The organism is Lysinibacillus sp. NPDC093712, assembly GCF_050280025.1.
Taxonomy (GTDB): Bacteria; Bacillota; Bacilli; order Bacillales_A; family Planococcaceae; genus Lysinibacillus.
Genome location: NZ_JBNNUU010000008.1, coordinates 57,672 through 160,930, shown reverse-complemented (window position 1 = coordinate 160,930; position 103,259 = coordinate 57,672). Strand labels below are relative to the sequence as shown.

97 protein-coding genes and 1 riboswitch (1 of these 98 only partly in view) are annotated in these 103,259 nt (G+C 37.3%); of the genes, 26 read left to right on the top strand and 71 right to left on the bottom strand.

The features are described from left to right. Positions 1 to 387: 387 nt before the first annotated feature. The gene (locus ACQKNX_RS21730) at positions 388 to 1,272 is read right to left on the bottom strand and encodes a nucleotidyltransferase-like protein (RefSeq protein WP_427430636.1); all 885 of its coding nucleotides are present in this window, start codon (positions 1,270 to 1,272) and stop codon (positions 388 to 390) included. 149 nt (positions 1,273 to 1,421) lie between these two features. On the opposite strand from ACQKNX_RS21730, the gene ACQKNX_RS21725 reads away from it, so the two are divergent. Next, entirely contained in the window at positions 1,422 to 1,775 is a 354-nt protein-coding gene (locus tag ACQKNX_RS21725; protein ID WP_173479549.1) for a YgzB family protein, read from the top strand. 59 nt (positions 1,776 to 1,834) lie between these two features. On the opposite strand, the gene ACQKNX_RS21720 is transcribed toward ACQKNX_RS21725, so the two are convergent. From ACQKNX_RS21720 to bcp, 4 genes are all read right to left on the bottom strand, one after another. Further along, positions 1,835 to 2,200, bottom strand: a complete 366-nt coding sequence (locus tag ACQKNX_RS21720) for a hypothetical protein (protein ID WP_427430635.1) — start codon at positions 2,198 to 2,200, stop codon at positions 1,835 to 1,837. A gap of 219 nt (positions 2,201 to 2,419) precedes the next feature. Beyond that, positions 2,420 to 2,863 (bottom strand): peroxide-responsive transcriptional repressor PerR, encoded by a 444-nt coding sequence (gene perR, locus ACQKNX_RS21715; protein ID WP_173479551.1) that lies wholly within the window; start codon positions 2,861 to 2,863, stop codon positions 2,420 to 2,422. 116 nt (positions 2,864 to 2,979) lie between these two features. Then, on the bottom strand, positions 2,980 to 3,924 hold the full coding sequence (locus ACQKNX_RS21710) for a D-2-hydroxyacid dehydrogenase (protein ID WP_427430634.1): 945 nt from the start codon (positions 3,922 to 3,924) through the stop codon (positions 2,980 to 2,982). Further along, positions 3,921 to 4,397 (bottom strand): thioredoxin-dependent thiol peroxidase, encoded by a 477-nt coding sequence (bcp, locus tag ACQKNX_RS21705; RefSeq protein ID WP_427430633.1) that lies wholly within the window; start codon positions 4,395 to 4,397, stop codon positions 3,921 to 3,923. Before bcp ends, ACQKNX_RS21710 begins: the two co-directional genes overlap by 4 nt. Positions 4,398 to 4,528: 131 nt before the next feature. On the opposite strand from bcp, the gene ACQKNX_RS21700 reads away from it, so the two are divergent. Both ACQKNX_RS21700 and ACQKNX_RS21695 read left to right on the top strand, forming a co-directional pair. After that, positions 4,529 to 5,815, top strand: a complete 1,287-nt coding sequence (locus ACQKNX_RS21700; protein WP_427430632.1) for a glutamate-1-semialdehyde 2,1-aminomutase — start codon at positions 4,529 to 4,531, stop codon at positions 5,813 to 5,815. A 280-nt stretch (positions 5,816 to 6,095) separates the two neighbouring features. After that, positions 6,096 to 7,184, top strand: a complete 1,089-nt coding sequence (locus ACQKNX_RS21695) for an FUSC family protein (protein WP_340822379.1) — start codon at positions 6,096 to 6,098, stop codon at positions 7,182 to 7,184. Between the two features lie 653 nt (positions 7,185 to 7,837). Here the strand turns inward: ACQKNX_RS21695 and ACQKNX_RS21690 are convergent. From ACQKNX_RS21690 to mutY, 21 genes are all read right to left on the bottom strand, one after another. After that, the gene (locus ACQKNX_RS21690; RefSeq protein ID WP_427430631.1) at positions 7,838 to 8,818 is read right to left on the bottom strand and encodes an alpha/beta hydrolase; all 981 of its coding nucleotides are present in this window, start codon (positions 8,816 to 8,818) and stop codon (positions 7,838 to 7,840) included. A gap of 186 nt (positions 8,819 to 9,004) precedes the next feature. Continuing rightward, on the bottom strand, positions 9,005 to 10,372 hold the full coding sequence (locus tag ACQKNX_RS21685; protein WP_427430630.1) for a sensor histidine kinase: 1,368 nt from the start codon (positions 10,370 to 10,372) through the stop codon (positions 9,005 to 9,007). Next, the gene (locus tag ACQKNX_RS21680) at positions 10,369 to 11,043 is read right to left on the bottom strand and encodes a response regulator transcription factor (RefSeq protein ID WP_427430629.1); all 675 of its coding nucleotides are present in this window, start codon (positions 11,041 to 11,043) and stop codon (positions 10,369 to 10,371) included. The genes ACQKNX_RS21685 and ACQKNX_RS21680 overlap by 4 nt, the downstream gene beginning before the upstream one ends. A 256-nt stretch (positions 11,044 to 11,299) precedes the next feature. Then, entirely contained in the window at positions 11,300 to 12,340 is a 1,041-nt protein-coding gene (locus ACQKNX_RS21675) for a toxic anion resistance protein (RefSeq protein ID WP_427430628.1), read from the bottom strand. A 22-nt stretch (positions 12,341 to 12,362) separates the two neighbouring features. Beyond that, the gene (locus ACQKNX_RS21670; RefSeq protein WP_427430627.1) at positions 12,363 to 13,994 is read right to left on the bottom strand and encodes a YceG family protein; all 1,632 of its coding nucleotides are present in this window, start codon (positions 13,992 to 13,994) and stop codon (positions 12,363 to 12,365) included. Positions 13,995 to 14,014: 20 nt separating this feature from the next. Next, positions 14,015 to 14,833, bottom strand: coding sequence for an HAD family hydrolase (locus ACQKNX_RS21665; RefSeq protein ID WP_427430626.1), 819 nt, complete (start codon positions 14,831 to 14,833; stop codon positions 14,015 to 14,017). A 12-nt stretch (positions 14,834 to 14,845) separates the two neighbouring features. Further along, complete coding sequence (locus ACQKNX_RS21660; protein ID WP_427430625.1) at positions 14,846 to 15,946, bottom strand: cysteine protease StiP family protein; 1,101 nt, start codon at positions 15,944 to 15,946, stop codon at positions 14,846 to 14,848. Beyond that, positions 15,934 to 17,307: a phosphoribosyltransferase family protein gene (locus ACQKNX_RS21655; RefSeq protein ID WP_427430624.1), complete on the bottom strand. Its 1,374-nt coding sequence runs from the start codon at positions 17,305 to 17,307 to the stop codon at positions 15,934 to 15,936. The genes ACQKNX_RS21660 and ACQKNX_RS21655 overlap by 13 nt, the downstream gene beginning before the upstream one ends. After that, positions 17,264 to 18,478, bottom strand: coding sequence for an HpcH/HpaI aldolase/citrate lyase family protein (locus ACQKNX_RS21650; RefSeq protein ID WP_427430623.1), 1,215 nt, complete (start codon positions 18,476 to 18,478; stop codon positions 17,264 to 17,266). The genes ACQKNX_RS21655 and ACQKNX_RS21650 overlap by 44 nt, the downstream gene beginning before the upstream one ends. 150 nt (positions 18,479 to 18,628) lie before the next feature. Continuing rightward, on the bottom strand, positions 18,629 to 19,204 hold the full coding sequence (locus tag ACQKNX_RS21645; RefSeq protein WP_427430622.1) for a TerD family protein: 576 nt from the start codon (positions 19,202 to 19,204) through the stop codon (positions 18,629 to 18,631). A gap of 37 nt (positions 19,205 to 19,241) precedes the next feature. After that, a complete protein-coding gene (locus ACQKNX_RS21640; protein WP_401013752.1) occupies positions 19,242 to 19,823 on the bottom strand; it encodes a TerD family protein in 582 nt (193 codons plus the stop codon). Between the two features lie 24 nt (positions 19,824 to 19,847). Then, positions 19,848 to 20,462, bottom strand: coding sequence for a TerD family protein (locus ACQKNX_RS21635; protein ID WP_340822361.1), 615 nt, complete (start codon positions 20,460 to 20,462; stop codon positions 19,848 to 19,850). A gap of 293 nt (positions 20,463 to 20,755) precedes the next feature. Beyond that, on the bottom strand, positions 20,756 to 21,649 hold the full coding sequence (nikC, locus tag ACQKNX_RS21630) for a nickel transporter permease (RefSeq protein ID WP_427430621.1): 894 nt from the start codon (positions 21,647 to 21,649) through the stop codon (positions 20,756 to 20,758). Positions 21,650 to 21,664: 15 nt separating this feature from the next. Beyond that, a complete protein-coding gene (locus ACQKNX_RS21625) occupies positions 21,665 to 22,669 on the bottom strand; it encodes an ABC transporter permease (RefSeq protein ID WP_427430620.1) in 1,005 nt (334 codons plus the stop codon). Between the two features lie 248 nt (positions 22,670 to 22,917). Continuing rightward, positions 22,918 to 24,534, bottom strand: coding sequence for an ABC transporter substrate-binding protein (locus tag ACQKNX_RS21620; RefSeq protein ID WP_427430619.1), 1,617 nt, complete (start codon positions 24,532 to 24,534; stop codon positions 22,918 to 22,920). A gap of 22 nt (positions 24,535 to 24,556) precedes the next feature. Next, positions 24,557 to 25,546 (bottom strand): ABC transporter ATP-binding protein, encoded by a 990-nt coding sequence (locus ACQKNX_RS21615; protein ID WP_427430618.1) that lies wholly within the window; start codon positions 25,544 to 25,546, stop codon positions 24,557 to 24,559. Continuing rightward, positions 25,521 to 26,534 carry an ABC transporter ATP-binding protein gene (locus ACQKNX_RS21610; protein WP_401013735.1) on the bottom strand — a complete coding sequence of 338 codons (1,014 nt, stop codon included), beginning with the start codon at positions 26,532 to 26,534 and terminating at the stop codon, positions 25,521 to 25,523. The genes ACQKNX_RS21615 and ACQKNX_RS21610 overlap by 26 nt, the downstream gene beginning before the upstream one ends. A 507-nt stretch (positions 26,535 to 27,041) precedes the next feature. After that, positions 27,042 to 28,787, bottom strand: a complete 1,746-nt coding sequence (locus tag ACQKNX_RS21605) for an ABC transporter ATP-binding protein (RefSeq protein WP_427430617.1) — start codon at positions 28,785 to 28,787, stop codon at positions 27,042 to 27,044. Positions 28,788 to 29,014: 227 nt separating this feature from the next. Continuing rightward, positions 29,015 to 29,566 carry a nucleoside tri-diphosphate phosphatase gene (ntdP, locus tag ACQKNX_RS21600; RefSeq protein WP_340822352.1) on the bottom strand — a complete coding sequence of 184 codons (552 nt, stop codon included), beginning with the start codon at positions 29,564 to 29,566 and terminating at the stop codon, positions 29,015 to 29,017. A gap of 301 nt (positions 29,567 to 29,867) precedes the next feature. After that, on the bottom strand, positions 29,868 to 30,044 hold the full coding sequence (locus ACQKNX_RS21595) for a gamma-type small acid-soluble spore protein (RefSeq protein WP_340822351.1): 177 nt from the start codon (positions 30,042 to 30,044) through the stop codon (positions 29,868 to 29,870). A gap of 97 nt (positions 30,045 to 30,141) precedes the next feature. Then, a complete protein-coding gene (gene mutY, locus ACQKNX_RS21590; protein WP_427430616.1) occupies positions 30,142 to 31,173 on the bottom strand; it encodes an A/G-specific adenine glycosylase in 1,032 nt (343 codons plus the stop codon). A gap of 328 nt (positions 31,174 to 31,501) precedes the next feature. Here mutY and ACQKNX_RS21585 point away from each other — a divergent pair, with 328 nt between their 5' ends. Beyond that, positions 31,502 to 32,488: a metal-dependent hydrolase gene (locus ACQKNX_RS21585; RefSeq protein WP_427430614.1), complete on the top strand. Its 987-nt coding sequence runs from the start codon at positions 31,502 to 31,504 to the stop codon at positions 32,486 to 32,488. 94 nt (positions 32,489 to 32,582) lie between these two features. Here ACQKNX_RS21585 and ACQKNX_RS21580 read toward each other — a convergent pair whose 3' ends face one another. Genes ACQKNX_RS21580 through recX form a run of 3 tightly spaced genes read right to left on the bottom strand, consistent with a single transcriptional unit; the run spans position 32,583 to position 33,982 of the window. Next, positions 32,583 to 32,852, bottom strand: a complete 270-nt coding sequence (locus tag ACQKNX_RS21580; RefSeq protein ID WP_427430613.1) for a YfhJ family protein — start codon at positions 32,850 to 32,852, stop codon at positions 32,583 to 32,585. Next, a complete protein-coding gene (locus ACQKNX_RS21575; RefSeq protein WP_427430612.1) occupies positions 32,853 to 33,182 on the bottom strand; it encodes a YfhH family protein in 330 nt (109 codons plus the stop codon). Next, entirely contained in the window at positions 33,179 to 33,982 is an 804-nt protein-coding gene (gene recX, locus ACQKNX_RS21570) for a recombination regulator RecX (protein ID WP_427430641.1), read from the bottom strand. Before recX ends, ACQKNX_RS21575 begins: the two co-directional genes overlap by 4 nt. A 99-nt stretch (positions 33,983 to 34,081) precedes the next feature. Between recX and ACQKNX_RS21565 the strand changes: the two genes are divergently transcribed. The 3 genes from ACQKNX_RS21565 (at position 34,082) to rlmD (ending at position 37,333) form a co-directional block, all read left to right on the top strand. Beyond that, positions 34,082 to 34,981: a TIGR01777 family oxidoreductase gene (locus ACQKNX_RS21565; RefSeq protein WP_427430611.1), complete on the top strand. Its 900-nt coding sequence runs from the start codon at positions 34,082 to 34,084 to the stop codon at positions 34,979 to 34,981. Between the two features lie 84 nt (positions 34,982 to 35,065). After that, positions 35,066 to 35,884 (top strand): polysaccharide deacetylase family protein, encoded by an 819-nt coding sequence (locus ACQKNX_RS21560; RefSeq protein WP_427430610.1) that lies wholly within the window; start codon positions 35,066 to 35,068, stop codon positions 35,882 to 35,884. Between the two features lie 72 nt (positions 35,885 to 35,956). After that, complete coding sequence (gene rlmD, locus ACQKNX_RS21555; protein WP_427430609.1) at positions 35,957 to 37,333, top strand: 23S rRNA (uracil(1939)-C(5))-methyltransferase RlmD; 1,377 nt, start codon at positions 35,957 to 35,959, stop codon at positions 37,331 to 37,333. A 402-nt stretch (positions 37,334 to 37,735) separates the two neighbouring features. On the opposite strand, the gene ACQKNX_RS21550 is transcribed toward rlmD, so the two are convergent. Then, positions 37,736 to 38,917, bottom strand: a complete 1,182-nt coding sequence (locus tag ACQKNX_RS21550; protein ID WP_427430608.1) for an MFS transporter — start codon at positions 38,915 to 38,917, stop codon at positions 37,736 to 37,738. 357 nt (positions 38,918 to 39,274) lie between these two features. Here ACQKNX_RS21550 and ACQKNX_RS21545 point away from each other — a divergent pair, with 357 nt between their 5' ends. Further along, positions 39,275 to 39,460 (top strand): SE1561 family protein, encoded by a 186-nt coding sequence (locus tag ACQKNX_RS21545; protein WP_173479575.1) that lies wholly within the window; start codon positions 39,275 to 39,277, stop codon positions 39,458 to 39,460. A 45-nt stretch (positions 39,461 to 39,505) separates the two neighbouring features. Here the strand turns inward: ACQKNX_RS21545 and ACQKNX_RS21540 are convergent, their stop codons facing one another. Next, positions 39,506 to 40,306, bottom strand: a complete 801-nt coding sequence (locus tag ACQKNX_RS21540; RefSeq protein WP_427430607.1) for a YwqG family protein — start codon at positions 40,304 to 40,306, stop codon at positions 39,506 to 39,508. Between the two features lie 226 nt (positions 40,307 to 40,532). Here ACQKNX_RS21540 and ACQKNX_RS21535 point away from each other — a divergent pair, with 226 nt between their 5' ends. After that, positions 40,533 to 42,074, top strand: coding sequence for a fumarate hydratase (locus ACQKNX_RS21535; protein WP_427430606.1), 1,542 nt, complete (start codon positions 40,533 to 40,535; stop codon positions 42,072 to 42,074). Positions 42,075 to 42,418: 344 nt separating this feature from the next. Further along, complete coding sequence (locus ACQKNX_RS21530; protein ID WP_427430605.1) at positions 42,419 to 44,323, top strand: heavy metal translocating P-type ATPase; 1,905 nt, start codon at positions 42,419 to 42,421, stop codon at positions 44,321 to 44,323. Positions 44,324 to 44,879: 556 nt separating this feature from the next. Here ACQKNX_RS21530 and ACQKNX_RS21525 read toward each other — a convergent pair. Both ACQKNX_RS21525 and ACQKNX_RS21520 read right to left on the bottom strand, forming a co-directional pair. After that, on the bottom strand, positions 44,880 to 45,803 hold the full coding sequence (locus tag ACQKNX_RS21525) for a YihY/virulence factor BrkB family protein (RefSeq protein ID WP_427430604.1): 924 nt from the start codon (positions 45,801 to 45,803) through the stop codon (positions 44,880 to 44,882). A gap of 24 nt (positions 45,804 to 45,827) precedes the next feature. Then, positions 45,828 to 46,154 carry a YtxH domain-containing protein gene (locus tag ACQKNX_RS21520; RefSeq protein ID WP_427430603.1) on the bottom strand — a complete coding sequence of 109 codons (327 nt, stop codon included), beginning with the start codon at positions 46,152 to 46,154 and terminating at the stop codon, positions 45,828 to 45,830. A gap of 182 nt (positions 46,155 to 46,336) precedes the next feature. Between ACQKNX_RS21520 and ACQKNX_RS21515 the strand changes: the two genes are divergently transcribed. Further along, positions 46,337 to 46,558 (top strand): DUF1128 domain-containing protein, encoded by a 222-nt coding sequence (locus ACQKNX_RS21515; RefSeq protein ID WP_340822324.1) that lies wholly within the window; start codon positions 46,337 to 46,339, stop codon positions 46,556 to 46,558. Positions 46,559 to 46,624: 66 nt separating this feature from the next. Here ACQKNX_RS21515 and motB read toward each other — a convergent pair whose 3' ends face one another. Both motB and motA read right to left on the bottom strand, forming a co-directional pair. Further along, complete coding sequence (gene motB, locus ACQKNX_RS21510; RefSeq protein WP_427430602.1) at positions 46,625 to 47,401, bottom strand: flagellar motor protein MotB; 777 nt, start codon at positions 47,399 to 47,401, stop codon at positions 46,625 to 46,627. Next, positions 47,385 to 48,188 carry a flagellar motor stator protein MotA gene (motA, locus tag ACQKNX_RS21505; RefSeq protein ID WP_340822322.1) on the bottom strand — a complete coding sequence of 268 codons (804 nt, stop codon included), beginning with the start codon at positions 48,186 to 48,188 and terminating at the stop codon, positions 47,385 to 47,387. Before motA ends, motB begins: the two co-directional genes overlap by 17 nt. 198 nt (positions 48,189 to 48,386) lie before the next feature. Between motA and ACQKNX_RS21500 the strand changes: the two genes are divergently transcribed. From ACQKNX_RS21500 to ACQKNX_RS21490, 3 genes are all read left to right on the top strand, one after another. Then, positions 48,387 to 49,622: an aminopeptidase gene (locus tag ACQKNX_RS21500; RefSeq protein ID WP_427430601.1), complete on the top strand. Its 1,236-nt coding sequence runs from the start codon at positions 48,387 to 48,389 to the stop codon at positions 49,620 to 49,622. A gap of 142 nt (positions 49,623 to 49,764) precedes the next feature. Continuing rightward, a complete protein-coding gene (locus ACQKNX_RS21495; RefSeq protein ID WP_427430600.1) occupies positions 49,765 to 49,899 on the top strand; it encodes a hypothetical protein in 135 nt (44 codons plus the stop codon). Between the two features lie 581 nt (positions 49,900 to 50,480). Then, positions 50,481 to 51,041 carry a beta-class carbonic anhydrase gene (locus ACQKNX_RS21490; RefSeq protein WP_173479585.1) on the top strand — a complete coding sequence of 187 codons (561 nt, stop codon included), beginning with the start codon at positions 50,481 to 50,483 and terminating at the stop codon, positions 51,039 to 51,041. Between the two features lie 108 nt (positions 51,042 to 51,149). On the opposite strand, the gene ACQKNX_RS21485 is transcribed toward ACQKNX_RS21490, so the two are convergent. After that, complete coding sequence (locus tag ACQKNX_RS21485; protein WP_427430599.1) at positions 51,150 to 52,226, bottom strand: helix-turn-helix domain-containing protein; 1,077 nt, start codon at positions 52,224 to 52,226, stop codon at positions 51,150 to 51,152. Positions 52,227 to 52,367: 141 nt separating this feature from the next. Here ACQKNX_RS21485 and ACQKNX_RS21480 point away from each other — a divergent pair, with 141 nt between their 5' ends. Then, positions 52,368 to 53,117 (top strand): class I SAM-dependent methyltransferase, encoded by a 750-nt coding sequence (locus ACQKNX_RS21480; protein ID WP_427430598.1) that lies wholly within the window; start codon positions 52,368 to 52,370, stop codon positions 53,115 to 53,117. A 301-nt stretch (positions 53,118 to 53,418) separates the two neighbouring features. Here the strand turns inward: ACQKNX_RS21480 and ACQKNX_RS21475 are convergent, their stop codons facing one another. Continuing rightward, the gene (locus tag ACQKNX_RS21475; protein WP_427430597.1) at positions 53,419 to 54,006 is read right to left on the bottom strand and encodes a GNAT family N-acetyltransferase; all 588 of its coding nucleotides are present in this window, start codon (positions 54,004 to 54,006) and stop codon (positions 53,419 to 53,421) included. Between the two features lie 109 nt (positions 54,007 to 54,115). After that, entirely contained in the window at positions 54,116 to 54,943 is an 828-nt protein-coding gene (locus tag ACQKNX_RS21470) for a polyphosphate kinase 2 family protein (protein WP_427430596.1), read from the bottom strand. 207 nt (positions 54,944 to 55,150) lie between these two features. Between ACQKNX_RS21470 and ACQKNX_RS21465 the strand changes: the two genes are divergently transcribed. Further along, complete coding sequence (locus tag ACQKNX_RS21465; protein ID WP_427430595.1) at positions 55,151 to 55,864, top strand: hypothetical protein; 714 nt, start codon at positions 55,151 to 55,153, stop codon at positions 55,862 to 55,864. A 47-nt stretch (positions 55,865 to 55,911) separates the two neighbouring features. On the opposite strand, the gene map is transcribed toward ACQKNX_RS21465, so the two are convergent. Next, positions 55,912 to 56,667: a type I methionyl aminopeptidase gene (gene map, locus ACQKNX_RS21460; protein WP_427430594.1), complete on the bottom strand. Its 756-nt coding sequence runs from the start codon at positions 56,665 to 56,667 to the stop codon at positions 55,912 to 55,914. 254 nt (positions 56,668 to 56,921) lie between these two features. Next, a complete protein-coding gene (thiT, locus tag ACQKNX_RS21455) occupies positions 56,922 to 57,482 on the bottom strand; it encodes an energy-coupled thiamine transporter ThiT (RefSeq protein ID WP_427430593.1) in 561 nt (186 codons plus the stop codon). A gap of 121 nt (positions 57,483 to 57,603) precedes the next feature. Next, positions 57,604 to 57,711: riboswitch (TPP riboswitch) on the bottom strand. A 128-nt stretch (positions 57,712 to 57,839) separates the two neighbouring features. Between thiT and ACQKNX_RS21450 the strand changes: the two genes are divergently transcribed. Both ACQKNX_RS21450 and ACQKNX_RS21445 read left to right on the top strand, forming a co-directional pair. Continuing rightward, positions 57,840 to 58,172, top strand: a complete 333-nt coding sequence (locus ACQKNX_RS21450; RefSeq protein WP_340822305.1) for a DUF4870 domain-containing protein — start codon at positions 57,840 to 57,842, stop codon at positions 58,170 to 58,172. Between the two features lie 28 nt (positions 58,173 to 58,200). Beyond that, entirely contained in the window at positions 58,201 to 58,323 is a 123-nt protein-coding gene (locus ACQKNX_RS21445) for a hypothetical protein (protein WP_255639590.1), read from the top strand. Between the two features lie 187 nt (positions 58,324 to 58,510). On the opposite strand, the gene ACQKNX_RS21440 is transcribed toward ACQKNX_RS21445, so the two are convergent. The 9 genes from ACQKNX_RS21440 to ACQKNX_RS21400 all read right to left on the bottom strand — a co-directional run bounded on the left by ACQKNX_RS21440 (position 58,511) and on the right by ACQKNX_RS21400 (position 71,614). Beyond that, entirely contained in the window at positions 58,511 to 61,591 is a 3,081-nt protein-coding gene (locus tag ACQKNX_RS21440; RefSeq protein ID WP_427430592.1) for an AAA family ATPase, read from the bottom strand. Next, positions 61,588 to 62,745, bottom strand: a complete 1,158-nt coding sequence (locus ACQKNX_RS21435) for an exonuclease SbcCD subunit D (protein WP_427430591.1) — start codon at positions 62,743 to 62,745, stop codon at positions 61,588 to 61,590. Before ACQKNX_RS21435 ends, ACQKNX_RS21440 begins: the two co-directional genes overlap by 4 nt. Before the next feature lie 708 nt (positions 62,746 to 63,453). Then, positions 63,454 to 64,392 (bottom strand): SGNH/GDSL hydrolase family protein, encoded by a 939-nt coding sequence (locus tag ACQKNX_RS21430; protein WP_427430590.1) that lies wholly within the window; start codon positions 64,390 to 64,392, stop codon positions 63,454 to 63,456. 32 nt (positions 64,393 to 64,424) lie between these two features. After that, positions 64,425 to 65,654: an aminopeptidase gene (locus tag ACQKNX_RS21425; protein ID WP_427430589.1), complete on the bottom strand. Its 1,230-nt coding sequence runs from the start codon at positions 65,652 to 65,654 to the stop codon at positions 64,425 to 64,427. A 1-nt stretch (position 65,655) separates the two neighbouring features. Next, complete coding sequence (locus tag ACQKNX_RS21420) at positions 65,656 to 66,804, bottom strand: DEAD/DEAH box helicase (protein ID WP_427430588.1); 1,149 nt, start codon at positions 66,802 to 66,804, stop codon at positions 65,656 to 65,658. Between the two features lie 147 nt (positions 66,805 to 66,951). Beyond that, positions 66,952 to 67,653, bottom strand: coding sequence for an aspartate/glutamate racemase family protein (locus tag ACQKNX_RS21415; protein WP_427430587.1), 702 nt, complete (start codon positions 67,651 to 67,653; stop codon positions 66,952 to 66,954). Further along, positions 67,650 to 68,882 carry an ATP-grasp domain-containing protein gene (locus ACQKNX_RS21410; RefSeq protein ID WP_427430586.1) on the bottom strand — a complete coding sequence of 411 codons (1,233 nt, stop codon included), beginning with the start codon at positions 68,880 to 68,882 and terminating at the stop codon, positions 67,650 to 67,652. The genes ACQKNX_RS21415 and ACQKNX_RS21410 overlap by 4 nt, the downstream gene beginning before the upstream one ends. A gap of 104 nt (positions 68,883 to 68,986) precedes the next feature. Further along, positions 68,987 to 69,970 (bottom strand): C39 family peptidase, encoded by a 984-nt coding sequence (locus ACQKNX_RS21405; RefSeq protein ID WP_427430585.1) that lies wholly within the window; start codon positions 69,968 to 69,970, stop codon positions 68,987 to 68,989. Positions 69,971 to 70,117: 147 nt separating this feature from the next. Then, the gene (locus ACQKNX_RS21400; protein ID WP_427430640.1) at positions 70,118 to 71,614 is read right to left on the bottom strand and encodes a class I adenylate-forming enzyme family protein; all 1,497 of its coding nucleotides are present in this window, start codon (positions 71,612 to 71,614) and stop codon (positions 70,118 to 70,120) included. 383 nt (positions 71,615 to 71,997) lie between these two features. Between ACQKNX_RS21400 and ACQKNX_RS21395 the strand changes: the two genes are divergently transcribed. Next, positions 71,998 to 72,609: a metallophosphoesterase family protein gene (locus ACQKNX_RS21395; protein WP_427430639.1), complete on the top strand. Its 612-nt coding sequence runs from the start codon at positions 71,998 to 72,000 to the stop codon at positions 72,607 to 72,609. A gap of 592 nt (positions 72,610 to 73,201) precedes the next feature. Here ACQKNX_RS21395 and ACQKNX_RS21390 read toward each other — a convergent pair. From ACQKNX_RS21390 to ACQKNX_RS21370, 5 genes are all read right to left on the bottom strand, one after another. Further along, complete coding sequence (locus ACQKNX_RS21390; RefSeq protein WP_427430584.1) at positions 73,202 to 73,780, bottom strand: DUF305 domain-containing protein; 579 nt, start codon at positions 73,778 to 73,780, stop codon at positions 73,202 to 73,204. A 94-nt stretch (positions 73,781 to 73,874) separates the two neighbouring features. Next, positions 73,875 to 74,057 (bottom strand): cysteine-rich CWC family protein, encoded by a 183-nt coding sequence (locus ACQKNX_RS21385; RefSeq protein ID WP_427430583.1) that lies wholly within the window; start codon positions 74,055 to 74,057, stop codon positions 73,875 to 73,877. Positions 74,058 to 74,141: 84 nt separating this feature from the next. After that, a complete protein-coding gene (locus tag ACQKNX_RS21380; protein WP_340826420.1) occupies positions 74,142 to 74,336 on the bottom strand; it encodes a gamma-type small acid-soluble spore protein in 195 nt (64 codons plus the stop codon). A 25-nt stretch (positions 74,337 to 74,361) separates the two neighbouring features. After that, positions 74,362 to 74,571 carry a hypothetical protein gene (locus ACQKNX_RS21375; RefSeq protein ID WP_340822287.1) on the bottom strand — a complete coding sequence of 70 codons (210 nt, stop codon included), beginning with the start codon at positions 74,569 to 74,571 and terminating at the stop codon, positions 74,362 to 74,364. 307 nt (positions 74,572 to 74,878) lie between these two features. Beyond that, positions 74,879 to 76,351: a helix-turn-helix domain-containing protein gene (locus tag ACQKNX_RS21370; RefSeq protein ID WP_427430582.1), complete on the bottom strand. Its 1,473-nt coding sequence runs from the start codon at positions 76,349 to 76,351 to the stop codon at positions 74,879 to 74,881. Between the two features lie 460 nt (positions 76,352 to 76,811). Between ACQKNX_RS21370 and ACQKNX_RS21365 the strand changes: the two genes are divergently transcribed. Then, positions 76,812 to 77,123: a hypothetical protein gene (locus tag ACQKNX_RS21365; RefSeq protein WP_427430581.1), complete on the top strand. Its 312-nt coding sequence runs from the start codon at positions 76,812 to 76,814 to the stop codon at positions 77,121 to 77,123. A gap of 193 nt (positions 77,124 to 77,316) precedes the next feature. Here ACQKNX_RS21365 and ACQKNX_RS21360 read toward each other — a convergent pair whose 3' ends face one another. Both ACQKNX_RS21360 and ACQKNX_RS21355 read right to left on the bottom strand, forming a co-directional pair. Next, entirely contained in the window at positions 77,317 to 79,659 is a 2,343-nt protein-coding gene (locus ACQKNX_RS21360) for an InlB B-repeat-containing protein (protein ID WP_427430580.1), read from the bottom strand. A gap of 775 nt (positions 79,660 to 80,434) precedes the next feature. Continuing rightward, entirely contained in the window at positions 80,435 to 80,659 is a 225-nt protein-coding gene (locus tag ACQKNX_RS21355; RefSeq protein ID WP_427430579.1) for a hypothetical protein, read from the bottom strand. 134 nt (positions 80,660 to 80,793) lie between these two features. Here ACQKNX_RS21355 and ACQKNX_RS21350 point away from each other — a divergent pair, with 134 nt between their 5' ends. Continuing rightward, entirely contained in the window at positions 80,794 to 82,470 is a 1,677-nt protein-coding gene (locus ACQKNX_RS21350) for a ribonuclease J (RefSeq protein ID WP_427430578.1), read from the top strand. 75 nt (positions 82,471 to 82,545) lie between these two features. Here ACQKNX_RS21350 and ACQKNX_RS21345 read toward each other — a convergent pair whose 3' ends face one another. Next, positions 82,546 to 83,214 carry a hypothetical protein gene (locus ACQKNX_RS21345; protein ID WP_427430577.1) on the bottom strand — a complete coding sequence of 223 codons (669 nt, stop codon included), beginning with the start codon at positions 83,212 to 83,214 and terminating at the stop codon, positions 82,546 to 82,548. Positions 83,215 to 83,428: 214 nt separating this feature from the next. On the opposite strand from ACQKNX_RS21345, the gene ACQKNX_RS21340 reads away from it, so the two are divergent. Next, a complete protein-coding gene (locus ACQKNX_RS21340) occupies positions 83,429 to 83,818 on the top strand; it encodes a helix-turn-helix domain-containing protein (protein ID WP_340822280.1) in 390 nt (129 codons plus the stop codon). A gap of 698 nt (positions 83,819 to 84,516) precedes the next feature. Here ACQKNX_RS21340 and ACQKNX_RS21335 read toward each other — a convergent pair. Next, positions 84,517 to 85,401, bottom strand: a complete 885-nt coding sequence (locus ACQKNX_RS21335) for a radical SAM/SPASM domain-containing protein (RefSeq protein ID WP_427430576.1) — start codon at positions 85,399 to 85,401, stop codon at positions 84,517 to 84,519. A 209-nt stretch (positions 85,402 to 85,610) separates the two neighbouring features. Between ACQKNX_RS21335 and ACQKNX_RS21330 the strand changes: the two genes are divergently transcribed. Beyond that, on the top strand, positions 85,611 to 86,045 hold the full coding sequence (locus ACQKNX_RS21330) for a hypothetical protein (protein WP_427430575.1): 435 nt from the start codon (positions 85,611 to 85,613) through the stop codon (positions 86,043 to 86,045). Positions 86,046 to 86,114: 69 nt separating this feature from the next. Here ACQKNX_RS21330 and ACQKNX_RS21325 read toward each other — a convergent pair whose 3' ends face one another. From ACQKNX_RS21325 to ACQKNX_RS21315, 3 genes are all read right to left on the bottom strand, one after another. Next, complete coding sequence (locus ACQKNX_RS21325; RefSeq protein ID WP_427430574.1) at positions 86,115 to 87,515, bottom strand: SpoVR family protein; 1,401 nt, start codon at positions 87,513 to 87,515, stop codon at positions 86,115 to 86,117. 49 nt (positions 87,516 to 87,564) lie between these two features. Then, positions 87,565 to 88,731 carry a sporulation protein YhbH gene (gene yhbH / locus ACQKNX_RS21320; protein ID WP_340822275.1) on the bottom strand — a complete coding sequence of 389 codons (1,167 nt, stop codon included), beginning with the start codon at positions 88,729 to 88,731 and terminating at the stop codon, positions 87,565 to 87,567. A 166-nt stretch (positions 88,732 to 88,897) separates the two neighbouring features. Then, complete coding sequence (locus ACQKNX_RS21315; protein WP_427430638.1) at positions 88,898 to 90,793, bottom strand: PrkA family serine protein kinase; 1,896 nt, start codon at positions 90,791 to 90,793, stop codon at positions 88,898 to 88,900. 201 nt (positions 90,794 to 90,994) lie between these two features. Between ACQKNX_RS21315 and ACQKNX_RS21310 the strand changes: the two genes are divergently transcribed. Then, positions 90,995 to 91,990, top strand: coding sequence for a M23 family metallopeptidase (locus tag ACQKNX_RS21310; RefSeq protein WP_402765557.1), 996 nt, complete (start codon positions 90,995 to 90,997; stop codon positions 91,988 to 91,990). Between the two features lie 359 nt (positions 91,991 to 92,349). Beyond that, entirely contained in the window at positions 92,350 to 94,044 is a 1,695-nt protein-coding gene (locus ACQKNX_RS21305) for a methyl-accepting chemotaxis protein (RefSeq protein ID WP_427430573.1), read from the top strand. A gap of 43 nt (positions 94,045 to 94,087) precedes the next feature. Here the strand turns inward: ACQKNX_RS21305 and ACQKNX_RS21300 are convergent, their stop codons facing one another. The 3 genes from ACQKNX_RS21300 to ACQKNX_RS21290 form a co-directional block, all read right to left on the bottom strand. Next, positions 94,088 to 94,783: a hypothetical protein gene (locus ACQKNX_RS21300; protein WP_427430572.1), complete on the bottom strand. Its 696-nt coding sequence runs from the start codon at positions 94,781 to 94,783 to the stop codon at positions 94,088 to 94,090. 194 nt (positions 94,784 to 94,977) lie between these two features. Further along, the gene (locus ACQKNX_RS21295; protein WP_401021872.1) at positions 94,978 to 95,172 is read right to left on the bottom strand and encodes a hypothetical protein; all 195 of its coding nucleotides are present in this window, start codon (positions 95,170 to 95,172) and stop codon (positions 94,978 to 94,980) included. A gap of 153 nt (positions 95,173 to 95,325) precedes the next feature. Beyond that, positions 95,326 to 95,826 carry a DUF1456 family protein gene (locus ACQKNX_RS21290; protein ID WP_427430571.1) on the bottom strand — a complete coding sequence of 167 codons (501 nt, stop codon included), beginning with the start codon at positions 95,824 to 95,826 and terminating at the stop codon, positions 95,326 to 95,328. Positions 95,827 to 96,018: 192 nt separating this feature from the next. Between ACQKNX_RS21290 and ACQKNX_RS21285 the strand changes: the two genes are divergently transcribed. Next, positions 96,019 to 96,219: an alpha/beta-type small acid-soluble spore protein gene (locus ACQKNX_RS21285; protein WP_173479617.1), complete on the top strand. Its 201-nt coding sequence runs from the start codon at positions 96,019 to 96,021 to the stop codon at positions 96,217 to 96,219. 423 nt (positions 96,220 to 96,642) lie between these two features. Here ACQKNX_RS21285 and ACQKNX_RS21280 read toward each other — a convergent pair whose 3' ends face one another. The 7 genes from ACQKNX_RS21280 to ACQKNX_RS21250 form a co-directional block, all read right to left on the bottom strand. Next, positions 96,643 to 97,884 (bottom strand): MFS transporter, encoded by a 1,242-nt coding sequence (locus ACQKNX_RS21280; protein WP_427430570.1) that lies wholly within the window; start codon positions 97,882 to 97,884, stop codon positions 96,643 to 96,645. A 62-nt stretch (positions 97,885 to 97,946) separates the two neighbouring features. Continuing rightward, positions 97,947 to 98,768 carry a nickel import ATP-binding protein NikE gene (gene nikE, locus ACQKNX_RS21275; RefSeq protein WP_427430569.1) on the bottom strand — a complete coding sequence of 274 codons (822 nt, stop codon included), beginning with the start codon at positions 98,766 to 98,768 and terminating at the stop codon, positions 97,947 to 97,949. 32 nt (positions 98,769 to 98,800) lie between these two features. After that, positions 98,801 to 99,619 (bottom strand): nickel import ATP-binding protein NikD, encoded by an 819-nt coding sequence (nikD, locus tag ACQKNX_RS21270; protein WP_427430568.1) that lies wholly within the window; start codon positions 99,617 to 99,619, stop codon positions 98,801 to 98,803. Between the two features lie 15 nt (positions 99,620 to 99,634). Beyond that, the gene (nikC, locus tag ACQKNX_RS21265; RefSeq protein WP_427430567.1) at positions 99,635 to 100,468 is read right to left on the bottom strand and encodes a nickel ABC transporter permease subunit NikC; all 834 of its coding nucleotides are present in this window, start codon (positions 100,466 to 100,468) and stop codon (positions 99,635 to 99,637) included. Continuing rightward, positions 100,465 to 101,409 (bottom strand): nickel ABC transporter permease subunit NikB, encoded by a 945-nt coding sequence (gene nikB, locus ACQKNX_RS21260; protein ID WP_427430566.1) that lies wholly within the window; start codon positions 101,407 to 101,409, stop codon positions 100,465 to 100,467. The genes nikC (ACQKNX_RS21265) and nikB overlap by 4 nt, the downstream gene beginning before the upstream one ends. Before the next feature lie 17 nt (positions 101,410 to 101,426). Further along, positions 101,427 to 103,058: a nickel ABC transporter substrate-binding protein gene (gene nikA / locus ACQKNX_RS21255; protein ID WP_427430565.1), complete on the bottom strand. Its 1,632-nt coding sequence runs from the start codon at positions 103,056 to 103,058 to the stop codon at positions 101,427 to 101,429. A 130-nt stretch (positions 103,059 to 103,188) separates the two neighbouring features. Next, positions 103,189 to 103,259 carry the final stretch of a tRNA dihydrouridine synthase gene (locus ACQKNX_RS21250; RefSeq protein WP_427430637.1) on the bottom strand. The gene runs 904 nt beyond the window's last position, so only the last 71 of its 975 coding nucleotides appear in the window; its start codon lies beyond the right edge, outside the window; it ends in the stop codon at positions 103,189 to 103,191.

Genomic DNA, 103,259 nt, shown 5'->3' with positions numbered 1-103,259 from the left:
CCAGCGTTCGTCCTGAGCCAGGATCAAACTCTCCATAAAAGAAATTTGATTAGCTCAAATTGTTTTGCTGGCATCAATTTTGATGTCCAAAATTTCGTTTCGTTCACTAACGAAGTTAGTTAATAGAAACTATATTGATTACGTTTTGCTTGTTCAGTTTTCAAGGTTCATATTGTTTGTCGTTTTTCAGCGACTTCTTTATCTTAACATCTTATTCAACTTGCGTCAACAACTTTCGGAAAGTTTTTTTCGCTCGTTTTAAAGTGTTTTTGTTATGTCTTAGCGACAATTAATATAATACAATATCAATATATTAAACGTCAACACTTTTTTCAAAAAAATATCGAGGTATTTTTCTATACCTCGATTACTAGCATACTATATGGCTTATTCAAATTCTATAGACTCTTTATTCGCCTTATAATGCCGGTGGAATATCATTTCACTTTTTGCAACGACAGGTTCAATAAGTATGTAGCCTTTATCCACTAAATACTCTACAAATACTTCTAAGTCTACAGAATAGTTAACAAGCTCATGATGATCATGTAATTCTTGAATGGTCCATGTCTCTTTTGTTTGCATTACTTCTAATATATGTTGAGCCCCATCCTGTGTTCGTGAATGAATTAAAAACTCACTTGCTAAAAATAGAAGCTCTAATCGCTTTTCAATTGGCTCACTGCTCATAACAAGTTCTTCATATAACTTATAAATAGCAGGCTCTATCTTTTTCACTTGCGCCCATACCGTTACTTCTGGATAAAGCCCACTATCTATAATGGACAATCGCCCTAAATGATGCAATGAATCAACAACATGATTGTAGGCATCCAGGTAACTTCCCTTATCAAAATATTCTTTTCCTTCTAAATAACGTCGAATTAACTTTGAAAATTGAATACCCGTTTTAATTTTCCGACCGCTAAACGGGAACTCTTGTAGTTCAATTTTTAATTTATGAAGGAATTCATTGCGATCAAACAACACTCTGCCAAAGAAAATCCAATCAACTACTTTTTTGTTAGAGCCGATTAGTAACCATTTGCGTAACAATTTCTCTGTAACAGTATGTAAGGCTACCTTATTCCCCTCATATAAATAATGCTTTGAGAAAACAGGTTGCTCCGCTTCCTTCACAATTATTAGTAATATCGTATCGAATGTGTCAGTAACGTTACTTTGTTCTTCACGCTTCTCCATTAAAATGACACCTAATGTATTAGACTGACTCGCACGTTCTTGGTATATCGGGCGCAAAACTTGCTCCATGTTCAGTCCTCCTCTATTTGTTATATGACTTTATTTCGTTAAAATTTCGACATACTCTGAAAGTATTCCTTCTTTGCTTTTTAGTCAAAACTAAAATACTTTGTTCTTATATGTTATAGTAGATTTTAGATTGGGAGGCAAGATATTGTATGAAACCTTACAAAAGTAAAATTAATAAAATCCGTTCATTTGCATTAGCACTTATTTTTATCGGCTTTGTTGTTATGTATGGGGGAATATTCTTCAAAAACAATCCTATCCTTGTCTTAATCTTCATGACGCTTGGTTTACTGTGTATTATCGGTAGTACAGTTGTCTATGCTTGGATTGGCCTTCTCTCAACAAGAGCAGTTCAAGTAGAGTGCCCGAATTGCCATAAGCATACGAAGGTTTTAGGTCGTGTCGATATGTGCATGTACTGTAACGAACCATTAACACTAGATCCAACACTTGAAGGAAAAGAGTTCGATCAATCTTATAATAACAAAGCAAAAAATTCCTAGCCCTCATATATGAGCTAGGAATTTTCTTATTATTACGCCACTATTAGAAATAACGGAAATTATATACTCACAATATATTTAGAAATTTGTTTTTCCTTTTGACCAACTATTCCAGTTTTGAAAAATTTCTGCTGATTCTGCCTGTCATCGAATGATTGCATCATTTGCTCTACTAATTTTTGCGTAATCATATCGTTTACCTCACCAGAAGACTGTTCTTGTTCTTCTTGTTCTGAAATTTTCACTTCTCTTACAATTACCTTTTCGCCATTTTCCTTCGTTACTATATGGCGTATATAACCATTCTCTTTTTTTATTTCATATGTTGCTTTTCTTTTTTTGTTTGCTAAAAACAAATTATCCGATAAATGTTCTTCTTTTTTTAATGTACTAAAGTAATTACTACTTCCTAATTGTACATTCATTATATCCCTCCTATTAACTGTTCAATTGTCAGAGTTACTCATTTGCTCTGCTCCAACCTCCAATGCCTTATTCTTAACGCACATTACTTATATCGAGAATGATCAGTCTATTTAAAGAAAATCTCTTCCGTTCCATTATAAAAAGCAAGCGAGCTAATTGCCCACTTGCTTTTTTAAACGTTTTCATTCATACGCTTGCGTTTAAAACTCCAAGAAAACTTATTGTACTTTAGCTGCCACATCTTTACATGCTGGACACGTGCCGTAGATTTCTAGACGGTGTGTGTGTACGTCAAAGTCTGTTACTTGTGAAGCGAAGTGTTCGATTTCATCTAAACCTGGGTAATGGAAATCGACAATTTTACCGCAACATTCACAAATCATATGATAATGATCATTTGTAACAAAATCAAAACGGCTAGAGGCATCTCCATAAGTAAGCTCTTTCACTAATCCTACTTCACGGAATACACGTAAATTATTGTAGACAGTTGCCACACTCATATTCGGAAATTTTCCTTCAAGCGCTTTATAAATTTCATCCGCAGTCGGATGTGTCATCGATTGAATTAAATATTCTAAAATAGCATGACGCTGCGGAGTAATGCGTACACCAGTTGTTTTTAACGTGTCAAGTGCATCCTGTAAATGCGGTATAGACATCGTCATGCACCCCTTTTCATAAGTATTATTAATTTATAATTGTTACAATTAGTGTATCGAATTAAGCTAACATCTGTCAACTTCCGTCCTATACATCAGCTAAAATAAATTACTTTTTAATATCCTCTCGACAGATCCACTACATTTTCTAGAGCGGTCTCTCCATTTAACCATCTCATCAGACTAGGCTTAAAAATATCTAAGCTGCGTTCCACATAGCGAGAAGAATGACTTGAAACATGTGGTGACACTATGACATTCGGACAAGACCATAATGGACTATTTGCACTAAGTGGTTCTTCTTCAAACACATCTAAAACTGCGTAGCCAATTTCACCTGTTTCCATAGCATGAATAAGTACCTTTTCATCTACTAAATTTCCACGTCCAAAATTCATGAAAATGGCATCGTTTTTCATTGCGCTAAAATGCTCTGCCTTCAATAAATGCGTAGTTTCCGCTGTTTTTGGCAATACAGAAATGACGATATCCGCCTTTGGCAAAGCTTCTGTTAGCTTCGCGAAACTAACCATTTCATCCATATAAGGTGCTGCTTTACCTGAACGGTTACAACCGATTGTAGTTACACCAAATGCTTGTAATAAGCGACCTACTTCCGAGCCAATCGCACCGGGTCCTAATATAAGCGCTGTATTATCACGTAATTCAGTTTGTTTCCCTTTTTTTGACCATTCTCTTTTCTTTTGATGCTCGTATAACCACGGCAATGCACGCTTAATTGCTAAAATATGAGCAAGCATTGACTCAGCCATAGGTGATTTATGAATTCCACGCACATTTGATACTAAAATACCTCGATCAATAATTGCTTGAGCTGGCATTTTTTCTACACCTGCCGAAGCAACGAAAATCCATTTTAGTTTCGTTGCGTATTGCATATTGTCATCGTTTAAATCTTCGCCATATGTAACTAGTACATCTGCTTTTTGAAGTTCATCCGTACATAAACCATTTTTAAAAATAAAATCACATTGTGGAAATTCCTCCACTAACGGTTCACTTAAATCGGGTCTTGGCTCAAACGTAAAATAAATTCTCATTTATGCTCCTCCTGATTTGCTAAATATGTGTATACTTCTTCAATATGATTTTTTACGCGTACTTTGCGCCACGCCTTTAAAAGATTACCGTCTGTATCAATTAAGAAGGTAGAACGTTCAATCCCCATATATTCGCGTCCATACATTTTCTTTAACACCCAAACGCCATAAGCCTCCGCTACTGCATGATCCTCGTCCACTAATAGTGTAAAAGGTAGCCCATGCTTATCAATAAATTTTGTATGCTTTTGGACATTATCAGGGCTCACACCTAATATAACAGCGTTTAACTGACTGAAGTCTTCATGCTTATCACGGAAATCACATGCCTCTGTTGTACAACCTGGTGTCATATCTTTCGGATAAAAGTACAAAATTACATTTTTACCCCTGAAATCTGCTAATTGTACGTACTCCCCTTTGTCATTAACAAGTGAAAAATCGGGTACTTTCTGTCCTTCTACTAATGTCATAACAATCTCCTCCTTTTGCATTTCTTATTTTACTCTAAGTAACAAATCAAGTCATATCCCTTATTTTCTTTGGATTTCTTACACTGATAGGTCTACAATAGATTAAGTATAATTACTTAGGAGGCATATTTATGAATCACTCAAAATCCGAAGCAGTACACGCAGAAGCGCTTTTACATATCGTTGGCGGTGTGAATAGCCCTTCTCGTTCATATAAAGCAGTTGGCGGGGGCTCTCCCGTTGCAATGGCTCGAGGAAAAGGGGCTTATTTTTGGGATGTTGACGGCAACCGTTACATCGATTATTTAGCTGCATATGGCCCACTTGTTACAGGTCATGGCCATCCACATATCGCTAAGGCAATTTCAAATGCCGCTGAAAACGGGACTTTATTTGGAACTCCAACTGAATACGAGGTAACTTTTGCAAAAATGCTTAAAGAAGCCATTCCTTCAATGGATAAAGTACGCTTTAACAACTCTGGTACAGAAGCAGTAATGACCACTATCCGTGTTGCTCGTGCCTATACTGGCCGTACAAAAATTATGAAGTTTGCTGGCTGCTACCACGGTCACTTTGACTTAGTACTAGTAGCTGCAGGCTCTGGACCAGCTACATTAGGTACACCAGACTCAGCGGGTGTAACGACTGCTACGGCAGAAGAAGTAATTACGGTACCATTTAACAATCCAGAAGCATTTACTGAAGCGATGAATACATGGGGCGATCAAATTGCTGCTATTTTAATTGAGCCAATTGTAGGTAACTTCGGAATTGTTGAACCAAATCCTGGATTTTTACAATTAGTGCATGCTACAGCGAAAGAAAAAGGTGCACTGACAATTTATGATGAAGTGATTACCGCATTCCGCTTCCATTACGGTGGTGCACAAACACTACTTGGTTTAACGCCTGACCTTACTGCGCTAGGAAAAGTCATAGGTGGTGGTTTGCCAATCGGTGCTTACGGTGGTCGCAAAGAAATTATGGATACAGTTGCGCCACTTGGACCAGCATACCAAGCAGGTACAATGGCAGGAAACCCTGCATCAATGCAAGCGGGTATAGCTTGCTTAGAAGTATTAGCTACTCCAGGTATTTACGATGAAATGGATCGACTTGGTGCGATTTTAGAAGAAGGTATTTTAGCGGCTGCAAAAAAGTATGGCGTAACAATTACTTTAAATCGTCTAAAAGGTGCGCTTACAATTTACTTTACAGATGTGAAAGTAGAAAACTATGAGCAGGCAGAAAACACTGACGGAGAAATTTTCGGTCGTTTCTTTAAACTAATGCTTGGACAAGGCATTAACCTTGCTCCATCTAAATATGAAGCATGGTTTTTAACAACTGAGCATACAGAGGCAGATATTCGTGAAACAATCGAAGCTGTCGATTATGCATTTTCTCAACTATAATAGGGCGAAAAAAGGCGACTTTCAAATGAGAGTCGCCTTTTTTATATTACGATATACAAATCTATGTATTTTCTAAGAACTTCCTTCTATAATGTAAAGAAGCATTAATTACGACTCGGCGTAATTGTATCCAGATTTTTTTGAGCCTGCTTGAAAAGCTCCTCTTAAAATCTGAGACATCCGCTGGGGCCTTTAACTTGATTCACCCCCACTTATAGCAGTGGAGCACTTCTGCTGAAGCAAGTTAAAAATATTAGACAGAAAGGACATCGATTTTATTATGAAATTAGGTGCCCGTGTATTTAAAACTGGCGTAGCTATTGTCTTTGCTCTATTTGTTGCTGAGCTCCTGCAATTACCATCCCCAGTTTTTGCTGGGATTGCAGCAATCTTTGCGATTCAGCCGTCCATTTATCGCTCTTATCAAACGATAGTTGAACAAGTACAAGCAAATATTATAGGAGCCTCCATTGCCGTAATCTTCGGCTTACTTTTCGGTCACCACGTCGTGGCTGTTGGTATTGCAGTAATTATCGCAATAGGATTGATGTTAAAATTCAAGCTTGAAAAGTCACTGTCTCTTGCACTTGTTTCTGTTGTAGCCATTATGGAAATACAGGGTGATGACTTTCTTACGTTTGGTTTAATTCGCTTTCTTACAATTTTAGTTGGGGTTTTAGCAGCATTTGTTGTAAATCTTGTGTTTTTGCCGCCAAAATACGAAGTAAAGCTTTTCCGTAAAATTTACTTTTTACAGGATGATATTATTCGCTGGACGAGACTAGCTGTTCGTCAAGCTTCTGAGCATACTTCTACTAAAACGGCTTTAAACAAATTTAGAGAACGTATGCTTAGAGTCGACACACTCTATGAGTTTTTCAAGGAAGAACGAAATTACTTTAAAAATAAAAAATACGTTAAAGCACGAAAATTAGTTGTTTACCGTCAAATGATTACTACTTCAAAAAAGAGTCTAGAATTGTTACAACGACTGCATAATCATGAAAACGAATTAGCACATTTGCCAACACAGTTCCATTTAATGATTCAAGAGCGTCTAGACTTTCTGCTTACCTACCATGAGCAGCTGTTACTGAAATATACGGGGAAATTAAAGCCTGAGCATTCCGAATGGAGCAACCATATCGACTACATTCAACGCAATCAGTTAATGGAGATTTTTATCCATCAAGTAACCTTTGCACATGAAGAAGGCGATACAGAATTTTCAAGCTATCACCTTCTGTATATTTTATCGCGTATTTTAGATTACGAAGAAAATTTAGAGCACTTAGATACATTAATTGTGTCATATCAAAACTATCACGGTGAAGAAATCAACTTGGAAATTGAGGAAGAGTTTATTTAATAGACCAATTAACTAAGCTATTTTGGCAAGCCCTACCACTACTTTTCGTGTTTGGGGCTTGCTTTCTAAATGTAAATGTTGATTGCCGGTACGGATGGCTCGCTTTCCGCGGGCGTTACTAAAACCTCCTCCTCCGCTTCGCTTCGTGTGGGGTCTTAGGTTTCACGCGAGTCACGCGATAGTCGAGCAACCCATCACTTCAATCATTTAAACTTCTTTCATTAATTTGTAAAGAAGGATATTTGACGAGGACGAGCTGTTATTTAGCAAAGTATACTTTAGCTTGGCAACTTAATTCTAGGGGTACAGCCAACATTTTGAGATAAAACCCACGTTAATACATTTTTCGGAAATGAAAAGCCGTTTTCTCCTACGCTAAGGGAAAACGGCTTCTTTTTATCTTGTTTGTCTTATTCTAAAAGTCGATTCATTTTCGTACAGACAGTCATCCCCTCCCCTCATCCTGATTAAATGCTCTATTCAACTCATTTTTCTGCGTGGATTCGTTACAACCTTTTGAATGAGACTAAATACTGGGCTACTGTGTATGTCGATACCAATCCCTGTTTGGACATAAAAAAGACCATCGAAATGATGGTCTTGCAGACTGTAGACAAATTCATAAATTAACAGATGAACCTTTCTCTGAACACTTACTTTACTTCTTTCATAAATAGTCTAACGTTTTCAGCAATTTCTTTAAATTTGGTATGGTGTAAATAATGTGATCCATCCATGATTACTACTTTTCCATGTACCGAGTCTTTGATCTGCTCTTCATGCAGAGGTATCCATCCTGCTACATCTTCATTATTCCCTTGTACAAAGAGAAGAAGTGGAAGATATTTAGGGAAGGTTAAACCTTGAGCCCCTTTAAAATTAGACGAAATATGGTCCATCTCATTCAAGGTTGTGTCATTATACATGTTTTTATTCGAAATCATTTTCATTTGCTCTACAGTTTTTTCATCAAATGCCAGTCCAGCATAAGGGTCATCACTGATTTTCATAATCAATCTTAAGAGACCTGATTTTTTGAGATATGCAAACGTTTTTAATGGGAAATTCATATCCATACCCGGTTGTGTTGCAACACTGCTATCGATTCCGACAAATGCAGTCACCTCGTTTGGATATTTATTCACATAATCAATTCCATAAATGCCTGTAATGGAGTGGCCCATGAGCATGTATCTGTTAATATTAAGCTGCTGTAGAGCTTCATGAACTTCACTTACCATGTTCTCCGTGGTCCGCTCTTTTTCAGTTTCATCACTTAATCCATAACCGAAAGGCTCTATCGCAACAACTTTGTAAAATGGAGATAATTCATCGATAAGAAGCTTAAAATCAAGCCCTGGAGTAGCTGTTCCATAACCAGGTAGGAGCACGATTGTTTCCTTGCCCTCGCCTTGAATTAACACATTCATGTTTTTCCCGTCTACAGATACATGCTGCCCGTAAGGCATGATTCGTTTTTGCTCCGAATGACTACTCATAACATTTACGGTATAAACAATACCTAAAAAAAGTACAATGGCTAGAACGATTACTCCTATGATTTTAAGTAAGATGTTTCGCACTTTCTTTATTTTCATTCCACTCGGCGTTTTCTTTTCCTCTTGTTGTGTCACTGTCATCTACTCCTGTTCTGATCTGTTTGTTTGCCTTCCTTCATGTGCCTGTAATGAAACCTTAACAAATGAAGATGTACTCCTCATGACGACAATATGAACTGAATGTGAACTGTCAAAAAAAATGCTACGGCTCTATATGCAAATAAGCTTGCATATGAGTCGTAGCATAGAGAATGAATCTAACTAATTTGTTGGTGTAGTGATTGGCAAGGTGACAATGAAGGTCGTTCCTTGACCAAGTTCACTTTTCACTCGGATGTCACCTTGATGAAGCGACACGATCTGTTTAACGATAGCGAGTCCCATACCACTTCCGTCATACTTACGACTGTGGGAACGATCGGCCTTAAAAAAACGCTCGAATATACGCTTCTGGTCGTCAAGGTGAATACCGATACCCGTGTCGGATATTAGGATTTTCACGGATTTGATATCTTGTTTAATGCTTACGTTAATCACGCCAGCATCCTCGGAAAATTTAATGCTATTTCTAAGGATATTCGTCCATACCTGATTTAACAGGTCATGATCAGCCGTTATTTTAACTGTCTGTAAATCAAGCTCGAAATGTATATCGCGAGCAGACCATTGTGGCTGGAGCGCCACGATTATCCGTCGGATTTGTTCATCGAGGCTGAGCGTGACGAGCTGCAGTTGCTTTGACTGCGATTCAAGCAAACTCAGCTTTAGCAGGCTATCGCTCATTTTGGACATCCTTTTCGCTTCAGCGATGATAATATCAAGATAACGGCTTCGTTCGTATTCTGAAAGGTCAACTTGCTTAAGCACTAGAGCATAACCGGATATCGAAGTGAGCGGAGACTGAACCTCGTGCGACACGTTCGTTACGAATTCCCTGCGCATCTGCTCAAGTTGCTGCAGATCGTGCATCATTTCTTCGAAGCTGCGAGCTAAAGTACCTAGCTCACTCGTTTGCTTAATATTCAACTTGACGTTGAAATCTCCAGATGCTATCCGCTTGGTCGCTTTTGTCAGCTTTTTGATCGGTCTTACCAGGTATACAGAGGCAACTAGAATCAATAAGCTTCCTGCAATCAACGAACATGTTGCAAAGACCAATGCCCACTTTGTGACAAAAGAAGCCGAAGGAGGGGCGAGCGCTTCCAGAAATATCGCTTTCGTTCCCATTTCCGTTTTTAATGGCAACCCTAAGAGCACCGTGGCAATACCATTAGGAGTGTCCTTAACAACACCTCCATCTAATACTTTCTTTAGTTGCTCCATCGTCACAGGCGCAAGTTTGTGTCCGTGAAGTTTACCGTAAGACTTGAACTGACCCGTTGTTTCGTAAATTCGAATATAATAAGAATCGAGCTGCTTCATTTCACTTACGAACAAGTCCGCTTCATGTAACGGAAGGGTGTTGTAAATCTGGACGATGTCTTGACCAAAGTTACGTAAGTTGATTTGAGCATTTTCGTTCAATTTATCTTCGAATATCCAAGTTGACATAAAAAAAGAAATGACTGTGCCCCCGATGATAGAGACTAAAAATGTAAGGATAACACGTATATATAAGGATCTAATCATTCATAAACCTCAAGCCGATACCCAAGCCCGCGCACCGTTTCGATCCGAAAATCGGGTGTTGTCGCGAACCGTTCACGCAGCCGTTTAATATGTACGTCTACCGTTCGATCATCTCCGGCGTAATTGATACCCCAAATCTGATCGATCAACTGCACGCGCGTATAGACTTGTCCCGGTGTTCCAGCGAGCTTATACAGCAATTCGAACTCCTTTAGCGGCAACGTAAGCGCCTCCGTCCCTTTCATCACCTTATAGGTCTGTCGATCAAGGATGACGTTCCCGATATGGATCGTCTGCGTGGAGCCAATCTTGTATCGTTTAAGTAGTGCCCTAACACGAACCGTCAGCTCTAACGGATCGAATGGTTTGGTTAAATAATCGTCCGTCCCAAGTTCGAAACCTTTCACTTTCTCCCATGTTTCTCCTCTCGCAGTCAGCATCAGTAAAGGTAGATCAGGATTGGCTCTTCGCAGCTCCTTGCTTAACGTCCAACCATCCATAATCGGCATCATAATGTCAAGTACGACAAGATCGACATTCGTTGAGTTGTAGACGGCCAGTGCTTCCTTGCCGTCCGCTGCTTCAGCTGTTGCGAATCCGTCGTTGCGTAGAAATAAACAGACGAGTTCGCGAATGTTTGCATCGTCGTCAGCAACTAGTATAGTAGGCATCAGTTCCCTCTTTTCCCTGTTTTCCACCGCATTATTTCAAGTAATCATTATACTATAAATTAACACGTATCTTGATTAACCAAAGTAATACAGTTTCTTGATTTATCGACCTGTAAAATTCATGTATTTCTTTCAAACTAATTTGCCACTCAATTGACAAGGCTTCACAAAGAAACAAGCGTGTGAAACCTGCAAATGATGGCCAAATGACAAAACAAACGTTTGAAGCTGACACTTTAATATGGTGTCAGCTTTTTTAGGCTTCCCTATTTAATGCCATTAGTTGTTGTTCTATTTGTTGACGCTTAGTTGCTTGTTCAGCTCGTATTTGACGATAACTTGCAATACCAGTAACGATTGTTTCCCACATTTCTTCGAGCGTCATAGTCGTCTCACTTTGTTGCGCATATTCTACACTTTGCAAAACAGCATGATTGTTTTCTTCACCAAATTGCTTCATACGCTTTTCAAAAGCAGCAGCAGATTCCTGATGTAGCTGTTGCCGCTTTTCATTTACCGCATTCATAATACCTAATTTAAAAACGGGAATTGTCGTGATAAATGCTCCGTTTATTTGCTCCATTAACGCACTATTGCCATTGCGTAGCATATCCATTTGTGTTGCCCCTAAAATTGCAACCATACGCGATTTTTCAAGCTCATCAATTTTTTGTACAAGTGTTTCGGCAATTGCTTGTAAAGTTGTAAGCTCCATTTTAGCTATTTGATTACCTGCTTCACTTTGCTTTTCATACATTGGGATTAACGTTGTCTTTATCTCGTCTAGTTTCATTTCAGTAGCAACGATATATTTTTCAAGCTCCATATAATAAGTCAAATTTTCGTTATATAGACGAGCTAGCATACGATTATCATTTGCCAATGCTTCTTCCATTAGGACAAATTGATAATGTACTTTTTCAATATCTCTACCAAGAATATTATATTTAGCATACAAATCTTCCTTATTTTTCGGTGCTCGTTTAAACAATTTCCCAAAAAAGCCTTGTTGCTCAATGACTTCTTTTTTATCAAACTTAGACATTAGGGCTTCAAGCTGTTTTAATAATTCGTTGGATTCATTTACTTTTGAATGGGCTATCGTTTTCAAAATTTGGTCTGAGAAACGGGAAAGCTTAACTGCTGGTTCCTTACCAAGCTCCGTCAATTCAAGTTTATTTTTTATATTGATATGATTTGCAATATGCTGTACTTCTGAACTTTGACATAGCTGTTGTTTTGTTTGGTCTGCCGTTTCAGATGTCAATCGTTCAAGGACAATAGCTCTATTTGACATCGTGTTCCTCCTTTCCAAGCCGTCAGAAGAAACGGTTAAATAATTTTTTAATCATTTTATCAGGCTTTGCCTTTTGTTGCTTCGGCTCTTCAAATTGTAAGTCAAACACCATATGCTCTAAACGATGGCCATCAAACGTATCCTCTAGCAAATGTTTTTCTAAATCAAGCTTTCCTGTTGGATTGTAAAAAATAATATCCACACCAAAACGATTTAAAAATGCTAATAGAGCAATATCTTCTCGTGACAATGACGGCTGCTGTGGTGCTTGATAGAGCACCACCTTTGGAACTTCCTGAGCATAATCAAAACTTTGTAATAGGCGTAATATGTCCTTTGGAATCATCGTCATTTGTTTAAATATAAATAATTGTAAATCGTACTGTGACTCATTTGGCTGTAGTTTAAGCATAGGCTGTTCACAGGACGTTTTAATTGTATGAGCAATTGCCGATTGTAGCTCCAATGTCAATTCATCATATTGCCACCAATCACTTTGCATAATCCGCTCCGTAGATAGTTCACCATTCACTAAACAATGCTTATAATGAAAATGAAAATTAGCTCTACTCGTTTTAGCATATGGAAACGCCTGCACAAATACAGCTTGTGGGCTAGCAAGCAGTTGATGCATATTTCCCCAATATTCTTCACGGCTACTAGATACACCACTAATTTTCGCAAAAATTACAGGAATGATTACTTCATTGCTAAGCACCTCAAATTTCGGGCGAACCATCGCCTTTTCATTGGCATAAATAAAAATATCATCATATGTCATACGTAGTGTTAGTGAACGTGGCAAATGATCTTTAAATTGCCATGGTCGATAAACACCAGAATGCTGGTCATGCATTAAGTGTTCAAAATGTTGGCTAGAGCTATAGCCAACTGTCGCTTGGCGATCACGTAATTTATCAGGGAATGGCTGTAACGCTGTTTGACTAACATAGGAGTGTGTAACAGAAAATGCATCTGTTGGATCCACAGTAGCAAATTCATCAATCGCCGCAGAATGGAAGATTAACACATCGCAGCCAAGCTCCATTAATAATAGGAGAAAATAGCGCTGGCTAATTGTTGTTTCACCATACCAAACGACCTTCGGGAAATCATCCGTCGGTTTCATCGCTTTTGTCCACTGAATCCAATGGTTTTTTAGCCACTTCACCATATCAATTAAAAAGCGTCGAAAGTCATTCGCTAGTAATCCAAGTGATTGCTGATCTCTGAAGCGCTCCACTACTCGCATCGTCACTAGCTGTAAATGACGATTCATCGAAGGATCATCATGCTTAGGAATAAGTTGATGACCATACATCATGGCAATCAGTCGATTAATCGACAAGCCTTTAGGGGACTGCTGATGTTGCTCTAAAATCGTTTGCAATGCCTGAAAATCCTTTTGCTCAATATGTTTGTTTAATTCTTCGCTTAAAATATGGACATTTGGATTTTGTGACATTGTATATAAGGAATTAAAATAATCATCTTCTTCTATCGGGACACCTAATATACGTACAGCAATACGACTAAAACGTACGTGTTGTGCTGTCACCTCGTAAACTGTTCGCGCGTTAGCTGTATCTTGGAAGGCTTGTAGCCAATCATAAGAATCTCTTTCTAATACCGATTCAATTGTGACTGTTTGCATACAAGCATCACCTCCTTACATCATACTTCCACAATCGGTTGCTTGGCAGCCAATTGTAAAACATCTTCTAATAAATATTTTGTAAATGCTTCACCGCTATGAGCGGAATATACTGTGTTCTTTAGTATTTGAGGTTGTTTGTCTTTTAAGTCACCGTGGTATGGCGTATAGCCTCTATCAGCCAAAGCGAGCATTCCATAATCCATTATGGAATCACCCGCTGCCAAGTGCATATTATATGTACAATGCTCCTTCAAATACGAAATTGCGGCTTCTTTCGTGAGCGCTTTTGGCATAAAGTACAATTTTCGTCCTTGCAGCAGTACATGCCAACCATGTACTGCAAAGTCTTGAATTATTGCCTGCACTTCGTCCTGCTGCAAAATATTACAATCCACATAATGAACATAAAATAGCTCATCAACATAGAACGATTGTTGAAGCCAATCATCTGATTTTATGCTATTAAACTGGCGTACCAAATCTGCTTGAGGAATTGAGGAATCTTCAATTCTTTTGCGTAAAATTTTGGACCATTCCATATTAGGGCGTCCTTGTTCTATTATTGTACCCCCATTACTCGTAATTGCAAAAGTAGGACGCAGCTCTTTTATTACATGTATTCGTTCATATTGATGTATTGCACGTGTTGTAACTGGAACGAATAATGTTTGTTGGTGGACCTGTTGCAATAATGACATCGTTACTTCAGTCATCATACTAAGTACTTCCCCATCTTTTCGTTCGGCTGTAATTGGAGCTGTATTTGGTGGATACTTATCCATCATGCGCTGGGAGTAAATAAGCGTACGATCTAAATCAGATGTAAATAGTAGCATGTCTTCTCTCCTCTACACTTCTTTTATTAAGCCACAGCATGCATAGGACATTTGTGGATATTCTTCAATTTCCACATTTTTTTCCTTGGCTAATAGTAAAATGTGCGCTAATTCATGCACATATTTAGGGTTAATTAAAATTTTCCAAGGGACTCTGCGAAGTAATACCCGTGTTGTTTCCCCAACTCCTGGCTTCACAAAGTTACTATTTGTTATGCCATAATGTTGTTGAATGGCAACAACCGTTTCCAGCCCTTGCCATGTAATTGTAGATGGTATTCGTTCACGAAGCTGTTGCTCCACATCGTTCTCTACTTGTAAAAAATACGCGCTAATACTGTCAATATATACATTGGATACATCAGCCGCTTGTAGTTCTTTATAAAATTTTGCCCCGTGAAAATCATTTACATCCATGAACCGTGCATTCCATACTGTTCGGCTAACTAAGCCCGAAACAGTTGAATTTAAACATGCGGATGGTATTAAAAAATCAGTACGTGTACCATAGATCGCTGCACAATGTCCTGGATCAGCAAGTACTGCTAATGTCGCATCCAACTGATTATTGTTTTGCTCATTAAAGCTTTCACACGCTTGTTGTAATTCTCTCGTAATCGCGCCTTTCCCTGTCCAACCATCAATAAATTGAATTTGTGCAAGTGGGTGTTGAGTAAATATGTATTCGATAGCGTAGTCATCAATACCCCGACCTCGGAGAATCGAAATAGTATAGTGAGGAACGTTCACGTTATAATGCATTTTTATATAACGCTTAATTAAAATACCAATAGGCGTTCCTGCTCTCGCTAAACTAACAAGCACTAAATGTTCTAAATCACGGCGCTCTACAATTTGTTGAGCCACCAATCCAACAGCAAGCGCAATACGTTGTGCATAATCATCTAACGTTCGATAAAACAAGTTCATATATGCTTCAGAAGGAAGATTCTCTACTGGCAACATTTCTGAATAGTGGGTACCCGATTGAATAAGTCGTTCACGCTGATTATTATCTATTTCTAAGTTAACGTTACTAATATCTCGTAGTAAAAAGACAACATCTTCTGATGAATAGCTTCCCATTTTATCTGGTGGCTTCATATCATGCATTCTTCAGTCCCCCATTCGTGCATACAAATTACATAAATGTTTGCGTTACTAACAGCTTTCAATGCATGTACTGCCCGTGCCACTACCTCTTCATTGGCTATACGTTCTACGACTAAAAAAAGTTCCGAATAAGAATGGCTATGTAAGTTGTATAAGTAATTTTCAACACCATTATTTTCTGGACTTTCGAAAGCAATTTTTTCTGTTATTGTATAGGATGGGTTATTTTCACAATAAATTGGGCTACGTGTCGTTGATTGGAAATAAACATCCTCTCCTAAACAAGTCGCTATTTGCATTGGCACATACATAAACTCCCCTGTACCGATGACAAGTGCTGGTCCGTCTGTACGAAGCCCTCGTAACTGGTCCGCGATAGTTTGATACAGCTTCTTTTGTGCAGCATGTTGCTCAGTCGTTAACATTAATCGACCTGTTGCTAACATATAAGGTGCTCTATTTTTCACACCATTTTCAGCGATAGAATAGTAATGTTTCTGTTCAACTACCTCGTTCACCGATAGCAACTTCATGTCTGCTGTTGCTTGAGAGGTACTTGGCACCTGTTGATTTGTTAAAAGTGGTGTGCCATCACAAATAAATTGCCCACTCATAATCGATACAAAATCAATCGTTACCCCCCACTTAGCCTCTAGCTCCGCAAACATCGCTTGTTGCTGTGGCGAACGCCAATCTAAAATTGATAAAACCGAATAATGCTGAACAGTAGGGAACTTTTGGCGTAGTGTTTCAATAATGTTTACCACTGTATTTCCTGTTGTAATTTCATCGTCAATTAGCACAATTTGTTTTGCCTGTAGCAGTTTTTCAGGTTGCTCACAGTACACGCGATGACTCGTCGCGTGCGAATGTTCTTCTTCGAAAGTGACAAACGGTTCGAGTTCTGATAGTAGTTCTCGCGTCGTATGGACATACGTTGCATTGGACTTAAAAGCATTGAAAACAGCATGACCAAGAGCTGTTGCCGTTTCAGCAAAGCCGATAAATAATACTTCCTCCGCTAGTTCCAGTCTTTGCTCCTCTACTTGCTGTAAAATCCCTTGCATATTTTGCTGATTTTTTATCGCCTGTACAACTGGCTGTAATAACAAACATTCATGACCAAGCAGTTTCTCATGATACATCATTGCTAATAGCGCGCCTGTCAAAATCGGCACCTGTGGACGAACTGCTAGATGCTTACCAAGGACGGTACTCACAAATAAAAACTGTCTCTTTTTATTAATACGTGTCGCCATTTTGAATAAATCGGTCATCGCAAAATCATAAGGGTTTTGGGTAATTTCGATATCAATTTTATAATCTTGAATAATGTTCATCCTGTTGTTGAGCTTCGTCATCCGTACTTCCTCCTACACTTGCATTCAATAAAAGAGAGGCAAAATCTGCAGATTCATTGTATACACCATATATATGTGCTTGGCGTAAAACTTTCTGTGCCCATCTCAAATGCGGCTTCATTTCATTCATTTTATTGGCATAATGGCTTTTTAAAACACCCTTTTGTCCTTCATTCTCAATAATACTAGTGGCGTCTACATATTCCTCATAAGAAACAACATAAAGTGCATGTACAATTCGAATATGACTTGGATGTATAATTGTTTTACCTAAAATGCCATTTTGTCTGTCTAAAATTACTTCCTTCATCAAGCCATCCAAATAATCATCGAGTAGTGCCTTACGTGCATATAAAGCTCCCTTTTCACTGAATGGTGTGGCTCTTAGCGTTGGTTTTAATACCCGCTCATTGCTGAAATACTCCCATACTGGTCCCGAAATAACAAAGTCATCTTCCTCACGACCTAGCACATTGACGATATCTGCAATACAATCTCGAATAACGGCTATATCATAAATTGTTGAGTCTACTCGACGACGAATTCCATAAATTCCACAAAAATCAGTAGCACCGATACGTACGTTAAGTACACGTTTTCTATATTGACGCAGCACGTCTCGTATCGCAAATAAAGCTTCTATTCGAGACTCCTTATATAAAATATCTCGGCTTTCTAAAATAGGCATCCCATATAGCGTTAGCTGATGCTGTTCAATCGTTTGCTCAAGTATTTCAAAATAGGCAGCTCCTTGTCTAGCTGTGAACTTAGGAAATACATAGCCCGTAAGCACTTCCTGTCGCTTTCCTAATACAGACGTCAAAAGTCTAAATTGCTCAACATTCCGCACACGAATAAATAGGAGCGGCAAGTCTTCAAGCAAAATTTCGTTATGGACATAAAGTGTGTAGAGTGCACTTATATCCTCTATTATTTTTTCTTCACAGCTCGTTAACTCTGCATCTCCAACTGCATCCTCTAAATCTATGACAAACGACTTCAAATCTTGATATTTTTGTGCTTGTACCATGTCAATAATGTTAGGCATAGATGCAGGCATATATAGCGTTGCACCTAATGCATACGATAAAATATCTGGTGAATCTAGTTTAGTAAATGTGCGTGGTTGTTGATAAAAAATCGTCTCCGCTTCAGTCGCAAAATATTGCATCCAATTCTCTCCTTCATCAAAGAATGATCTTTGTAAAAAAGACACTGCATCAACCTGTTTATACAGACTAATACAGTGCCTTCCGTTAAGTTCATCATGATTTAAATTAATGCCTACTAGTGGCCATTGCAGATATACATCATACTCTAATTACTCTAGACCATAAGCATTGATTAATGAAGCGAGCCCACCTTGATAGCCAGAGCCAACAGCGGCAAATTTCCATTCGCCATTATGACGGTACAGCTCACAAAATACGACCGCGGTTTCAATACTGAAATCTTCTGCTAAATCATAGCGAAGAACTTCTGAACCAGATTCTTCGTTCGATAAACGAACATATGCATTTAGTACTTGTCCGAAATTTTGACGGCGACCTTCAGCATCGTAAATTGTCACTGTTACAACAATCTTTTCAATTTGAGGGGATACTTGCTTTAAATTCACAAGAATTTTTTCATCGTCTCCATCACCTAAACCAGTACGGTTATCACCCATATGCTGGACCGATTTATCGGGACTTGTTAGATTATTATAGAAAATAAAGTCTTGTTCATTACGGCATTTTCCCGATGCATCCAATAAAAACACTGATGCATCTAAGTCAAAGTCACTTCCTCCATCGAATTGTTTAACATCCCAGCCTAAACCAATCCCTATATTATTTAAGCCTGGATCCTGTTTCATTAAATCAATGCGTTGTCCTTTACTTAACTGAATACCCATTAGAAAAAAACTCCCTTTCTCGTGTAAAGTTAAACTGTTAGTTTACGCTTAAGCCATAATCATTACAAAGTGCAGCTAAACCGCCTTGGTATCCAGCACCAATCGCGTTAAATTTCCATTCTCCATTGTGACGGTATAATTCGCCTACAACGACAGCCGTTTCAATACTAAAGTCTTCACCTAAGTCATAGCGAACGATTTCTTCATTCGTAGCGGCATTTACAATGCGGATAAATGCGTTGGACACCATACCAAAGTTTTGGCTACGTGCTTCTGCCTCATGGATTGTAACAGTGAAAGCTAGGCGTTGCACATGTGCAGGTACTTCTTTTAACGAAACTTTAACGATTTCGTCATCCCCTTCTCCAACTCCTGTTAAGTTATCGCCAGAGTGTTCAACAGAACCGTTGCCACCAATAGTATTGTTGTAGAAGATGAAATCATTTTGATCTGCTACTTTACCTGTATCAGCAAGTAAAAAAATCGACGAATCTAAATCAAAATCATGTCCACCATCGTATTTATTTGTGTCCCATCCTAAACCTACAATCACATTTGATAAGCCTGGGTTTGTTTTTGTTAAATCTACTTTTTGCCCTTTTTGTAATGAAATACCCATTTGTATTCCTCCTCAAATTTATATTTATTGATATCTTCGAACTACATCACCAAGTTTTACATCATTTGTACCGTTACCAACAGCAGCAAATTTCCATTCGTTACCGTGACGATAAATTTCACCACACACTAGCGTCGTTAAATTCGAATAATTATCAGTTAAATTATAACGAATTAGTTCATTACCTGTCTTGTCATCGTACACGCGAATATACGCATTTTGAATCATACCGAAATGTTGATTACGTCCAGCTGCATCATAAATGTTAACGACGAATACTAATTTATTGTATTGAGCAGGTACTGCCCCTAGCTCAACTGTAATTACTTCATCGTCACCATCACCAGCACCAGTTAAATTATCACCAGAATGTACAACAGATCCACATTTACTCGATAATTTTCCGAAGTAAACTACGTCATCACCTGCAACTATACGATCATCCTGTAACATTAAAACTGAGGAATCACAGTCAACATCTCTGCCTGCTGTTCTACCACTCGAAAATAAGCCTCCTAAAAAGCCACCGCTTTTTGTTTGACTTACAGGGTCCCACCCTAAGCCTACTTTAATTTTATTTAAACCAGCATTGCCTTTTGTTAAATCTACACGCTGTCCTTTTTGTAAATTAATCCCCATTTTTAATGCCCTCCTTATTTGAATGCGCCTCTGCTAAAAAGTTGCTAACAGTATAAACATCGATATACTTCTTCTTGTAATTGGTTTTCTACGCTTCTTCAAAACCTTCATTAGTGAGCAGTAGCTGCGTCAATAAAGTATGTATGTCAGCATAAATTAAGTCTAAAATAATATTACATAAAATTCAAATAATGGCTCCAGGATGAAATTGTAAATTTATAGTTAGCTCATTTATTCGTCTTAACAAGTAAAAAAACCTTCTAGCTTTTTCAGTAGAAGGCTATTTTTACATATTAGCTTTTCATTTTCGGATCGAGCGCATCTCGCAAACCATCGCCCATTAAATTAAAACCTAGTACAGTTAGCATAATCGCTAAGCCTGGGAAAATCATTGTCCATGGCGCTTTTAGTAAGTAGATTCGGGCATCGGCTAGCATTTTACCCCATTCAGGTGCTGGTGCCTGAGCCCCTAATCCTAGGAAGCCAAGTGCAGCTGCTTCAATAATCGCTGTCGCAATTGCTAATGTTCCCTGTACAATAATTGGTGTCATTGAGTTTGGTAAAATGTGAGAAAATAAAATACGCGAATCTCGCATCCCTATCGCTTTTGCTGCTACGATATATTCCTCTTCTTTTACACTTAACACTTTTGAGCGAATTAACCGCCCAAAGTTAGGGACGTTAATAATGGCAATCGCAATTAAAGCATTTTGTAATGACGGCCCAAGTACAGCCACTACAGCGATTGCTAATAAAATGCTAGGAAACGCCAACATAATATCAAAAATACGAGAGATAATTGTATCTATCCATTTTCCATAATAGCCTGCAAGAATTCCAAGTGTACTTCCTACAACTACCGAAAGAATAACGGCAAAAAATCCGATTCTTAACGAAATACGCGCACCATATATAATCCGAGAAAGAATATCCCGACCAAAGTCATCAGTTCCAAACCAATGTGCACTTGAAGGTGCCAATAACCGTTTTGATAAATCCTGTTCATTAATCCCCTGAGGAGCAATCATTGGACCAAATACAGCAAGTAGTATAAAAAATATTACTATCCCAGCACCAACTAGGGAGATTTTGCTCTTTTTAAAGCTTCGCCAGCCTTCTCTCCAAGGACCTGCCGCACGCTCTCGACTTGCTATTGCTTCTTTTTTAATATCTATCGCACCAGTCATTATCGCATCTCCCTCCTATTTGTATTTAATGCGTGGATCTATCACTGTATAAAGTAGATCGACAATTAAATTGATCATGATGAAAATAAACGCAACGATTAAAATACCCGATTGAATAACTGGATAATCACGGAAGCCAATTGCATCATAAATATAACGACCAATGCCTGGCCAACTGAAAATCGTTTCTGTTAAAATGGCGCCCCCAAGTAACAACCCCGTTTGTAAACCAATTACTGTTAACACTGGAATAACGGCATTTTTCAATGCATGTTTATAAACGACGATAAACATTTTTTGTCCTTTTGCTCTAGCTGTACGAACATAATCGGAGCGCATGACCTCAAGCATTGACGAGCGGGTAATCCTTGCAATAATTGCCATCGGAATCGTAGCAAGTGCCACCCCTGGTAACACTAATCGCTTAAACACTTCCGTAAACTGATCAAATCTCCCTTGAATAAGCGTATCGAGCAAATAAAAATGCGTAATGGCGGTTATTGGGTCACGGACATTATCACGTCCAGATGTTGGGAACCAGCCAAGGTTAATGCTAAACGCCCATTGTTCCATCAATCCTAGCCAAAAGACTGGCACAGATACACCAATCAAAGCAATGACCATTGCTAAATAATCAAACCATGAATTTTGGAACCAAGCTGAAATAATACCTGCATTGACACCAATAATAATGGCGATAATCATTGCAAATATGGCTAATTCTGCTGTTGCCGCTAAATAAGGAAAAATTTCTTGTGAAACAGGTAACTTCGTACGTAATGAAACGCCTAAATCGCCCTGAAAAATACCACCTAAATAGCCGAAATATTGTGTGTACCATGGCTTGTCTAATCCTAAACTTGCGTTTAATGCCTCAACCGCCTCTTTCGTCGCCTGCTGACCTAAAATCACTTGCGCGGGGTTACCAGGAATTAAACGAATTAACATAAAGACGATAAAAGTCATTCCAAGCAAAACTGGGATTAATTGAAATAAACGTCTTCCCATATAGTGAAGCATCTTCTTCACCTCTCTGTAATTTTCTAATTATACTTTTGCTACGAAAAGCATTGAAGTCAATACACATACTGTAGAAAGGGACAGCCTTCAACAAACGATAGACGTTTAGATGGTTTGTCTTTCATACAGAAAAACGGGTTGCGACCAACATAGTCACAACCCGTTTTTACAACGCTAGACAAAGTCCAAAGCTGTAAAAATCTTGTTACGTCACTATGAGTAAGCGACAATTTTCATTTCTCTATTGTCTAATTCATATCTACTGCTTCTAAACGGTCAGAACCTGTTGGATGTGCATGGTAATTTGTAACTTTTGTAGTTGCAGCTAAAATAGGAATTGAGTGTGCAAGTGGAACCCATGGAGCATCCTCAGAAATAATTACTTGCGCTTGTTTGTAAAGTTCAATACGTTTGTCTTCGTTCACTTCTGTTTGTGCAGCCACAAATAATTTGTGTAACTCTTGGTTGTCATAGAACGTGTAGTTGTTTGAGCCGATATTATCAGCATCTAATAACGTGTAAAGGAAGTTATCAGCATCGCCGTTATCACCTGTCCAACCAAGTAAGAACGCATCGGCCTCACCATTTTGAGCTTTTTCTAAATACGTAGCCCATTCGAATGAAACAATTTTAGATGGAATACCTACATCAGCTAAATTCTTTTGAATTGCTTCTGCAATTTTTTGACCATCTGGCATGTATGGACGTGGTACTGGCATTGCCCATAGCTCAATTTCTTTACCGTCATAGCCTGCTTCTTTCAGTAAAGCTTTTGCTTTTTCAGGATCATACGCATAACCTGTAATATCATCGTTGTAGCCAGCAATAACTGGTGGCATTGGGTTTTTCGCAGGTTGCGCTAACCCTTCATAGAAAGCATCTACTAACGCTTGCTTATCAATTGCATAGTTTACTGCTTGACGAACTTTTACATTATCAAATGGAGGGCGTGTTACGGTTAAACCAAGATAACCAACGTTCATAGACGGACGTTCGATTAATTGTAAATCGCCATTTGTTTCGATTGACCCTTTATCAGATGGACTTAAACCATCGACAACATCTACTTCGCCATTATTTAATGCATTTAAGCGCGCTGAGTTATCAGGAATCGAACGGAAAATTACTTTATCTAATTTCGGGAACCCTGCAATGCGATAGTCAGGATTTTTCTCAATTGTAATAGAATCATTGCGTGTCCATTTTACGAATTTGAATGGACCTGTTCCAACTGGTTTATCAATTAGTGAATCGTCGTTCGCTTCAAATGCAGTTGGAGAAGCAATAGCGAATGGTGACATTGCTAAGTTTTTCAAGAACGGTGCTTGTGGCTGTTTCAGTTTAAATACAACTGTGTAATCGCCTTCTGCTGTAATTGCTTCAATTACTTGCTCACCGCCCATTGTAAATTGGGACATGAAGTACGGGAACTTATCAGCGCCAGCTTTCCAGCGCTCGAAATTTTTCACGACTGCTTCTGCATTAAAATCAGAACCATCGTGGAACTTTACACCTTCTTCAAGTTGGAATGTATAAGTTAATCCATCATCTGAAGCTTCCCATGATTTTGCTAAACCTGGATGCAATGTAACATCTTCATCTCCAAAGTTAATAAGTGTTTCATAGAGATTCACTGTAACTTTAAAAGATTCACCTTCTGTTACTGTCGCTGGATCAAGTGCAGTAGAGTCCCCACCTCGACCATATACTAATGTTTTTTCACTGCCGTTAGCTGAATCGCCACCAGTAGACGTATCTTTTGAACCTGTATCCTTGCCATCAGAGCCACCACCACACGCAGCTAAGATTGTCGAGAGAACAAGGATTAGCATTACGCCTAATGACCAAAGCTTCTTTTTCTTCATTTATTTTCCCCCTAAAACTTTTTTATATCATTGAATGCTGAAGTGCATCGTAAAGATGACAAGCAACATAATGACCCGGTTTCACTTCTTGCAGTTTCGGAACAACGCTTGAGCATTGCTCTTTCTTAAAAGGACATCTCGTATGGAATGCACAGCCGCTAGGCGGATTGGATGCACTCGGAATATCTCCAGATATAATAAGCTGCTCACGTTCAAAAGTTGGATCAGGCACAGGAACCGAAGATAATAATGCCTGCGTATATGGGTGGAGCGGCTCTGCATATAAATTCTCACTATCTGTCAGCTCTACTAACTTGCCTAAATACATAACCCCGACACGATTACTAATATGTCGCACAACCCCTAAGTCATGTGAAATAAATATATAAGTAAGCTTTAATTCCCTTTGCAATGTTTGCATTAGATTTAAAACTTGAGCTTGAATTGATACATCCAGCGCTGAAACGGGCTCGTCTGCAATAATTAGACGAGGATTGGTCATTAGCGCACGAGCAATTCCAATACGTTGTCTTTGTCCTCCACTAAATTGATGTGGATAACGTTTTACGTGATATTCATTTAAGCCAACGATTTCAAGAAGCTCTATTACTTTCTTTTTTCGTTCTTTCGAATTGCCCATACCATGAACAATGAGCGGTTCTTCTAAAATCTTGCCAATCGTATGGCGTGGATTTAACGAAGCATAGGGATCTTGGAAAATCATTTGGATATCCCTTCGCGCTTTCCTCATTTCATTGTTTGATAATGTGGAAATCATTTTGCCTCCAAATTCAATGTTACCTGCTGTCGGTTCAAGTAAGCGCATTAATAGGCGACCTGTAGTTGACTTCCCACACCCCGATTCACCAACTATGCCTAATGTTTCCCCTTCAAAAACTTCAAAGGAAACATCGTCCACAGCTTTCACATCCCCAACCTGCGTATTAAGGAATCCTTTGCGAATAGGAAAATACTTTTTTAAACCATCAACCTTCAACAACACTTTCGACATAATGAACCACCTCCTGTTCTTCCATTAAAAAGCACCTTGCTTTATGTTGCGCTGTCGCTTCATATAAAGGTGGTGTTTCCTGTAGGCAACGCTCCATCGCAAACTCACAGCGTGCTGCAAATCGACAGCCGTCTTTAATTGTGCCCGGCTTTGGTACACTACCAGGTATCGAATAAAGACTGTCTTTTTTATAACGCATATCTGGTACCGATTTAATAAGTCCTTGTGTGTAAGGGTGCTTTGGCGTTTTAAAAATTTCCTGTATAGATGCTTCTTCAACAATTTGTCCAGCGTACATAACGATAACGCGCTCACAAGTTTCTGCTACAACACCTAAATCGTGCGTAATTAATAAAACAGCGGTATTCATCCGCTTGTTCAAATCTTTCATTAGTTGCAATATTTGAGCTTGAATCGTCACATCTAGCGCTGTTGTAGGCTCATCAGCAATCAGTACCTTCGGGTCACAAACAAGTGCCATGGCAATCATTACACGTTGGCGCATCCCACCTGATAATTGATGAGGATAATCCTTTAATAGTTCCTCCGCACGCGGTAAACCTACTAGTTTCATAATTTCTATTGCTCGTGCAAAAGCCTTCTTTTTAGACCACTTAGGATTATGAATTAAAATAGCCTCTTTCAATTGATCCCCAATCGTAAATAAAGGATTTAAGGAAGTCATCGGCTCTTGAAAGATCATCGCCACATCTTTCCCACGTACTTTTTGCATTTGCTTATCAGTTAATTTAGCTAAATTTTTGCCATCTAACAGAACTTGTCCGCCTGTGATTTTTCCAGGTGGCGATGGTATCAATCCCATAATGGACAAAGATGTTACGCTTTTGCCACTGCCCGATTCCCCAACAATCCCCAAAATTTCCCCTTCATGGACCGAAAAATCAATATCGTCAACGGCAGGAATCTGTCCATCATCTGTGAAAAAGGTTGTTTGTAAACCTTTAATCTCTAACAGCTTTTTTCGCATGTTCAACCGCCCCATCCTACCAATATTTTTAAATATTGCAAATTTATAGTTTATTATATACTAACTATCAATAAATTCTCTATTTTCAGATAATTCTAACTAAATTCATCCTCTCTTTCAATCATTATTTTTCTACTAATAGCATATATTTTCTACATTTTTCGCCCCGCATATAAAATTTTCGTATTTTAACGATATTTTTCTACAAAAATAGCTGCCATTTCACATGGAAGAATTGAAGAAAGCATTGATTGCTGAAATAAGCAATAGCATACAAAAAAGCCTTTCATTCAACTAGGAATGAAAGGCCCAGAATATACATTTAAGTGCCAGGCACTCAAACAATTGCTTACCACGAAAAAAAACACGTAGAATACACGCAATGTAAGACGCAACAAACCGCGCGTTTGCAATGGTTGCGGCTTACTCTGTACCTGCGACAGTGCCAGGCACTCAAACAATTCGCTCGAAAATTAACGACATCCGTCATCTTTCAATACCCAATCCTCAATCTAAGTGTTGCACTTGGAATAAATTGAAGTATGTGCCTTGTTCCTTCATTAGTTGCTCATGATTCCCTTTTTCAATTAATTGTCCATGATCAATAACAAAAATATTATCAGCATGTGTAATAGTAGAAAGTCGGTGCGCAATAATAATGGTTGTTCGGTCATGCACTAAGGCATCGAGTGATTCTTGAATAAGCGCTTCACTTTCTAAATCAAGCGCTGATGTTGCTTCATCTAAAATTAAAATCGGTGGGTTTTTTAAAAATACGCGGGCAATGGCAACACGTTGCTTTTGACCACCCGATAATTTTACCCCTCGCTCGCCAACCTTCGTGTTATAGCCATTTGGCAAGCCCATAATAAAGTCATGCGCATTAGCCGCTTTTGCAGCAGCCATTACTTCTTCCTCAGACGCTTCAGGTTTACCCATCAGTATATTTTCTTTTACTGAATCACTGAACAAAATATTATCCTGTAGCACGATTCCAATTTGAGAGCGTAATGAATGGATTGTAACGTCTTTCACATCATGACCATCTACATATACTGCTCCATCTGACGTATCATAAAAGCGTGGAATTAAGCTAATAATGGTAGATTTCCCACCGCCGCTCATTCCTACAAATGCTACCGTCTCCCCTGGATTTATGGTGAAATTCATATTTTTTAAAATTTGCGAACCATCCGCTTCATATTGAAAAGCGACATTCTCAAATCGCACTTCACCTGTTGCAGGAGATAATGGTAGTGCATTTTTTTTATTTTTCACTTCATAAGGCTCGTCTATTAGTTCAAACATACGATCCATCGAGGCAATTGATTGCGTTAACGTTGTCGATGCACTTACTAATCGGCGAAGTGGTCCGTAAAGGCGTTCAATATACGCGATAAAAGCAACCATTGTTCCGACCGATAAAGATCCATTAATCACTTGATAGCCTGCATAAGCGATCACAAGTAATGGTGCTACATCTGTAATCGTATTGACGACTGCAAAAGATTTAGCATTCCATTTTGTTTGATCTAATGCTTTTTCTAAAAACTCGCCGTTTGCTTCGTCAAATAATTTTTGTTCATGTTTTTCTAGCGTAAAGCTTTTAATAATACTCATGCCAGCTACTCGTTCATGAAGATAACTTTGAACACCTGCAAGTGCTTGTGAACGGTTGCGTGTTAATGTTCGAAGTTTACCAAAGAAGAACCTAACACTAATTGCATAGAACGGGAATGCAATGAGCGCAACAAGCGTAAGTTTGACATCCAATGCTAGCATAATACAGACGGCAATAACGATCGTTGCTAAGTCCAGCCAAACATTCATTAAACCTGTCATAACAAAGTTTTTCGTTTGCTCCACATCATTAATTACACGTGAAATAACCTCACCCGCTCTTGTATTGGCGTAATACTTTAAGCTTAGGCGCTGTAAATGCGCGTAAATCTCTTTGCGGATATCAAAAAGGACCTTATTACTCACATGCTGTGCAAAATATTGACGGTAGTATTCTATTGGTGGTCGTATAACAAAGAACACAATAATTGTACCGCCTAGCCAGTAAAACAATTCTTTTGTTTTTTCTGTATCTGTCAAATCCTCCGCACCAATAATATCATCAAGTACTATTTTTATGAGCAATGGAATGAATAACGGGATTGCAAATTTCACTATACCAATTAACACCGTTAAAATAATTTCCCATGTGTATGGTTTTACAAAACGCATATAACGCTTTATACTACTCATTTTTCATCACTTCCTTATTAGAAAACCTCATCCTTATGTGGCTTTCAATACATTAAAAAAAGAAACAGACATTCTAGTATGAATGCCCTTACGTATTATAGCAATATTTAGCATGAAGTACAGTTAGTTGATCTTTAATGCTAACTATTTTCGAATTACATCGATAGTTCTATTAATAAAATACCCTTTAAATGCAAAAAAACACCCATTAGTTGAACTAATAGGTGTTACTGACAATCATCTGCTTGCATATCGAGCTGAAACTTATAACGACTTGTCCAAGCATCGATAAAATCAGGTGCAAAGGGTCCTCTTTTTTGTTGTATCCAGCTAATTAATTTTTCGACATTACGCTTTAAAATTTTATCGATGACATCTGGGTAAGACATTTCCTGGCGATGCTGTTCATATTCATCTTCATCTAAAAGGGTATACGACATATCTGGAAAAACCTTAATATCTAAATCGTAGTCAATGTATTTAATGGCATTATTATCGAAAACAAATGGTGAGCTTAGATTACAATAATAATACACACCGTCTTCACGCAGCATGCAGATGATGTTAAACCAGTGCTCCGCATGGAAATAACAAATAGAAGGCTCTCTCGTTAGCCACGTACGACCATCGGATTCTGTCACAAGTGTTCGTTCATTCGCACCGATTATAATGTTTTTAGTTCCTTTTAAAACCATTGTTTCTTGCCAAACACGGTGGATGCGGCCATTGTGCTTATAACTATGTATTTGTATCGTTTCTCCTTCTACCGGTATTGCCATTTTTGAAGCCCACCTTTTCGTCTATGCTACCTAAATCTAGCAGTCTCTAGTATATTATAGCAATCTGTACGCGAAAGGTGTAGTTGAAAACTACAAATTTCACTGTGTCATGTTATTTATGTACAAATTTCCGAAAATTAATAGCAATTTCCATTATAACAGCAACTTCAATGGAATTTTTTAACTTATGTTATAAACTTATGCGTTTCGGAGGAAAAATAGAAAAGGGCTGTCCTTTTCATCTTTTCGATTTTTAGACAGCCCCTTAGAAGGTAAATGCAATTATGCAGTTACAAAGTGCTTACTCGCTCGCGTTTTGGTTATTCTTAGCATATTTGCCTGAAGCTTGAGCTTTATTCTGCTCAGCTTTAGCATTTTGCTTTTGCACTTCGTTGAAGTCCGTTTCGTAACCAAACTCTTCACTTTGGCGTTGCATGTTTTTATTTGCTTGTTGGTTTGTGTTTTGATTTTTCTTCATCAGTCATTCACCTCCACGCTAATTATTGTGTACAGAGGTGATTACTTTTATGCTCATTAATTTTTTTATTTTCGTTTGCTTAATTATAGTGTCGCCATTATTTTATCGCCTGCCATACTTTTAACATTGGCACTGGCATTGGTAACAATTCTATTTGCTCCTTTGTCAGCCAATCACCCTTTTCAAATGATTTACACTTCATATAATAAGCATTCACATGCCAAGTTAAATGTGAAAAAACATGTTTAAATGTTAAAATTTCCCGTTGTGCTTGTACCTCTACTTCATAGTGCTGAGCAAATTTTAATAATGAATCTTCTGCTTGCTCAACCATCGGGAACTGCCACATACTCGCAAGCAAGCCACTTGCCGGTCGTTGCTCCATTAAAAAGCGACCGTCCTCATCCTCACATACAAAAACGTCGTATGAAATATGCTTCATCTTAACTTTTTTTGATTTAACAGGCAGTTTTTCAGGTTCTCCTTCATTAAAAGCGGTGCAATATTCACGAACAGGACATAACAAACATTTCGGTGATGTTGGGGAACAAATAAGCGCTCCAAGTTCCATTAACCCTTGATTAAAAGATGATGCATTATGTGGATCAATTAGTTCGTCAACAGCTGCTTCGAAAATTTTCTTTGTCTTCGGCAGTGCAATATCATCATGTATATTGAGTACACGACTTAAAACCCGCATGACATTACCATCAACTGCATGTTCGGGCTTATTATAGGCAATACTTAATATAGCACCTGCAGTATAGGGTCCAACCCCTTTTAACTTTGAAATTTCATAGCGATTATCAGGTACGATTCCGCCATAGTTTTCTAGCACCTCTCGAACCCCCGCTTGCAGATTTCTCGCTCGTGAATAATAGCCAAGGCCCTCCCAATGTTTCAATAAATATTCCTGTGGTGCCTCAGCTAATAATTCTAAAGTTGGGAAGCTTTCCATAAAGCGATTGTAATAAGGAATAACTGTATCAACTCGTGTTTGCTGTAGCATCACCTCAGATACCCAAATTTTATAAGGGTCTTTAGTATGCCGCCAAGGTAAATCTCGTTTCTCTTCTTCAAACCATTCGACTAAAGATTGTCGAAATTCTGCTACATATGGATATTTCACAGTGACCTCCCGTGTCTTTACGATTTAATTTATGATTAAAAGGGTATACAATTAAGAAAAGCTATTCGCATAATATGACAAAAACGTATAAATTTTATTACAGCTAAGCGTGACATCCGCCGCTGCGTTTCCTTGCTACAACCAAGGTTTTAACGTAATAATGTAAGTCACGGACTTTTGCTGAAACAACCAAACTCCATTATTTACCTCTTGTGCGAGTGAATACTTAGAGATTGAAAAGCAAATTTTATAAGTAATACCATTATTGAAATGAAATATACATGTATGCATTGTACGATTTTTTCACGCATACAAGGAGTGGATAATTTTGGATTCAGGTACACATTTCGTTATGGGAATAGCACTCGGTGGTCTTGCTTTAGCTGACCCTGTAGTTGCCAATCATTCAATGACCTTTACTGCCGTTATGGCTGGTACCATTATTGGCTCACAAGCACCTGATGTTGATACAGTATTAAAACTTCGCAATAATGCGATTTATATTCGGCATCATCGCGGAATAACACATTCAATACCAGCAGTAGCCTTATGGCCAATTTTAATTACAATCGTGTTATCACTAATTATTCAGGACGCAAATGTATTACATTTATGGCTTTGGACATTTCTTGCAGTAGCTATTCATGTTTTCGTTGATATTTTTAATGCTTACGGAACACAAGCTATTCGCCCATTCTCTAGAAAATGGGTAGCACTTGGTGTGATCAATACATTCGATCCAATTATTTTTTCCCTTCATTGCCTTGGCATATTACTATGGGCATTTGGGGCAAATCCAGTTTGGACATTTAGCGTCATGTATGGTGTTATTGTCGTCTATTATATTTTTCGCTTTGCTGTTCAAAAAGCAGTTAAAAAAGCAGTGCACAGCACAATTCAAGATGAAGATTATGTTATTGTAGCACCTACTATGCGATTTTTTCACTGGCGCATCGCCGCAAAATCAAAAACACATTACTATGTTGGTCGCGCTTATGGGCGAACTGTTAATATTTACGATAAATTCGAAATTAAATTACTACCAAAAACACCTGCAGTTGAAGCTGCTATGAAAGACCCTAATCTCGCTGCCTTTGTATCTTTCTCACCGTTGTACCGTTGGGAAATTTCCGAGCTTGAAAATGGCTTAACAGAACTGAGGTTAATCGATTTACGTTATCGTAGTGACAATCGCTATCCTTTCGTTGCAGTTGCTCATTTAAATGACGACAACGAAATTATTACCTCTTACACTGGTTGGATTTTTACCGAGGATAAGCTTCAAAAAAAATTACAAATTGGTGCAAGCAATTAACTAATAAAGCCGGAGTATCCTATTTGAAGGGAACACCGGCTTTGTTATGCTTATAGCTTAAAATTGATTGTTGCAATGCAATGAAATCTATTTGTTATTGTACCATATCATCACTAGCATCTAGTAAATGCGCGTATTTTGGATTGCGGCCTGCAAAGTGATGGAGCTTATCGCCATAGCTTACAATTAATTGGCGCACTAAGTTTTCAGTGTAATCAGCCCCACGATAATCATAGCCCGCTTTTGCAGATGTAGATTCAAAATCGCTCCATAACAGTTCAATCCAAACACGCGCACGCCCTGCTGACATTTGGGGATTTTTCTCAAGTAACTCTGCTGTTAGTTTGTCGATTTTTTCTTGCATTTATTTCGCCGCCTTTATAGGTGATAAAATAGAAACAGGCAATGCTTCCTGATATTTATCGCCGCCTAGGCGATGCCCCCATGCAAAACGTCCTTTTAAATAATCAACTTGGAAATAGTTGTTGTCAGAGCCATCGATTCTGTACATTTCTCCAGGTACAATCGTATCTAAATCAACTAAATAAGCAGCTGCCATTAAAGCTTTACGCTCATACACCGCAAATTCATTAAGTATGCCTAGCTGTTCTGCCTTACGAGCCTTCTCTTTTAGCTTTCCTACTTCTTCACGTAGTTCATGCTCTGTCATTGCAGCATAGTTTTTTTCATTCATTCTCCATTCTCCTTCTCTTCAATAAAACGATCTATAACTTCTACAGGAAATCCCTTTTGATAAAGCGCCTGCTTCGTTTTCATTTTTAATTCATAACCAGTATACTTCGACGCATACTTTTTCCAAACTTTTTCGCCTTGTACATCGAGTAAGGACTGCCATTCATCTTCTGCTTGCTCAATTTCTACTTGTCCAAGTACCTCATCGACAACAGTAAAAGAATACCCTTTTCGCATTAAAAAATCTTGTATCTTAGTCTTTACTTGTGTTGGTGTTTTCTTCTTCTCAGAACGGATTACTTTTTCTGCAAGCTGTGTTGCAAGCTTCACTTGTTCTTCATGGCTAAATGTTTCAAGTACCTCATCTTGCAAACTTTTATCGATTCCTTTTTTGATGAGATCTTGTCGAATTGCTCGAGGCCCTTTTTTCATCGTAGCTTTTTTTGTATCCAGCAATGCTTTCGAATAAGATTCATCATTTAAAAAGCCATATGATTTTAACTTTTGAATCGCTTCTAATATTACCGCTTCCCCAAACTCTAATGAGCTTAACTTTTTCTTCACCTCATGCTCACTACGCATTTGATAGGATAAAAAATTTAGCCCTTTATTAAAAGCTTTGCGAATTTCATCTTCATAGGCAATTTCCTGAATATCAAATTCTTCAAGCACCTTTCCTTTTGTAAGACCAAATTGTATTAAAATCGCTTCGTCTACAGGAAAAGCGTATTCCTCATTTAAATATATATTATAGCGTTCTGGATTGTTTTTTTGACGCGCAATTTTTGTAATAACACGCATAGCGAAATCACCTCTTTGCTTAATCATTATAACATCTTTTTCTTTTTTCCCATCTTTGTGTATAGTTGAGTTACATCTATTGGTAAAAGGAGGGTTCTTATGAAAATTGTCATTGCTGGTGGTACTGGTTTTGTTGGGAAAGAGTTAACAAAACTGTTACAAGAACAAGGACATGAGTTATTCGTTTTATCCCGTAGCAATTCGAAATATGAAAATGGCATTCACTATGTACAGTGGCTAAAAGATGGTGCTCGACCAGAAAAGGAATTGGACGAGGATATCAATGCAGTCGTTAATTTAGCAGGAGTGTCATTAAATGATGGACGTTGGACAAAGAAGCAAAAGAAAGCTATTTATACAAGTCGCATGGACGCTACACTAGAAATTGTACGTATTATAGAACAATTTAAGGAAAAACCGAACGTACTTGTAAATGCCAGTGCAGTTGGAATTTACCCACCTTCCGCAGTGGCCACCTATAGTGAAAACGCTACTGACTACGCAAAAGATTTCTTAGGATGGACAGTTCATGATTGGGAACGCCATGCAAAGCGAGCTGAAAAACTCGGTGTTCGTGTAGCACTTGCCCGTTTTGGTGTTATTTTAGGTCGTGACAACGGTGCACTTCCTTCTATGCTATTGCCCTATAAATTACATATCGGTGGCACGATTGGTACAGGTGAGCAATGGTTATCCTGGATTCATGTAGAAGATGTCGCGCGGGCTATTTATTTTGCCATTACGAATTCATCTATTAACGGGCCATTTAATGTGACTGCTCCACATCCAACACGCATGAAGGAATTTGGTCAAACAATTGCACAAGTAATGGGACGTCGCCATTGGATGCCAGTCCCGAGTTTTGCTATGCGTTTAGCTCTCGGGGAACAAAGTATGCTCGTTTTAGAAGGACAGCATGTCATACCAACTGTTTTAGAAACGCAAAATTTTGAATTTAAATATCCTTATTTAAAAGAAGCACTTGAAATTTTATTATAAAATCCGTGTGCAAAGTGAAACACCAAGCCGGATAAATTTTTGAAAAGAACGCATCCTAAAAGAAAAGGAAAGGATGCGTTTTTTATGTGGAAACAACATATAGTAGGTGCAGTAATCGCTACTTTTATTATTGCCGCAGCAGTAAGCATTAATCCATACTTTGCATCTGGCTCAGATGAATATCATTGGGGCCTTAAACGAGCACAGAATGGCGAACCAGCTGAGGCAGGAGCACAACTTGATAAGCTACTCGACCAATATGGGGCAATTTATAAAGGAAAACCCGATAAAAAAGTAGCCTATTTAACTTTTGATAACGGATACGAAAATGGCTTTACAGAAAGTATATTGGATACGTTAAAAAAAGAAAAAGCACCAGCAACCTTCTTTTTAACAGGCCATTATTTAGATAGCGCAGGTGACCTTGTAAAGCGTATGGTGCAAGATGGACATACAATCGGTAACCATTCCTATGGTCATCCGAATATGGCAAAGTTAACAAGAGATGGTATGCGTTCAGAATGGCGTAAGTTTGATAGCAAATTACGTGAACTAACAGGCATAGACCGTACAACGTATGCTAGACCACCAGAAGGAATTTTTAATGCTAAGTTGTTAGAAGTCGGCAATGCAGAAGGTTATCGTCATATTTTCTGGTCTGTTGCTTTTAAAGATTGGCTAAAGGATGAACGTCGTGGTGCAGATTATGCTTATAATGCTTTGATAGATCAACTTCACCCCGGCGCTGTCATTTTAATGCATACAGTTGCTCAAGATAATGCGGAAGCTCTGCCTTTATTCATTGCTGAAGCGAAGAAGCAAGGCTATACATTTTTATCGCTCGACGATCTAGTATTGGAGTATGAAGATTTCCCTGTCACTATGCAATCGTCCACTCCTTAGTTATAATGGGGAGATGACATCAGCATGTTATCTATACCTACGTGCTGAACAAAGTTAAAGGACGTGGATCGCTTGACGCAACAAACAACGATGGAAGTGGGTCAAAAATTTCCATTAATTATAAAACGACTTGGTATTAATGGCGAGGGAGTTGGTTTTTATAAACGCAACGTCGTCTTCGTAAAAGGCGCTATTCCTGGAGAAGAAATTACTGCCCAAGTTACGAAAACACAACACAATTTCGCTGAGGCAGATATACTTGCCATACGGAAAGCGTCACAATTTCGTCAGGAAGCACCGTGCCCAGTTTACAATGAATGCGGTGGGTGCCAGCTTCAACATATGACATACGAAAAACAGCTTATAGAAAAACGAGATATCGTTATTCAAGCGTTAGAACGCTATGCTAAGCCTTTAGCAGAAACCGTAGAAGTTCGCAATACACTTGGTATGAACAACCCTTGGAATTATCGCAATAAAAGCCAGTTCCAAGTACGCAAAGAAGGCAAACGTGTCTATGCCGGGCTTTTTACAGAAGGCAGCAACAAGCTACTGAATATTAATGATTGCCTTGTACAGCATCCAATCACATCAAAAATTACTGTAGCAACACGTAAAATCTTACAAAAGCTAAATATAACAATTTACGATGGTCGTACGCTCGATGGTTTAGTGCGTACGATTGTTGTACGTACAGGGATTCGCACTGGTGAAACACAAGTCGTGCTTGTTACGACTCGTAAAGAAATCCCTCACCTTACTGAGCTTTTAACGCGCATTAAAAAAATCGATCCAAGTATCGTATCGATTGCTCAAAACATTAATCGTGAAAAAACATCACTTATCTTTGGTGATGAAACAATTGTTCTTGATGGCAAGGAAACAATTCATGAGGAACTAGGAGAATTAGCATTTGATCTATCTGCTCGTGCATTCTTCCAATTGAATCCAACACAAACTGTGCATTTATACGATGAAATCAAAAAAGCAGCGGCATTAACGGGCAAAGAAACCGTTGTTGATGCCTATTGCGGAGTTGGTACAATCGGTTTATGGCTAGCTGATAAAGCGCAAGAAGTTCGTGGTATGGACGTAATTCCAGAAAGCATTCAAGATGCACGAACAAACGCGCGCAACCATGGCTTTAAACATACAAAATATGCAGTCGGCACAGCTGAAAGTGTTTTAGCAAAATGGCGCAAAGAAGGCTTTACACCTGATGTTATTACAGTAGATCCGCCACGTACAGGCCTTGCACCAGAATTTATCCGCACTGTCCTTAAGCTAAAACCGAAACGTTTTGTCTATACGTCTTGTAACCCATCTACATTAGCTAAAGATTTACAGGAATTATCAAAGCTTTATGATGTAGAATATATCCAACCAGTAGATATGTTCGCACAAACTGCACAGGTAGAATGTGTTGCTAAACTTGTGTTAAAAAAATAAAAAAATTGAAGCATCTCAATTAATTTTGAGATGCTCTTTTATTTTAACAAGGTAAAAAAGCCGTTGCTTCTGCGGAATCACTTCCCACTTCCGCGGAATTCTCACCCGCTTTCGCGGAATCACTTCCCACTTTCGCGGAATCACTGCCCTCTTCCGCGGAATTAACTCCTCCTTCCGCGGAATTCTCACCCTCTCCTCAGGAATGGAACTATTATCTAATTGCTTTTATAGAAGCTTGTCTGTATAATATATTTCTAGGTGCCAAACCTACGTGGCATGGACGTAACATCCGTGTCACACCGAAAAACGCCATTACAGCACGGATTTGCTGGGCGTTTTTTGTTTTATGAGCGGGAGATGAGCCCCGCTCTTTTATTTTGCATTTAAAAAGCGACCATGACATTAAACAGTCACTGATCGCTTATTTTTATTTTTCCCAAAAACGAGGAGAACTGTCGCTACAGCTAGTAATAGAAGTGCTACAAGTAACAGGAAGCTATAATGTTTTACAAATTCTAAATAAACACCACCTAAAAACGGTCCGGTTAAACTACCGATACTTAAGGCAATACCACAAAGAAGGTTTCCGGTTGGTAGTAGCTCTTTAGGCGTTAAATCAGCCATAAACGTAATACCGAGAGAAAACATCGAACCGACCAATGTACCTGCGAAGAAAAACGCGATGGCTACAGCCATTTGTGAGTGCTCTAAAAAACTAGCAATACTAAATAAAATTGCGCCTCCAAATGATCCGAACATTAGTATATTCCGTCGCCCAATTTTATCGCCAAGTGCACCAAGCGGCACTTGCGTTAAAATGCCCCCAAACGTAAAGACTGATAAAATAATCGGAATCATGTCTACCTCAAAACCTATACGTAATGCGTATACTGGAAATAAGGCATTTAATGAAGATTCTAAAAAACCGTAAACAAACGGACCTAAAAATGCTATCCATCCAAATACAATTGCCACCTTATAGCGATTCCATCCTCTTGCATTCATATCTCCCGTTAAACGCTCTGGCTTTTCATTGCGTAAAAAGAATACAAATGACCAAGCAAATAAGCACATAATCGATGACACAATAAACGGCAACGCTTCTGCAATTTGTATAAGCTGTACCATTAATGGGCCAACCGCAAAGCCCATGCTAAAGGACAAACCATAAATAGCCATACCTTTGCCTAAGCTTTTATGATCAGCTGTGCTCGTAATCCATGTTTGCGTAGCATAATGTAGCGCATGATCTCCGACACCTATTAGCAAACGTAACACAAACCAAAATGTGACACTTTTCCATAAAGGGAATATGATAAGTGATACAAAGACAAATGCCCCGCCGATTAAAATAATTGGCTTATAGCCCCATTTTCGTAAAGGCTGTTCAATAAACGGTGAGATTAATAAAGTTCCTATGTATAGTCCCGTCGCATTTAAACCATTTAAAGCGGATGATACACCATCACGCTCAAAAATAATGGAAATAAGCGGCAGTAGCATTCCTTGTGAAAATCCCGATATAGATACAATTAACACTAAAATAGTAAATCTTTTTTTGCTGTAATCTGAGAAGTAATTCATTTTTTCCTCCAACCTCCACATTACAGCATACCAAAAAGCCTTAGCGCTCACCACATGTGATTTTACGCTAAGGCCTAACTAACACTTATCTTCATTCAACTTGTATAAACACGAATTTCGGCTTTTTTATTTGACCGATTACTTGTTTAAACTCCCTCCTTTTCGAGTTAGAGTTCACCGTTTTGTAACATCAGCTCCTTTACTATTTCTTAAAATAACTTTAACATACAACATCAATATTGTAAATATTCTGTCTATTGTTTTTTAAAAATAATCGCTAAGTCCTAGGCGTTGACCTAGGCATTGAAATTTAGTCCCAAATCAGCTACTATGTAAGGGACGAAATGAGGTGTATGCATGTCAAAGCCAATCACAGATAAAGAACAACAAGTGACGTACTTAAAAGAACGTCTTGAAATGTTTTTAGAAGTATTAGATGCCATCGACCCAGAAAAAACTGAATTACAAGATATTGATCGTTTAATTCAAATGATGGATGATTTAGAAGATAAAATGGAGCAATTCAACGCTCGTGAACAATAGTAACAATGAAAAGCAAGCGAGCATATAAATTGCTCGCTTGCTTATTTAATGACAATCCCAATTGTAAACAACCTTGCTAAAATCTTTATTTTTAAGTTCATCCTCTGTAATGAAGAAATTGCAAACACCACAATCCCCCCACATTATATGATCTCCTTCACTATCTATTTGAAGTAACATCGTTGTTGAATCCGTATAATTGCCGTATGCTCTAGGATCCTCCTGTGTAAAGTAAGGATAACCTCCAATTTTATGACCACCACCAGTTAATACATCATATAATACATCTGTCAGCTCTTCGTCTTCTTCAGCAGCTGTTTCGATGCTTGCATATATTTCATTGCTTCTAAAGTCATCCATAGATAAAGGTTCAAATTTTGCTTTAAAGGACAATGCCATTTCCTTTTCTACTGGAAAGTATAATTCTTCTTCCTTATTTTCTACAAATGAGAAATCTTGAATAAGCTGCGTTTCATCCTTGACGATTGTATCGTGGAAAATAACTCGAAAACCATTTTGATTTTTCCCATCATCGAAATCCATTCCTAGTACATCATCATAACCATCAATATAAAATTGCAGTATCCCCTCGTTAGGGAAATGAGGTAAATGCTTAGGTACATCTGCAAAATTAATTTGGGCTAAAAGCTTTAATGGTTGTTGTTCCGCATTTTTTGGATATTCCATAGAAAGTGGAAAATACGGATTACCTGCAAACTTACTTTCAAATAATGTCGTTTCCTTTTCATGCGTTTCAATTACAACAACAGGCTTCATTGTTCCTTCTATTATATTTCGAAATTGCTCAACTTCCTTTGGTAACTTCAACGATATTGTTTCAGACATGAAATATCCTCCTTAAAGTAAAGTTAATTCTATTTTAGAACAAACGTTCCTAACAATCAATTGCTATTTTCTTTGAACATTTAAAGGTTAATGATTAAACATTACAAAATCTATAAAAATAATCGCTAATTCCTACCACAATTAGATGGACTCTTTTTTTCATTAGTGGAAAAGAGTATAATGTATCGTGGAAATAATCAATTTTTCATTGGGGGGCAATATCATAATGAATCTTCAAACTTTGGAGAAAAGTCTTTACAATTTAATTACTGAAACGTCAACAAACTTACCAAAAGATGTACGTCGTGCCATTAAAAAAGCGAAAGAAGCTGAAAATGCGGGCACTCGCGCAGCAATGAGTTTAGAAACAATCTCAAATAATATTATTATGGCAGAAGACAACGTATCACCAATCTGTCAAGATACTGGTCTACCAACATTTAAAATCTACACTCCTGTAGGTGTAAACCAATTAGAAATTAAAGAAGCTATTAAAAAAGCTATTAACGATACAACAGCTGATGCAAAATTACGTCCAAATGCCGTTGATTCTTTAACTGGTGAAAACAGTGGTAATAATCTTGGTGATGGTCTGCCAGTTATGAAATTCGAGCAATGGGAAAAAGATTATATTACGATTAAATTAATTCTAAAAGGTGGCGGCTGTGAAAATAAAAATATCCAGTATAGCCTACCATGTGAGCTAGAAGGTCTTGGCCGTGCTGGTCGCGATTTAGATGGTATCCGTAAATGTATCTTACACTCTGTTTATCAAGCACAAGGACAAGGCTGTTCTGCAGGCTTTATCGGTGTAGGTATCGGTGGCGATCGCTCTTCTGGTTATGATTTAGCAAAAGAGCAACTATTCCGTCATGTTGAAGATACAAATTCAAATCATGATCTTGCAAAATTAGAAGACTATGTTGTGAAAACTGCAAACACTTTCGGTATCGGTACAATGGGCTTCGGCGGTGAAGCAACTTTACTTGGCTGTAAAATTGGCGTTATGCACCGTATTCCTGCATCATTCTACGTATCTGTAGCATATAACTGCTGGGCATACCGTCGTATGGCAGTTGATATTAATCCTGAAACAGGCGAAATCATCAACTGGCACTACCAAGAAGGTGAAAAAATTACATTTAAAGAAGATGAAGAAGTTGCAGCAACAGCAGATGAAACGTTGACAGATGTAGTAGAACTTACTGCTCCAATTACAGAAGAACAAATTCGTTCACTTAAAGTTGGTGATGTTGTATCTATTACTGGCCGTATGTACACTGGCCGTGATGCAATTCACCATCATTTAATGAGCCATGATGCACCAGTCGATCTTAACGGACAAGTTATTTATCACTGTGGTCCTGTAATGGCGAAAGACGAAGAAGGTAACTGGACAGTGAAAGCTGCTGGTCCAACTACTTCTATTCGTGAGGAGCCATATCAAGGCGATATTATGAAAAAATTCGGTATCCGTGCTGTAATTGGTAAAGGTGGTATGGGTCCTAAAACGCTTGCTGCTTTAGGCGAACACGGCGGTGTTTACTTGAATGCAATTGGTGGTGCTGCTCAATACTACGCAGACTGCATTAAAGGTGTAGATGGTGTAGACTTAATGGAATTCGGTATTCCTGAAGCTATGTGGCACTTAAATGTTGAAGGTTTCACAGCTGTAGTAACAATGGACTCTCACGGTAAATCGCTTCACGCTGATGTGGACAAATCTTCTCTAGAAAAACTTGCTCAACATGCAGAAAGAGTTTTCTAATCTACAAGAACATTTTTAACTAAAGAGATTTATCTGTTATGCACACAAAATGTAAAGGCACAGAATATTCCTAGGAATATTCTGTGTCTTTTTCTGTTCTCAATGCAATGTTCAGAATGGGAAAATTAACAATCAGTTTCTTGAACACATTATTATATTTAATTGATTTCTTTCCTAGACCATATCCTCTAAGATTTATTGCTTTCATTTTCCAAAAACCTTTGTTATAATAATTCTAAATTAGAAAAGATGTAAATGAAAGTGATTATCAACTACAAAAATGTTTATAGTTCCTTATTTTATAAGAGTTTTGATATTGATTTTCATTATCAGGGGGGATATTGATGGAATATACTAATCGAGAAAATGTAAGTCTAATTGAGAATATAAAGATACATGCTGAACTGATTGCTGCTATTATGGCTGGATTATTTATTTTACTTGCATGGCGTTTAGATACAAATGATCAAACAACAGCTTCTATTCTCTTATATGTTGTTGCTTTTTGTGTCGGAGGATTTGCAAAAGCAAAAGAAGGTATTGAAGAAACACTAGAAGAAAAAAAATTGAATGTAGAATTACTTATGATATTAGCTGCAGTCGGCTCAGCTGCTATTGGCTATTGGACAGAAGGCGCAATCCTTATTTTTATCTTCGCTGTCAGTGGTGCTCTTGAAACATATGCTATGAACAAAAGTCATCGCGAAATTTCTGCTCTTATGAATTTACAACCTGAAGAAGCTTGGCTAGTACGTGGTGAATTTGAACCGATGAAGGTTGCTGTCTCCACATTAAAAATTGGCGATCATTTACTTATTAAACCAGGTGAACGTGTTCCAGCAGACGGTATTATCTTTAAAGGACAGTCGTCTATTGATGAATCAGCGATTAGTGGTGAGCCGCTACCTATGGCTAAATTTGAGGGTGACGAAGTATTTGCAGGTACAGTTAATTTAAATGGTGCAATTACGATGGAAATGACGAAACCAAATTCCGAAACATTGTTCCAAAAAATTATTATGCTTGTACAAAGTGCTCAAAGCGAAAAATCGCCTTCTCAGCAATTCATCGAAAAATTCGAAGGTACTTATGTAAAGTTTGTATTACTATCTGTAGCGCTTATGATGTTCCTTCCCCACTTTTTACTCGGTTGGGATTGGACGACTACATTTTATCGAGCTATGGTGCTCCTAGTTGTTGCCTCCCCATGTGCACTCGTTGCATCCATAATGCCGGCGACATTAGCAACTATTTCAAATGGCGCTAAAAATGGGGTGTTATTTAAAGGTGGCTTGCATTTAGAGCATCTAAGTGTATTACGTGCATTAGCTGTCGATAAAACAGGTACTCTTACACAAGGAAAACCAGTTGTTACAGAGTTTATCGTACGCGAGGGCTTAGATCAACAAGAAGCATTAGCTCTTCTTGCAGCCATTGAAGCACAGTCAAATCACCCATTAGCCCAAGCAATTACAAGCTACGCGAAAGCACAACATATTTCACAGTTTGCGCAAGCAACAATAGAAGATATCCCTGGTTGGGGCATGAAGGGCTACGTTAATGAAACAGAGTACCTTATCGGTAAACCCGATTTTGTAGGAGAGGATGAAGCCAATGCTTTTGCGAATAACGCATTAGCGAAGCTTACCTCAGAAGGTAAAACGGTAATTTTTATGCGTGACAAAGAAGGCATTGTTGCACTTGCTGCGTTAAAAGATACAGTTCGTGATGAGGCAAAGAAAGCCGTCACATTATTAAAAGAATTAGGTATAGATGTCGTCATGCTTACTGGTGATAATGACAAAACAGCTAAAGTTATTGCGAAAGAAGCTGGCGTTACTGAATACGTTGCAGAGTGCCTTCCCGAAACAAAAGTTACGGAAATGAAACGCCTACTTAATCAACATAACTTTGTAGGGATGGTTGGAGATGGCATTAATGACGCACCTGCCTTAGCGACAGCTACTACTGGAATTGCAATGGGCGAAGGTACTGATGTTGCTTTGGAAACAGCAGACGTTGTGTTAATGAAAAATGACTTATCTAAAATTGCATATGCAGTACGTCTTTCTCGCAAAATGCAACGAATCGTCAAACAAAACATCTTCTTCTCTATTGGTATCATTGTTTTGCTAATTGCCTCTAACTTTTTACAAGCTGTTGATTTACCACTAGGTGTCATCGGACATGAAGGTAGTACAATTCTTGTAATATTAAACGGCTTACGAATGCTTAATAAAAATGTATAAAAAAAGGGTGGTCTCAAACTGAGGCCACCCTTCAAAATGTCGACAAACTCATAGAATTAACCTACTGCAGTTGATTTCCGCTACGTGCGGACGCTTTCTGCGGGCACACACGTAAGCCGCAACCCTCGCTAGCGCGCGGTTTGTTGCGTCTTACATTCTGTGCGTTCCCGCAGGAGTCGCCGCCCTTCGCGAAAATCAAAGGCTACTCTTAAAAGTCTTTACTATAAAGGCCTCCCCCTTACGCAGACTTCTTTGGAAAAGGGGAAGAGAGTTTATATTTCCACAAGAATTTTTTGCACCCTAGGAGAAGAAGCTTATAATTCAGTACTCGTTACTAGTTGATTGGAGTGGAAGGTGCGACACTCCTGCAGGAACAGCACGAGCTGAAAATCCATTTTTGCTCGGAGGCCGCAAAAATTAGTTGAAGCCGTGCCCGCGGAAAGCGTAGTGGATTTTTTCGTTTTAGGAGCCGATATTATACCCGCAAAAATCAACGGCAGTTCACTGTAAAAAGGCTGAAGGGTGGTCTCCAACTGAGACCACCCTTTTTCTAAAGTTATTTAATAGCACCTTCAGCTTTTAGCAAGGCTCTTTTTTGCATTGTGGCATTTAACACACCACCAAAAATTAAAATCATCCCTGTAAAATACAGCCATAGCATTAAAATAATAACGCCACCAATACTACCGTATGTAGCAGAATAGTTTCCAAAGTTACTTATATAAAAAGAAAAACCATATGTCACAACGAGCCATGCAAGCGTAGAAAATATTGCCCCTGGCCATACACCCATTATTTTCAATCGTGGGCTTGTATTCGGTACTAACCAATAAATCGCCATCAACACTAAAAAAATAAGTAATGGCGGCATTGACCAGCGAATATTACGCCAAAGAGACTCAAACTCATCTTCAATGCTAACAATTGAAAACAAAAAATGCCCAATTTGCTGTCCAAAGACAGGTAATAGAAGAGCTACTGCAATTACAATAACTAAAGCAATAGTAAATACAAGTGAGAGCCCTCTATCTACAACACCTACTCTACCTTCCGTATCGTACGCTTTATTTAGAGCCCTTATTAACGCATTTATTCCTTTTGAAGCAGACCATATCGTCCCTAGTACCCCGATGGATAATAAACTACTATTGCGATTTGTTAATACTTCATTTAATGTACTTTCAATAAGCCTATATACTTCATCTGGCATTAGATTAACTAAAAACGAGTACACTTGCGTTGTCTCTAAGTTCAAATATGGCAATAGGGTAACAAGGAAAATTAATAGGGGGAAGAAAGAAAGTAAAAAGAAATAAGCAAGTTGTGCCCCAAGAGCTGAAATTTCAACGCGTTGTATGCGAAGCATCAAATCTTGGATAAAGCCCTTCGATGTCATCACATCTACTGCATCTTCATTTGGTGAGAAAAACGACTTAACCTCACCAATCGTTGAATGTATGGATGCTTTTCTCTTTTCCATTTAATCCCCTCCTTTTACTACAGCTTATTCTTTATCTGGCGAAGAGAAGGCTGATTTAGTATCGCTAATCATCCCTTGAATTGTAGAAGGCAATTCTTTAAACTCATCAACTTTCTCGGCGATTGTGTTGACATTTTCTGATACGCTATCGCAAAGTACTTTAGCTGCTAACACCTTTTCTTCAATTAGGTCTTGCAGTTCACTTCGGTTTGATGCGTAATAAGATACCGCTTCTTTCATTCTTTTTGTTGTAGCGACTGTTTTTTCTCGTGTAGTACGATCAAACATACTTATTGCAGCTCCTACAGCTGCGCCTACGACGATAGATGCTAATAATTTACTTTGTCCCATATTTTATTTACCCCCTGCTTGTTTAATGTGTATTCCCATTTTTAAAAATAACTAAACAGCTTACTGCCCTTATTCTACCCAATAACAGTGCATTTTTAAAGCAACGCCCAATTACAGTATTGACATTTTTTTTATTCAATGAAATGATATTGGCTAGGATTATGAAAGGTAGGTTTAATTAAATGGATTTATCAGTACCGTCAAAAGAAAACGTTATTTATATGGTCGATCAAATGAAAGATAAGCTCCGCATGGTAAATGTAGATGCTATGAAATCTGAGAATTTTGATGAAGCAAATTATGAAGATTTAGTCTATCTGTACGAAATGGTTATGAAACGTGATACATTTAGCCCGAGTGAAATGCAGGCTATCGTTGCCGAATTAGGTTCTTTACGTAAATAAATGTTCAGCGCACTAAAAAAGCTATTAGCAAGGACGACGAGTCTATCGCTAATAGCATTTCTTTTATTACTGTGTGTTTTTCACTACAGAACCGTCTTCGGCAACAAGTGGTTGAATTAACACTTCCACACGACGATTTTTTGCGCGACCTTCAGCCGTATTGTTTGGTGCGATGGCTTTATATTCACCATATCCTTTTGCACTAAAATACACCGGATCAAGACTTGCGTTACTATCTACTAAAATTTTCAAGAAGTTCACTGCACGCATAACCGATAATTCCCAGTTCGAAGCAAATTCGGGACCTGTTTGAGGCACGTTATCGGTATGACCAGTAATGACAATACTACGAGCAGGATCGGATACTAATACGCCTGCAAGTTCCTTAGCTATTGTATTATACTCCGGCTTAATAGTTGCTCTCCCCGGATCGAACAAGATGCTATCTCGAATTGTTACTAGCAATCCCTCATCAGTCATTTCAGTTGCGAACTGACCTTCCATCTCATTTACTGCGATAAAATTATCTACACTATCTTTAATTTCAGCTAACTCCTGTTGATCCTTTAAATACGCTGAGTTTTGCTGTGGCTGTTGCGGTGTTTGGTCATTTTTCGCATCAGGTGTTGGCATTGGTGATGGCTGTTCTAAAAAGCTCGTACCACCATCAAATACCTGACTAAATACTGCTGACATACGATCTAACTTTTCTTGGTCAACTGAACTGGATGCAAAAAGTACGATAAATAACGCTAATAATAACGTTAAAATATCTGCATACGGTACTAACCAAGACTCATCAACATGCTCTTCATGCTTCTTTTTCTTAGCTTTCTTTGCCAAGGCCGCCCGCCCCGCTTTCACCCGAAATTTGACGACGCTCTTCCATCGTTAAATAAGAAGATAATTTTTGTTCAATTACACGTGGAGCTTCCCCTTCTAATACTGAAAGGATTCCTTCAATCATCATACGTTTTTGCTTCACTTCAACTGCTGATTTACGTTTTAGCTTGTTGGCAAATGGATGCCATAATACGTAACCTGTAAAGATACCTAATAATGTTGCCATGAAAGCAGCTGAAATGGCATGTCCTAACTTATCAATATCGTTCATATCTGCTAACGCTGCGATTAAGCCTACTACCGCACCGAGTACCCCTAATGTCGGGGCATATGTACCTGCTTGTGTAAAAATGGCTGCGCCACTTGTATGTCGGTCTTCCATCGCCTCTACTTCTTCCGTTAATACGTCACGAATATAATCTGCGTTTTGACCGTCAATTGCTAATGTAAGACCATTTTTTAAAAATGGGTCTTCAATTTCTGAAGCCTTACTTTCTAACGCTAACAAACCTTCACGGCGAGCTAAATCGGCCCATTGTGAAAACATTTTAATAATTTCAATATCATCCGCTAGTTTAGTTTCTTTAAAAAGAATTTTAAACAGCTTTGGTACACGCTTTAACTCCTTCATAGGGAAGGCAATTGTTACAGCCGATATTGTACCGAAGATGATAATTAAAATAGCCGCTGGGTTATAAAAGGCACTTAAATTTACACCTTTTAACACCATCCCTGTTAACAGGGCGATAAACGCTAAAATTACCCCTACTACTGACGATAAATCCATCTTAGAACCTCCAAATCTTCTATCTTACTTATTTTCGTCCAATTTTCCAGATTTTAAATAATGATATTATATAGTATAAATGTATTTCACTAATATTTCGATGAAATAAATGCTTTTTATTCACATTTCGACCATATTTGATTATATTGAATTAAGAATAATACACTAAATTGTCTATAATGGAGAGGGGTTAAGAATTTGTTATTATCATTTAACACAAAATTACTAAGATATGCCGAATTAGCTGTGAAAATAGGTGTAAATATCCAGAAAAATCAATACCTTTATATGAGTTGTTCGACCGACAACTTAAAATTAGCAGAAATAATTACTAAAATTGCCTATGAAAATGGTGCAAAACAGGTTTTTGTCGATTTATCGGATGATAAACTTGTTCGTACACGCTATGAAAAAGCTCCAAAAGATTCATTTGATTTCTTCCCACCATGGAAAATTCAAGAACGTGAATGGCTAGCTGAGCAAGGTGCTGCCTTTTTAAGTATCGTTTCACAAAATCCTGATCTTTTAAAGGATATAGACCACGAAAAAATTATGACTTTCCAAAAAGCCTCAGGTAAAGCACTTGTAAATTATTATAATATGATGCAGGCAGACAAATTCAGCTGGACAGTTATCGCCGCTCCTTCTAAACCTTGGGCAGCTAAAGTATTCCCACATCTACCAGAAGAACAACAAGTTGATGCCTTATGGGAAGCAATTTTTGCAGCAACACGCACAGACCAAGAATATCCTGTAAGTGCATGGGAAGCACACGATCTACAGCTACATAACAAAGCTGACTACTTAAATGGGAAACAATACAAATCCCTTCGTTATACAGCTCCAGGAACAGACTTAACGATTGAATTACCAGAAAAACATGTATGGACAGGTGGTAGTAGTGTCAATACACAAGGACAGACATTTATGGCGAATATGCCAACGGAGGAAGTTTTCACAGCACCTCTAAAGACAGGTGCTAATGGCTATGTATCAAGTACGAAGCCTTTAAGCTATGGCGGAAATATTATCGATAACTTTAAATTAACTTTTAAAGATGGCCGTATTGTCGATATACAGGCTGAACAGGGGCAAGAAATTTTAGCGTCGCTTGTAGCGACAGACGAAGGTGCTCATTATCTTGGGGAAATAGCACTTGTTCCACATCAATCACCTATCTCGCAATCAGGGTTATTATTTTACAATACATTATTCGATGAAAACGCTTCTAACCATTTAGCAATAGGTAATGCCTATGCATTTTGTATTGATGGCGGCAAAGAAATGTCTTCAGAGGAACTACTAAAAAATGGTCTGAATCAAAGTTTAACGCATGTTGACTTTATGATTGGCTCAGCTAATATGGATATTGATGGCATTGCAGTTGATGGTCAAATTGAACCGATTTTCCGCAATGGTAACTGGGCCTTTTAAGAAAATAGTCAGTACTAAAAATATTATTCTAGGATAGGTATCTTATGGATGTCATAAATTATCCTTACATTTTCCTAGCAACCTATTGTATAATTAGTATAGTTCTTATAGTAGATTATTTAAGTAGAGAGGAGCTTTTATTATGTTCATCACAACTGTACTTGGCTTTTCAGCCGTATTATTAATTTCTACAGGATTCTTCATCCACTACCTACAAGTTGGTTTAGATTCTAAATCTTCAGTAACTATAGACCCACAACCAAAAGAAAAATATTAATCATATAAAAACAACTACTTTACGTAGCTGTTTCAGACTGTAGACAAACTCGAAGTTTTTCGAATTTGTCTACAGTCTTTTTTTATTTAAAACTAATATAGGGGATGACTACTGCCGTTGATTTCCGCTACGGGCGGGCGCTTTCCGCGGGCACATCGTAAGCCGCACCCCTCGCTAACGCGCGTTCTGTTGCGTCTTATGTACTGTGCGTTCTGAGCAGGAGTCGCCCACCCTCCAATCAACTTTATATGTATTGCTAGCAGTCTACTATAATTGCTACTTGGACATGGCAAACAGCTTCATAGAGAGAGGATTCTCGAAGAAGACGATAGTAAGAACCCTTTTTTTACAATTAAAATAACAAAAGGGATTAATTTAGATTTCTATTCTTAGTCCCTTTTGTCGACAAGCTGAAATAGCTACTTTACGTAGCTGTTTTTTTGCATATAGTACCCTACGATCCGCTAATTAACTAAGCAAACTTCTTTTTTTTTCATAAAATTGCATGAATATTGTTATTATTATTTGCATATTTACATTTTTGCTCTAAAATATTTCTGTAGGGAAGGGAGCAAAATTTCATGACAATGTTAAAAGATATTTTAAAGTTTAATGAAGATTTCGTTCAAGAAAAAAAATATGAGCCTTTTATTACAACTAAGTACCCAGATAAGCGTATCGTTGTTTTATCTTGTATGGACACTCGCCTTGTAGAACTATTACCAAAAGCGATGAACTTAAGAAACGGCGACGTAAAAATTGTAAAAAGTGCTGGTGCTTTAGTAAGTCACCCATTTGGTGCAGTAATGCGTAGTTTACTTGTTGCTGTTTATGAACTACAAGCTGATGAGGTCTATGTAGTTGGACATTATGACTGTGGTATGAGCGCAGTTGATCCAGATGCAATGCTTAGCAAAATGGTTAACCGAGGTATCAAACCAGAAACGATCAAGATGATGGAATACTCGGGTATTGATTTAAAAGACTTTTTACGTGGTTTCGGCGACGTAGCGACTAGCGTTAAGAAAAGCGTTGATACGATTCGTAATCACCCACTAATGGTACAAACTGTACCTGTTCATGGTTTAGTAATTGATCCAAATACCGGTCGACTTGATTTAATCGACGATGGTAGCAAATAATATACGACATTAATTGAGCTTCTTGTAGTTCACTGTTCTATTGGCAAACATAAAAAAATGTGTCTATCGTATCGAAAAATCGAATGATAGACACATTTTTTTGTAGCCCTATTTCATTTTATTTATAAGCTCTACGTATTGTGTATCACCATAGCCGACTGTCGGAAATAGAGCAAATAATTGCTTCAATAATTCGGTTGTTGGCACATCTTTATTTTTGGCAATAAATTTTACTACTGCATTATCTTCGTTTAGCATATCTAAATATATGTTGATTGCCTGATACATTACTGGTAGTACGTCGTAAGTCGGCTTATTGTGGTTGACCAATACTTCGTTGTATACGGCATCATAATGTCCTAATGGAAGTTCAGTTTGATTAACTTTAAACTCGTCCTCCCTGAAACTATTTAAAAACACTTTCCCCTCATAGCCTGACTGTTCAAGATAAGACAGTATAGTAAGAAGGTTCATTTGACAAAACATGTCTTCACCAAACCATAAAACGATACATTTATACTCTTTGTTAAAAAGACTCTCTAATGGTGCAATTACTTTCTTAATATAATTCTCTACAGAATCACGATGTCCGTCAGCTCGTTTGTTTATAAACGCTTTATTAAAAACTTGTTTAGTAGTGGCGTTTACACACATAGCTTCATTAAATGGAGCGTAATCGGAATCCCCCATTAGTCTATTATTCTTAAATTCCTCATACATCATTTGTCCGTTCAAAATGTTAAGTACGTCCCTCTCAAATAACTCTCTTTTCGTATTTTGTAACCGCTCTACTTCAACTTTTTGATTAATATTCATTCCATACCATTCCCCGTCATTATTCAGAGTGAGTTTAACAATTGACTGAACAGGCACCTTGTTCAGTTGATATTCTTTCGGACTAATACCAAAAATAGTTTTAAAAGCTCTGCTATATGCTTCCTGCGAAGAATAATCGTAGTCAAAGGCGATGTCAATTATCTTTCTGTTTTTCGCCAAATCTTCTGTAGATAAATACAACCTTCTAAGATGAATATACCGTCGAATACTTATACCTGTTACTTGGTGAAATTTAAAAGAGCAATAGTACGGGGAGTATCCCATAAAATTAGAAAGCTCATTTAATGAAAATTGATTTTTTAATTTACCTTCAATCCACTCAATCATAAATTGTATCTGTTCATCCATTTATTTCACCACCCTAACAAAATTATAAGTAGCATCTATTACTTTTATATGATATTTCTTGTGTTTTTTTAAAAATAATTAACTAAAATATGTATAATAATACTATAAATAGAAAAATTAATAATTTAGTTGGAGGAACATATGCAAACTTATCATTCTATTTCAGCAGAAGTTTATAATCTCGATAAACCAATAGGCAGTTCGTTTGGAGATGTTGAATACTATAGCCAAAGACTTTCACATGTGAAAGGAAAAATCTTAGAGCCAGCTGTTGGAACGGGTCGTATTTTAATTCCATTACTTGAGCAAGGATTGGCAATTGAAGGTTTCGACCTTTCCGAAGAAATGTTAACGTACTGCCGAGACAATTTAAAGATGGTAAATAAAGAAGCAAACATCTTTCTAGCCAATATGGAGACCTTTCAGTCTGAACAACAATATGAAGCAATTATTATCCCAGCAGGGACATTTTTATTAATTGAAGACGATGACAAGGCTTTTCATATACTAACTAATTTTTACCATCATCTAGAATCAAATGGGCGATTAATAGTAGATCTATTTTTGCAACCTGATTTTAGTGAAGGTAGTTCACACTATCGAACGTTTACAAACAATCAAGGCGAATTAATTACATTGCAAGTAACACAATCTGAAGTAAATCACATTAATCAAACGACTACTTCACATCATCGCTACGATAAATGGAAAGATGGTAAATGTATCGACAGTGAATTTGAAATTTTTACTTTGAAATGGTATGGAATCAATGAATTTAAAAGGCTGCTAATGCAAATTGGTTTTAAGGATATCGTTATTTCAGCAGACTATTGCTATCAGCAAAATCCAACAAATCGAAATCAAGTCATAACATTTGAAGCTGTTAAATGACTATCAATGCCAAATGAACATCAAAAAAATGTGGGTGGGATAATACTTTAAATTTTTATTAAGAGTGAGCACTAGTTGTTGGTAGCGGAGGTGGCGACTCCTGCGGGAACGCACAAAACGTAAGACGCAACAAACCGGGCGTAGCGAGGGTTGTGGCTTACGGTGTGCCCGCGGAAAGCGCCCGCCGTAGCGGACAACAACGGCATTGCAAAAAAAGTGTTAAATTGATTGCAGTCAATCTAACACTTTATCTCTTTTACCCCAGCCACATTTGCACTTTTAATAGCTTATAGCGTATCTATCATGATGGCTCTAAGCGGGCATACATATAGTGATCTACCCATTGGCCATTGATGTACAATAATTTTCTTAACAAGCCTTCTCGTTGAAAACCTGATTTTTCTAAGACGCGGATAGATGCGTTATTTTCAGTTGATACATAAGCTTCCACACGATGTAATCCTATTTGTTCAAAGGCAAATTGGACAACTAAATCTACAGCTTCTGTAACGATCCCTTTTCCAACATAGATTTCATCCATTGCGTAGCCCACAAATGCACTTGAATACGGTAAACGTTTAATAGCGTACAACGAAATGTGCCCTATTAAATTATTTGTACCTAGCTCATATATACCAAATGTATATTCCCTTTTTGAGTTCATTAAATATAAACTTTCTTGAATTTTTTTATATTGTGCATCAACTGTATAGTATTCAGGACGCTGTAACGGCTCATATGTAGACCAAAAATATTTATTTCGACTTACAAGACCCATTAAGCTTTGTGCATCTTTTTCTTGGAATGTGCGAACGTAGCATTTCCCCCCCTGAATCGAGACCACATTTCCACCCTTTTTCCTTAATAAATTCCAAATTTTAAGCACCATTTCTCCCCCACAAGCCTTCCGATAAATGTAAATACATATTCATTGTATGTAAAAAAAGATGCTGCTACAACTAAAACAGTTTTGTCTTGTTATCACAGCATCGGTCAATTTATTTACTTGTTTTTGCTTGTTTTTTAGAATGTATTTGTAATTCGATACTAGATGATTCAGCGTCTTCTATATGGGACTTATCTAAAACATTCGATAGATGTAGACCTCTTTTTTGTGCCTCGCGTTCAATATGTGCAAGTGTTTCTTGTAACACTTGTACTCGTGCATGTTTTTTATCGTTTCCTGCCACCAAAATCCAAGGAGCATTTTTCTTATCTGTTTTTGCAAACATTTCATTTGCCGCTTCTATATAATCAGGTGTTTTCTCACGATTTCTCCAGTCTTCATCCGTTAACTTCCATGATTTATACGGATCCTGCGCTCGCTCATTAAAACGCTTCAACTGCTCTTCATCTGACACATGTAACCAAAATTTTATAATAATGTAGTCTCCAGCAGTTAAAATCTTTTCAAAGTTGTTAATCTCTTCATAAGCACGAGACCATTCATCTTTTTTTGCAAACCCTTCAATACGCTCTACTAGCACTCTTCCATACCAAGAACGATCGAATATAGCGATTTGTCCATGTTGCGGTAACTTTCTCCAAAAGCGTTGCAAATAGTTATAGCGTAGTTCGTGAGGCTGTGGAGCTGAAATTGGATGGACTATGTAACCTCGAGGGTCTACACGTTCAATTAGACGTTTAATAGCGCCACCCTTACCTGCAGCATCCATTCCTTCAAATACTAGAATAAGTCCAATTTTATTGTTTAGTAAAAATTGCTGTGCATTTAACATTTCATATTGAAGTACTTTTAATTTCTTTTTATATAATTTTTTATCTAGTTCAATCGATAGGTCAAGATTTTTAAGATTTTGAGCCATAAAAATTCCACTCCTTCAAATTGGTTATTTCTATTGTACTAAAGAAATATTTGGATGCATATCCAAATGGTAAAATGTAGATTTTTTAATGCAAATTCATATGATACATTGTAAGGGTTTTCCGCTATAATAAAATAGATATTATGTGACAGTCATATACTTATTTGTCTTTTCCCTATACAATTTAACACGAAGGGAGAGGAATCCTTGCCTAAGCTTATTTTAATGACAATAACCTTTATTGTCTCACTCATCCTAACCTTTTCATCCTATTTCATAAAAATAAATGGTCAATCTTCGTTAGAAATCTCAAATCGTTTTCCCGTAATGTTTGCACCTATTAATATTAGTTATATGATATGGATATTAATTTACATTTTACTCGCATATTGGTTAGTTATGAATTTTCAAAAGACATCTATTAAACAGACTGTTCTCTTTAGCAATGTATGCATTTTACAGGCGCTCTCTATTTTATTTTGGCATTATGAATTATTCATCGTATTTTTCTGTTGTTCCGTAATTTTAGTATTGTACTTGTTTATCCTTTACAATACTTACCCGCATACAAATAATGCTTTAACTGGCCGTCTGCCCATTTCAATTTATTTTGCCTGGTCTACATTTATCATGATGACAAATGCAAGTTTTACGCTAACATCTTATGAATGGCACGGTTTTGGACTTAGCAACCCTCTTTGGGCAGTTATTTTACTGTCAATCGGTGTAGCCATTGCCTTACATATTCGCTACTATCATTTCGACATTGTTTATCCTAGCGTGTTTATATGGGCCTATATTGGCATTGCATTCCATAATCGCCTTGATGAATTACTTGTGACGACAGCGGCTTTATTTTTATGTGGCGTCCTATTTGTTGGTATCCTATTTGTCAAAAAAAAACCTGCTCACCGAAAATAAATCGGTAAGCAGGTTTTTCATTTAGCCTTGTTTATCACTTGGCTATTCTATGCTTCATCTAACGAAGTTAAAATGATTGGTTTGTCTTTTGTAACAATAATTGAATGCTCAATTTGGGCAACTAATGATTTATCAGGCGTAACAAATGTCCAACCATCACCAGCTTCAACGATATGTTCTGCTTTCGCAGAAATAAACGGCTCAACTGCTAGCACCATACCTTCTTTCATAATTGTTGAATCCCAAGCATCGTAATAATTTAAAATATGGTTTGGCTCATCATGCAATGAACGACCTAATCCATGACCTGTTAAATTCATAATAACAGTTAAATCATTTGCATATGCTTCACGCTCTACAGCTTTCCCAATTTGGTTTAATTTAGAACCTGCTTTTACTTTTGTCATAGCGCGATCAAAGGCACTTTTTGCTACGTGGCAAAGTTTTTCTTTATCCTCGTAACCTTCCCCTACTACAAATGAAATACCTGTATCTGCAAAATAGCCATTCAGTGAACCGGATACGTCAATATTTACAATATCCCCTTCTTGTATAACACGTTGTCCTGGAATACCATGGGCAACTTCCTCATTGACACTAATACAAGTGTATCCTGGGAAATCATATTCACCTTTAGGACCAGAAATAGCTCCTGCTTCAGCAAACATGCGGCCTGCAATTTCATCTAATTCAAGTGTTGTCACACCCGGTTTTGTAGCTGCCTTCATTGCCTCACGAATTTCTGCACAAATGCGACCAATTTTTTTAAAGGCTTCAATTTCTTCTTGCGTTTTTACAATCATTTTTAACGTCCCTTTCATCTAATATCTATTCATTAATATAACATAACTTTATATGTCCATAACGCCAAACGCTTTAATTATTCTATGCTAACATTATTTCATAAGTGCCATGCAAATAATAATCAGACCTTTTTTGAAGTTCTTCCACTAAAAAATAGCGACCAAATCACGTGGAGATCTTGGATTATAAAAAAATTAGCATACTAAGTAACACTTAGCATACTATTTTCACTTTTAGGACAGTCTTATAGTGTTTAAGATTTTCGCTGCAATAATTGTGGCGCAGCTGTAAATAATAGCACAGCAACAATTGCTGTTAAAATTGTTGCTGGAAGCATGTATGTTCCATTGTAAATGATTGAATAAATCCATGCGTTTTGCTCGCCAGCATATTCTGCAAAGAATACTGCACCTGCAAATGTGTGCGCAAGATAACGTAGGAATCCAGCTAACACCGTACCAATGACAATATAAACGGCCATTTTCTTTTTATTTAAAGCTGTTGCCGCTTTTAATACAGGTTCACGAACGATTGCCGCTAAACCTACTACGGTAAATGCTACCCCGTAATCTAGTAATCCTTGAAACCAGTGCACAATATAAGCACCAAACATTGTTTGCATAACACCAATCAATAGCCCGGTTGTGAGCCCTGACAAGAGGCCCCAACGAAATGCCATTAAGATGATAGGTATCATTACTAAGCTTACCGAGCCACCTTGTGCCCATACTTTAAAGGAAACTTGATCGAGTACAAGTCCTACCGCTGCGAAAATTGCAATTTCCACCAGCATGAGTAATCTTTTTTTGTCCATATTATTATTCTCTCCTTTGTTCCGATGTAGGATACAAGAGCAGGAATAGAAATCAATTTGATATGCATGTCAATCCGGCATAAAAAAACGATGCCAGGACAGAGCCTCACATCGTAAAAGTGTCGGTTTCTATCCACATCCCTACGCAAGCATTAACTTACAGGTTCGAAGAGTAAAGGCATTACGTGCCCAGTCTCAGCTGACATCATCAGCTCCCCTTGTGGTCGTTACATCTAATTTTTTTGTTGAACACCCTCATTGTACGCAAACACTTTTGCAATTACAACCTTTTCAACATTAATTTTTTTGAAACTTTCGAGTTTTCTATGCGTAAATAATTAAAAAGGAGGGACTACTATGGAGAATCCAAAAATTTTATCTGCCTTTAGTTATCTCAGTATTTTTTTTGCACCATTTATCGTTCCGTTAATCGTTTATTTTGTGTCAAAGGATAGTGATGTCAAGAGACACTCCATCAAAGCACTTATTTCTCATTTAATACCGTTTGTCTTTGGTATCATTTTCTTTATCGTCTTTATATTTTCTACAATGTCATTAAACACGTTTGATCCTTCGTCTAATGGGAATACATTTATTATCATATGGTTTGTATCTTTTGGTATTTATTTACTCGTTTCATTAGGCATTGTCATTTGGAATATTGTTCAAGCTGTACGAGTTATCCGTTAAAATTTAGTACTAAGGAGCTGTCGTATTCATGAAAGTATCAAAAGTAGTTAAAACTGCTATAAAATTAGCGCCCATCGTTATTCCGATTGTCAAAAAAGTGGTCGCAGCAAAAAAAGGAACAACTCCAAACGTAACGACACACAAAAAATAATAGCCAATGGGCTCCTATAACGTAAAAACCCACTTCGCTTTCTGGCAGCGCAACATTCTGTAAGTCGCAGGAGGCTTCGTAGGTTTTTACTTTGTTATACATAAATTGTTTGAGTGACTGGCACTTTTGTTGGTCTAACGCTACTAGCAGTGCCATAAGAATTCAGAATTGTTTGAGTGACTGGCACTTATTTTACTTCAAAATGTGTTGTACTATGTCCGCTCAACGTTTTTTCAACGTGTAATACTGCCGGCATAGCAGCCTTTAACTCGGCTACATGTGAAATAACACCAATCATTCTTCCAGAGTCTTGTAAATCAATTAGCGTGTCAATCGCTTTATTTAACGCTTCCTCATCTAATGAACCGAAACCCTCGTCAATAAACATTGTTTCGATACGAATATTACCTTGGAAGCTTTGAATTACATCGGCCATACCTAATGCAAGACTTAATGATGCATTAAACTTTTCCCCACCTGATAATGTTTTAACATCTCTTAATTGGTCTGTGTACGCATCATAGACATCTAAGCCAAGCCCACTTTGCTTCGCATGTTTCTCTAATCTATCTGAACGGCGCAATTCAAACTGTCCATTGGATAAGTGGGATAAACGAATATTTGCTGCCGCAGTGATTTTATCTAAATAATTAATTTGAATATACCGCTCAAAGGAAAGTTTTTTCGGATTTTGACCATTCAACACTGTGTAAAGCTCTTTTACACGACCTGCTTCTTTTTCAAGTACACGGATTTCCTTTGCCGTTTCCTCTACTTTATCAATAAAGTCAGCACATGCCTTTGCATAGCTTTGCGTCTGTTGTAAGGTTTTAAATGCTTCTTCATATGTGGCACGGAGCATCTCAAGCTTTTCCTCTAATACTGTTAGATTTTGCTTCTCTTTTCCTTCAAGATGCTTTGCTCCGTCCTCCATTTGTTGCTGTAAGGAATGTAGTTGTAAGGTATAATCACGACATGCTTTACGTAAATCATCAATTTGACTAACGCTACGCTTCGCAGCAGCATAGTCTTCATACGTTGCAAAACCAACATCTTTCATGCTTACTAAAAACTGTTCACGCTTGTCATTCAGTTTATAAAGCAATTCCTCATATGCTGTTTTAGCTAGTTCTTCTGCCATTGATGCTTTATTTGTTGCTTCCTTCGTCGTTTGTAAGCTTTGTTGTATTGCGTTCCAAGCTGACTGTAACGCCATTTTTTGCAATCCCACATCTGCAATCGTTTGTTTTAAAGCTCGTAATGACTGTACATGTTCGGGTATTTGCTTTTGCTGTTCTTCTACAATCGCTTGCTGTTTTATTAAGTCTTTCGATTGCTCTGCAAAATGTTGCTCTAATTGTAATTGTTTTTGTTGTAGCTGTTCATTTTTTTCGTGTTGCCCCTTTAGCTTAGCTCGCGCGACGGCCAGTTGGTCATTCACTATTTTTAAAACAGTAACTTGTTGTTCAATAGCGTGTAAAGAAGTTGTCAGTTCTAATCGATCAGCTACTGAAATATGATAAGCATCTACTTGTTCAATTGCCTCTAGAAGCAGTTTTTTAGTCGATTTTAACGTCGCCTCTTGTTCCAAATATTTACGCTCTATTGCATTGGTCATCGCTCGTAAAGATTCTAGCTCCGCTTCATCTACTACTTCTAGCGGTTCTCTATGTGTTAGTTGATGTGTTGTACTACCGCAAACGGGGCATGGATCTCCGTCCTTTAACTTAGCTGCTAATATACTTGCCTGACCGGTAATCCATTGTTGCTCTTTTGTTTGCAGTGCTTGCTTACTTTCTTTGTATTGTTGATGTGCATTAGTAACAGCTTGCTCAGCTACTTCAATCGCTCGCTCATATTTTTCAATTTGGGCTACTAGTGTTACTTGCTCTTTCAGTAATGGAAGCTGTTCTAAATAGCCTGCATATGGTTCCATCTGTTTTTCATATTGCTCAATCGTTGCTGTTAATTGTCGAACTTGCATTTGTTCTTTTTCTAAAATATTAAGATTATCAGCTACTGCACGCTTGGAACTTTCGACAAGCTGTTCTGTTATTTCTAATTGCTGCTGATTACTTTCAAATGCCTCAAATTTCGGCACTAATGCTAATAGCTCTATTTCCCGTTGCAATATTTGCTGGCGCTCAGGCTCTTTTGCTTCTTCCTCTGTATACAATTGTTGCGATTTCTTCAGTTGTTCCACTGCATTTTGGTGATTAATTGTAGCTTGCTGATAAAGTTGTTCTTTACGATTTTGTTCTGTCCGTAAATCTACACACTGTTGTTCCAGCATAATGAGACGATCTGCTTGCTCTGCTAACTGTATTTCCTGTTCCATAGCTGTATACTTTTCTCGTTGTTGCATCAGCAATTGCAAACGCGCTTGCCTTTGTGCCTGTTGATCGAATTGTTCATTGAGCGCCTTTGCCATACTGTAATATTCTTGTTCTTTTTGATGATTTGCATAAGCTTCTTCATAGCGTATTTGTTCTGTTCGGATACTAGCACTATAAAAAAATTGCTCCTCTTCAAGGGCATTTTTTAGCTGATGCATATTGTCGGTATTATTGCTTATACAAGTAAATAGTGTTGATGATCTGTGTGGTAAAACGCCTGCAATTTGCCCAAGTAAATGCTCTTTTAATTGCTGGGCACGTTCTAAATCCTTTTCCGCTTCTTTTCTTTTTAGATCTAGCTTTTTTGTCATTGCACTAAAACGATCCGTTTTAAAAATCTTACGTAAAATCACTTCTTTATTGGTAGAATCTGAAGTTAAAAGTTTGCGAAACTCTCCTTGTGGCAACATTACAATTTGACTAAATTGATCTTTTGTTAGCCCTATAATTTCCAGCAACTTTTTATCTACTTCATTTGTTTGCTGTTTCTCCACAATACTAAAGTCTAATTTACCATCCTTCATTTCTGCTAACTCAACTTTTTTTCCTGTAACACTTTTATTTTTTGCTTTAATATGGCCCGGCTGACGTACGATTTGATAAACTTTACCTCTCATTTCAAAAACCAATTCTACCGAAGTATAAACATCATCTGCAGCAAAACCGCTTCGAAGCATCGCTGTATCCTGACGATCTTCTCCGCTTCCTGATCCATAAAGCGCATAACAAATGGCATCAAAAATTGTCGTTTTACCAGCACCTGTTTTTCCTGATATAGCAAATAATCGATATTCCCCAAGCTGTTGGAAATCAATAATTTCTGTATGTTTGTAAGGACCGAAAGCAGTAATAGTTAACTTGAGTGGTTTCATCGAACTGCCTCCCGTTCCTCTTCTAATAATTCCTGTAGCATTTCTATAAATAAACGTTCAGTTTCTGAGTCAGGCTGTTCACCTAAAATATCAGCATAAAATCCTCGGAATAAATCAATATCATCTACTTTTTCCATTTCAATTGCTTGTATTTCATGGTCTTCATGCATTCGTGACGCTTTTCGTTCAATATGCATTGCATGTGGAAATACTGTACGAATTCGCTCCATCGGTGAAGCAACGGGTGTGGCGTCTGTTAAACGTACGAAAACATAATCATCACATGGTGGTAGTTTTAATAAATCGTCCATCGAGCCCTCTACCACTCGTAGATCACGTCTTGGCACAAGTTTTTGTTTAGTGACTTCTACGTTTCCACTTGCATCTAGTTCTACAATTAAAAAGCCTTTTTCATGTAAATGTTCAGATAACGAATATTTTAAGGGAGAACCCGCATATCGGATCGATTCATTCAATACAAAATGGGCTTTATGGAGATGCCCCAGTGCCGTATAGTTGAAATGTTTAAATAGCGCTGCATCCACACAATCAGACCCACCGATAGATAGTGGACGCTCTGAATCACTCGTGTTTTCTTCTTCATGGCCGTATTTCGTCACAAAGGCATGTCCAATAAAAACATTACGCTTTGTAGTATCCATCGTTTGTTTGATATGTGCGATAATTTTTTGCATTGCATCTTGATGTGATTGAATCGTCTCATCTTCTAGCATAGTACGGACTGAAGCTGGCTCTGCGAACGGCACAAGATGAAAATGGACCTCACCGAATTCGTCTGTTAGTACAATAGGTGAATGCTCTTTTGTAAACTGGCCTACTATATGTAATCCACTATCACGCATTACACGACTACCAAAATTCAATCGACCTGCACTATCATGATTACCGGCGACCGCTAACACAGGAATTTTCTTCTCCAGTACAATTTCTGCTAAAACATCATTCAGTAAATTAACGGCCTCTACAGGTGGCATTGAACGATCATATAAATCTCCTGCTACAATAATTGCATCCGGTTTTTCTTTATCAATGGCTTGCATAAATTGCTGTAAAATATAGTGTTGATCTTCAGTCATATACATCCCTTGTACAAGCTTGCCTAAATGCCAATCGGCTGTATGGAATAATTTCATTGTATTTGCGCCTCCTGTCTTTTTCTTTTATTTTATCATGCATTTAACTATATTCTTGCTTTAAGACAACATCTTTTATATGGAAAAAGCCTCAATTGTTTCTGTGCCTGTCACTCGTTACAGCACTCGGCACGGTCGCCTTACAATGTTTCAGCCTTCTATTTCGTAAAAATCCACTGCGCTTTCCGCGGGCTCAGTGTAAGCCGCAACCCTCGCTGTCGCGCGGGCTGTTGCGTCTTACAACTGGTGCTGTTCCCGCAGGAGTCTTCGTGGATTTTTACTTGGATATTAGAAATGCCCTACTAGCAAAATTCAGAATTGTTTTGGTGCCTGTCACTCATTCTGGCACTCGGCACGGACACCTTGCAATGTTTCAGCCTTCTCTATTTCGTAAAAATCCACTGCGCTTTCCGCGGGCACAGTGTAAGCCGCAACCCTCGCTGTCGCGCGGGCTGTTGCGTCTTACAACTGGTGCTGTTCCCGCAGGAGTCTTCGTGAATTTTTACTTAAATATTAGAAATACCCTACTAACAAAATTCAGAATTGTTTTGGTGTCTGGCACTCATAAAATTCAGAATTGTTTAAGTGCCAGACACCCACAATGACACCCACAATGAAATAAAAAAGCATGCTAAGTTACTGAAGTGCCACTAATAGGAGGCAATTCATTTACTTAGCATACTATTTTACTTTACAGCTTTTTGATTTTTATGTCCTAAATTCGATTGGTTGCAAGTGCTGATTCGCTCTGGCTTTTTCTATAAATGTAGCATAGCCAATAAAGCCCTGAATGTTTCTGACGGTTGAAACTTTCTCCTGTTTAGCTTCTACTGATCTTTTCTTGGACTCTGCCTGTTTCTGTAATATTTCTTGAAATGTCATTGGATTAGGCTTTGGTAATTCTGTTGTAGAGATTGCTAACATATCACTACCACTATAAGATTTTAAAAAGGCATTCGCCATTTGACGATAACCTTCAAAATTAGGATGGACATCTGCAATATTTGGCAAGAACTGTGTAGCTTGCAATCCGAAAGCATCATAGACATTAATGTAAGTCATCCCTGCCTGCTCAGCTTGTTGCTCTAAAATCGTATTTAACTTCATGAGCTGTGCATTCGTTCCCTCTTTTTGTGTTGCATGCACATTTGGATAGGCAAAATAATAACCCATAACATATACCTTCGCTTTTGGTGCACGTAATTTTAACTCTGCTAACATATCCGCCATATTTTTTCGGGCTATATTTAAAGCGTAATCTACCTGAAGCTGTGAAAACGCTAATGTACCAGCCGTTGGGTTGACCTGCACAAGACGTAGTAAATCATTGGCGCCTGCTGAAATCGTAATAAGTGTTGCGTTTGCTAACACCTCACTTGCCTCTTCTGATTTTACCCGCTCTAAAACATCCGCTGTTGTGAAGCCTGGAAAAGCGAGTTCTTTTGTATAATGACGCAGTTGTCCCATCTTCCCTAAACGCATTGCGATAAGATCACTATAGCCTGCATCAATTTCCTGATACGGTGTTTGACCAGCTGCCAATGAATCGCCAAGTGCCACATAATTTTCAGCACGTGCAAAAGCAGATGAAACACCAAGTGTCAACGAAAGCACCGTTATACTTACTAGGCTCAATAGTCGTTTCATCTGCTCACCTCACATTTATTTACGTTAGTCTATTAAAAAGCCCAGCTACCCTTACGGAAAATCGGCTCCACAGTACCATCTGGTAAAATACCGTCAATATCCATCTCACCGCTACCAATCATAAAGTCCTCATGTGTAACTGAAATATTCGCCCCTAACGCTTCAAGTTGACCATTTTCTAAATCTCTTCCACCTTCTAAACAAGTTGGATAAGCTTCGCCGATAGCTAAATGGTTTGAAGCATTCTCATCAAATAATGTATTGAAATATAATATTTCTGAAGCTGAGATTGGGGACTCATGTGGGACAAGTGCTACCTCTCCTAAATAACAAGAACCCTCATCGACTGCAATTAATTCTTGTAAAAGTTCTTGCCCAACTTGCGCTTTCGCATCAATAATTTTTCCTTCTTCAAATGTAAGCTTAAAGCCATCAATAATATTGCCTTGGTAAACTAATGGCTTTGTATTACTAACATAGCCATTTACACCTTGCTTCATTGGCAACGTATAAACTTCTTCCGTCGGCATATTAGCGATAAAAATAGTATCATCAGGAGTTTTACTGCCACCTGTAAGCCATTTATGCTGAGGTGCTAATGCGATCGTTAAGTCAGTACCTGGTGCAGTATAATGAAGCTGTGCATACTTTTTATTGTTCAGTAATGCAGCGCGCGATTCTAAATTTGCAACATGTGTACGCCAGTTTTCAACGGCGTTCCCCTCACCAATGTGCACCGTTTTAAAGATGGCTTCCCAAAGAGCTGGTACTTGTTTTTCAACTTCTAAATTCGGGAAGACTTTTCCTGCCCACTTTTGTGAAGGTACTGCTACGATAGACCATGCGATTAAATCCTTCATGACAGCATTACGATAGTTTTTCAATGCTGCGCCTGACACCTTTTGATGTGTTGATAAACGATCGGCTGAGATACCAGTTAATTTGTCTGGATCCGCAGCATCTATCCATAATAATGCCCCTTTGCGTTCGATTAGCTCATCACGCATTTTAACAACCCATTCTGGAAAACGATTAAATTCCTCATCAGACGCATGCTCGAAATAAGCACGGTCCATTTCATCATCTGAAAAATTAACATGAACGCGACCAGCTCCAGCTTTGTAGGCTTCCTTCACCACTAAACGAGCAAAGTCTAATGCATCCACCGATGTATTCACTAATAAGTATTGCCCTGGCTGAATATTGACACCAACCTTAACTGCTAGCTCTGCATATGCTTGTAATTTTTCTTCAAACGTCATATTATTTCCCTCGCTTTTGCCCAATTGTTTTTGAATTACCTTCTACGAGCTCGCCATCATGCCATACTTTCTGCACTGGTTTGCCTGGAATTTCACGTGTCCACTTTTTATACGTTTTTTCATCATGGTATGATAACAATGTTAGTACTTCACCATCTGCACCTGCACGACCAGTACGACCAGAGCGATGCAAATACTGTTCAATTGTACGTGGAACATCGACATGAATAACATGTGTTAAACCGGCAATATCTAAACCACGCGCCGCAATATCTGTGGCAATTAAAACACGCGCATCTCCTTTACGGAAAGCGTCTAAAGCTTTTTTACGTTCTTCCTTTTTCATGTCAGAATGTAATGTCACAATTGGTGCTGAACGATATTGTAGCTTCGTTTCTTTCATTAACAATTGATCGATATTATTGACGAAAGCAAGGGCACGTAAGCCTTCTGTATGTGATAGTCTACGTAGGAAGTCTGTTTTATCACGTTCTTCTACTTTCAAGAACGAATGCACGACTTTACCAAACTTCACCATATCCTCAGGTTTAATTTTAAAGCGTAATGGCTCAAACATCATACGGCTTGCGACTAATTCAATTTCCTCAGTAATCGTGGCAGAAACAACAACTACTTGGCGACCGAACGCTGACCCTTCGATAAATGATTTCACCACAACGCGATATTCACGGCTTAGTAGCTGATCACATTCATCTAAAATAACTGTTTCAATTTCTTTTAACTTTAATTTACCAGAACGCACTAATTCATTTAAGCGACCTGGTGTACCAACTACGATTGTTGGCTTTTTCTTTAACTTTTCAATTTGTCGCGCAGAGTTTGCACCACCGATAAGTTGTTGTACGGTAATATCAGTACCCGCTATCCATTCACGAATTACCTCGACGATTTGCATTGCTAATTCTTGAGATGGCGCAACAATCAAACCTTGTGTTTGCTTTTTCGATTCATTTACTTTATTAAGTAAAGGCAACACATAGGCCAATGTTTTCCCTGAGCCTGTTGGTGATTCTGCTACAATATCCTTGCCTTCAAGCATTGCTGGAATCATTTCTTCTTGAATTTTCATCGGCTCTTCAAAGTTCCATTTTGCTTGTAATTCTTCTTTTAATAAATTTACTACTGACATGTTAATTCCCACCTTATTATCCTGCTTGACATTAGTTTAACACACTAGCTGTGCACAAGCATTTTCCTTCTATATATTGTGCAATACTCATTAATCTTTTAGACATGGATTAAAAAAGCTCACCTTTTACAACAGGTGAGCCAAATGTTACTCCACTAATTTATAGCCGCATGCTAAAATAGCACATTCAGCTAAAACGATTAATGAATCTATATATTTGTCACTTAATTTTAAGTCTCGATTGACGATTGATAACTCTGTACAACCTAGTACGATACGATCACAATTCAAGGCTAGCATCGCTTCTTCGATAGGCAGCCAATCTTCTTGTGTGACATCCTTACCTGCTTTCACATAATCGTAAATAATCGCCATCACTTTTTCTTTCATTTGATCATCTGGTATAACTGGTATAATGCCAAACTCCTCTAATGCATCTTGATACATGCGTGACGTTAACGTACCTGTTGTCGCTAAAATACCAACACGCTTTGCTCCTAGATCATTTGCACGCTTTGCCGTTTCACGAATCATGTGTAGCACAGGAATTGGAGAGCCTTGTGCTATCTCATCATAAAAGGTATGTGCTGTATTACACGGAATGGCAATCAAATTTGCTCCAACAGAGGCTAGTTTTTTTGCATCCTCTATTAAAACTGGAACAGGGTTTTCTTTTGTTTTATCTAATATAAAAGCTGTCCGATCAGGAATATTTGTATCATTATCAATAATGGTATGCACATGCTCCTGATCTTTTGTTGCCTTTGTACGTCTTACAATCATTTCGCCGATAAACATTGTTGCAAGTGGACCAACGCCACCAATTATACCTAAAGTTTGTTTTTTCATGAGTTAGACAGACCTTTGTTGTTAAAATATTTCTTATATTTGCGATAGAAGCTTAAATTATCAAGCGTTACATTCAACCAACGCTTGGCATTCATATCTTTATAATTAAAGATAGAATCTGTTGCTAAACCTTGTCGAATCAAGCTTTTAGCTTCTATTACAAGTTGTTCATTTAATACGTATTTAAATAATACACCATTAGGCACGATCGTCCAAAGATGCTTGTTCTGCACATATGTTAGCTGCTGTTTACTTCCCCGAATAAAGTCATCCGCTACATACTGCATTAAATTATAGCCGCTTGCTGTCACATAATAATTCGATAGTTCATTATGTAATTCCATACTCAATAATTTGTACAGTCCATCACGTTCATCATATTTCATATCAAATGTAGCAAAGCCTTGAAATTGTAGCGCCTCAAGAAACGTTTTAACACAATCCATTAGTTCCTTGTCATAAGTCGTCATAATGGCGACGTAGCGTCCAATACCATCAGGTGAATGCTCTTCTAAAATCGGGTTCCCTACAGATAGTAGCTTGACTTTGTGATCTTGTCCAACATAAGCATTTACTACACGCATATTGGCATCTTCACCTGGAATATATTGTTGCACCATTAAATCATCACGGTAGGCAGATTCCTTATATATTGCGTGAAAAATAGCATCTTTTTCATCTTCAGTATGTGCAGTATATACCTTTTTCTTACCAGGGAAAATACAACTTGCGTACTTCGTCATATTCATAGGCTTAATGATAACAGGATATTCAAATGGCATCGTCAATTGCTCATAGTCATTTACAGTACAAACTTGCATTGCAGGATAATGGAAGCCGTATTCTGCACAAAGCTGATACATACTTTCACGCTTTAATAGTTGATTGGCAAGTGATTCATCGACATAGGGAATAACAAAAAAACTCGATAATTCATCTTTGTGCTGCACAATTTTCTTTACATAAAATTCATCACAAGCTAAAAGTAATAATTTCTTTTCTGAAAATTCCTCTGCGATAGCTTTTAAAGCAACAACAAAGCGCTCTTCTATATGTAATCTTGGTACTTCACGAAAAGTTAATAAATCACTTTGTTGAATTTTTTCCATATTCGTATGATTTAATGCAAGTGGTTTAACGCCATAGGACTCGTAAAATGCTCGCGCCATGCCGTAAGCATTCATTTCATCGCCCAATAAAACCGGTAAAAAAGCGTGTTCAATGGCCATTCTACTCAACTCACTTTAGCTTTTTTTATTAGTGTAACATATTTTACTGCAGTCAAAACTGCGCCCCAATAGCTTTCCTAAATATAAGAAGCTTGCGAAATCCCTTATTTATGAACCGCTACTGCTTGCATATTTAGCTCCTGATAGCTCTTGAAAAATTCGTCTACATTGTATGAAACATTGCCCTGTAATGGGTCCATGACGACAACTTGCTGATCTGAATGACCAATTAATACTACGGCATGTAAGTTTAAGTACGCATCATGCTTCACCATTTCACCTTCATAAATCCAGCCTTTATTCGCTGTTGTTTTAGGTGTCGATAAATCAAGTGTAACCCATACGACAACAGGAACTCCCTCTTCTACAAGGTCTAAAATCTCACTTTGAGTTGCACCGCTCATATCCGTTACACGAAGGTTTGCCTGCTTATCTGCAATAGCGGCTTCCGCAGCTTTGACAATAGGCGCTGCAAAGACGTACATACCATTTGCCTTCTCCCGTGGATTTCCTGCATACGCAAGCGCTGGGTTCGGCCCATAACGTTGACCGCCTGATGTATATATATTTTGTTTAGGCAAATAGTTATCCGCCATTTCAAGCTTTGTAACATCCATGCCGTAATAATTTAAAACAGCCGTTAGTGCCGTAATTTCACAACCTTGAGGAAGTTCTGGTTTCTGCATGATTACTGGAACAGCAAGCTCCTGCTCTGCTCTTGAGGAATGCGTTGGCAGTCGATAATACGGCTTTGTCACATCATACGTAAATTTTTCAATTGTCGTATAGCCATTATCATCCTCGCTACTTAGCGTTGTTGCCGTAATCGTATATTCTCTGCCCTCTACAAGGTTTGAAAAAGTAGCCTCGCCCTCTTCAGAGCCAACTGCTTCTTCAATTTTCTTACCGGTCTCCGTATCTGTCATTGTTATATAGAGACTCGGAATTGGTGCACCACTATTAAATTCTACCGTCAAAACAGTTAATTGGTTTTTTGGTCGACTCTGCTGTGTTAATTGATTACAACCAGAAAGTAGCATGATAATCATAATACTAACTATTAAAAGGCGTTTATAATCACTCCACAAGACAAATTCCGCTCCTATCTCATTCGAAGAAATACATAATCTTCTATTCTATTTTTACAATTTGTCATAGCTTTATTATACGCTAATTTAATAGGTGTTCATATTTTATCCTGCTACTTTTCAATGTATTGACAAAATCTTATCCTTTTAAGATGTTGCTATTTTAGGTCGAAGCGTATGTTTTAACACCTTTCCAGATGCATTACGTGGCAACTGCACTAAAAATTCTATTTCAAAAGGCACTTTATATTTTGCAAGCTGTGAACGACAATAGGCTAAAATAGACTCTTCATCTAACAGCTTCCCTTCTTTTAATACGACAAACGCTTTTGGTACTTCACCATACACTTCATGTGGTAAGCCAACAACTGCTGCCTCTAATATTTCTGGCAATTGATATAATACTTCCTCGATCTCAATTGGATAAATATTTTCCCCACCGCGAATTATCATGTCCTTTTTACGATCAACTATATATAAGTAACCTTCTTCATCAAATCGCCCTAAATCCCCTGAATATAGCCAACCATCTTGAATAGCTCGGGCTGTCTCTTCATCATTGCGCAAATAACCTTTCATTACCTGTGGTCCTCTAACGCAAATTTCACCAACTTCGCCTGCCGGCACTGCTTCTCCATAGCTATCTACAACACGTACTTCTGTCTGTGCTAACGGTTTTCCGACTGAACCAATCTTCAACAATGCATCTGCATCTAAAAGAGAGGTAGCAGCAGGTGAATTTTCTGTTTGACCATATAAGTTTTGAACTTTTACATTCGGCAAAGCTTCTTTCACTTGCTTCACAAGCTCATATGGCATTGGTGCTGCACCATAACATAATAAACGTAAATTCATAAAGGAATGATCCTTAAATGCAGGTGTATTTAATAGCATCGTATACATGGAAGGTACACCAAAGAAAATAGTGGCCTGTGTTTTTACAAGTTGTTCTAACGTGTTCTTTGGTGAAAAACTTTCCTCTATAATGACCGCACCGCCTTGAAAGAACATTGGCATCGCAAATACATGGAGTCCTGCACAATGAAACAAAGGCGTACAAATAAACATGCTGTCCTCGTTTGTCATATTCATCGATGCTGACCAAATATCCGCTGTCGAAGCAATATTTTGATGCGTCAACATTACCCCTTTTGGCTTACCTGTTGTACCAGACGTATACATTACAACAGCTGTATCATTTGCTTGTAATTGTAGTATCTTTCTTTGCCCTTTATAGTTTTTGATAACCTCTTTCATATCTTTTAACCCGATTACATGTTGAAATGAATACGGAACATCAGCTAGTACTTCTTCTATTCTCTCGTCATAAATGAGTCCTTTTGCTTCTGAATGATTGACGATAAAGTCAACCTCTCGTGCTGCAAGTTTTGTATTGATAGGCATCACAATATAACCAGCTAGTTGGATACCGATGTAAGCAATTAAAAACATATCGGAATTAAGTGTATATAGCGCAATGACATCATTCTTCTCATAGCCCTGCTCTTGTAAATAGGCTGCAAACTTTTCTGCATACTTATAAAACTCGCCATAAGTTACCTTTTCACCTTCATAAACCGTTGCAATCGCATCAGGTTGCTGTGTAGCGTATTTTTGTAAAATATCCGTCATAAATATCGTCATCATATACCCCCTCATTTTTAGTTGTTACTCAGCGAATCGATGTTTTCAAGCTAATCAAAAACTACGCTTAAACCTGCGACATCCGCCGACGCTTGCCCTACTGCATTCAAAACATAGTTGACATTCATTTTCCACGTTCAGAAATGGAAATTTCTGTTAAAGTAATTAAAAGCTTTTAAAAATAGAATTCTACTAACATTATTCAGAAAATTTAGATTACACAAACTATTTTATCAAGCAACTTATTTGTTAGCAATTTTTCCTCACATTCAAAATATGTAAGTTGTGTCACAAAATATTCTGATACATATTACTTTTCTATCAAATTCTGTTAGGTGTATGATACTTGTAAAATTATTTTGAAAATGAAAGGCATGATTACTATGCTGTATGCACTTTTAGGAGATTTACATTCTAATATTGATGATACAAAGGCAGTATTAGCTCATATACAACAAACAGCAAAAGATGCTGCAATAATAGGATTAGGCGATTTATATGAATGTACAGTAAGTAAGAAAAAAGCAAAAACGATATCCGGCTTGCCTTTGCAAAAAGCAGCTATTATAGATAATGATTTCGAAAAACTACTGACATTTCCGTCTATTCGAGGTAACCAAGAAGAACGGATTACACATGTTACAGGAATTGAGCGCTTTATTACATTGCCTGAAACGATGGACATTGAAGGTGCAATGCTAATTCATGGACATCAATTCCAGTGGAGTGTTTCCTGGCAGCCTAAGTTTCCTTCAATTGAAAAGCAGCTTCTTTTTTTCGGACATAGCCATGAATCAGGAATCTATCGCCAAAATAAAAAGCTGCCAATTCGTATTCATTTTGGGCAACCAATTGAGTTGCAAGCAAAACAATATCGCATCAATGTTGGCTCTGTAGTGGATCACCGTGAGTGGTGCCTCTACGATAGCGACAAGCGAACTGTCACTTTTATGTGCGCATCATCCTGCGAAGCTAAGGATGCAGTTGGCATTTAAATTACCGATTGTTAGAAACCAATATAAGCCCTTTCATCTCTCATAACCTTTCAAATTTTGAGAAACTACGTAGCAAAGTGAGACAGCCATATCTTTACTATTATATTTTTTGTGGGTTAGAGCGAAATATTATATTAGTAGGGATACTAGTTGATGGTAGCGGAGGCGGTGACTCCTACGGGAACGCAAGCATAGTAAGACGCAACAGTCCGCGCGTTAGCGTGCGTTGCGGCTTATGATGTGCCCGCGCAAAGCAACCTCCTTAGCGGACATCAACGGTCTCATAGTACAATCCTTCCTTGCAACCATACATGCTACAAGTAGCGTTCACCTACTTATCAATTTTTCTACAGCTGTCTCTCCATTACTTTTTAAAAAAGCCTTTGATTGTGGCGGAAAGTGGCAACTCCAGCGGGATGAGCTTGAGCTGAAACCCCGTAAGAACGATGTGACGAGGAGATAGAAGCGAAGCCCGCGGAACGATTCCACTCAGAGCGAAATTCAAACGCATTAATATTTTGATACATTTCCTTTAATTCTATTATTAACAAAATAAAACGCTAAAATTGCGAACAATTTTAGCGTTTTATTGTTAACAATCACAATCTTGTAGCGCATCAAGTAATTTTTGCATTTCTTCAAGTTGACAACATAATGTTTGAATCATACATTGAAGAATTGGAATTAACTCTTGGCATATACAGAATCTTTGAACGTTTTGTACTAATCGTACACCTGCTTGATGATGAATAATCATATCTTGAAGATAATTTATATTGATACTATTAGAGGTTGGTGGTGAGCATAATGCTTGGAACATCGTTTCAGCAATTTCTTTAAATGTACACATATATTCATATAATTCATATTCTGTATTTTGTACGATACAGCATCTATTTTGTATTGCTTCTAGACTTTCGACGATTTCAGTATGAGTTTGTATAACTTCTAATGCAAAATTTTGAACAGGTATATTCGTTGTATATTGCAACACATTTTCTGACATTCTAATTGCCGCTATTTGATGGGGAATAATCTGTTTGATGAAATTTTCAGATATGCTACACGTGATTGTTACATAGGTCATACCTTGCATCATCTTATTGATTATTCTTTTGTTTTCCTCTAAATATGCCTGAGTTACATTACTAAGTGGAATTGGTTTCGACATTAGACACACTCCTTTCAGAGTAATGTATGCCAGGTAGGTTGTTGTGCGATAGACATTTGTACCAACGAATACCAAGATAATGAAACAGAGAAAGCTAGATGTTTTTATATGTATGTAAACAATTTTGGCAAATGCACTTTTTAGGTTCGTTAGAGACTGCCCCTATTATACCTTCAGGAAATTTTTCGTTCATACACCAGCATGCATCCTGGCCATCTGCTACACCACATTGATTTTCTTTCCCACATAAAGGACAACATTTTTCTTCATATTGCATGTAATTACACTCCTTTCTACGATGATTGTAATGTACAACAAAAGGAGTACGAAATACAGGCTACATTTCGCACTCCCTACACTATTACATATTACGCATTGATTGATTATTTTGCGCCTTCACTTCTTCACTATCTGTATCACTATATTTTGCAGTACCATGCCCACCAGTTTTAGCTAGTAGCTCTTTTACTTCGTTATAGGAAAGCCCCGCTTCTGCATTTTTCCGTTTTACATCATTAATATTCGTACCCGAAGCCGTAAGCTGTTCTTCATTCATATTAGGCAAGCTAATTCATTCCCTTCTATAATTCATCTGGCTGCATTTCAATCAATTCATCGCCTTCTCGTTTCACCCTTTTATTGAGCTCTTCAATTGGAATGATATCGACTGTTTGCATATCTTCATGCAAGTCAAAAATACTGATTGTATCCGAATCAACCATATCGGGCTTATCTTTACTTGATAAGTTCATAAACATTCTTTTCTCAGGTGGCACATTTTCTTTATTCATATTGTCACACTCCTTTATCGTTAATGTGTGTAAACGTGTATAGATTATGTGCGCTTCTTCATTGTTTTATCAACCTGATAATATTTAGAAACTTGAATAACGTGAACTTCCTTGTTTTTTAGCCATGTGTTCTGTTTTCAAGACGAAATTTATCGTTATATTAAAAAATGATTTAGTACAGATTGAAAGGCAATTTTATTAAACAAAAAATAAGGGATAATTGCTCTTTGACATCGCATAAGACTATGTTGGGAGAATCTAAAATTCACTAGGATATTTACAGTGCATATGGCATAACGAGATTACGCTAAAAAACGATTAGATCAGTATATTTAGTCATTTTTTTATTTAATAGTTCGTTTATTTTATAATCAAGTTTACTCTTATCGGCGTTACTTAATAAAGGGGAGATGGTCAGGCTTTCAACGCCTTTGAAAAGACTATTGTTATTTTCCATATTTATTAACAAATCATACTCTTGATAAAATATATTTTTTTTAAAAGCGTATAGGTTCAATGAGTATGTTTGTATATTTGTACCATATTTAAACGTTAAGTATTCTAATATACTTTCTTGTTCAATTTCCGATTCCGTTATAATAGCTATTGATACAGTTTGTATCTTTTTTATTCTAAGTTGACTTATTGAAAGAAAGTAGTACAGCGCAAATATATCTATTTCTTTAATTTCAGGGAGAAAATTATATTGCTTAAATAACTTTAAAGCTGCTTCTTTTACTAGAAAGTAAAAAGGATGATCTTTACAAATATTTATGTAACCGCTTAACTCATTTAACCTATTATTAGTTCCTAAGCGTAAATCAATATAGTAGAGTTCAGTATATCTACTTAACCCTTCAACGAGTCTTATATCAGAAGAGAAATCAAAGTAAAAATTTTCGGATATATACTCTAAAAAATCAAAAATCATACTATAACGCAAATTAGTTTCTTTTAAAGAATAAATTTCACCTATTGTGAGCTTTCTCTCGCGTATTAAATAGTTATATAAATTCGTTGCATAATAAATAACCTCACATTGTTTTGTGTTTTTATCCATATAATTAGGAAAAAATGATTGGAGCTTTTTTGTTATGTTTATATAAAGAGAATTTTCTTCAGTAGGGAAATTTTCATATTGTATATACTTTGAAAGTCGACTCCTAATATGCAAAATTTCCATAGAAATTGATAATTTCCGTAGACCTTGTGGTGTCAAATTGAAACTATTTAAAATGCAAATTTCGTCTATTTTCTTTACAAAGAGTTCCTTGTTAAAAAATCTTATTTCTGATAAAGAACGAGATAAATAAAAATCATAAAATTGTTGCATCAAATTTCTAATATTTTTTTCATCACCTTGAATTGTTAGTACTGGAGCAGTAACTAATTTTAGTTTATATTCTTGCAGCCATTCTTTTATAACTTTAAATTTACGATACGCTGTGGATTTGCTCATATTTAAAATATTGGTTATTTCATTTACAGAATTTATATTTTTTTCAAAAAGTAAAGTTATTATTTTTAAAAATATATTATTTTTATATAGCATTTTCAGTGCATCATCTATTAGTGAAGGAGAAACAATATCCAAATGGACTTCCCCAGATTTTATAAAAAAACTTGTGTTACTTAATGTCTCCATTAAAAAATGGAGTTCTTTTTCTATAGTTGATCGTCCAACTTGTAAATGTTCTGCCAACTCATCAATCTTTGCTTTTCCACTTTTACAATAAAGGTAAATCAGTATTTTTTCTGGGCGATCTAAAAATCTTTCCATAAAAAATCAGCTCCTTTTTATTTCATCAATATACTAAAATTTAAACTAAATACACTAAAATACATTCTAAAAAAACATAAAAACAAAGCCATTATCGACTTTGTCTTTAGATCAAGCGTTTCGGAACTTATTCAACTATCATCGTAGCTGTTTAGTTTATGAAATCCATTATGTATGATTTTCTTTGTTGTCGTGCTGTTTAAGGTGCTTCACAGACACTAACGTAGGTTTTAGTCTCATATGAGATACAAGGTATCAAAACTTTAAGATTTTGATACCTTGCATTCTAAAATCCCTGTATAAAGAGATTTACTAATATAGAATAATCCTCATGTTCTTTACTAATGTGTAGTAAAGCTAGTTTAAAATAGGCATGTCTAGACAATGAGATATATAGCAACATAGAATCGCAACAGTTTTTAGCGTTAAATCAATAATTGATACTGTCGGGGCGGCAAATATGTCCGCTCAGTTAGCGACTGATACCGTTGTTGTGCGAGCAACCGGTTCTTGTGTATCGACACCTGTTTTAGTTGCAACGGTAGATACACCTGCCGCTGACCTAGCAACTGATTTGGATGAATCGGTGCGGGATTCCGTAGTTTTGTCAACAATTGATTATATTGAGTCAACAGTTGTGCCAATAGATGATTTTGCTGTAATAACAAGTAGTTTTGTTGGGACAGCAACAAATTCTGTTGATTTGGTTGCTGCTGATTTTGTTGTTTTGTCGGCAACTGGTTCGCTCCATCTAGAGAAGATAACCGTTTGATTCGTAATCGATTATATGAAATCAATTGAGTTACCACCTTTGTCTATTCCTTTCAAAATATCTTGTCTCATGTATAAAAATTAGCTTATTCCTTAATGGCTTACTGATTTTTAAAAATATTGTTCTTCCCACTGTCAGATTATATAGTTTGTATCGACATGCCATGAACAAGGGCATTTAGTTACGAATTAAATTAGTCGTTTAGATGAGTTAGTAACTCATTCTGTTGGGCTTGTAACTCTTTCTGTTGCGCTAGTAACTCGTTTTGTTGAGCTAGTAACTTATTCTGTTGCGCTAGCAACTCGTTTTGTTGGGCTTGTAGCTCATTCTGTTGTGCTAATAATTCGTTTTGTTGGGCTAAAAGTTGAATCCATTTATCCAATAGCTCGTTCTGCTCTGCATCTGGAGCTTGTTCTGTTGGCTCTGTTGGCTCTGTTGGTTCTGTTGGTTCTGTTGGCTCTGTTGGTTCTGTTGGTTCAGTTGGCTCTGTTGGTTCCGTTGGCTCTGTTGGTTCTGTTGGTTCTGTTGGTTCTGTTGGCTCTGTTGGTTCTGTTGGTTCTGTTGGTTCCGTTGGCTCTGTTGGCTCTGTCGGTTCTGTTGGTTCTGTTGGTTCTTCCCATTTAGCGAAGATTTCTGTTTTACTAGTAATTGGTTGTGTACTAAAATTGAATTTTTTCCCATCTTTATCTACCCATTCGATAAATGTCTTGCCCTCACTTGTTGGTATAGATGGCTCTTTTACATTGTCTCCTGATAGAACAAGCGAAGTCGCTAATATTTCGCTCTTCTCGCTATTTCCATAAAATGTGACCGAATTATAGTTTACTGTAGCGACAGTAGCAAGACGACCATTGCTGTGTAGCGTAATGCTCCCCGCTGGCTTAAGCGTTTTATGAATATTTGCTGCTTGAACCGAGTCTGTTAAATCATAATCTGTCAAATCGTAAATATAATATGTTCCCACATCATAAACTAAAAATTTTCTTGGTAATGTTCTTGTATAATATATTTTATCGTCTTTCGTACTAACTAAGCGAAGTGTTCTGCCATCCCATTGATCAGTTACTTTTTCACCATCTATTCTCATTGCAATGTTATAGCCTGCTTTTAAAACATATACCACACGTTTAGCATTTTTAGGCGGTGTCACTGACGTTGTTTCATTCACTTCTGGATTTGTTGGGGTTGTTACTGTTTCTCCCACCTCTGGGTTTGTTGGGACTGTTACTGTTTCTCCCACTTCTGGTGTTGTTGGGACTGTTACTGTTTCTCCCACCTCTGGGTTTGTTGGGACTGTTACTGTTTCTCCCACTTCTGGTGTTGTTGGGACTGTTACTGTCTCTCCCACTTCTGGTGTTGTTGGGACTGTTACTGTTTCTCCCACTTCTGGGTTTGTTGGGATTGTTACTGTTTCACCCACCTCTGGGTTTGTTGGAACTGTTACTGTTTCTCCCACTTCTGGTGTTGTTGGAATCGTTACTGTTTCACCCGCTTCTGGATTTGTTGGAGTTGTTACTGTTTCTCCCAGCTCTGGGTTTGTTGGGACTGTTACTGTTTCTCCCACTTCTGGTGTTGTTGGGACTGTTACTGTTTCTCCCACTTCTGGTGTTGTTGGGACTGTTACTTCTCCCACTTCTGGGTTTGGTGGGATTGTTACTGTTTCTCCCACCTCTGGATTTGGTGGGTTTGTTACTGTTTCTCCCACTTCTGGTGTTGTTGGAATCGTTACTGTTTCACCCGCTTCTGGATTTGTTGGAACTGTTACTGTTTCTCCCACTTCTGGATTTGGTGGGATTGTTACTGTTTCACCCACTTCTGGTGTTGTTGGAATTGTTACTGTTTCACCCGCTTCTGATGTTGTTGGGACTGTTACTGTTTCACCCACTTCTGGTGTTGTTGGAACTATAGATGATATTGGTTTACACCATTTAGCAAAGACTTCAGTTTTGCTAGTAATTGGCTGTGTGCTAAAATCAAATCTTTTTCCATCTTTATCTACCCATTCGATAAATGTCTTGCCCTCACTTGTTGGTATAGATGGCTCTTTAACTTTGTCTCCTGACAAAACAAGCGATGTCGCTAATATTTCGCTCTTCTCGCTATCTCCATAAAATGTGACCGAATTATAGTTTAACGTAGCGACAGTAGCAAGACGACCATTGCTGTGTAGCGTAATTCTCCCTGCTGGCTTGAGCGTTTTATGAATATTTGCAGCTTGAACCGAGTCTGTTAAATCATAATCTGTCAAATCATAAATGTTATATGTTCCTACATCTTTAATTAAAAAATTTCTTGGTAATGTTCTTGTATAATATACATCATCGTCTTTCGTACTAACTAAGCGAAGTGTTCTGCCACCCCATTGACCAGTCACATTTTCACCATCTATTTTCATTGAAATGTTATAGTCCGCTTTCAAAACATATGCCCACGATTGTGCTTCAGCGTCTATTGACGCTACTATTGCTGGTGTTACAAATGCAGCAGCAGCAAAAAATGCTGCTTTTTTAAATTTATTTCTTTTTTTCTTCTTCATTTTTTGACCCTCTTCCTTCCTTATTAAATTTATGCAATTCTGCAATTTAACTAAACTATAAAATATTTAATAGGTACGATAGAGTCTTCTTTTTTCTCCCTTTATCTTATTTTTGAGAAATTTTATAAAAGATAATTACCTTTTTATGTATAAATATCAAAAAATTAATATATTAAAATTAACATTTTACACTTTTTAAGGATGATTACTTAAATTTTTACCTATATTTAAAATCATATTTTTCTTTTATTTATTCATTTTTTGATAAAACTAAAACATAATAGAATACAAATGAGTGGGTTTAATTTTTAACGATGGCTTAAAAAGGATGAAAAAACACATTGATTGTCCTTTCAATGGGGAAGTAGGATGAAGTCCTTTAACAAGCAAAAACAAACTGGACTGTTTAAGCCCAGTTTGAAAATAGTATTCAGCATTATAATTGAACTGAAACCCCACACTATAGAATTGACATTATTTTAGATGTTAAACTTTACAGATATTGTGTCGGATTTTCCACTTATTTCTTCCGATTAATGACTAAGCGCATTCTTCCTTTCTATATTTTTCAGGTTGCATTTCAATCACCTCATCATTTTCTCTTTTCCCTCTTTTACTAAGTTCCTCAATTGTGGTAATATCCACCGTTTACATATGTGTAAATCAAAAATACTAATGGTATCCTAATTAAACATGTCGGGCTTATCTTGGTGGCGCATTTTCTTTCTTCATGTTGTACACGCCTTTCTCGTTAATGTGTGTACACGTACTAAGATTATTTATTCTTCGTTTTATCAACCCGATGATATTCGGAAACTTGAATAACGCGTACATTTCTTGTGTGTAATTCATGATATATTCCTCTGCTATCTGTAAAAGCTATATATTGGTCCCGTTCACTTTTAACCAATTGTTGTGCTTTTTCTTGTGATTCAATATGAATAAATCGTCTAACATAATGAATCTCATCAAAGAAATAGGTTATTTTAAATTCTTTCATTGTCAAACAACTCCTCCATTAATGCACTTATCATATCCAATAGCTGTTTTTGTCATTCTTCCGCAAAAGTATAAGATTGAAAACGTGAGCAATAATAAAAAGTATCGGAATACGTTTAAATGGAGGTAAAAAAATTGACCGTTACAAATAATGCATTATCCATTTTTGCTCTAGGTGGTATTAACGAAATCGGTAAAAATATGTATGTAATACAATATGAAAATGATTTACTCATTGTCGATTGTGGAGCAAAGTTTCCAGATGAAAGTCTACTTGGAATTGATTTGATTATCCCTGATATCACCTACTTACAGGAGAACAAAGAAAAAATTAAAGGATTAATTGTCACGCACGGGCATGAAGATCATATAGGTGGCATTCCGTACCTTTTAAAGAAAATTAACGTTCCCATTTACGCTACAAGATTTACATTAGGGTTAATTGAGTTAAAACTAAAGGAGCACAAGCTGCTAAGAGAGACTGATTTAATAGAGATTCGCTCAGACTCCTCGTTACATTTCGGACAAGTTGATGTTCGTTTCTTCCGAACAAATCATAGTATTCCTGACTGCTTAGGTATCGTGTTTCTAACACCTGAAGGCAATGTAGTGCACACCGGAGACTTCAAGTTTGATTTAACTCCAGTTAATAATCAGTATGCTGATATTCACAAGATGGCAGCTATTGGATCTGAAGGTGTATTATTATTAATATCTGAAAGTACAAATGCTGAACGACCAGGTTTGACACCTTCGGAAAAACTTGTAGGTCATCATATTGAAAAAGCTTTTCTTTATGCCGAACGAAAAATAATCATTTCTACCTTTGCTTCCAATGTAAATCGAATTCAACAAATTGTAGACGCCACTATTGCAACAAATCGTAAACTTGCATTGTTAGGTCGCAGTATGGTGAACGTTGTAGATGTCGCCTTAGAGCGCGGATATTTAGCGATGCCTGATGATTTGCTACTTGATCCCCGTGAAGTGAAATATCTCCCTCCAGAAGAAGTTGTTGTATTATGTACAGGGAGTCAGGGAGAGCCATTAGCCGCACTTTCACGTTTAGCTAGTGGCAATCATCGTGAAGTAAAAATTTTACCTGACGATACTGTTATTTTAGCTGCCTCTCCAATACCAGGTAATGAAAAGGGTGTTTCGCGAATTGTCGATAATTTATTTCAGCTCGGCGCTAAGGTCATTTATGGTTCGGCGAGTAACACAGGCATGCATGTTTCTGGACATGGTTATCAAGAAGATTTAAAGCTAATGCTGACGCTAATGAAGCCAAAGTTTTTTATTCCGATACATGGAGAATTTCGTATGCTACATCAACATCGCTTGTTAGCAGAATCTGTCGGTGTCAAAAGAGGACATACCTTTATTATGAAAAATGGGGATGTTGTTGATATCGAAAAGTCGAAAGCTCGACAAACACGAAAAATCCCATCTGGTGATACTTATGTTGATGGTATTGGCATTGGTGAAGTTGAAGGAATTGTTTTACGTGATCGTAAACAATTATCTGAGGACGGCATGCTCGTTATCGTGTTAACGCTTAGTAAGAGTGATGGGTCTATTATTTTAGAACCAGATACTACATCTAGAGGATTTGTTTATGCAAAAGAATCTGAGGATTTGCTACAGAAAGTAAATGAACTCGTAAAAGCGACCATTAGCGAACTCCAAGGGGAAAGCAGCAAGCAACAATTATTTGTTTTAAGACGAGAAATAAAAAAAACGGTTGGCCAATATCTTTTTTCACAAACAAAACGCAAACCGATGATTTTGCCTATAATAATTGAAATTTAACTTCATATCGCTTTATGTTAAAAAGTCGGTGTTAGTCTTTCTTTGTCACACCGACTTTTTTTATTTAACGCCAACTCAAGACTTCGTTTCAAAATTATTGTTGCGGAACTGATATAGCTCTCCAGTAAAGATTTTATGAAGTGCCAAATGATATAACGTTTGAAGTTGTTCAAATCCGTCATTTAAATGGCTAGCATGTTGTTCAGTTTGCTTTGAAATGTTTCGAATATGGAGTGGTAACTCCTCCACAACAGCTAGCAATGATTTTTTCTGTTTCAATAATAGCTGACTTGTTTTTAACAGCTTTACAATATTTGTTTGTATCTCTAATGCAGGTAAATCTAACTTTATATGATGCAATTGTCTCCAGTCTTTATTGGGCTGATACCAATGGAGAAAAAAATACAAATAATCACTTAAAATAATAGATTCATTTGGGATAATCGCAACTACATCATTAGCAATATATGCTTCTTGTTCACATTGAAATATATATTTTTTAGCACGACCTAAGTCATTTTTCGCGAGAATAATTGTTTTTGCCGGCACCTTTACACACTTAAAACACATATTAACTGTATCATTCCATTTAGATAATTTACGAATATCACCATCATGTGCTAGCCATTTTAAATTTTTTGCTGTAATAAGAGGTTGACCAACCTTTGAATAATCTGAAATATTAGGTGTTGTTAAACTAGCAACAATAAGAGTTATTTCATCTAGTCTATAACGCTCCAACAAGTTTAGATCCTCCATTCTTAAAGAGCTTTTAAAATTTCATACAACTAATCAAAAAATGCTTGTGTAGACGGTCCAAATACTATGAATTTTCTTCCATATCATTATTATAGTGATTATTGTACCATTTTAATGTAACATTATCTACATTATATAACTTTAATGGTATATGCATTTTCATTGTTTTTCACTAGCTTTTTACATAGAGGTGAGTGATATGTCAGACTTTTTAAAGCTAGTAGGTGAACAACTCCGTATCATTAGAGTTTCCAAAGGGCTTAGTCAAGAAGAAGTAGCAGAGAGAACGGGGAAGTTAGGTTTTAGTAAAGGTCGCATTTCCAATATTGAGCACGGGCAATCCAATATTACGTTAAGTACTTTAGAGTTGCTTATGAAAGCGTTAGATATTGCACCAGAGGAACTTTTTAATTTCCAACGATTATCGGGTGTTACTGATATTGAAGAGAAAAATCTTATGCTCGACATTCATCGCTCATTATTAAGAGAGCGCAATTTAGACGAAGTAAAATATGTAGTACGCATCACAAGAGATTTTCTAAATACAATCGATGCTCAATCAAAGAAAAACAGCTCCAATGTTGAATAACATTGGAGCTGTTAGACTGTAGACGCGCCTTGTCCCTTTCAAAGTGTTAATTGATTTCCGTTACGGGTTGCTCGCTTTCCGCGGTCGTGGCTTAAGCCTCCTCCTTCGCTGCGCTACGTGTGGGGTCTTAAGTCTCACGCTTATCCCGCAGGAGTCGAGCAACCCTCCACTACAATCCATAGTCTAGTATCTGCTAGCCATTTCATTTATAAAGTGAAGATTTTTAATGCAATTGAAAAGAGCAATGTGAAGATTGCCCTGCAACTTTCTAAAATGCATATAAAGTTGATTGAAGCGAAGTGGATTTTTCCGTTTTAGGAGCTATTCTTATGCCATGGGGCTATGTGGCGTGCCAGTCACCCATACAATTTCTATGCTTTGCATTCTAAACTAACAAAGGAAAAATCCACGTAGACTCCTGCGGGAACGCACACAGCGTAAGACGCAACAAGCCGCGCGTTAGCGAGGGTTGCGGCTTACGTGTGTACCCGCGGAAAGCGCAGTGGATTTTTCCGTTTTAGGAACTACTACTCTTATGCCATGGGGCTATACGGTGTGCCAGTCACTCATACTATTTCTATGCTTTGCATTCTAAACTAACAAAGGAAAAATCCACCCGCAGAAAGCGACCGTCCGCCACGGATATCGACGGTCACAACAAGATTAGTGCAGTCAAAGTAACACTTTTCTCTTTTACCCTATTCGCCATCCATACCGAATTTTTGTCGGTAGCCACATTTTCTACATAACTCTTCGACCGCTTCTCGTCTTGAAAAACCATCAACTAAATTATTGGCACGCTCGCCTTCTACAATTTCACTAAAGGACTGCTCATGTACATTCCCCAAATTGATAACACCTTCTCCATCAAGACAACATGGCACAACTGTACCATCTACAAGAATGGCTGCTTGGCTGCGTAACGCATGACAAAAGCCTTTGCCTTCATCCTCTGGTGCAAGCAAGCTTGGCCATCTAAATTCATGATCTTGATTTAAATAAACATTGTTCGCAATTTTTACGCCCTTGCCTGGCTGAACTTTTTCCTCAATGCGAAAATCGAGATTATATTCATTTTCTAAAATTTCTAATGTCTCACGGTTTCTTCTAGCAGCAAGATCTGAAAAATGATCCTGCTGTAAATTCCACAGGCGATACGAAATTATTGTGTTAAATTCTTTTGCTTCGCGGACAAAATCTAAAATATCCCCTAAATATTTCTCACGATTTTCAGAGCCCTCATGGCCATCAAAGCTGTGTAATGAAAAATTAATTTGGCGTAGTGCCGGCTTGCCCAATATCTTTTCACGATTCTTTTTAATAAGTGTGCCGTTCGTAGTAATATTCACCTTAAAGCCCTTGTCATGTGCCGCATCTAATAGCTGATTAATACGCGGATGCAAAAGTGGTTCACCTTTAACATGCAAGTAAATGTATTTAGTATGAGGTCGTATTTCATCAAGTATTTTATTAAACTGTTCTACCTTGATAAGCCCTTTTGCACGCTCAGTTGGCGGGCAGAAACTACAAGCTAAATTACATACGCTTGTTATTTCTATATAAACCTTTTTAAATGTTTTCAACGTTTAGTCACCGTTCCAGTTCCATAGATATTCATATAATCTTATTCATTTTAACAAATTTTCGTTACGTCGCGCAGAAATTCATTACTAATAACTAATGCTTTATATAATATCTTCAATATTTCCGAAATGTATAAGGCTACACGTACAAGTGGACCCCTAAAAAATTAATACTTTAATAATAATACTTAAAGAAAGGGGTGAAAACTATGACAGGTTATAATAATGCCTCTAGAAATAATCACTCTGAGGAGCCTGAAAGAGATAAAGAAGCGAAAAATAATATTACTATAAATATCACTTTTAATATTGGCAACACAGAGAACCATTTTGAGCAAAGAGCTGAAGGTGGCGGTCAAATCAATAAAGATGTTGGTACAAATGCCAACCAAGGCGGACAAAATGCGCTCAATCATAGCCAAACAAGAAATCTTAATTCTAAATTCGCTGACGGTAATGGCAGAAGTGGAATTGCCGGAGATAATAATGATGAAGCTGGTGGACAACAAGGTATAAAAGTCCGTGATAGTTTAGTCATTGATAGTGATATACATTCGACTTCTAATCAATCACAAGACGTTGAAGAAGAATTACAAGATTCAGCAATTGAAGAGCATCCTTCTAACATTGAAAACAATGAATAAAGTCATCTCAATAAAAAAGTAAAACTTCTATCTGTAGGGTTTTTCAGCCTACCTGATAGAAGTTTTACTTTAGACAGAGCGCTTATAATTTTTTGTACCATCATACGAATAAAGCATCGGTTTTCCCTCAACAAATGTCTCTAAATGCACAGGACGCCCCCATAATTGATAAATATACGGCAATACATTTTCTAAATAATGTGGATCTAGCTCCATTCCCTCATAACCATGCACTAAATATAGCTCTCCATTTCGTAAATAATCACCGTTTTTCACAAAGATATATGGGAACCCTCCATTCACGCGCATCGATACAAGCTGATCACGAACCATTTCATGATCTTTGTCTGTAATGCGATATTCATTACCCTTTTTCTGGAATAAATATAGATCCTCTTGCTTTGCTAAATCCTTTGTTAAATAGTTGCGAATAAAGGAAATATCCGATTCAATTTCACGCACCTCAAACATCTTTTCACGTCCGCTATTTGGTAGTACCCCTAATCTTAGCATCTCTTCACTTGGATTATTATAGCGTTTTTCAATATCCTCAAATATTTTCAAGCCCAAATAATAAGGATTGATTGATGTTTTTGATGGCTGCACAACACCAGCGTTTAATTTGGCATATTCAATCGTCTCCGCTGTTGTTAAATTGAGTTCACGCATGATGCGCTGATGCCAAAAGGAAGCCCAACCTTCATTCATTATTTTCGTTTCTAATTGTGGCCAAAAATATAGCATTTCCTCACGCATCATTGTTAAAATATCACGCTGCCATCCTTCTAGTTCACGACTATGCTCCTCAATAAAAAGTAATAAATCCTTTTCTGGTTTGATTGGAAACTGTTTCATTTTTCTACGTACTGACCTTTGCTCTTTTTCCTTATTATCTAAATTCCAAAGGTCATCATACGGCGATCTAGCAGTAATAATGTCTTCTTCATCCTGCTCTTCATCTTCTGATGACAGCTTTGGTCTTAATAAAGAAGGATCGATATGTTCTTGAATAGCTAATATCGCATCTAAAAACTGTTCTACCTCTTCCTTACCATATTCCCTTTCATAGCCCGCAATCCGTTCTGCAGTTGCTGTCATACTCTCTACCATATCTCGTCTTGTATTAGAAAATCGTACATTGTTTTTAAAAAAGTCACAATGTGCTAATACATGCGCAATAATTAGCTTGTTTTGTGTGAGTGAATTCGTATCAAGTAAAAATGCATAGCACGGATTTGAGTTAATAACAAGCTCATAAATTTGACTTAGCCCTAAATCATATTGCAGCTTCATCTTATGAAATTGCTTTCCAAAGCTCCAGTGGGAAAAACGCGTAGGCATACCATATGCGCCAAATGTATAAATAATATCTGCAGGACATATTTCATAACGCATTGGGAAAAAATCTAAACCAAACCCTGTTGCAATTTCTGTTATTTCATCAATCGCACGGTGAAGCTCCTTCTCCATTTTTCAACCTCCTCCTCTGGAAAAATGAATGCTTCGCACCTTCCTAATTTTAATTTTCATTTTGCAACTCATGTTTTTGGAAAAAGCTCTTTAAGGCATCATAGACATCGCCTTTTTTCTTTAAAATATGATACCTAAACTTTGGATCATCAATTTTTTTATACGTATACATTAATGTCGAAAAACGATTATGTTGATTGACTTCGCCATATCCAAACATGCTTGAGACGTCCATTAATTCATTAACTAGCTTTAAACATTTTTCATTATCCATTGAAATGTTTTCACCATCTGAAAAATGCACAGGATAAATGTTATAACGACTAGGATTATACTTCTCACGAATCAACTCTAACGCTTTAATATACGCAGACGAACAGATCGTTCCGCCACTTTCCCCTTTTGTGAAAAACTCTTCCTCTGTCACTACTTTCGCCTCTGTATGATGTGCTATAAATTCAATTTCAACTGTTTCATATTTCGAACGTAAAAATCTCGTCATCCAAAAGAAGAAACTTCTAGCACAATATTTTTCAAAAGCACCCATAGAACCACTTGTATCCATCATTGCAAGGACTACAGCCTTTGATTCAGGCTTCTCCACTTCATCCCATGTTTTAAAGCGTAAATCATCATTATGGATTGGTGTAATTTGCGCTTTTCCTTCCATGGCATTGCGTTTCAGCGCATTCAATATTGTGCGCTTCTTATCCACATTACCCATAAGCCCTTTTTTCCTTATATCATTAAATTCAATTTTTTCGGTTTTAATATCTGCTTTTTCTTTTTGCTGTAAATTAGGAAGTTCCAGCTCTTTAAATAACACACTTTGAATTTCTTCCATACTTACTTCTGCTTCATAATAATCTTGACCAGGCTTGTCACCGGCTTCTTTCCCATTGCCCTGTTGATTGCTCTTGCTACCGTCACGCGCGACAACATCCCCTACGCTACTATCACCTTGTCCTTGACCTACATGCTTAGAATTATCATAATTGTATCGAATTTTATATTCATCGAGGGAGCGTATAGGTATTTTAATTACCTCACGACCATTTGACATGACAATACTTTCCTCACTAACTAAATCGGGTAAATTATTTTTAATTGCATCTTTTACCTTTTCCATATGACGTTGCTGGTCTTGGTGCCCTTTACGATGGAGGGACCAATTTTCCTGAGAGATGACAAAACCCTTATTTTCGTTTTCAGTCATTTTTATCCTCACCCATCTATCAAATTCGCTTTTTCTATACTATGCTAGTGATCCGCTTTATTGAACTTTTTTAGAGAAATAAAAGGAGTGCCCTAAAATTGGGACACTCCTATTACGTCTATCAATTACGCTTTTTGCATAATTGTGGCTGCCACCAAAATGAAAATTAACGATTCAGTAAGCTTCCTACATATTGTAATAACTCATTAGCTGACGTTGTATTATAGCCATGTTCATCGACAAGTCTTGCTACAACTTCATTAATCTTCTTCAACTGTGACTCATCAGGCATTTTGGAAGAAGTCGTAATTTTCACGACATCTTTTAAATCAGCAAATAATTTCTTTTGAATCGCTTCTCGCAATCTTTCGTGAGAATTGTAGTCAAACCGCTTTCCATTTCTAGCGTAGGCCGAAATACGAATTAAGATCTCCTCACGGAATGCCTTTTTCGCATTTTCAGAAATACCAATTTGTTCTTCAATGGAGCGCATTAATTTTTCATCTGGATTCATTTCTTCACCAGTCAAACGGTCGAAAATTTTATTTTTATTACAAAATGCCTCTACATTATCGAGGTAATTATTCATTAACGTTTTTGCAGATTCCTCGTACGAATAAACAAACGCTTTTTGCACTTCATTTTTGGCAATATCATCATACTCTCTTCTAGCCACAGCTATATAGTTCATATATTTTTCTCGATCTTCCTGCGATATAGAAGCATGCTGATCAAGACCATCCTTCAGCGCTCGCAAAACATCCAATGCATTAATCGATGGAATTTCTTTTCGAATAATAGCTGAAGAAATACGATTTATAATATACCGTGGATCAATACCGTTCATGCCTTCGTTAGGAAACTCTTTTTTAAGCTCCTCTAAGTCAACGGAATTAAATCCCTCCACATTTTCTCCGTCGTACAAGCGCATTTTCTTTATAAGATCCACACCTTGTTTTTTCGGAACTTCCAGCCTTGTTAAGACCGAAAAGATTGCTGCGGCCTTCAATGCATGTGGCGCAATATGCACATGGGACATATCACTTTCATTAATCATTTTTTCATAAATCAGTTCTTCTTGGCTCACCTTTAAATTATAAGGAATTGGCATTACAATAATTCGCGAATGTAATGCTTCGTTCTTTTTATTAGAAATGAAGGAACGGTATTCAGTTTCATTAGTATGGGCTACGATTAACTCATCCGCACTAATTAAGGCAAATCTTCCTGCCTTAAAATTCCCTTCCTGTGTCAGTGACAACAAATTCCATAAAAACTTTTCATCTAATTTCAGCATTTCTTGGAATTCCATCATCCCTCGGTTTGCCTTGTTTAACTCTCCATCAAAGCGATAAGCACGAGGGTCTGACTCTGAGCCAAATACGCCAATTGTCGAGAAATCAATGCTACCCGTCAAATCCGCTATATCTTGAGATTTTGGATCAGAAGGTGTGAAGGTTCCTATCCCCACACGTTTGTCTTCAGAAAAAGTTATACGTTCAATGATGACATTCTCAATTCGTCCATCGTATTCTTTTTCAAGGCGCATCGTATTTAAAGGCGATAAGCTGCCCTCAATTCGTATTCCATACTCTTCAAAAAAGTCATTACGTAAATGATGTGGAATTAAATGCAGGGGATCCTCATGCATTGGACATCCTTTAATTGCATAAACTGCTCCCTCTTCCATACGCGAGAACTGTTCAAGTCCACGCTTTAACAAGGTCACGATCGTTGATTTTCCTCCACTTACTGGCCCCATCAATAACAAAATTCGTTTTCTAACATCTAACCTTCTCGCTGCTGGATGGAAATATTCCTCCACCAGTCTTTCAATTGCTGACTCAAGCCCAAAAATTTCTTGCCCGAAAAATTGATACATTTTTTGCCCATCGCGTTCCTCTACTCCAGCGCTTTTAATCATATTGTAGACGCGAGAATGGGCTGTTTGAGCAACTTCAGGTCTTTCCTTCAGAATGCTTAGATAATCTGCAAATGTACCTTCCCACTTCAGTCGATTTTCTTCTTCGCGATAGCTTTTCACTTTATCTAAAATGTTGATAGCCTTCCCTCCATTCAGGGCTTGATTTATAACATAGTATGAAGTTAAAGACATTATGATACCCATTACTTTTTCTTTGATTAAGTTTCTTCTTATTGTTCCTTTTTTTTCTTGCTACAAAAAAGGCATTTACTGTATGTAAAGCGGACTTATGAAATATAAAATTTCGGTTATTCTAATCTGTAGAAAGGAGGTTCAATTTTGAGTCGTCATTTTATTTTCCTTCTGACATGTATGCTAGTGTGGAGTTATTTCTTTCCAACAGTTACTTTGGCAAATGAAGGACCTAGTAATGAAGAAATTTTACAACAACGCATGTCTTATTATGTTCAATACGATGAATTACTGATTCCATGGCACTTCTTAGCAGCAATCGACCAATATGAGCGCAATCTCCAATCTGTTCGCAAAGATATTCCTAAGCGAGATGGCTACATTGCTATTCAATTTTCTGATGAATATTGGTCAGGCGCATTAAATCCTGTCAAGGAAGATACGATACCCGAAACAATCAGTTACTTCGGTGGAATGGGACTTGATGGCAATAATGATGGGATCGCTAGTCCTAAAGATGATGTAGATGTTATATATTCCATGGCAAGCTATTTAAGTAAATTTGGTTCTACAGATGAGGACTTCAAACTGGCTTTATGGGAATACTACAAAAGTGAAGAAGCTGTCAATCAAATCGTAACAATTTCTACTTTGTATAAACATTTTAAAACAACTGAGCTTGATGCTCATACATTCCCTATTCCAACTCGCTACAATTACAGCTTTAGAGGTACTTGGGGTGACAACAGAGGCTGGGGCGGTAGGCGCATCCATGAAGGCACAGACATATTTGCCAGCTATGGGACGCCTATACTTTCCACTTCCTATGGTGTAGTCGAAATAAAAGGCTGGAACCAATTTGGTGGATGGCGAATTGGAATTCGAGATAATCATAATTCTTATCATTATTATGCCCATCTTGGTAGCTATAATAAGGACATTAAAGTTGGAGATGTTGTAGAGCCAGGAACAATACTCGGCTATGTCGGTAGCTCTGGCTATGGGAAAGAAGGAACTTCAGGAAAATTCCCACCACATCTTCATTATGGAATATATAAATTTAATGGTCGAACAGAATGGGCATTTGATCCATACCCATCCCTTTTACAATGGGAGCGTCAGGCCAAAAAGGATAAGCAATAGTGAACTTGCAAAGGGCAATTTTTAGCGTTTATAGACCTTTATACACAGCGTAAGCAGAGACATAAAGCAAGCCCCACATGAAAACCATGTGGAGAGGCTTGTTTTTTTAATATAACTTTTTGATTCGTGTGCAACGATGTAGGAAATTGATAATCTATCACTTTCTAAAAATGACATTAACATAGGTAAATAGATACACATCTTTTGCAATCTAACAAAAATATAAGAAAATTGTAAATTAATTATGCCAAAAAACCTTTTTTAGTATTTTCAACAAAAAAATTCTACTTTTCTTATGAAATAGTAATAAAATAAAAAGATAGGACTTGTTCTATAGAAAAAGCTAAAGGATGGGAAAAATGAACCATTTATTTCAGTTTAAATCGATCAAAGCGCGCATTTTAAGTAGATTTATAATTTTATTAGTATTATTTGTGTGTTTTACTACTTATACTTATTTTTCGAATACAAACATGGAGAAGCAAGCAACAGGACTTGTTAAGGAAGATTTAGTTGTTTTAGAAGCAAGTAAAAATCTATCTATGTCTATTAGTGTACGATTATCTGCAGCCTTAAGTTATGTTGTAACGGGCGATGAAAAATACATAGATACTTTTAATGAGTACCGTCAAATTGCTGAGGATAATAACCGTATTGTGGAGCAATATGAAAAAACGGCTGAACGTGAAAAGCTGGTAGAGAAAGCTCGTGAATGGAGCAACCGTGTTAATAGTGACGTATTTGAAGTATATAAAAAGGGCGATAAACAATTAGCATTAGAAAATTTAACATCCATTAATCAACTCGTAGATGAAGTTCGTGATGGCTATGAAGAAGTAGCTAATAAACGTGCTGAATCGATTACGCAAGTCGGCAATGATGTCGTTTCAACAAGTTCAAACAATAAATCCATTGGGTCCACTGTAAGTCTCATCTTAATTGTTGCAGGCATACTTTTAGCGATTTTTACAGCAAGTCGAATTTCTAAACCAATTACGATTGTTTCAAATCGTATGAGAGAATTAGCTGATGGGAATTTGCGTCATGATAAGTTTTCAGTAACAAACCAAGATGAAATTGGGCAATTAATGCTTTCTGCCAATGACCTGAATGAGAAATTAAAGGATACTATAAGCTCGATTCATAATGTTTCAGAAACGGTCGCTGCTAGCAGCGAGGAATTAGCGCAATCTGCCAATGAAGTTCAGACAGGTACAGAACAAATTTCTTATACTATGCAAGAGCTTGCTACGGGAACTGAAACACAAGCATCTACAGCTAGTGATTTAGCAGAAACTATGACAACTTTCCAACGCAACATTCATGAAACAACGCAAGAAGGAATGGAGTTAAAAGAACATTCGGGGCATGTACATGATTTAACTACGTCAGGTAAAACATTAATGGTGCAATCAACAAAACAAATGGCAACTATTAATGACATTGTATTGGATTCTGTGAAAAAGGTAGAAGGCTTAAACGAGCAGTCTGCTGAAATTTCAAAGCTCGTTTCAGTAATTGATGAGATTTCAAACCAAACGAATTTACTTGCTTTAAATGCTGCAATTGAAGCGGCACGTGCAGGTGAGCATGGCAAAGGCTTTGCGGTTGTTGCCGATGAGGTACGTAAGCTTGCCGAACAAGTGCAATTCTCTGTTTCTGATATTTCGACAATTGTTCACCGCATTCAAAACGAAACAGGAAGTGTAACAAATTCACTACAATCTGGCTATGAGGAAGTAAGAAAAGGTACTGCACAATTAGATCAAACGAATAATACTTTCGATCAAATTTCTCAAGCTATTGAAGATATGAATGACAATATTAATGTCATTTCAACTAACCTAACAAAAATTTCTCAACACTCTGAAATGATTAATGGTTCTATTGATGAAATGGCCTCTATTTCACAAGAGTCTGCTGCAGGTGTAGAGCAAACAACTGCAACTGTCGAAGAAACAGCCGCGACAATGGATGAGATTTCAAAGAGTGCAAATCAACTTGCAGAAATGGCTGAAGAGCTAAACACACAATTACAAAAATTTACTTTATAACCATATAACAAGCTATCCGAAATGTTTTTCGAGATAGCTTTTTTTACTGCCACCGTCGAATTGGCACTCTTTCAAGCTCATAACGCTTTATAATAATACTGATTTTTTGATACCATTGCTCACATAACTCCATTGCCTCTATATATGAATCTTCTTCTTTGGAAATCGCATCCTCTTGTTCTAAAAAGGCATATTCAATAATTGGAGCAGTAATATTATCTACCACCATCTTTATAGCTAAATGTGAAACCTCCTCCATTTCCTCATCATCTTCTTCCTCAATCTCATCTTCTTCTCCTAAAGAACTTCCGTCTTCTTCTAGTAATGATTCACTAAATAGTCCATTACTAGTTCTGGCAATGATATGACCGTCCTCAACAATCGCTACTTCATAAATTTCATTAAAATGGACTTCCTTCTTTGTTAACTCAGCTTCCCAATCTTCTTTAACAGCCACTAATAATGTTTTTGTATGCTCATTGAGCAATAATGCTTGTAAACCATCACTGGCGATTGTGCCATGTGTATGCGGGATATTATTTAACTCCTCTTCACTTGCTCTTTTTAGCTCTGTCATTATTTTATAAGTATGATATTTCCATTTAATATAACGAATGACCCCAACAGTAATTAAAGCAATTCCAATTAAAAAATACGCTTTCTTAATTAGTATGGTTTCCATTGCATTTGCTAAAAACAAATAAATTGTACCTAACAATAATAGAAAGACTGTTTTCATTATTATCCCACCTTCAAAATAAATAATAGATAGGAAAAATACATCTATATACTAGAAATCTTATTCAGTAATCTCTCTTTTCATTCTTCATTTGAATAGCTGGCCACTACAAAAAAGCAGCGACAACGTTTTTTAAGACGTGTCGCTGCTCAACTATTAATAAACACTTACCCCTAAATGTTTATTGTATAAAATCATGCAAATTGTGTTACGAGTAACACAGATGGAATAAAGGATAAAGCAAAAACAAACATATACCATACTGAAGTACGGCGTAATGAAAAACGAACTTTTTTGTGTTCTGCATAAAAAATATCTAACATGATTGCTACTATTAATGGAATACTAATGCAAGAAACAACAATTAAAATAAGATCAAAAAATATCATAAAAGCACCCCTCTGTTCATGAACATTTCTTTTCCCTTTTGTGACAACATTGTGTCAATTCAAGTGTACACAATTTCGTCACATATTGCAATGGTCAAAAGAAAAAAATGGTACTTTTACAATATATTTTTTAATTAAGTAATGATTGTTGTTTTAGTCTCTATATTTATATGTTAAACCTTTTAAAAAATTCCTTACGAATCGATCACCGCATTCTTTGTAGTTACGATGGCTTGGATTTCTTAAGATTGCACCGAGTTCGCCTTTCGATACTGACACGCCACCTTCAGCTAAAAGCTCAAGCATATCCTCAGTTGTTAAAGCTAGTGCAATTTTCACTTTTTTCATCAACATATTATTTGAGCTTTCATTCCCTGTCACTGGTGGGGGTCCTTCTTGTTGACCTTGTGTTGATTGTTGCGGGCCTCGTTTAAATGTAATTAAACCATTTAGAAATGCCTCTAACATTTTGTTATTACATTTGATGTAATTCTCTGGGATATTTTCTTCATCTTCATCTTTAATTTTTATTAGCATATTTAAAACATCTTCTTTTGAATATTTCATGCCACCTAGCTTAAAGATTTCCACCATATCCGTATTTTTAATATCTAGTGCATATCGTAAACGAATTAAAATATCATTATTCGTCATATCAAAACCTCCTGTATCTTCTAGCTAAACTATAATTTTAAGAGCCAGGATTTATTATAACAGAGTAAATTGCATTTTTAGCTAGCTTTCCTGTTATTCCTAACTATAGTATATAGGTTGCACATTTCCTTCTTTTTAAATGTATGAAAAACAAGCTCGCGACCATTCTAATATCACAAGGAGGTGAGAAAAATGGCTAACAACAATCGTAGTTCTAATAAGCTTCAAGTGCCTGGTGTACAAGAAGCTGTCAATCAAATGAAATATGAAATCGCTCAAGAATTCGGCGTACAACTAGGGCCAGATGCTTCTTCTCGCGCAAACGGTTCAGTTGGTGGAGAAATTACAAAACGACTAGTAGAAATGGCTGAAAAAAGAGCAAAAGGTTACTAAATATAAAAAAGTGCCAGTCACTAAAACAATTCTGAATTGTTTTAGTGACTGGCACTGAAATTACTTCTTCTTCGCTCCATTAATCATGACAATAATGAAGACTAATAAAAGAATAAGTAATCCACCTATAATTACGTATCCGACCATACTAGTTATACCCAAAACGTTGTTGCTCCTTCCCATACGTAAAGTGGAACAAAATCTTTCCGATAATAATGAAATTGTTAAAATCCCACTTTAGTTTACCTATTTAAAATAACCTTCTACTTCTATTTCTTCAACTAAACTGCTCTATTACTATAATAAATTTAAGCACTACAACTTTATTTTTATTCACATTAATTTCATTTTTCCCGATAATCGCGAAATATAATCTTCTACTTATGCTTATGGAAGAAGATTTCACTTTTGAAGCTCTGTTTCTCAACGCTTTTCTTGAAAGAACAACACGCCAAACAAACCAATGATGGAGAAGATAACTGGGGCAAAAAAACCATAGTAGTAGCCATCGCCTAAATTACCTGTAGTAGATTGAAAATAATCCAATAAATATCCGAAAATAATCGGTAATAAGACAGCACTTAGAAAACCACCTGTATTCGCAAACCCTGAAACTACCCCAGCTTCATTTAGCGGGAATGATTGTCGTACAGCAGCAAAAGTTAAAGCACTTGCACCGTATCCAAAGCCAATAATAAAAAATAGTATCATTAATAAGATTAAAGATGGATGCCCATTGAAGAAAAGGAACGAACACCAACCGAGTAAGACGATCATATGAACGGCAATATATGGTCCTTTTATTGTTTCTAACCTACTTGAAATCCAACTAGTTAAAGGAGCTCCAATAAGTGCCCCAATAAGACCTACCATTATGAATTGACTTGCATCCGAACGTGTCATGTCATACATATTCGTCCCATATGGTACTGCCCAAGAACTAATAAATCCCACATAGCCTCCTACTACACCAAAATGACAAAAGAATAGAGCCCACGCTTGGGGATGTGAAAATATTCTTTTCACTAAGACGAATGGTTTTTCGCGTTGTCCTTCTGCTGTGACAACTACTTGCTCATCCTTAAACAGTGTTTTCGGCTTTTTTACAAGGACAAAATAAAGAACAACACCGCAAAAACATAATAATAACCCCGCTGAAAAAAATGCCGCTCTCCAACCAAGTAAATCTATCCATTCGGAAAAAGGGACTGTTGCCAATAAAAAACCAAGACTCCCTGTCATACCTGCTATGCCAATTAACCGAACAAATTCCTTTCGATAAAACCATTGAGCTAAAATGAGCACCATATTAACCCATATGGTCGCATCCCCTACCCCAGTAAGTATTCTTGAAAAGAACAGCACGAATTCATGTGTACCCAAACTATAAATGATTGTGCCTAAACCTGTAAGCGTCGCACCAATAATTAAGAAAAAATTCGGACCGTAACGATCAGCCAAGATCCCCATTGGAATTTGCAAACTTGTGTATACAAAAAATTGTATACTCGTTAACAAACCAATTGTTGCTGCTGTGACATGAAAATCCCGCATCAATTGCTCTGTAATTAATCCTGGAGCTGTACGCTGACTCGCCATTAACAAATAAGTAAATAATACAACAACAAATACAATCCATCTGTATTTGCTATTTTGTTTGTCCATTAATATCTACTCCTATTGGCTTTTACTAAAATATATGAAAAAGTGCCAGTCACTAAAACAATTCAGAATTGTTTTAGTGACTGGCATCTTTGTTGTGGATGCTCAGGCAACATAGAACCTATCATTTTCTTTACAACAGGATGTTCTGATGCAAAAAATTGCCTTTTTGAATTGTATAAATCGACTAATTCTCCTCTTTCTATTACACCTAATGTATCACTAATCGCACAGGCTGCTTTAATATCATGTGTAATAAAAAAATAAGATAATCCGAAGTCTTTTTTTAGCTCTCTTAATAACCCTAAAATAAGGGTTTGATTCACCATATCTAGACTACTAACAGATTCGTCTAAAACAATTAGCTTTGGCTTAAGTGAAATTGCCCTTGCTATATTGATACGTTGCAATTGGCCACCACTAAATTGATGCGGATATTTTTTCAAATCCTTTTCACTGAGCCCTACCCTTTCCAACAATTCAATAACAACTCGCCTTTGTTCAGCTATCGTCAGCTTTTCATAATTTTCTAGTGGTTCTGCAATAATACGTTCGGCAGTCATTCGAGGGTTAACGGACGAGTAAGAATCTTGAAAAACAGCTTGCAAATTACGGCGAATTTTTTGACGAGTATGCCTATCTACTGTATAAATATCATGCCCTTGAAACAGAACTTGCCCATACTGCGGTCGTTCCAAACCAAGAATCACTTTTCCTAACGTGCTTTTACCAGCTCCACTCGTACCGAGTATTCCTAAGCAGTTTCCTTCTTCAATAGCAAGAGAAATACTAGAAAGCACTTTTTTAGGAGGATTGTGCCTTTTGAAAAAGCTTCGGAATCCAAATCCGTAGCTATGATTTACTTCATTAACTTGCAATAAACTCATTTGTTCACCCCCGCTAACATGACTATCATCACTCAATTTATATATTCTTCTATGTGTAATATTGAACGTGCATTTAATAACCTTTTCGTATAGTCAGACTGTGGCTCATTAAATAATTGAAAGACATCAGCATGTTCGACTATTTTGCCGTTTTGCATAACTACTACTTCATCAGCCATTTCTGAAATGACACCTAAATCATGAGAAATTAATAAAATGGCTGAGCCATATTCAGAACGAATTTGATCTAAGTGATGTAACACCTTCTTCTGATTGTTTACATCAAGTGCAGTTGTTGGTTCATCTGCAATAATAACAGCTGGGTGTAAGCATGCTGCAGTAGCAATCATAACCCTCTGAAGCATGCCGCCACTTAATTGAAAAGGATACTGTTTTAAAAGATTAACTGGATTAGGTAAATTCACATGTTGCAAAGCCTCTATGGCAAGCTCTCTAGCTTGTTTTTTATTCCACTGTGTATGAGAGCGTATTGTTTCTATCAGTTGGTGTCCTATCGTAAAAACAGGTGTAAAAGCATTCATCGGATTTTGCATAATAAACGCTATATCCTTACCACGTATTTTTCGCATTTCTTTCTCAGTTAAGCCATTCAACTCTCTTCCTTGTAGTGCTACGCTACCAACAGTAGTTGTTGTCTTCTTATCCAAAAGTTGAAGAATAGACATACTAGTAATCGTTTTACCGCTTCCACTTTCCCCAACAAGTCCAAGTATCCTCCCACGATTTAATTCAAAATTAATATCTCGAACGAGGATAGCATCGCCATTTTGGCTTTTAATTTTGACATATAAATTTTTAACATCTAATACCTTCCTCTGTTCAATTTCCAATCTTCTCATCCCTTTTTAAAATCTTCGTTTAATACCGTAACGTTCTGCTAAAGCTTCACCTAATAGATTGAAAGTAATAATCACAAGCATAATGCTCAAGCCTGGATAAAGCATTAATTCTGGGTTTGTCCGAATATATGCTTTCCCTTCATGAATCATCGCCCCCCATTCTGGTATAGGGGGTTGTACCCCAAAGCCTAAGAACGACAGTGCTGATATATCGATGATAGCCCAGCCGATTTCTAATGTACCAATTACCACAAGGGGTGGGAGAACATTAGGAATAATATGCTTTTTAATTATTTTTCGTTGTGAAGAGCCACTAATTTTCGCAGCGGCAATAAAGTTCTGCTCCTTCAGACTAAGAACCATGCCTCGGAATATTCTGGCGTAATAAACCCATTGCACAAGCATTAGTGCTAAAATAACTTGTGGAAGTCCTGGCCCGAATATGCCAACTAAACCAAGAATAAGAATCAGATTCGGAAATGCCAAAATACCATCGCATAATCTCATCAATATATAATCGATCCATCCACCTTTATATCCCGAAATGGTTCCTACAATTAAACCAATAACTAATGAAGAAATAAAAATAAGCATAGCAAAGCCCAATGAAATGCGAGCGCCATATAGTATCCGTGACAAGTTACATCTTCCTAAATGGTCTGTCCCTAATGGAAACTGCCAAGATGGTGACTGTAGCTTATATGCTAAATTAACAGCAACAGGATCATTTGGTGCTATCCAAGGAGCAAAGATTGCGATGACAAAAAGAATAGCTAAAATGATTGAACAAATGGTAATCGCTTTCTGATGTTTCAACAATGTACGTATTCTTATTCTCATTGAAGACGCCCTTCTTTCCTTGAAATACGGGGGTCGATATACATTTGAATAAGGTCTACGATTAAATTGCTAAAAATAAATAAACAAGCTGCAATTAACACATAGCACTGAATGATAGGTATATCACGATTTAAGATAGCTTCAATAAAATAGCGACCAAACCCAGGCCAAGAAAAGACCGTTTCAACGATAATTGCTCCCGTTAGAAGTTTTCCAAGGTTTATCCCTAGTCCAGTAATCATTGGAGAGATCGCAATCCTTAAAACATGCTTCGCCATAATGATTGTTTCTTTTATTCCCCTTGTCCGGGCAAATAGTACATAAGGCTCCTGTAAATTTTCTAACACACTTGCACGCAACAACCTTGTATACGTAGCCACTAAAGGGACAGCTAATGTAATGGAGGGCAGGACAAGATGCTGCCATGTCCCAGTTCCCTCCACTGGAAATAGATTAAGTTTGACAGAAAAGAAAAAAATCAATATATATCCTAGCCAAAAAGAAGGAATCGATGCTCCCATATACGAGAGTAAGCGACTAATATAATCAATCACGCTGTTTTTCTTTACACCGGCTAAGAACCCAAGAGGAACACTGAACACCACCGCTATTAATAAACTCCCTAAAGCTAGCTGGATAGTGGAAGGTATTTTGGATGTTACCTCGTCCCAAACAGGATTATTCGAAACATAAGAGTTACCAAAATCAAGCTGAATTATTTTAATAATAGAGTTTATATACTGTTTTAAAAATGGTTGATCTAAACCAAATTCTTGTCTTTTTTGAGCTAATATTTCATCTGTTGGTTGAATATGAGCCGCTGCTAAATACGCCTCAGCTGGGTCCACCGGCGAAAGGTGGATCATTCCAGATGTAAGAAGTGTAGCCAAAAGAAAAACTGGAATAATCGACGTAATTCTTTTTAGTATATAAGTACCCATCAAATCCCCCTAGCTCACTATTTAATGCTAATTCCTGTGAATGGGTGCTCGTCTCGATTAGCAGGGAATGTGAAGTCAGAGACGTTCTTTTGATAGACCGCTGTCTGGCTTAAATATGAAATAGGAACAAGAGCTCCTTGATCTTGTAGAGATGATAATATAGATTCGTATAATTGTTGACGCTCTTTTTCATCTGTAGTTTTAGGAACTTCTGTCATTTGTTTAAGCAATTCATCTTTGTTCGGATAAGCAGATATTGCTTCACTAAATCCAAAACCTTCTGTTGCTACAATATTAATAAATGTATGTGGATCATAAGGAGCACCATAGTTACTAAAGAAATTAATAGCAAAATTATTATCTTTGAATCTTTGAATTTGTTCTGCCAATTCTAGCGGAACAATATTCAATTTCACACCAATAGCAGCCCATTCTGATTGTAGCGTTTCCGCCATTACTTTTTGGATAGTTTCAGCCGAATTGTACATTATTTCTACTTCAAGCTGTTGTCCATCTTTTTCACGAATTGTTTTCCCCTCTGGAAGTATCCAGCCTGCTTCATCTAATAAAGACTTTGCCTTTTCGACATCATATTGAATCGACTTCACTTCAATTTTGGATGTATACGGGAAATTTGTTGATAAAATACGATCTGCTACTTTTTCTAAACCTGAGGAAATGCCTTCGACCATTAATTCTTTATTAAACCCATAATGTAAAGCTAGGCGAACACGCTCATCAGACAGTTGCTCTACCTTTGTATTCATCACCAGTAATCTCGTTGCAACTGGCTCTGAAATACTAGTATTATATTTTCCAGTCGATTGTAATTGTAAGAAGGAATCTAAACTAATAACCCCTTCACCGAAAATTAAATCTACCTCACCTTTTTCAAAGGCAAGTACCCTTGTTTCCGTATCAGGAATGACTTTCACCATTATTTTCTCCACTTTTGGCTTTTCACCCCAATAATTGTCGTTCCGTTTGTACACTGCATACTCATCAACCTTATGTTCATCCAAAATCCAAGGACCAGTACCTATTGCTTGCTCGACACCTTTTGAAGTATCGGAATCTTTAGGGAATCCAGCCTCACCTAAAAAGCGTACAGGTCGAACTACGGCTAATTCCTGGATTGTCGGATAATACGGCTCGGTTAATGTTATTTGAAACGTATTTTCGTCCTTTACGTCCGTACGCTCTATTTTAGAAAGAAAACCCAACCAACTATGTAATTGGAGATTGTTCATGATCGTATCAAAATTCTTTTTCACAATTTCTGCGTTAAAACTTGATCCATCAGAAAACTTTACGTCTTTACGAAGATGAAATGTATAAACTTTTCCATCATCAGAAACTTCCCACGACTCGGCAAGATGCGGTTTTAACTCACCACCGCTTTGATAGATTACTAATGGTTCGTAAACCATCGACTGAGCAAATAATTGTGTTGGATTATAAACATGCGGATTCATTTCACCTACATCTCTTGGCCAAGCCATCGTAAGTATATTTTTTACTTCTTCGCTCTCACCCGTTGTAGGTGTAGTCTCCTCATTAGCTTTTGTACAACCAAACAATACTGTTGATAGCAACAAAATAAACAAAGATGTTAAAAAAACTCCCGATTTATTCATTGCACAAAGCATTATTATTACCTCCTCTTTGATATTGATAATCATTATCAATTATATATTAAAAACTTGATTTTTTTTTGTCAAGAAAAAAAGTGCCAGTCACTCAAACAATTCAAAATTGTTTGAGTGACTGGCACACATCTTATTCAAATCTATCTAGCAATGCACGTACTTCATCTGTTGTCTTTGTATTCATCAATTGATTTCTTAACT

Excerpts from the sequence above, each read along its gene's own strand:
- ACQKNX_RS21730 (WP_427430636.1), bottom strand. The coding sequence starts at position 1,272 with ATGGAGCAAGTTTTGCGCCCGATATACCAAGAACGTGCGAGTCAGTCT.
- ACQKNX_RS21725 (WP_173479549.1), top strand. The coding sequence starts at position 1,422 with ATGAAACCTTACAAAAGTAAAATTAATAAAATCCGTTCATTTGCATTA.
- ACQKNX_RS21720 (WP_427430635.1), bottom strand. The coding sequence starts at position 2,200 with ATGAATGTACAATTAGGAAGTAGTAATTACTTTAGTACATTAAAAAAA.
- perR (WP_173479551.1), bottom strand. The coding sequence starts at position 2,863 with ATGTCTATACCGCATTTACAGGATGCACTTGACACGTTAAAAACAACT.
- ACQKNX_RS21710 (WP_427430634.1), bottom strand. The coding sequence starts at position 3,924 with ATGAGAATTTATTTTACGTTTGAGCCAAGACCCGATTTAAGTGAACCG.
- bcp (WP_427430633.1), bottom strand. The coding sequence starts at position 4,397 with ATGACATTAGTAGAAGGACAGAAAGTACCCGATTTTTCACTTGTTAAT.
- ACQKNX_RS21700 (WP_427430632.1), top strand. The coding sequence starts at position 4,529 with ATGAATCACTCAAAATCCGAAGCAGTACACGCAGAAGCGCTTTTACAT.
- ACQKNX_RS21695 (WP_340822379.1), top strand. The coding sequence starts at position 6,096 with ATGAAATTAGGTGCCCGTGTATTTAAAACTGGCGTAGCTATTGTCTTT.
- ACQKNX_RS21685 (WP_427430630.1), bottom strand. The coding sequence starts at position 10,372 with ATGATTAGATCCTTATATATACGTGTTATCCTTACATTTTTAGTCTCT.
- ACQKNX_RS21680 (WP_427430629.1), bottom strand. The coding sequence starts at position 11,043 with ATGCCTACTATACTAGTTGCTGACGACGATGCAAACATTCGCGAACTC.
- ACQKNX_RS21675 (WP_427430628.1), bottom strand. The coding sequence starts at position 12,340 with ATGTCAAATAGAGCTATTGTCCTTGAACGATTGACATCTGAAACGGCA.
- ACQKNX_RS21670 (WP_427430627.1), bottom strand. The coding sequence starts at position 13,994 with ATGCAAACAGTCACAATTGAATCGGTATTAGAAAGAGATTCTTATGAT.
- ACQKNX_RS21665 (WP_427430626.1), bottom strand. The coding sequence starts at position 14,833 with ATGCTACTATTTACATCTGATTTAGATCGTACGCTTATTTACTCCCAG.
- ACQKNX_RS21660 (WP_427430625.1), bottom strand. The coding sequence starts at position 15,946 with ATGCATGATATGAAGCCACCAGATAAAATGGGAAGCTATTCATCAGAA.
- ACQKNX_RS21655 (WP_427430624.1), bottom strand. The coding sequence starts at position 17,307 with ATGACGAAGCTCAACAACAGGATGAACATTATTCAAGATTATAAAATT.
- ACQKNX_RS21650 (WP_427430623.1), bottom strand. The coding sequence starts at position 18,478 with ATGCAATATTTTGCGACTGAAGCGGAGACGATTTTTTATCAACAACCA.
- ACQKNX_RS21645 (WP_427430622.1), bottom strand. The coding sequence starts at position 19,204 with ATGGGTATTCAGTTAAGTAAAGGACAACGCATTGATTTAATGAAACAG.
- ACQKNX_RS21640 (WP_401013752.1), bottom strand. The coding sequence starts at position 19,823 with ATGGGTATTTCATTACAAAAAGGGCAAAAAGTAGATTTAACAAAAACA.
- ACQKNX_RS21635 (WP_340822361.1), bottom strand. The coding sequence starts at position 20,462 with ATGGGGATTAATTTACAAAAAGGACAGCGTGTAGATTTAACAAAAGGC.
- nikC (WP_427430621.1), bottom strand. The coding sequence starts at position 21,649 with ATGACTGGTGCGATAGATATTAAAAAAGAAGCAATAGCAAGTCGAGAG.
- ACQKNX_RS21625 (WP_427430620.1), bottom strand. The coding sequence starts at position 22,669 with ATGCTTCACTATATGGGAAGACGTTTATTTCAATTAATCCCAGTTTTG.
- ACQKNX_RS21620 (WP_427430619.1), bottom strand. The coding sequence starts at position 24,534 with ATGAAGAAAAAGAAGCTTTGGTCATTAGGCGTAATGCTAATCCTTGTT.
- ACQKNX_RS21615 (WP_427430618.1), bottom strand. The coding sequence starts at position 25,546 with ATGTCGAAAGTGTTGTTGAAGGTTGATGGTTTAAAAAAGTATTTTCCT.
- ACQKNX_RS21610 (WP_401013735.1), bottom strand. The coding sequence starts at position 26,534 with ATGCGAAAAAAGCTGTTAGAGATTAAAGGTTTACAAACAACCTTTTTC.
- ACQKNX_RS21605 (WP_427430617.1), bottom strand. The coding sequence starts at position 28,787 with ATGAGTAGTATAAAGCGTTATATGCGTTTTGTAAAACCATACACATGG.
- ntdP (WP_340822352.1), bottom strand. The coding sequence starts at position 29,566 with ATGGCAATACCGGTAGAAGGAGAAACGATACAAATACATAGTTATAAG.
- ACQKNX_RS21595 (WP_340822351.1), bottom strand. The coding sequence starts at position 30,044 with ATGAAGAAAAATCAAAACACAAACCAACAAGCAAATAAAAACATGCAA.
- ACQKNX_RS21580 (WP_427430613.1), bottom strand. The coding sequence starts at position 32,852 with ATGCAAGAAAAAATCGACAAACTAACAGCAGAGTTACTTGAGAAAAAT.
- ACQKNX_RS21575 (WP_427430612.1), bottom strand. The coding sequence starts at position 33,182 with ATGAATGAAAAAAACTATGCTGCAATGACAGAGCATGAACTACGTGAA.
- recX (WP_427430641.1), bottom strand. The coding sequence starts at position 33,982 with ATGCGTGTTATTACAAAAATTGCGCGTCAAAAAAACAATCCAGAACGC.
- ACQKNX_RS21565 (WP_427430611.1), top strand. The coding sequence starts at position 34,082 with ATGAAAATTGTCATTGCTGGTGGTACTGGTTTTGTTGGGAAAGAGTTA.
- ACQKNX_RS21560 (WP_427430610.1), top strand. The coding sequence starts at position 35,066 with ATGTGGAAACAACATATAGTAGGTGCAGTAATCGCTACTTTTATTATT.
- ACQKNX_RS21550 (WP_427430608.1), bottom strand. The coding sequence starts at position 38,917 with ATGAATTACTTCTCAGATTACAGCAAAAAAAGATTTACTATTTTAGTG.
- ACQKNX_RS21545 (WP_173479575.1), top strand. The coding sequence starts at position 39,275 with ATGTCAAAGCCAATCACAGATAAAGAACAACAAGTGACGTACTTAAAA.
- ACQKNX_RS21540 (WP_427430607.1), bottom strand. The coding sequence starts at position 40,306 with ATGTCTGAAACAATATCGTTGAAGTTACCAAAGGAAGTTGAGCAATTT.
- ACQKNX_RS21535 (WP_427430606.1), top strand. The coding sequence starts at position 40,533 with ATGAATCTTCAAACTTTGGAGAAAAGTCTTTACAATTTAATTACTGAA.
- ACQKNX_RS21530 (WP_427430605.1), top strand. The coding sequence starts at position 42,419 with ATGGAATATACTAATCGAGAAAATGTAAGTCTAATTGAGAATATAAAG.
- ACQKNX_RS21525 (WP_427430604.1), bottom strand. The coding sequence starts at position 45,803 with ATGGAAAAGAGAAAAGCATCCATACATTCAACGATTGGTGAGGTTAAG.
- ACQKNX_RS21520 (WP_427430603.1), bottom strand. The coding sequence starts at position 46,154 with ATGGGACAAAGTAAATTATTAGCATCTATCGTCGTAGGCGCAGCTGTA.
- ACQKNX_RS21515 (WP_340822324.1), top strand. The coding sequence starts at position 46,337 with ATGGATTTATCAGTACCGTCAAAAGAAAACGTTATTTATATGGTCGAT.
- motA (WP_340822322.1), bottom strand. The coding sequence starts at position 48,188 with ATGGATTTATCGTCAGTAGTAGGGGTAATTTTAGCGTTTATCGCCCTG.
- ACQKNX_RS21495 (WP_427430600.1), top strand. The coding sequence starts at position 49,765 with ATGTTCATCACAACTGTACTTGGCTTTTCAGCCGTATTATTAATTTCT.
- ACQKNX_RS21490 (WP_173479585.1), top strand. The coding sequence starts at position 50,481 with ATGACAATGTTAAAAGATATTTTAAAGTTTAATGAAGATTTCGTTCAA.
- ACQKNX_RS21485 (WP_427430599.1), bottom strand. The coding sequence starts at position 52,226 with ATGGATGAACAGATACAATTTATGATTGAGTGGATTGAAGGTAAATTA.
- ACQKNX_RS21480 (WP_427430598.1), top strand. The coding sequence starts at position 52,368 with ATGCAAACTTATCATTCTATTTCAGCAGAAGTTTATAATCTCGATAAA.
- ACQKNX_RS21475 (WP_427430597.1), bottom strand. The coding sequence starts at position 54,006 with ATGGTGCTTAAAATTTGGAATTTATTAAGGAAAAAGGGTGGAAATGTG.
- ACQKNX_RS21470 (WP_427430596.1), bottom strand. The coding sequence starts at position 54,943 with ATGGCTCAAAATCTTAAAAATCTTGACCTATCGATTGAACTAGATAAA.
- map (WP_427430594.1), bottom strand. The coding sequence starts at position 56,667 with ATGATTGTAAAAACGCAAGAAGAAATTGAAGCCTTTAAAAAAATTGGT.
- thiT (WP_427430593.1), bottom strand. The coding sequence starts at position 57,482 with ATGGACAAAAAAAGATTACTCATGCTGGTGGAAATTGCAATTTTCGCA.
- ACQKNX_RS21450 (WP_340822305.1), top strand. The coding sequence starts at position 57,840 with ATGGAGAATCCAAAAATTTTATCTGCCTTTAGTTATCTCAGTATTTTT.
- ACQKNX_RS21445 (WP_255639590.1), top strand. The coding sequence starts at position 58,201 with ATGAAAGTATCAAAAGTAGTTAAAACTGCTATAAAATTAGCGCCCATC.
- ACQKNX_RS21440 (WP_427430592.1), bottom strand. The coding sequence starts at position 61,591 with ATGAAACCACTCAAGTTAACTATTACTGCTTTCGGTCCTTACAAACAT.
- ACQKNX_RS21435 (WP_427430591.1), bottom strand. The coding sequence starts at position 62,745 with ATGAAATTATTCCATACAGCCGATTGGCATTTAGGCAAGCTTGTACAA.
- ACQKNX_RS21430 (WP_427430590.1), bottom strand. The coding sequence starts at position 64,392 with ATGAAACGACTATTGAGCCTAGTAAGTATAACGGTGCTTTCGTTGACA.
- ACQKNX_RS21425 (WP_427430589.1), bottom strand. The coding sequence starts at position 65,654 with ATGACGTTTGAAGAAAAATTACAAGCATATGCAGAGCTAGCAGTTAAG.
- ACQKNX_RS21420 (WP_427430588.1), bottom strand. The coding sequence starts at position 66,804 with ATGTCAGTAGTAAATTTATTAAAAGAAGAATTACAAGCAAAATGGAAC.
- ACQKNX_RS21415 (WP_427430587.1), bottom strand. The coding sequence starts at position 67,653 with ATGAAAAAACAAACTTTAGGTATAATTGGTGGCGTTGGTCCACTTGCA.
- ACQKNX_RS21410 (WP_427430586.1), bottom strand. The coding sequence starts at position 68,882 with ATGGCCATTGAACACGCTTTTTTACCGGTTTTATTGGGCGATGAAATG.
- ACQKNX_RS21400 (WP_427430640.1), bottom strand. The coding sequence starts at position 71,614 with ATGACGATATTTATGACGGATATTTTACAAAAATACGCTACACAGCAA.
- ACQKNX_RS21395 (WP_427430639.1), top strand. The coding sequence starts at position 71,998 with ATGCTGTATGCACTTTTAGGAGATTTACATTCTAATATTGATGATACA.
- ACQKNX_RS21390 (WP_427430584.1), bottom strand. The coding sequence starts at position 73,780 with ATGTCGAAACCAATTCCACTTAGTAATGTAACTCAGGCATATTTAGAG.
- ACQKNX_RS21385 (WP_427430583.1), bottom strand. The coding sequence starts at position 74,057 with ATGCAATATGAAGAAAAATGTTGTCCTTTATGTGGGAAAGAAAATCAA.
- ACQKNX_RS21380 (WP_340826420.1), bottom strand. The coding sequence starts at position 74,336 with ATGAATGAAGAACAGCTTACGGCTTCGGGTACGAATATTAATGATGTA.
- ACQKNX_RS21375 (WP_340822287.1), bottom strand. The coding sequence starts at position 74,571 with ATGAATAAAGAAAATGTGCCACCTGAGAAAAGAATGTTTATGAACTTA.
- ACQKNX_RS21370 (WP_427430582.1), bottom strand. The coding sequence starts at position 76,351 with ATGGAAAGATTTTTAGATCGCCCAGAAAAAATACTGATTTACCTTTAT.
- ACQKNX_RS21365 (WP_427430581.1), top strand. The coding sequence starts at position 76,812 with ATGTCCGCTCAGTTAGCGACTGATACCGTTGTTGTGCGAGCAACCGGT.
- ACQKNX_RS21360 (WP_427430580.1), bottom strand. The coding sequence starts at position 79,659 with ATGAAGAAGAAAAAAAGAAATAAATTTAAAAAAGCAGCATTTTTTGCT.
- ACQKNX_RS21355 (WP_427430579.1), bottom strand. The coding sequence starts at position 80,659 with ATGAAAGAATTTAAAATAACCTATTTCTTTGATGAGATTCATTATGTT.
- ACQKNX_RS21340 (WP_340822280.1), top strand. The coding sequence starts at position 83,429 with ATGTCAGACTTTTTAAAGCTAGTAGGTGAACAACTCCGTATCATTAGA.
- ACQKNX_RS21330 (WP_427430575.1), top strand. The coding sequence starts at position 85,611 with ATGACAGGTTATAATAATGCCTCTAGAAATAATCACTCTGAGGAGCCT.
- ACQKNX_RS21325 (WP_427430574.1), bottom strand. The coding sequence starts at position 87,515 with ATGGAGAAGGAGCTTCACCGTGCGATTGATGAAATAACAGAAATTGCA.
- yhbH (WP_340822275.1), bottom strand. The coding sequence starts at position 88,731 with ATGACTGAAAACGAAAATAAGGGTTTTGTCATCTCTCAGGAAAATTGG.
- ACQKNX_RS21305 (WP_427430573.1), top strand. The coding sequence starts at position 92,350 with ATGAACCATTTATTTCAGTTTAAATCGATCAAAGCGCGCATTTTAAGT.
- ACQKNX_RS21300 (WP_427430572.1), bottom strand. The coding sequence starts at position 94,783 with ATGAAAACAGTCTTTCTATTATTGTTAGGTACAATTTATTTGTTTTTA.
- ACQKNX_RS21295 (WP_401021872.1), bottom strand. The coding sequence starts at position 95,172 with ATGATATTTTTTGATCTTATTTTAATTGTTGTTTCTTGCATTAGTATT.
- ACQKNX_RS21290 (WP_427430571.1), bottom strand. The coding sequence starts at position 95,826 with ATGACGAATAATGATATTTTAATTCGTTTACGATATGCACTAGATATT.
- ACQKNX_RS21285 (WP_173479617.1), top strand. The coding sequence starts at position 96,019 with ATGGCTAACAACAATCGTAGTTCTAATAAGCTTCAAGTGCCTGGTGTA.
- ACQKNX_RS21280 (WP_427430570.1), bottom strand. The coding sequence starts at position 97,884 with ATGGACAAACAAAATAGCAAATACAGATGGATTGTATTTGTTGTTGTA.
- nikE (WP_427430569.1), bottom strand. The coding sequence starts at position 98,768 with ATGAGTTTATTGCAAGTTAATGAAGTAAATCATAGCTACGGATTTGGA.
- nikC (WP_427430567.1), bottom strand. The coding sequence starts at position 100,468 with ATGAGAATAAGAATACGTACATTGTTGAAACATCAGAAAGCGATTACC.
- nikB (WP_427430566.1), bottom strand. The coding sequence starts at position 101,409 with ATGGGTACTTATATACTAAAAAGAATTACGTCGATTATTCCAGTTTTT.
- nikA (WP_427430565.1), bottom strand. The coding sequence starts at position 103,058 with ATGCTTTGTGCAATGAATAAATCGGGAGTTTTTTTAACATCTTTGTTT.